The sequence below is a fragment of the Psychroflexus aestuariivivens genome (genome assembly GCF_004010055.1).
Taxonomy (GTDB): domain Bacteria; phylum Bacteroidota; class Bacteroidia; order Flavobacteriales; family Flavobacteriaceae; genus Psychroflexus; species Psychroflexus aestuariivivens.
On sequence record NZ_RQVT01000018.1, the window covers coordinates 115,344 to 230,686 of the forward strand.

Annotated in this window: 110 protein-coding genes and 1 riboswitch (2 of these 111 cut by a window edge); of the genes, 63 read left to right on the forward strand and 47 right to left on the reverse strand. The window is 33.0% G+C overall.

Going from position 1 to position 115,343, the window contains the following annotated elements; genetic code table 11:
- The 7 genes from EIG86_RS03430 to EIG86_RS03460 all read right to left on the reverse strand — a co-directional run.
- Positions 1–88, reverse strand: the 5' portion of a protein-coding gene (locus EIG86_RS03430) for an alpha/beta hydrolase (RefSeq protein ID WP_127844744.1). Its footprint begins 569 nt before the window's first position; the window shows 88 of its 657 coding nt (coding positions 1–88); the start codon lies at positions 86–88; its stop codon lies off the left edge, out of view.
- Entirely contained in the window at positions 89–442 is a 354-nt protein-coding gene (locus EIG86_RS03435) for a hypothetical protein (protein WP_127844745.1), read from the reverse strand.
- Positions 432–1,679: a dihydroorotase gene (locus EIG86_RS03440; protein WP_127844746.1), complete on the reverse strand. Its 1,248-nt coding sequence runs from the start codon at positions 1,677–1,679 to the stop codon at positions 432–434. The genes EIG86_RS03435 and EIG86_RS03440 overlap by 11 nt, the downstream gene beginning before the upstream one ends.
- A gap of 5 nt (positions 1,680–1,684) precedes the next feature.
- Positions 1,685–3,607: a BatA domain-containing protein gene (locus EIG86_RS03445; RefSeq protein WP_127844747.1), complete on the reverse strand. Its 1,923-nt coding sequence runs from the start codon at positions 3,605–3,607 to the stop codon at positions 1,685–1,687.
- A gap of 29 nt (positions 3,608–3,636) precedes the next feature.
- Complete coding sequence (locus tag EIG86_RS03450; RefSeq protein WP_127844748.1) at positions 3,637–4,854, reverse strand: GAF domain-containing sensor histidine kinase; 1,218 nt, start codon at positions 4,852–4,854, stop codon at positions 3,637–3,639.
- A 67-nt stretch (positions 4,855–4,921) separates the two neighbouring features.
- Positions 4,922–5,704, reverse strand: a complete 783-nt coding sequence (locus tag EIG86_RS03455; protein WP_127844749.1) for a TIGR02757 family protein — start codon at positions 5,702–5,704, stop codon at positions 4,922–4,924.
- Positions 5,688–6,347 (reverse strand): ABC transporter ATP-binding protein, encoded by a 660-nt coding sequence (locus tag EIG86_RS03460; protein ID WP_127844750.1) that lies wholly within the window; start codon positions 6,345–6,347, stop codon positions 5,688–5,690. Before EIG86_RS03460 ends, EIG86_RS03455 begins: the two co-directional genes overlap by 17 nt.
- Before the next feature lie 368 nt (positions 6,348–6,715).
- On the opposite strand from EIG86_RS03460, the gene msrA reads away from it, so the two are divergent.
- The 3 genes from msrA (at position 6,716) to EIG86_RS03475 (ending at position 9,494) form a co-directional block, all read left to right on the forward strand.
- On the forward strand, positions 6,716–7,261 hold the full coding sequence (msrA, locus tag EIG86_RS03465; protein ID WP_127844751.1) for a peptide-methionine (S)-S-oxide reductase MsrA: 546 nt from the start codon (positions 6,716–6,718) through the stop codon (positions 7,259–7,261).
- A 7-nt stretch (positions 7,262–7,268) separates the two neighbouring features.
- Positions 7,269–7,853, forward strand: coding sequence for a GTP cyclohydrolase I FolE (gene folE / locus EIG86_RS03470; RefSeq protein ID WP_127844752.1), 585 nt, complete (start codon positions 7,269–7,271; stop codon positions 7,851–7,853).
- A 222-nt stretch (positions 7,854–8,075) separates the two neighbouring features.
- Complete coding sequence (locus EIG86_RS03475) at positions 8,076–9,494, forward strand: MBL fold metallo-hydrolase (RefSeq protein WP_127844753.1); 1,419 nt, start codon at positions 8,076–8,078, stop codon at positions 9,492–9,494.
- Positions 9,495–9,544: 50 nt separating this feature from the next.
- On the opposite strand, the gene EIG86_RS03480 is transcribed toward EIG86_RS03475, so the two are convergent.
- Positions 9,545–10,234 (reverse strand): phosphoadenylyl-sulfate reductase, encoded by a 690-nt coding sequence (locus tag EIG86_RS03480; protein ID WP_127844754.1) that lies wholly within the window; start codon positions 10,232–10,234, stop codon positions 9,545–9,547.
- A 137-nt stretch (positions 10,235–10,371) separates the two neighbouring features.
- On the opposite strand from EIG86_RS03480, the gene ytxJ reads away from it, so the two are divergent.
- Entirely contained in the window at positions 10,372–10,773 is a 402-nt protein-coding gene (gene ytxJ / locus EIG86_RS03485) for a bacillithiol system redox-active protein YtxJ (protein WP_127844755.1), read from the forward strand.
- Between the two features lie 34 nt (positions 10,774–10,807).
- Here ytxJ and EIG86_RS03490 read toward each other — a convergent pair whose 3' ends face one another.
- The 4 genes from EIG86_RS03490 to EIG86_RS03505 form a co-directional block, all read right to left on the reverse strand.
- The gene (locus tag EIG86_RS03490; RefSeq protein WP_127844756.1) at positions 10,808–13,897 is read right to left on the reverse strand and encodes a T9SS type A sorting domain-containing protein; all 3,090 of its coding nucleotides are present in this window, start codon (positions 13,895–13,897) and stop codon (positions 10,808–10,810) included.
- 260 nt (positions 13,898–14,157) lie between these two features.
- Positions 14,158–15,279, reverse strand: coding sequence for a DNA polymerase III subunit beta (dnaN, locus tag EIG86_RS03495; RefSeq protein ID WP_127844757.1), 1,122 nt, complete (start codon positions 15,277–15,279; stop codon positions 14,158–14,160).
- Positions 15,280–15,358: 79 nt separating this feature from the next.
- Complete coding sequence (locus EIG86_RS03500; protein WP_127844758.1) at positions 15,359–15,739, reverse strand: rhodanese-like domain-containing protein; 381 nt, start codon at positions 15,737–15,739, stop codon at positions 15,359–15,361.
- A 9-nt stretch (positions 15,740–15,748) separates the two neighbouring features.
- Complete coding sequence (locus EIG86_RS03505) at positions 15,749–16,063, reverse strand: rhodanese-like domain-containing protein (protein WP_127844759.1); 315 nt, start codon at positions 16,061–16,063, stop codon at positions 15,749–15,751.
- Positions 16,064–16,240: 177 nt separating this feature from the next.
- Between EIG86_RS03505 and EIG86_RS03510 the strand changes: the two genes are divergently transcribed.
- Genes EIG86_RS03510 through EIG86_RS03520 form a run of 3 tightly spaced genes read left to right on the forward strand, consistent with a single transcriptional unit; the run spans position 16,241 to position 17,930 of the window.
- Complete coding sequence (locus EIG86_RS03510; RefSeq protein ID WP_127844760.1) at positions 16,241–16,693, forward strand: MarR family winged helix-turn-helix transcriptional regulator; 453 nt, start codon at positions 16,241–16,243, stop codon at positions 16,691–16,693.
- A 2-nt stretch (positions 16,694–16,695) separates the two neighbouring features.
- The gene (locus EIG86_RS03515; protein ID WP_127844761.1) at positions 16,696–17,328 is read left to right on the forward strand and encodes an NAD(P)H-dependent oxidoreductase; all 633 of its coding nucleotides are present in this window, start codon (positions 16,696–16,698) and stop codon (positions 17,326–17,328) included.
- A gap of 29 nt (positions 17,329–17,357) precedes the next feature.
- Positions 17,358–17,930: a YceI family protein gene (locus EIG86_RS03520; RefSeq protein ID WP_127844762.1), complete on the forward strand. Its 573-nt coding sequence runs from the start codon at positions 17,358–17,360 to the stop codon at positions 17,928–17,930.
- A gap of 83 nt (positions 17,931–18,013) precedes the next feature.
- Here the strand turns inward: EIG86_RS03520 and EIG86_RS03525 are convergent, their stop codons facing one another.
- From EIG86_RS03525 to EIG86_RS03535, 3 genes are all read right to left on the reverse strand, one after another.
- Positions 18,014–18,994 carry an SDR family oxidoreductase gene (locus EIG86_RS03525; RefSeq protein ID WP_127844763.1) on the reverse strand — a complete coding sequence of 327 codons (981 nt, stop codon included), beginning with the start codon at positions 18,992–18,994 and terminating at the stop codon, positions 18,014–18,016.
- A complete protein-coding gene (locus EIG86_RS03530; protein ID WP_127844764.1) occupies positions 18,994–20,277 on the reverse strand; it encodes a nucleotide sugar dehydrogenase in 1,284 nt (427 codons plus the stop codon). Before EIG86_RS03530 ends, EIG86_RS03525 begins: the two co-directional genes overlap by 1 nt.
- Positions 20,278–20,432: 155 nt before the next feature.
- A complete protein-coding gene (locus EIG86_RS03535) occupies positions 20,433–20,750 on the reverse strand; it encodes a YbaB/EbfC family nucleoid-associated protein (RefSeq protein WP_127844765.1) in 318 nt (105 codons plus the stop codon).
- 242 nt (positions 20,751–20,992) lie between these two features.
- On the opposite strand from EIG86_RS03535, the gene EIG86_RS03540 reads away from it, so the two are divergent.
- The 5 genes from EIG86_RS03540 (at position 20,993) to EIG86_RS03560 (ending at position 27,481) form a co-directional block, all read left to right on the forward strand.
- A complete protein-coding gene (locus EIG86_RS03540; RefSeq protein ID WP_240032171.1) occupies positions 20,993–23,104 on the forward strand; it encodes a S9 family peptidase in 2,112 nt (703 codons plus the stop codon).
- A 77-nt stretch (positions 23,105–23,181) separates the two neighbouring features.
- Positions 23,182–24,249 (forward strand): PLP-dependent cysteine synthase family protein, encoded by a 1,068-nt coding sequence (locus EIG86_RS03545; RefSeq protein ID WP_127844767.1) that lies wholly within the window; start codon positions 23,182–23,184, stop codon positions 24,247–24,249.
- A 54-nt stretch (positions 24,250–24,303) separates the two neighbouring features.
- A complete protein-coding gene (locus tag EIG86_RS03550) occupies positions 24,304–25,560 on the forward strand; it encodes an aminotransferase class I/II-fold pyridoxal phosphate-dependent enzyme (protein WP_127844768.1) in 1,257 nt (418 codons plus the stop codon).
- 227 nt (positions 25,561–25,787) lie between these two features.
- On the forward strand, positions 25,788–26,240 hold the full coding sequence (locus EIG86_RS03555) for a LexA family protein (protein ID WP_127844769.1): 453 nt from the start codon (positions 25,788–25,790) through the stop codon (positions 26,238–26,240).
- A complete protein-coding gene (locus EIG86_RS03560) occupies positions 26,240–27,481 on the forward strand; it encodes a Y-family DNA polymerase (RefSeq protein ID WP_127844770.1) in 1,242 nt (413 codons plus the stop codon). Before EIG86_RS03555 ends, EIG86_RS03560 begins: the two co-directional genes overlap by 1 nt.
- Before the next feature lie 82 nt (positions 27,482–27,563).
- Here the strand turns inward: EIG86_RS03560 and EIG86_RS03565 are convergent, their stop codons facing one another.
- Positions 27,564–28,094, reverse strand: coding sequence for a CIA30 family protein (locus EIG86_RS03565; RefSeq protein WP_127844771.1), 531 nt, complete (start codon positions 28,092–28,094; stop codon positions 27,564–27,566).
- Positions 28,095–28,333: 239 nt separating this feature from the next.
- Positions 28,334–28,545: riboswitch (cobalamin riboswitch) on the forward strand.
- A gap of 31 nt (positions 28,546–28,576) precedes the next feature.
- Here EIG86_RS03565 and EIG86_RS03570 point away from each other — a divergent pair.
- The 6 genes from EIG86_RS03570 (at position 28,577) to EIG86_RS03595 (ending at position 35,441) form a co-directional block, all read left to right on the forward strand.
- Complete coding sequence (locus EIG86_RS03570) at positions 28,577–30,412, forward strand: TonB-dependent receptor (protein WP_127844772.1); 1,836 nt, start codon at positions 28,577–28,579, stop codon at positions 30,410–30,412.
- 11 nt (positions 30,413–30,423) lie between these two features.
- Complete coding sequence (locus tag EIG86_RS03575) at positions 30,424–31,455, forward strand: YncE family protein (RefSeq protein WP_127844773.1); 1,032 nt, start codon at positions 30,424–30,426, stop codon at positions 31,453–31,455.
- Positions 31,456–31,572: 117 nt separating this feature from the next.
- A complete protein-coding gene (locus EIG86_RS03580) occupies positions 31,573–31,845 on the forward strand; it encodes a hypothetical protein (RefSeq protein ID WP_127844774.1) in 273 nt (90 codons plus the stop codon).
- Between the two features lie 172 nt (positions 31,846–32,017).
- Positions 32,018–33,466, forward strand: a complete 1,449-nt coding sequence (locus tag EIG86_RS03585; protein WP_127844775.1) for an MBOAT family O-acyltransferase — start codon at positions 32,018–32,020, stop codon at positions 33,464–33,466.
- A gap of 3 nt (positions 33,467–33,469) precedes the next feature.
- Complete coding sequence (locus EIG86_RS03590) at positions 33,470–34,336, forward strand: hypothetical protein (RefSeq protein WP_127844776.1); 867 nt, start codon at positions 33,470–33,472, stop codon at positions 34,334–34,336.
- A gap of 139 nt (positions 34,337–34,475) precedes the next feature.
- The gene (locus tag EIG86_RS03595) at positions 34,476–35,441 is read left to right on the forward strand and encodes an NAD-dependent epimerase/dehydratase family protein (RefSeq protein WP_127844777.1); all 966 of its coding nucleotides are present in this window, start codon (positions 34,476–34,478) and stop codon (positions 35,439–35,441) included.
- Between the two features lie 78 nt (positions 35,442–35,519).
- Here EIG86_RS03595 and clpB read toward each other — a convergent pair whose 3' ends face one another.
- The gene (clpB, locus tag EIG86_RS03600; protein ID WP_127844778.1) at positions 35,520–38,105 is read right to left on the reverse strand and encodes an ATP-dependent chaperone ClpB; all 2,586 of its coding nucleotides are present in this window, start codon (positions 38,103–38,105) and stop codon (positions 35,520–35,522) included.
- Positions 38,106–38,316: 211 nt separating this feature from the next.
- Between clpB and EIG86_RS03605 the strand changes: the two genes are divergently transcribed.
- Positions 38,317–40,584: a T9SS type A sorting domain-containing protein gene (locus EIG86_RS03605; RefSeq protein WP_127844779.1), complete on the forward strand. Its 2,268-nt coding sequence runs from the start codon at positions 38,317–38,319 to the stop codon at positions 40,582–40,584.
- Positions 40,585–40,655: 71 nt separating this feature from the next.
- On the opposite strand, the gene EIG86_RS03610 is transcribed toward EIG86_RS03605, so the two are convergent.
- The 4 genes from EIG86_RS03610 to EIG86_RS03625 all read right to left on the reverse strand — a co-directional run bounded on the left by EIG86_RS03610 (position 40,656) and on the right by EIG86_RS03625 (position 45,422).
- Positions 40,656–41,591 carry a glycosyltransferase family 2 protein gene (locus EIG86_RS03610; protein ID WP_127844780.1) on the reverse strand — a complete coding sequence of 312 codons (936 nt, stop codon included), beginning with the start codon at positions 41,589–41,591 and terminating at the stop codon, positions 40,656–40,658.
- Complete coding sequence (locus EIG86_RS03615; RefSeq protein WP_127844781.1) at positions 41,588–42,472, reverse strand: glycosyltransferase family 2 protein; 885 nt, start codon at positions 42,470–42,472, stop codon at positions 41,588–41,590. Before EIG86_RS03615 ends, EIG86_RS03610 begins: the two co-directional genes overlap by 4 nt.
- 96 nt (positions 42,473–42,568) lie before the next feature.
- Complete coding sequence (locus EIG86_RS03620) at positions 42,569–44,719, reverse strand: M3 family metallopeptidase (RefSeq protein WP_127844782.1); 2,151 nt, start codon at positions 44,717–44,719, stop codon at positions 42,569–42,571.
- A 10-nt stretch (positions 44,720–44,729) separates the two neighbouring features.
- Positions 44,730–45,422 (reverse strand): cell division ATP-binding protein FtsE, encoded by a 693-nt coding sequence (locus EIG86_RS03625; protein WP_127844783.1) that lies wholly within the window; start codon positions 45,420–45,422, stop codon positions 44,730–44,732.
- Between the two features lie 327 nt (positions 45,423–45,749).
- Here EIG86_RS03625 and EIG86_RS03630 point away from each other — a divergent pair, with 327 nt between their 5' ends.
- The 3 genes from EIG86_RS03630 (at position 45,750) to EIG86_RS03640 (ending at position 50,546) form a co-directional block, all read left to right on the forward strand.
- Positions 45,750–46,916: a BspA family leucine-rich repeat surface protein gene (locus tag EIG86_RS03630; protein ID WP_127844784.1), complete on the forward strand. Its 1,167-nt coding sequence runs from the start codon at positions 45,750–45,752 to the stop codon at positions 46,914–46,916.
- A 153-nt stretch (positions 46,917–47,069) separates the two neighbouring features.
- Positions 47,070–47,408 (forward strand): sensor histidine kinase, encoded by a 339-nt coding sequence (locus tag EIG86_RS03635; RefSeq protein ID WP_127844785.1) that lies wholly within the window; start codon positions 47,070–47,072, stop codon positions 47,406–47,408.
- A gap of 99 nt (positions 47,409–47,507) precedes the next feature.
- Positions 47,508–50,546, forward strand: a complete 3,039-nt coding sequence (locus tag EIG86_RS03640) for a tetratricopeptide repeat protein (protein ID WP_192901703.1) — start codon at positions 47,508–47,510, stop codon at positions 50,544–50,546.
- Between the two features lie 129 nt (positions 50,547–50,675).
- Here the strand turns inward: EIG86_RS03640 and EIG86_RS03645 are convergent, their stop codons facing one another.
- Positions 50,676–50,981, reverse strand: a complete 306-nt coding sequence (locus EIG86_RS03645) for a GNAT family N-acetyltransferase (protein WP_317129907.1) — start codon at positions 50,979–50,981, stop codon at positions 50,676–50,678.
- A gap of 135 nt (positions 50,982–51,116) precedes the next feature.
- Here EIG86_RS03645 and EIG86_RS03650 point away from each other — a divergent pair, with 135 nt between their 5' ends.
- Positions 51,117–51,800, forward strand: coding sequence for an alpha/beta hydrolase (locus EIG86_RS03650; RefSeq protein ID WP_317129908.1), 684 nt, complete (start codon positions 51,117–51,119; stop codon positions 51,798–51,800).
- Positions 51,801–51,808: 8 nt separating this feature from the next.
- The gene (locus EIG86_RS03655; protein ID WP_127844787.1) at positions 51,809–52,747 is read left to right on the forward strand and encodes a lytic transglycosylase domain-containing protein; all 939 of its coding nucleotides are present in this window, start codon (positions 51,809–51,811) and stop codon (positions 52,745–52,747) included.
- Positions 52,748–52,970: 223 nt separating this feature from the next.
- On the opposite strand, the gene EIG86_RS03660 is transcribed toward EIG86_RS03655, so the two are convergent.
- On the reverse strand, positions 52,971–53,678 hold the full coding sequence (locus EIG86_RS03660) for a TlpA family protein disulfide reductase (RefSeq protein WP_127844788.1): 708 nt from the start codon (positions 53,676–53,678) through the stop codon (positions 52,971–52,973).
- Positions 53,679–53,855: 177 nt separating this feature from the next.
- Between EIG86_RS03660 and EIG86_RS03665 the strand changes: the two genes are divergently transcribed.
- Together EIG86_RS03665 and EIG86_RS03670 are read left to right on the forward strand one after the other, a co-directional pair.
- Positions 53,856–54,452, forward strand: coding sequence for a hypothetical protein (locus tag EIG86_RS03665; protein WP_127844789.1), 597 nt, complete (start codon positions 53,856–53,858; stop codon positions 54,450–54,452).
- A complete protein-coding gene (locus tag EIG86_RS03670; protein WP_127844790.1) occupies positions 54,449–55,180 on the forward strand; it encodes a response regulator transcription factor in 732 nt (243 codons plus the stop codon). The genes EIG86_RS03665 and EIG86_RS03670 overlap by 4 nt, the downstream gene beginning before the upstream one ends.
- A gap of 43 nt (positions 55,181–55,223) precedes the next feature.
- On the opposite strand, the gene EIG86_RS03675 is transcribed toward EIG86_RS03670, so the two are convergent.
- Positions 55,224–55,739, reverse strand: a complete 516-nt coding sequence (locus tag EIG86_RS03675; protein WP_127844791.1) for a DUF2892 domain-containing protein — start codon at positions 55,737–55,739, stop codon at positions 55,224–55,226.
- Positions 55,740–55,878: 139 nt separating this feature from the next.
- Between EIG86_RS03675 and rpmH the strand changes: the two genes are divergently transcribed.
- From rpmH to EIG86_RS03730, 11 genes are all read left to right on the forward strand, one after another.
- Positions 55,879–56,040, forward strand: a complete 162-nt coding sequence (rpmH, locus tag EIG86_RS03680; RefSeq protein ID WP_127844792.1) for a 50S ribosomal protein L34 — start codon at positions 55,879–55,881, stop codon at positions 56,038–56,040.
- Positions 56,041–56,128: 88 nt separating this feature from the next.
- On the forward strand, positions 56,129–58,981 hold the full coding sequence (carB, locus tag EIG86_RS03685) for a carbamoyl-phosphate synthase large subunit (RefSeq protein WP_127844793.1): 2,853 nt from the start codon (positions 56,129–56,131) through the stop codon (positions 58,979–58,981).
- A gap of 2 nt (positions 58,982–58,983) precedes the next feature.
- Complete coding sequence (locus EIG86_RS03690) at positions 58,984–59,487, forward strand: gamma carbonic anhydrase family protein (protein ID WP_127844794.1); 504 nt, start codon at positions 58,984–58,986, stop codon at positions 59,485–59,487.
- A 417-nt stretch (positions 59,488–59,904) separates the two neighbouring features.
- A complete protein-coding gene (gene gabT / locus EIG86_RS03695) occupies positions 59,905–61,221 on the forward strand; it encodes a 4-aminobutyrate--2-oxoglutarate transaminase (protein WP_127844795.1) in 1,317 nt (438 codons plus the stop codon).
- Positions 61,222–61,372: 151 nt separating this feature from the next.
- The gene (locus EIG86_RS03700) at positions 61,373–62,314 is read left to right on the forward strand and encodes a carbon-nitrogen hydrolase family protein (protein WP_127844796.1); all 942 of its coding nucleotides are present in this window, start codon (positions 61,373–61,375) and stop codon (positions 62,312–62,314) included.
- Between the two features lie 12 nt (positions 62,315–62,326).
- On the forward strand, positions 62,327–62,731 hold the full coding sequence (locus EIG86_RS03705) for a VOC family protein (protein WP_127844797.1): 405 nt from the start codon (positions 62,327–62,329) through the stop codon (positions 62,729–62,731).
- 4 nt (positions 62,732–62,735) lie between these two features.
- Positions 62,736–65,462, forward strand: a complete 2,727-nt coding sequence (locus EIG86_RS03710) for an aminotransferase class I/II-fold pyridoxal phosphate-dependent enzyme (protein ID WP_127844798.1) — start codon at positions 62,736–62,738, stop codon at positions 65,460–65,462.
- A 20-nt stretch (positions 65,463–65,482) separates the two neighbouring features.
- A complete protein-coding gene (locus EIG86_RS03715) occupies positions 65,483–67,138 on the forward strand; it encodes a biotin carboxylase (RefSeq protein ID WP_127844799.1) in 1,656 nt (551 codons plus the stop codon).
- A 16-nt stretch (positions 67,139–67,154) separates the two neighbouring features.
- Positions 67,155–68,297, forward strand: a complete 1,143-nt coding sequence (locus EIG86_RS03720) for a C45 family autoproteolytic acyltransferase/hydolase (RefSeq protein WP_127844800.1) — start codon at positions 67,155–67,157, stop codon at positions 68,295–68,297.
- Positions 68,298–68,351: 54 nt separating this feature from the next.
- Positions 68,352–69,707 (forward strand): NAD-dependent succinate-semialdehyde dehydrogenase, encoded by a 1,356-nt coding sequence (locus EIG86_RS03725; RefSeq protein WP_127844801.1) that lies wholly within the window; start codon positions 68,352–68,354, stop codon positions 69,705–69,707.
- Positions 69,708–69,906: 199 nt separating this feature from the next.
- Positions 69,907–70,431 carry a glycosyl-4,4'-diaponeurosporenoate acyltransferase CrtO family protein gene (locus tag EIG86_RS03730; protein ID WP_127844802.1) on the forward strand — a complete coding sequence of 175 codons (525 nt, stop codon included), beginning with the start codon at positions 69,907–69,909 and terminating at the stop codon, positions 70,429–70,431.
- Positions 70,432–70,525: 94 nt separating this feature from the next.
- Here EIG86_RS03730 and EIG86_RS03735 read toward each other — a convergent pair whose 3' ends face one another.
- The gene (locus EIG86_RS03735) at positions 70,526–71,194 is read right to left on the reverse strand and encodes a class I SAM-dependent methyltransferase (protein ID WP_127844803.1); all 669 of its coding nucleotides are present in this window, start codon (positions 71,192–71,194) and stop codon (positions 70,526–70,528) included.
- 95 nt (positions 71,195–71,289) lie between these two features.
- Between EIG86_RS03735 and EIG86_RS03740 the strand changes: the two genes are divergently transcribed.
- Entirely contained in the window at positions 71,290–72,264 is a 975-nt protein-coding gene (locus EIG86_RS03740; protein ID WP_127844804.1) for a Gfo/Idh/MocA family protein, read from the forward strand.
- Positions 72,265–72,269: 5 nt separating this feature from the next.
- Here the strand turns inward: EIG86_RS03740 and EIG86_RS03745 are convergent, their stop codons facing one another.
- The gene (locus tag EIG86_RS03745) at positions 72,270–72,479 is read right to left on the reverse strand and encodes a PLD nuclease N-terminal domain-containing protein (RefSeq protein WP_127844805.1); all 210 of its coding nucleotides are present in this window, start codon (positions 72,477–72,479) and stop codon (positions 72,270–72,272) included.
- A 290-nt stretch (positions 72,480–72,769) separates the two neighbouring features.
- Between EIG86_RS03745 and ald the strand changes: the two genes are divergently transcribed.
- Positions 72,770–73,855: an alanine dehydrogenase gene (gene ald, locus EIG86_RS03750; RefSeq protein WP_127844806.1), complete on the forward strand. Its 1,086-nt coding sequence runs from the start codon at positions 72,770–72,772 to the stop codon at positions 73,853–73,855.
- A gap of 3 nt (positions 73,856–73,858) precedes the next feature.
- Here the strand turns inward: ald and gldA are convergent, their stop codons facing one another.
- A complete protein-coding gene (gene gldA / locus EIG86_RS03755; protein WP_127844807.1) occupies positions 73,859–74,758 on the reverse strand; it encodes a gliding motility-associated ABC transporter ATP-binding subunit GldA in 900 nt (299 codons plus the stop codon).
- Between the two features lie 132 nt (positions 74,759–74,890).
- On the opposite strand from gldA, the gene EIG86_RS03760 reads away from it, so the two are divergent.
- The 14 genes from EIG86_RS03760 (at position 74,891) to EIG86_RS03825 (ending at position 89,410) form a co-directional block, all read left to right on the forward strand.
- The gene (locus EIG86_RS03760) at positions 74,891–75,331 is read left to right on the forward strand and encodes a hypothetical protein (RefSeq protein ID WP_127844808.1); all 441 of its coding nucleotides are present in this window, start codon (positions 74,891–74,893) and stop codon (positions 75,329–75,331) included.
- A gap of 159 nt (positions 75,332–75,490) precedes the next feature.
- On the forward strand, positions 75,491–76,138 hold the full coding sequence (locus EIG86_RS03765; protein ID WP_127844809.1) for a DUF2459 domain-containing protein: 648 nt from the start codon (positions 75,491–75,493) through the stop codon (positions 76,136–76,138).
- Between the two features lie 98 nt (positions 76,139–76,236).
- Complete coding sequence (locus EIG86_RS03770) at positions 76,237–77,721, forward strand: TlpA family protein disulfide reductase (RefSeq protein ID WP_127844810.1); 1,485 nt, start codon at positions 76,237–76,239, stop codon at positions 77,719–77,721.
- A gap of 168 nt (positions 77,722–77,889) precedes the next feature.
- The gene (locus EIG86_RS03775) at positions 77,890–78,972 is read left to right on the forward strand and encodes a chorismate mutase (protein WP_127844811.1); all 1,083 of its coding nucleotides are present in this window, start codon (positions 77,890–77,892) and stop codon (positions 78,970–78,972) included.
- Between the two features lie 9 nt (positions 78,973–78,981).
- On the forward strand, positions 78,982–79,938 hold the full coding sequence (rsgA, locus tag EIG86_RS03780) for a ribosome small subunit-dependent GTPase A (protein WP_127844812.1): 957 nt from the start codon (positions 78,982–78,984) through the stop codon (positions 79,936–79,938).
- A gap of 1 nt (position 79,939) precedes the next feature.
- Complete coding sequence (gene dtd / locus EIG86_RS03785) at positions 79,940–80,392, forward strand: D-aminoacyl-tRNA deacylase (RefSeq protein WP_127844813.1); 453 nt, start codon at positions 79,940–79,942, stop codon at positions 80,390–80,392.
- Positions 80,393–80,442: 50 nt separating this feature from the next.
- On the forward strand, positions 80,443–82,335 hold the full coding sequence (locus EIG86_RS03790) for a DUF3857 domain-containing protein (RefSeq protein WP_127844814.1): 1,893 nt from the start codon (positions 80,443–80,445) through the stop codon (positions 82,333–82,335).
- Positions 82,304–84,310: a DUF3857 domain-containing protein gene (locus EIG86_RS03795; RefSeq protein ID WP_240032172.1), complete on the forward strand. Its 2,007-nt coding sequence runs from the start codon at positions 82,304–82,306 to the stop codon at positions 84,308–84,310. Before EIG86_RS03790 ends, EIG86_RS03795 begins: the two co-directional genes overlap by 32 nt.
- A 4-nt stretch (positions 84,311–84,314) precedes the next feature.
- Positions 84,315–84,641, forward strand: a complete 327-nt coding sequence (locus EIG86_RS03800; RefSeq protein ID WP_127844815.1) for a nucleotide pyrophosphohydrolase — start codon at positions 84,315–84,317, stop codon at positions 84,639–84,641.
- The gene (locus EIG86_RS03805) at positions 84,641–84,904 is read left to right on the forward strand and encodes a hypothetical protein (RefSeq protein ID WP_127844816.1); all 264 of its coding nucleotides are present in this window, start codon (positions 84,641–84,643) and stop codon (positions 84,902–84,904) included. The genes EIG86_RS03800 and EIG86_RS03805 overlap by 1 nt, the downstream gene beginning before the upstream one ends.
- Positions 84,901–86,127 carry a 3-phosphoshikimate 1-carboxyvinyltransferase gene (locus EIG86_RS03810; RefSeq protein WP_127844817.1) on the forward strand — a complete coding sequence of 409 codons (1,227 nt, stop codon included), beginning with the start codon at positions 84,901–84,903 and terminating at the stop codon, positions 86,125–86,127. Before EIG86_RS03805 ends, EIG86_RS03810 begins: the two co-directional genes overlap by 4 nt.
- A 96-nt stretch (positions 86,128–86,223) precedes the next feature.
- Positions 86,224–87,273, forward strand: a complete 1,050-nt coding sequence (gene queA / locus EIG86_RS03815) for a tRNA preQ1(34) S-adenosylmethionine ribosyltransferase-isomerase QueA (protein ID WP_127844931.1) — start codon at positions 86,224–86,226, stop codon at positions 87,271–87,273.
- 163 nt (positions 87,274–87,436) lie between these two features.
- Positions 87,437–88,249 carry a sialate O-acetylesterase gene (locus EIG86_RS03820; protein ID WP_127844818.1) on the forward strand — a complete coding sequence of 271 codons (813 nt, stop codon included), beginning with the start codon at positions 87,437–87,439 and terminating at the stop codon, positions 88,247–88,249.
- Between the two features lie 156 nt (positions 88,250–88,405).
- Positions 88,406–89,410 carry an alcohol dehydrogenase gene (locus EIG86_RS03825; protein WP_127844819.1) on the forward strand — a complete coding sequence of 335 codons (1,005 nt, stop codon included), beginning with the start codon at positions 88,406–88,408 and terminating at the stop codon, positions 89,408–89,410.
- A gap of 85 nt (positions 89,411–89,495) precedes the next feature.
- Here the strand turns inward: EIG86_RS03825 and EIG86_RS03830 are convergent, their stop codons facing one another.
- The 7 genes from EIG86_RS03830 to EIG86_RS03860 form a co-directional block, all read right to left on the reverse strand.
- On the reverse strand, positions 89,496–90,188 hold the full coding sequence (locus tag EIG86_RS03830) for a M15 family metallopeptidase (RefSeq protein ID WP_205030455.1): 693 nt from the start codon (positions 90,186–90,188) through the stop codon (positions 89,496–89,498).
- Between the two features lie 84 nt (positions 90,189–90,272).
- Entirely contained in the window at positions 90,273–90,776 is a 504-nt protein-coding gene (locus EIG86_RS03835) for a DUF2752 domain-containing protein (protein WP_317129911.1), read from the reverse strand.
- Positions 90,677–90,964, reverse strand: coding sequence for a CD225/dispanin family protein (locus EIG86_RS03840; RefSeq protein WP_127844821.1), 288 nt, complete (start codon positions 90,962–90,964; stop codon positions 90,677–90,679). The genes EIG86_RS03835 and EIG86_RS03840 overlap by 100 nt, the downstream gene beginning before the upstream one ends.
- Before the next feature lie 9 nt (positions 90,965–90,973).
- Positions 90,974–91,300: a CD225/dispanin family protein gene (locus EIG86_RS03845; protein ID WP_127844822.1), complete on the reverse strand. Its 327-nt coding sequence runs from the start codon at positions 91,298–91,300 to the stop codon at positions 90,974–90,976.
- 70 nt (positions 91,301–91,370) lie between these two features.
- A complete protein-coding gene (gene hemL, locus EIG86_RS03850; protein ID WP_127844823.1) occupies positions 91,371–92,660 on the reverse strand; it encodes a glutamate-1-semialdehyde 2,1-aminomutase in 1,290 nt (429 codons plus the stop codon).
- A 7-nt stretch (positions 92,661–92,667) separates the two neighbouring features.
- Positions 92,668–93,522 carry a glucosaminidase domain-containing protein gene (locus EIG86_RS03855; RefSeq protein ID WP_127844824.1) on the reverse strand — a complete coding sequence of 285 codons (855 nt, stop codon included), beginning with the start codon at positions 93,520–93,522 and terminating at the stop codon, positions 92,668–92,670.
- On the reverse strand, positions 93,512–94,456 hold the full coding sequence (locus tag EIG86_RS03860; RefSeq protein WP_127844825.1) for a 1-aminocyclopropane-1-carboxylate deaminase/D-cysteine desulfhydrase: 945 nt from the start codon (positions 94,454–94,456) through the stop codon (positions 93,512–93,514). The genes EIG86_RS03855 and EIG86_RS03860 overlap by 11 nt, the downstream gene beginning before the upstream one ends.
- A gap of 85 nt (positions 94,457–94,541) precedes the next feature.
- Between EIG86_RS03860 and EIG86_RS14100 the strand changes: the two genes are divergently transcribed.
- From EIG86_RS14100 to EIG86_RS03875, 4 genes are all read left to right on the forward strand, one after another.
- On the forward strand, positions 94,542–94,703 hold the full coding sequence (locus EIG86_RS14100; protein ID WP_157983110.1) for a DUF5522 domain-containing protein: 162 nt from the start codon (positions 94,542–94,544) through the stop codon (positions 94,701–94,703).
- Positions 94,703–96,730: a urocanate hydratase gene (locus EIG86_RS03865; protein WP_127844826.1), complete on the forward strand. Its 2,028-nt coding sequence runs from the start codon at positions 94,703–94,705 to the stop codon at positions 96,728–96,730. The genes EIG86_RS14100 and EIG86_RS03865 overlap by 1 nt, the downstream gene beginning before the upstream one ends.
- Before the next feature lie 10 nt (positions 96,731–96,740).
- Positions 96,741–97,277, forward strand: a complete 537-nt coding sequence (locus EIG86_RS03870; protein ID WP_127844827.1) for a DUF4136 domain-containing protein — start codon at positions 96,741–96,743, stop codon at positions 97,275–97,277.
- A 184-nt stretch (positions 97,278–97,461) separates the two neighbouring features.
- The gene (locus EIG86_RS03875) at positions 97,462–97,803 is read left to right on the forward strand and encodes a phosphomannose isomerase type II C-terminal cupin domain (protein WP_127844828.1); all 342 of its coding nucleotides are present in this window, start codon (positions 97,462–97,464) and stop codon (positions 97,801–97,803) included.
- A gap of 22 nt (positions 97,804–97,825) precedes the next feature.
- Here EIG86_RS03875 and aat read toward each other — a convergent pair whose 3' ends face one another.
- The 8 genes from aat to EIG86_RS03915 form a co-directional block, all read right to left on the reverse strand.
- Entirely contained in the window at positions 97,826–98,479 is a 654-nt protein-coding gene (aat, locus tag EIG86_RS03880) for a leucyl/phenylalanyl-tRNA--protein transferase (RefSeq protein WP_127844829.1), read from the reverse strand.
- A 4-nt stretch (positions 98,480–98,483) separates the two neighbouring features.
- Positions 98,484–99,845 carry a short-chain fatty acid transporter gene (locus EIG86_RS03885; protein WP_240032174.1) on the reverse strand — a complete coding sequence of 454 codons (1,362 nt, stop codon included), beginning with the start codon at positions 99,843–99,845 and terminating at the stop codon, positions 98,484–98,486.
- 94 nt (positions 99,846–99,939) lie between these two features.
- Positions 99,940–100,314, reverse strand: a complete 375-nt coding sequence (locus tag EIG86_RS03890) for a DUF3127 domain-containing protein (protein ID WP_127844830.1) — start codon at positions 100,312–100,314, stop codon at positions 99,940–99,942.
- A 2-nt stretch (positions 100,315–100,316) separates the two neighbouring features.
- Positions 100,317–101,189, reverse strand: coding sequence for a flavin reductase family protein (locus tag EIG86_RS03895; RefSeq protein WP_127844831.1), 873 nt, complete (start codon positions 101,187–101,189; stop codon positions 100,317–100,319).
- 198 nt (positions 101,190–101,387) lie between these two features.
- On the reverse strand, positions 101,388–101,690 hold the full coding sequence (locus tag EIG86_RS03900; protein WP_127844832.1) for a hypothetical protein: 303 nt from the start codon (positions 101,688–101,690) through the stop codon (positions 101,388–101,390).
- An 87-nt stretch (positions 101,691–101,777) separates the two neighbouring features.
- Positions 101,778–102,317 (reverse strand): RsmD family RNA methyltransferase, encoded by a 540-nt coding sequence (locus EIG86_RS03905; RefSeq protein ID WP_127844833.1) that lies wholly within the window; start codon positions 102,315–102,317, stop codon positions 101,778–101,780.
- Between the two features lie 5 nt (positions 102,318–102,322).
- Positions 102,323–103,123 carry a DUF3822 family protein gene (locus EIG86_RS03910; RefSeq protein WP_262707799.1) on the reverse strand — a complete coding sequence of 267 codons (801 nt, stop codon included), beginning with the start codon at positions 103,121–103,123 and terminating at the stop codon, positions 102,323–102,325.
- Positions 103,116–103,763 (reverse strand): hypothetical protein, encoded by a 648-nt coding sequence (locus tag EIG86_RS03915; protein WP_127844835.1) that lies wholly within the window; start codon positions 103,761–103,763, stop codon positions 103,116–103,118. Before EIG86_RS03915 ends, EIG86_RS03910 begins: the two co-directional genes overlap by 8 nt.
- Before the next feature lie 117 nt (positions 103,764–103,880).
- On the opposite strand from EIG86_RS03915, the gene EIG86_RS03920 reads away from it, so the two are divergent.
- Positions 103,881–105,314 carry an ATP-dependent DNA helicase gene (locus EIG86_RS03920; RefSeq protein WP_127844836.1) on the forward strand — a complete coding sequence of 478 codons (1,434 nt, stop codon included), beginning with the start codon at positions 103,881–103,883 and terminating at the stop codon, positions 105,312–105,314.
- Positions 105,315–105,354: 40 nt separating this feature from the next.
- Positions 105,355–106,083, forward strand: a complete 729-nt coding sequence (kdsB, locus tag EIG86_RS03925) for a 3-deoxy-manno-octulosonate cytidylyltransferase (protein WP_127844837.1) — start codon at positions 105,355–105,357, stop codon at positions 106,081–106,083.
- 18 nt (positions 106,084–106,101) lie between these two features.
- Here kdsB and EIG86_RS03930 read toward each other — a convergent pair whose 3' ends face one another.
- The 4 genes from EIG86_RS03930 to EIG86_RS03945 form a co-directional block, all read right to left on the reverse strand.
- On the reverse strand, positions 106,102–107,559 hold the full coding sequence (locus EIG86_RS03930) for a cryptochrome/deoxyribodipyrimidine photo-lyase family protein (protein WP_127844838.1): 1,458 nt from the start codon (positions 107,557–107,559) through the stop codon (positions 106,102–106,104).
- A gap of 1 nt (position 107,560) precedes the next feature.
- Complete coding sequence (locus tag EIG86_RS03935; RefSeq protein WP_127844839.1) at positions 107,561–108,871, reverse strand: cryptochrome/photolyase family protein; 1,311 nt, start codon at positions 108,869–108,871, stop codon at positions 107,561–107,563.
- Positions 108,872–108,949: 78 nt separating this feature from the next.
- On the reverse strand, positions 108,950–109,648 hold the full coding sequence (locus EIG86_RS03940; protein ID WP_127844840.1) for an SDR family NAD(P)-dependent oxidoreductase: 699 nt from the start codon (positions 109,646–109,648) through the stop codon (positions 108,950–108,952).
- Positions 109,649–109,662: 14 nt separating this feature from the next.
- Positions 109,663–110,124, reverse strand: coding sequence for an SRPBCC family protein (locus tag EIG86_RS03945; RefSeq protein ID WP_127844841.1), 462 nt, complete (start codon positions 110,122–110,124; stop codon positions 109,663–109,665).
- Positions 110,125–110,284: 160 nt separating this feature from the next.
- Here EIG86_RS03945 and EIG86_RS03950 point away from each other — a divergent pair, with 160 nt between their 5' ends.
- A complete protein-coding gene (locus tag EIG86_RS03950; protein WP_127844842.1) occupies positions 110,285–110,779 on the forward strand; it encodes a hypothetical protein in 495 nt (164 codons plus the stop codon).
- Here the strand turns inward: EIG86_RS03950 and EIG86_RS03955 are convergent.
- The gene (locus EIG86_RS03955) at positions 110,776–111,333 is read right to left on the reverse strand and encodes a hypothetical protein (RefSeq protein ID WP_127844843.1); all 558 of its coding nucleotides are present in this window, start codon (positions 111,331–111,333) and stop codon (positions 110,776–110,778) included. The genes EIG86_RS03950 and EIG86_RS03955 overlap by 4 nt on opposite strands.
- Before the next feature lie 130 nt (positions 111,334–111,463).
- Here EIG86_RS03955 and EIG86_RS03960 point away from each other — a divergent pair, with 130 nt between their 5' ends.
- From EIG86_RS03960 to ccoN, 3 genes are all read left to right on the forward strand, one after another.
- Positions 111,464–113,839: a heavy metal translocating P-type ATPase gene (locus tag EIG86_RS03960; protein WP_127844844.1), complete on the forward strand. Its 2,376-nt coding sequence runs from the start codon at positions 111,464–111,466 to the stop codon at positions 113,837–113,839.
- A gap of 77 nt (positions 113,840–113,916) precedes the next feature.
- Positions 113,917–114,123, forward strand: a complete 207-nt coding sequence (gene ccoS / locus EIG86_RS03965; RefSeq protein WP_127844845.1) for a cbb3-type cytochrome oxidase assembly protein CcoS — start codon at positions 113,917–113,919, stop codon at positions 114,121–114,123.
- Positions 114,124–114,125: 2 nt separating this feature from the next.
- On the forward strand, positions 114,126–115,343 hold the 5' portion of the coding sequence (gene ccoN / locus EIG86_RS03970) for a cytochrome-c oxidase, cbb3-type subunit I (RefSeq protein ID WP_127844846.1). 978 nt of this gene lie beyond the right edge of the window; the window shows 1,218 of its 2,196 coding nt (coding positions 1–1,218); it begins with the start codon at positions 114,126–114,128; its stop codon lies beyond the right edge, outside the window.

A 115,343-nucleotide genomic window follows, 5' to 3' on the forward strand; every position in this document is an offset into this window, starting at 1 on the left:
AACCGTGTAACATCAATACTAGCGGTGCTTTTGTATCAAGATTAGAAGGTCTGACCAAATGTGTTAATGATAAATTTTGTGTTGTCATTTAGGTTAAATTTTTAAATATTTTTTGACTTAAATTTCCGATGATAGGAATTTCACGCTTTTTTCCACTTACAGCGGCTATAAATCCGTAGATCCATAATATGAAATAAAATAAATAAAAAGCAAAACCAACCATAATATTTTGTGTTTCACTTAAAAAATCGAAGATGCCGTTAACAACCACACCTAGAAAAATAAATACTAAATTGATGCCTAAACCCTGTCTAACATGGAAGCTTCCAAAGTCGGTTTTGTTCTCGTCGCTATTCAACAAAAGTGCTAGAATACTACCGAAAATAGTAAAGTAAGCCACAATTGCAGCAGATTTTCCTTTTCTTTCTTTTTTAATTTTCATAAAATGAATCCTTATAAATGCTTCCGTAAACTTTTCCTTTCAACTCTTCACCCAAAAACATGCTATTTTTAGATTTTGAAAAAATATGTGAGTCTTTGAAATTATAGGTTAATTCTGGATTGAATAAACTTAAATCTGCTTCCGCTCCAATTTCTATTTTTGAATTTTTTAAACCAAATTTAGATTTGGTTTTGGATAACAATTCAGCGGTCAATTCTTTATCGAAAATAGTGTTCAATACGCCAAAAGCCGATTCTAAGCCAATACTACCAAAACTAGCATTTTCAAATTCCAAGGTTTTAAATTCTTCATTCATCGGTTCGTGGTCTGCGGTAACCATATCTATAATTCCGTTTTGCACAGCTTCAACCAGCGCCAATTGGTCGGCTTCGGTGCGTAAAGGCGGTAAAACTTTATAGCGACTGTCGAACTCGCCTAAAACATTACTATTGAAAAATAAATGGTGAATTGCTACGCTGCAAGTGACATTCAACCCGTCATTTTTTGCTTTCTTTATCAATTCTACCGATTTTTGAGTTGAAATATTTGGTATATGAAGTTTTCCTCCGGTATAAGTTAGGATATTCAAATCTCTTGCTATTTGAATTTCTTCTGCTAAAGCTGGCATACCTTTTAGACCGATGTAAGTGGTAAATTCATCTTCGTTTACTTGCGCTTGTCCAGCAATATTTTGATCTAACGGGAATGAAAAAATTAAACCACCAAAACTTTGAACATATTGCAAAGCTATTTTCAAAAGATTTCCGTTCTGAATCGGTTTTTTGAAATCGTAAAATGCTATCGCGCCGCCATTGGCCATGTCAAATAATTCTGCTAAATTTTTTCCGTCAAAACCTTTAGTCATAGCACCAATCGGGTGTAAGTCTATTTCCTTAGAATTGGTTTGCTGTTTTAAAAATTTCACCCCTGAATTTCGATCTGTAATCGGGTTCAAATTCGGATTTAGAAAAATACTTGTAAAACCAGATTTTCTTGCGGTTGCAACGCCGTTTTCTAATGTTTCTCGTTCCTCAAAACCAGGTTCTCCAAAACTCACTGAACTGTCAAAAAATCCGCATGAGATGTAGAGGTTTTTTTTATCTATAATTTGGTCACCACCGTTGATTTCGTCAGCAATATTTTCTATAAAACCATCTTTGATTAAAATATCTTTGGTTTGCTTGTGATATTGACTATCACTGTCCAGAATTGTAGCTGATTTTAGAAGAATTGACATTGTCTTTATTTTAAAAATCTGAGTAATAATAATTCTATTATAAAGAATCCAAGTGCAAAAATAAGCATCCAAAACCAAAGCTCAATGATTTTATTCATTTCAGAATAAGCATCAAAAACTTCTTCAACCGAATTGTATTGGTCAAATTTAAAATTTGCGGTGTTGATAAAGTTGAATTCACTTTCGCTTCTGTCAAAATTGAAACTCAAATGCAGCAAGGTTGAATCTTTAGAAGTCAACTTGTAATTTCCTGGTTTTTTGGGATTGTATTGGGTATTGATTTCAATAGAGTTTCCGATTCTGCTTTGTTGAGGAATTATTTTTGAATTTTCTCCGGACAATTTCAAAACTTCATCGCTGCCCAAATTAGCATTTACCGTTATCGTATTTTCTTCGCCAATTGTAGCATAAAGTTGCGGAATATTTACACTTTGCTGTGCGATATTATAAAACACAGGCACGACAATAGGTGAGTTGATAAAATTGGATGCTTCAGGATTTAAGGCGCTAGCAAAAACATAGGTGTTGTTTTTCTCCGCCAAAAATGCATCATTATTACTATAGCTCAACACATTATTAAAACGATTATTTATTTTGAAATTTTGTTCAGTAGACGGATAATCAAAATTTTCTATACGTTCAGAAAATACATTTTCTAAAATTGGATGCTCAAAATTGATTGTTGTAATGTTTTGTTTGTTGAGGTTCATATCCAAATATACTGAAGATAAAGCACCAATATTTCTGAAATTTTCCAAATCATTATTTTGATTTGGAATGACCACCAAACTACCATTATTGTCGGCAAAACGTTTTAAATTACTTTTCAAAGCTGTATTAATGTTTTCAATTTCGTTTAGAATTAGAACATTTGCATTTTCTATTTCTGTAAAATTAAATTGGTCAAGTGCAACGGATTTGAAGTTGAATTGATCCTGACGAAATATTTTTTTCAGAAAATTATTCTTAGCTTCATCTTCATCGTAAATGGAAATAATATTGATGATTTGATCATCATTGATACTGAAAAACAAATCATTATCATAAGCAATGTTATCGTTTTCAATACTTATTTTTCCATTTTTAAAGCTTTGATTACCAATATCAAAATTGACTTCAGCTCTATTTTTGTCACCAAAATCTGTTCTATTTTTGGCTATAAGATTACCTTCATTGAAAATGGAAACTGTAATATCATTATTATTGTTTTGATTTTTTTTGACTAACGCAGAAATTGTTTTTGAATTCCCATCATTGGCTAAAGTCGCTGATTCTAAAAAGTAGTTGTCGTAATTTTCAGGCGTTTTTTGAATTAATTTCACTTCAAAATCAGCTTTAAAATCTTTGATGTTTTCAGCATCAAAATTCAAAAAATCTGAAATCAAAAAAAGATGTTTTTGACTTTTACTTTTACTGAAAACGCTGTTGGCTTTCAGAATAATATCTTGAAAACTGAATTTTGAAGTCGTAAAATCGATATCGAAAATCTCAGCGCGAATATCTTTTTTAGTGACATTTTGCCAGAGATTATTGTTAGTTGCCAAAGAAAATTTTTGATTATCGTCTAAATTTTCCAACAGCGATTGTTTGGATTCTTCCAACAAATTATTTCGCTTTCCAGGCAAAGCCATAGAGTAGGAGTTGTCTAAAAAAATGAAAACTTCTTGTGGTTTGGTAGCTTCAGAAGTATTTGGTAGGAAAGGCTTAGCGAAAGCTAAAATCAAAAATGCGAGTGCTAATAATCTTGCGATAAGTGTCAGCCATTTTTTAATAACCGAGCTTTTTCGCGACTGAATAATAATTTTTTCAAGTAAGGCTACATTGCTAAATTTTGTGGTTTTGAATTTGCGCAGCTGAAACAAATGCACCAAAATGGGAATAATAAGTAGAAATAAGAAATATAAGACATCTGGTTTTTCTAAAATCATTTAAATTTTACTTGATAATATTATACGATTTACTTTTGAAGACGCTCCAGAGAAAATTCGAATTTAGTGCCTTGATTTACTTCAGATTCTACTGAAATTTTGCCACCCATATTATGAATCATTTTTTTTACGGTAGATAGCCCAATTCCATTACCTCTATTGCCACGTCGGTCTTCTGATGCAACGGTAGAAAATAAATTGAAAATTTCTTTTTGTTTTTCTTTAGCAATACCGATACCATTATCTTTAATTGAAAAGTAGTAGAAATCTTCGTCAAGTCGACAATCAATATCGATTATAATTTTGTCTTTATCATTGTATTTCAAACTATTACCAATCAAATTCAGTAAAATCTGCTCTAGAGCAATACGATTGCAGAAAATTTCTAAGTTTTCATCAGGGAAATTAATTTCACAATCTTCGTTGATGTCCAACATATCGACAATATCTTCTAAAAGTTGATGCACATCAAAAGTTTCTAAAGAATTTTTGTTGTCCGTTATATTATCACTTTCGTAGTGCGTTAAAATATTGGAAATATAATCGCTTAATTGAAAGGCAGATTTCTTTAAATTATTAAGATATTCAAAACCAGATTGATCTAAGTTTTCTTTATATTTTGATTTCAAAATATCGATGGTAATAATCATATTTGCCAACGGCATTTTCATGTCATGAGAGACCACGCCTGCAAAGCTTTTCAATTGATGATTTCTCTCTTTAAGTTCTTTTTGGGTTTCTCTGAGCCACTCATTGGAAGCATGAAGTTCAAATAATTTTACAACTTGATTTCCCAAATATCGCAAGCTGTTTTTTTGCTTTTTTGATAAAGTTCTTGGCTGATGGTCTATGACACACAGGGTTCCTAAAGCAAATTTATTGTGATCTAAAAGTGGAACGCCAGCATAAAAAACAATAGGTTTGTCTCCAAAAGTAAATGGATTTTCTTTGAAACGTTCATCAGACCTTGTATCGAACACTTCTAAAATTTCATTTGGATTTTGGATAGCGTGGTTACAAAACGAATGTTCTTTATCTGTCTCACAAAAATCGATACCAACTTTAGATTTAAACCATTGGCGGTTCTCGTCTAATAAAGAAATCATAGCTACTGGCGTATCGCAAATAGAAGCTACTAATTCTGTAATTTCGTCATATTCTTTTTCTGGTAGCGTGTCTAAAATATTTACAGATCTTAGCGCTGCGAGCCTATTTTTTTCTTCAGTTGGTAGGGGTTCTGATCTCATCAAATCTTATATCTAAATCTTGTATAATGTTGCAATATACAAAAAATTAGCAGAATTTTATGAAGATCTAAAAAGTCTCGAAAGCGCCGAGTCCAAACAAAGCAAAATCATATTTAACAGGGTCTTTAGGGTCTAAAATTCTTAAATTTTCATCCAATTCTTTAACTGCTTTGGCATCGTTTTGAGTTCTTTTTAGTAAACCTAAAGATCGTGCTATTTTTCCAGAATGCACATCTAACGGGCAAGATAATATGGCTGGTGATATTTGTTTCCAGATTCCAAAGTCTACACCATTTTTATCATTTCTGATCATCCATTTTAAATACATGTTTAAGCGTTTGGCAGCTGAATTTTTTAGTGGATCGCTAACGTGTTTTTCAGTACGTTTTAGGTGTTGTAATTCAAAGAATATTTTTTTAAACTCATGTATAGCAGGTTGCAGAGATGTTTCGGTTTTGTTTTTTTCAAAAGTAGAGGCTAATCCTTCATGGTTAGTATAAATGTTTTTTAAAGATTTGATGAAATATTTCAAATCCTCTGCATTAAAGGTTCTGTGAACAAATCCATTACAGGATTTCAGGTCTTTTTCTTGGTGATTTAAAATAAAATCATGTGGGGAACGATCTAAAATCTCTATGAGCTTTTGTCCGTTTTTAAGAATACTTTTTCGATTTCCCCAGGCAATTGTTGCAATCAAAAAACCGATAATTTCGATGTCTTTTTTATCGGAAAATTGATGTGGAATTGAAATAGGGTCGGTTTCAATAAATTTAAACTGATTGTAAAGCGCAACTTTTTCGTCTAAAAATGCTTTTAATTCATCAAGTTTTAATTTAGATAAATTTGCCATCTTTCATCTCTAGTTTTCTATCGGCCATGTCTGCTAAATCCTCGTTATGAGTTACAATGACAAAGGTTTGGTCGAATTCATCTCTTAATTTAAAAAACAAATTGTGTAGTTTTTCTGCGGAGACAGAATCTAAATTTCCAGAAGGTTCGTCGGCAAAAATGACTCCCGGATTGTTGACAAGTGCACGAGCTACAGCAACACGTTGTTGTTCGCCGCCACTCAGCTGATTGGGTTTATGGTCTGCTCGGTGAGAAAGTTCTAGAAAACCCAAAAGTTCTTTGGCGCGAGCTTCTGCGGTTTTTGTTGGTGTTTTGTTGATAAAAGCAGGAATACAAATATTCTCTAAAGCTGTAAATTCTGGTAACAATTGGTGAAATTGAAAAATGAATCCAATGTTTTCATTTCGAAATTTAGCCAAACTCTTTTTTTTAAGTTCATTGACTTTAGTCCCGTTAATTTCAATTAAAGCGTCTTTATTTTTGTCGGCTTTTTCAAGAGTTCCTAATATTTGTAATAGCGTTGTTTTTCCCACACCAGATGGACCAACAATCGAAATGATTTCCTTTTTTTGAATATGCAAATCAATTTGATCCAAAACTTTTAGGTCATCGTAATGTTTACTAATATTTTTAGCCTTTATCATTGTTTAGAATTAGATTTCAAAAGTCTGAATAAAAATTGAAATATAAAAAATACTTAACGCAATCAATACTTGAAATGATATGAATAATAAATATTTGATCTAGAAAAATAAAATTGATTTGAATATGAAATATTTATTTTTCTGAACACAATGATTTAGTTGAACGAATTGATAATGAATAATTTAAAAAACGATATAATGCAGAAATTTGTAGATGCCTAAATTCAGTATGTTGATTAAGTCATTAGTTCATGATTTAACACAGATGTTTTAAATTCCCTTCAAATTAAAATTACCTACCTAATTATAAGTTAAATCAATTTTATTTGTTTAATAAAAATGTAATTTTGTTGAACAAATTTTAATTTATGTCAGATAAGAATTTATCATTAGCCACTTTTGCAAATGGATGTTTTTGGTGTACAGAAGCCGTTTTTCAGAGACTAGAAGGTGTTCACGAGGTGAAATCTGGATTTACAGGAGGAAAAATTAAAAATCCGCCTTACCGTGAAGTGGTAATGGGAAGAACTGGCCATGCAGAAGCTATACAGGTTAGTTATGATGAAAGTGTGATTAACTACAAAGATTTATTGTACGTGTTTTTTGCCACTCATGATCCCACAACTCTAAATCGTCAAGGATATGATGTGGGTGAACAATACAGAAGCGAGATTTTTTACCATGATGAAAATCAAAAAAATACGGCAGAGCTAGTGATGCAAGAATTAAATTCTGCTGAATATTTTGATGGAAAAATTGTGACTAAATTGTCTGAGGCTTCAAGATTTTATGAAGCAGAGGAAGAACATCAAAATTTTTACAACAATTTTACCGAAAACCGCTACTGTCAGGTCATAATCGAACCAAAACTTGCCACATTAAGAGAAAAATTTAGCCATAAACTCAAATCATAATAAAACAATGTCATATAAAATACTTGAAGAATATACTCAACCTTTAGTTGATAATATAAAAGACAATTACCTATCAATTTTGAAAAATGTAGGTGAAGATCCGAAAAGAGATGGAATCGTAAAAACACCTGAACGCGCTGCAAAAGCAATGCAATTCCTTACCCAAGGTTATGAAATGGATGCAGAGCAAATCTTGCTTGGTGCTATGTTCGAGGAAGATTATGAAGATATGGTGTTGATTAAAGATATCGAATTGTATTCTTTATGTGAACATCACATATTGCCTTTTTTCGGTAAAGTTCATGTCGCTTATATTCCTGATGGAAAAATTGTTGGTTTAAGTAAAATACCACGCGTTGTAGATGTATTCGCAAGACGATTGCAAGTGCAAGAACGTTTGACGCGAGATATTTTGGATGCCATAAATAAGACTTTACAACCCAAAGGTGTTGCTGTGGTTATTGAAGCGCAACACATGTGCATGATGATGCGGGGTGTTCAGAAGCAAAATTCTGCGACCACAACTTCTGGTTTTAGAGGACAATTTAAGGAAAGCGAAACAAGAAATGAATTTTTAAAATTAATTAGTTAATCTTAGAAAATTTTTCAAATCAACAAATAATAAAAAGACCGCAAATTCATTATGAATTTGCGGTCTTTTTATTATTAAAATGCTCTCTCTTTTATTTTGGACTTATTTGAAAAACTGATAATTATCATGTTTCCCTAAATTCTATTTTACTCTGTAACAAATATTGCAATTGTAGAATTGGATGATTCATAATTTAGCTTAAAATTTAAAATAAGTTTTAAGATGAAAGTAGAACAAATTTATACAGGATGTATTGCTCACGCGGCATATTATATTGAAAATAACGGTGAAGCAGCGATTTTTGACCCATTAAGAGAAGTCCAACCATACATCGATAAGGCAAAGTCAGATTCAGCGGAGATAAAGTATGTTTTTGAAACTCATTTCCATGCAGATTTTGTAAGCGGTCATTTGGATTTAGCCAAGAAAACCTCAGCGAAAATTGTGTACGGCCCAACTGCAAAACCAGAATTTGATGCAATAGTAGCTGAAGATAATCAGGAGTTCAAAATTGGAAATTACACGGTGAAAGTTTTGCATACACCGGGACACACAATGGAGTCTACGACCTATCTCTTGATTGATGAAAAAGGAATTCAACATGGTATTATTACAGGAGATACTTTGTTTATTGGAGATGTTGGCAGACCAGACTTAGCTCAACATGTTGTAAAAGATTTGACACAAGAAAAATTGGCGGGTTATCTATATGAGTCGTTAAGAGATAAAATTATTCCTCTACCGGATGAATTAATTGTGTATCCAAACCACGGTGCTGGAAGTGCATGCGGTAAGATGATGAGTAAAGAAACTACAGATACTTTAGGAAATCAAAAAGCTACAAATTACGCGCTTCAACCTGATTTATCCAAAGAAGAATTTATCACAGTCTTGTTAGACGGTCTTACACCACCTCCAGGATATTTTCCAAAAAATGTATTGATGAATATACAAGGCTATGACAGTATTGATAAAGTAATTGAACGCGGAGAAAAACCTCTAAAGCCAAATGAATTTGAAGCTATAGCGAATGAAACTAGAGCGTTAATTTTAGATACTCGAGAATCTGAAAGTTTTAAGGATGCATTTATTCCAAATAGTATAAATATTGGACTAGATAATAATTTTGCACAGTGGGTTGGAGAATTGATTCCAGATATTAAACAAAAAATACTTTTGGTTACAGATCCTGGAAAAGAAGAAGAAAGTATAATTCGCTTATCAAGAGTTGGTTATGATTATGCTGTTGGGTTTTTAGAGGGTGGAATTGAAGCTTGGAAAGCTGCTGATAAAGAAATTGATTCTATAAAACGAATAGATGTTGAAGAACTAAAAAGTATGAGAGAAAACAAGGACATCAAAATTTTTGATGTAAGAAAACCGAGTGAGTTTAACTCTCAGCATTTAGTTGGTGCAGAGAATACACCACTGAATCAAATCAACTCTCATCTATCTGAATTTCCCAAATCTAGTGAATTTATTATTCACTGTCAAGGTGGTTACAGAAGTATGATTGCGGCTTCAATTTTGAAACAACGTGGATTTGAAAATTTTAAAGACCTTAGAGGTGGTTTTGAAGAAATACTAAAAGATGAAAGCATCAAAGTCACTGACTATATTTGCCCAACGACTTTGTTATAATTTTGAAACATCTGGTTTTTGAGTCATTCTTGACTGTAAAAACCAGATGTTTATAGGTGTAAACCGCATTCAGTTTTCGGATTGTTATTCCATCTGCCGTTTCTTTCTTTGCCAGGAATGGTGCAATGTTTACAACCAATTGAATTATATCCTTTTTTCACTAAAGGATGGAAAGGAAGTTGATGTTTTTTGATAAAATTATCTCTTTCTTTTTTAGAGACATCCAGTAAAGGATAAAATTTAAGTATTTCGCCACGTTGTTCAAAAATATTTAAAGTTGACCTGTGGTCGCTTTGCCATTCCATTAAACCAGACACCCAAACGGTGTACTTATTTTTGATGATTTCAAGCGGTTTTACTTTATTTATAGAACAACAAAAGTCTGGATTTTTGAGCCAAGTCTGGTCTTTAGTCGTAAAATCATGTTCATGTTTAAGCGCACTTACCGATTTTACATTTAAGTTATATTTTTCAGAAAGTTCTTTTTTATAAGCTAAAGTTTCATCGAAATGATAGCCAGTATCTATAAAATATACCGATTGTTTGTTATTGATGTCTGAAAAAAGCTTTAGTAGAAATGCAGAAGTTGAAGCAAACGAACTTGTAAGCATAACTTCTGAAGTTTCAAAATCATCATAAAGGGATTTTATGCGATCATTAATATTAAGAGTTTTATATTTTTGATTTAGTGTTTTTATTTCGTCTTCAGAAATAATTCTTTTTTCAATAATTTCACTCATTAGACCATTTCATAATTTAACTTTGCGAATATAAGCAAGTGAATTATTTTATCTAAATCAACTTTAATAAGATTTAATGATAATTGGTGACTTGTAATTAATGTCAGGTCATTACGACAATTTTAAAAAATATAATTATGAGCTTTTTTCAAAATATTTTCAACAGGAAAACATCTAATAATGAACAAAATACAGATAAGGATGCTTTTGTCTGGCGTACCTTGGAAACTGTCGGTCAGATAGATTCAGTAAAAAAACTTTCTCAAGAAAAAGTTGTTGTAATTTTTAAACATTCTACAACTTGTGGGATAAGTAATATGGTTTGGCATCAATTTCAGACAGAAATCGACTTCGATAATTCTAAAATAGAGATGTTGTATTTGGATTTGTTGTCTAATCGTGATGTCTCTAATGAAGTTAGTCGTGTTTTCCAAGTTCTACATCAATCACCACAAATATTGGTCATCAAGAATGGAGAGGTTCTTCATCATGCTTCTCATGCTGCAATCAGAATTTCTGATATCAGGAGTTTTATTTAAGTAAAAATACCTTATTTAAGATGTATTTCTTGATTTATTTTATGATTATCTTTTTGGTAACCTGATTGCCATCGGTATTTATTTTTACAATATAAACGCCAGAATTCATTTCAACAGTATTGATTCTGATTTCTTCTTTGAAATCTGTTTGAAGAGTTTTTATTTTCTGACCGATGTTATTGAAGATTTCAATTTTTGTTTCGCTGCTGCTTAAGCTTTCGCCTTTTATATTGAAATAACCATCTGTTGATGGGTTAGGGTAGAGGCTAAAATCATTTTTACTGGATTCAAAGTCATCTACAGACACGTTGTCTTGTTCAAAAAATAATTTGAAACGATCATAATTTATAGAACCAGGAATCGAAGAATCTATATTGAAAACAATATTGTTTTCGCCTTCATTCAATTCATGGTCAATGTTTGTATATGTGTCTTTGAGATAAATATTGTAGTTTGGCATTTCTTCAACTACAACATTCATCGTATACTCGGAATCTCTATAATTGCCAATCCAAAAACTAAACATTTGTTCATCTTCTGGAAAAGGTCTTTTCTCAATGGCTAAATAATTGCCATCAGATTCAATACCAATAGTTTCGTCATCATTCCAGAACTTTAAAGCATCATCATTTCCAACAGTTTCGCTGAAAGTTGCTCCAAATTTAAATCTTACACCATCCATTAATTCATCATTGGAATTTTTGATGATATTCAAATCAATTTTAGAATTTGAATTCACGCTAAACACTTGATTGGTTAAAGTTTCGTCTGTTTTAAATTCCTCTTTAAAAGTTAACGATGGCGTTTGATTCGCTGGAATATTTTTTGAAGTTTGAACAAAAGCAGCTTGATTTGGTTGTAAAAAACGATATTTTCCTGAATTCACATTATTATTGTTATTTGGCTGTTCAGGAATAGATTGAACAGGTTCCGAGTCTAAATCTACTGTAACGTATCCGCCCCGATCACCAATATTTGGATTGTATGCGTAGTAAAAATTTTTATTAAGATATGTTGAACCGTAGTGTAAAGTTGTTTTCATATCTAATTCTGATTGATATGGGTTGCCAACTAATGAAAAACCATCTGAATTTGGGTTTAAATAATCATCAACATTCACATCACCAGAAAGTATAGTTCCCAAAGAGCGCAATCTAGTAGGGCTACCCATAGCGGAGTTATTTGACCATACATTTGTGCTTCTATCTCCTCTAATTAGGATTACGTAACCTTTTCCAGCTTCTAAGTTGTTATCAATTGTGCTAGTTATTGTTTCCCAAGTTCCGTTTTGAGAATCCCAACCAAATAAAGACGGATTTCCCGTCAATGTAGCATCAAAACCATTTTCACCATTTACACTTCCTGTGATATGCGTTCCATATCCAGGTTTTGGATTTTGGTTTAAACTAAAATCATTCACTGTATTATTCACACCTTCTTGCCAATTTTCATTAATGGAAGTTGAAGTGTTTACAGAAGTTGTCATATATCTAAACGCTCTATTATTCAATGGAATAAAGCGTTCAATCATAACATCACCAACAATGGTATTTTCGCTTTCAATTTCACTAATTATAGCTGTGGTATTGGCGTTTGACTTAAAAGTCACCAAATTATTATTTGGATTATTATAATCATAGTTTGTAACCAAATCCCCACTTTCTAAATTTAAAATATTATAAATGTCAACATTTCCAGAAACCAGATTAAGACTACTTTGATTATCAATTGTCAAGTTGTAGATTATTAGTTTATTATCGGTGGATAAATTCTGAACTTCATCGGATTTAAAAGCTAATGTTGAATTTCCAGGATTATAATAACCGTGGTTTTCAAAATCGCCATAAATATTGATTTGTGACTCATTAGACTGAGAAACACCTGCACCGTTTACAATTTCTAAATTTTTCATTTCAGCATTTTCAGAAAAATTTGGATCATTGGGCGTTACATTTATAATAACATCAATATATCTATTTGGAAAACCATTGCTCCAATTGTTGATGTTTTCAGCATCAGTAGAAACCACACCTATCCATATTGTAGGAGCATTAAATTCACATTCTCCTACACCTACGTTACCAATTAATGTCCAGTGGTTATTATTTGGTAAGTTATAAGTTAGATTTATTCCACCATTTCCACTACCTTCTAAATCACCCCAACCATTAGAATTTCCATTTATAGTTATGATAGAACATCCTGATTGTTCTCTGATTTTGGAATGCAACACAATATTGTTCAAGATTAATTCAGCATTATTAATATCTAAAATTCCTGAATTCACTTTTGTTAACCCATAAACTGTTATAAATCCATTAAAATATTGATTACCATTTACAGTCCATTTATTGGTTTCAACATTTATATTTTCGAATTGATTATCTTGATTATTTAAGTTGAAATTGTTGTCAATTATAATATTACCACCATTGAAATTACTACTACCACTAGCATTAAAATTGTTCGCTTCTATATTTACATTGTCAAAGAAATTTCCACCATTATTAATATTTAGACTATTTTGCACATTGATTTCACCTTCAAAATCATGAGAACCATTGATATCGAAATTTCCATTGGCTATAATTTGACTATTATCTGTTGTATTTAAATTAAAATTTTGATTTAAGGTCAAATTATTGAAATCTAAAACACCATTGTTGTCTATTGTACCGCTTGAAATCGTTTGGTAATTATTAGAACTTATGAAAGTACCACTATTGAATAAATACGGATTTAGATTAGCATTGAAATTCAGATTTGTATCGATTGTTCCATAATTATAGATATTGAAGTTTCTAAAAAAAGAACCAAAATTGCTATAAATTGTACCGTAGTTGTTTATAGTTGTAGAATCATCGCCATAACTTGTTACATCTAGATTGCCTGTGAGTGTCACGTTTTCACCAACGCATAGCGTGGAATTTGAACCTAATAAAATTCCTTGTGTGTATGTGAAATTACCAGTTAAACAAATCGAAGTATTACTTTGGACGGAAATTGAAGTATTAGGATTGCTAATTGTGATATCGCAATTACAGTCTGTAGAAATGTTTTGTGCTAAAACATTTGAATATAAGATTAGAAAAAAAATATTTATCAAAAAACATAAATTCCTCATGGCTAGTTATTTTTGATCTTATCAAATTTATAACTAGACTAAGAATGCAACTTTTGTTAATTGCATCAATTTCATAAATGTTGCTAATATTTATGTTAATTTGTTTAAATACAAATAGTTATGTTTTTTGGAGGCTAGAGGTCTTTAGTTGTAGGTAAATTCTAAAATAACTTTATATGAAATTTTGTCTTTTCACATATGATATTAAATAAAAAAAACCTCCAAAATGGAGGCTTTTAAAATATATAAGTTTTTATTTTCTAGTTATTGCCTAGCATAACTGGCATCACTAGCATTGTGATATCTTCTCCATCTTCCAGTCCATCTACTGGAGTCAAAATACCAGCACGATTTGGCAAACTCATTTTAATCTTTATAGTATCTGAATTCAAATTATTCAACATTTCTGTCAAAAACTTTGAATTGAATCCAATAGTGATGTCATCACCTTGATAGTCGCAAGTTAAACGCTCTTCAGCTTTGTTGGAATAGTCCAGATCTTCTGCGGAAATATTCAATTCAGCACCAGCAATTTTCAAGCGAATTTGATGTGTTGTTTTATTAGAAAAAATAGAAACACGGCGCACAGAACTCAAAAACATTGCCCGATCTATAGTCAAAGTATTAGGGTTTTCTTTTGGAATAACTGCTTCGTAATTTGGATATTTTCCTTCTACCAAACGGCAAGTCAATTCAATGTTTTCAAAACTGAATTTTGCATTGGATTCGTTATATTCAATGTTAACTTCCTCTTCGCTACCTTGTAGAACACCTTTCAATAATGTTAAAGGTTTTTTAGGCATAATAAATTCAGAAGGATTTTCAGCCTTAATGTCGTTTCTTTCGTACTTTACAAGTTTGTGCGCATCAGTTCCAACGAATATTAATCCATCTGCAGTAAATCTGAAAAAAACACCGTTCATCACAGGTCTCAAGTCATCATTTCCTGTGGCAAAAATTGTTTTGTTTATCGCTGTTGAAAGTACATCACCAATAAGAATTGTTTTGCTCGGATCTTCTATATTTACTGGCGAAGGGAAGTCTTCAGCATTAGCATAAGCTAAAGCATATTTACCTTGTTCAGAATTAATTTCGACCGTGTGGTTTTCCAAAACATGAAAGGTGAGCGGCTGCTCAGGAAAAGTTTTCAATGTATCCAAAAGCAATCTTGCAGGAATGGCAATTTCACCTTCATCTTCAGATTCAACATCCAAGTTTGCACTCATGGTAGTTTCAAGATCTGAAGCGGAAATTTTGAGAGAATTTTTGTCTAATTCAAACAAAAAATTGTCTAAAATCGGCATGGTATTGCTATTGTTGATAACACCTCCCAAAGTTTGGAGGTTTTTCAACATATATGAACTCGATATAATAAACTTCATAGTAATTATTTAAAGATGTGCAAATATATTTTTTTCTGACAAATAATTGAACATTATATGGACTAGTAATTGGATAAATTTATTCTTTCACCAACTCTTCCTTATACTTCCATTCTGAAAGACCGCCATCTAAATCATAAATCTTTTCAAAGCCTGCTTTTTTTAAAATTTCTGAACAATCTGAAGACCGTCTCCCAGTTTGGCAATACACAGCAACAGACCTAGATTTATCCAATGTTTTAATTTTTTCAGCAAAATCTTCGTCATAAATTATATTTTGTGCATTTTTCAAATGGCCTTCTCTAAATTCTTTGAGCGACCTCACATCAATTAACTGAATAGAGTCTTGGCTCATAATTTCTTTCATTTCTGAAGAACTTACTATATTTACTTTGTTTTCACTAGCTTGAGAACAGCCAATTAAAACAGCAATCACTACAATACTTAAAATATATTTCATAATGTTTACTTATTTTGTTTCAACATCTCCACGCCATTCTAAAATGCCTCCACTGAGATTGTAAGTCTTCTCAAAACCTGACTTTTCCATAATTTGACAGGCCATTTCACTACGTTTTCCTGATCTACAATATACATAGTGAGGAGTTGATTTGTCTAGCTTTTCAATTTCACTCATGAATGTTTCAGGATTCTGAATGTTTATCAACTTTGCGTCTTTTATAAAGCCTTCTTCAAATTCTTCTGGAGTTCTGACATCCAAAATAACGGCAGATTTGTCTTTTTGAAGTCCGTCAATCCATTGTTTTTGCTCTAAATTTTTCATGATTATATTTTATTAGTACAAAATTACAATTTTTAATTAAGGTAATATTCATTGTAATTTAATAAGCTTAAGTTTTTTGAATCTAAATTAAATTTATTTCTTTTTAAATATTAACAAAACATTTAAATCATATTCGAAAATCAATCCTATATTTGTACATACAAATGTTGTTTAAACATGATTATAGGAAAACAGTTGAAAATATCAAAACAAATACCTGAGTACAAAAAGGCTCTGCTGAATGTATTATATACTGGAAATTGGTTGAACGATGAAGTTGCTTCAGCTTTGAAACCTTTCGATATTTCGCCTCAACAATTCAATGTTTTACGAATTTTGAGAGGAATGAAAGGAGAGCCAGCTTCACTTCAGGTTATTCAAGATCGAATGATTTCTAAAATGAGTAATACTACCAGATTAGTGGACAAACTTCTTACAAAAGATTTTGTGACGCGGAAACAATGCGAATCTAACCGTCGTAAAGTTGATATTTGTATTACAAAATCAGGTCTTGACGCTATCGATGAAATTAGCAAAGTAGTTGATCGTGTAGAAACGAATATTACAGAGAATTTACAAGAAAATGAATTGTTAACTTTAAATAAATTATTAAATAAATTAAGAGAATAAATATGGAAAAGTATATTGAAGATTTACACTGGCGCTACGCCACAAAAAAGTTTAATCCAGAAAAAGAATTGAAAGAAGAAGATTTGAATAAGCTTTTAGAAGCAGTTCGACTATCTGCGTCTTCTTATGGGTTGCAACCTTATAAGATTTTGGTAATTAAAGATCCCGAATTGAGAGAAAAATTGAAATCTGCTGCTTTTGGTCAGCCGCAAATTACAGATTCATCTTATTTATTAGTCTTTTGTTACATCACAAAAATCGATCAAGATTATTTAGATGAATTTATTAAGAATAATGCAGAAACGAGAAACAAATCTGTTGAAGATTTCGACGGAATGAAAGAAATGATTCAAAATTCTGTGCTCACTTTTTCTCAAAACAATAAAGAAGTTTGGGCTTCTCGTCAGGCTTACATTGCTATAGGTAATTTATTATCAGCGGCAGCAAATATGAAAATCGATGCTTGTCCAATGGAAGGTTTTAATCCTTCAGAATTTGATAAAATTCTGGATTTAGAGACTAAAAATCTAAAATCTGTCGCATTGACAACTCTAGGTTATCGCAGTGAAGATGACCAGTTGCAGGACGCGAAAAAAGTAAGAAAATCAAGCAAAGAATTATTTACACATTTATAAACCTCAATATTAATATTAAAACAATAATCATGAAAACAAATGTTTTGAAAGGCGCTTTAGCCACAGTTATTTTACTTTCTTTAGTTGCATTTACAAATTCAATTGAAATGAAAAAAATTGACATCAAAAAAAGTCAAATTGAATGGGAAGGTGAGAAGCTTACAGGTTCACATAATGGAACGATTCAAATGAAAGATGGTCATTTCCTTATGGAAAATGGCGAATTAGTTGGAGGAGAATTTATTGTTGATATGACCTCTATTAAAGTGACAGATTTGGAAGGAGATAGCAAGCAAAAGTTAGAAGGACATCTTATGTCTGATGACTTCTTTGGTGTCGAAAACTACAAAACTGCGAAATTCGTTATTAACACTGTAGCAAAAAAAGGCGACGTTTACGGAATATCTGGAGATTTGACGATTAAAGGCAACACAAATCCTATTGCTTTTGATATGGAAATGGATAAAAATTCTGCATCAACAACTTTAGTAATAGATAGAACTAAATATGATGTAAGATATGGATCTGATTCATTTTTTGATAATCTAGGCGATAAAACAATTTATGATGAATTCACTTTGAACATCAATTTGAATTACTAGTTTTTTCTAAAACTACTGTAGTAAAAAAAGCTTGAAGTCATTAGGTTTCAAGCTTTTTTATTTAAAATACGAGATAAATTCACTTATTCATTGAAATAATCCCAAGTAATTTTCAAGCCATCTTGAACACTGAATTTTGGATCATAGCTCAATTTTATTTTAGCTTTATCAATTTGTGCTAAAGAATCTCTTACATCTCCAACTCTAGGCGGACCATAAATTGCTTCTATAGATTTACCAGAAGCATCTTTTAGTGAAGCCCAAAGTTCATTCAAACTAATTCTTTCTCCGTAAGCAACATTGTAAACCTCATTGACTGCTTTTTTGTCAGCAAAAGCTGCTTTTATATTTGCCTGAACTGCATTTTCAACAAAAGTAAAATCGCGAGTTTGTTCACCATCTCCATTTATAATAGGAGATTTTTCATCTTTAAGCGCTTGCATAAAAAGTGGAATTACTGCTGCGTAAGCACCTTTTGGGCTTTGTTTTGGACCAAACACATTGAAATATCGCAAACCAATGATTTCTAAATCGTAAGTTTTAGCAAAAACATCGGCATATAATTCGTTGACGTATTTTGTCACGGCGTAAGGTGAAAGTGGTCTCCCAATATTGTCTTCAATTTTTGGCAAAGTTTTGCTGTCGCCATAAGTTGAACTTGAGGCTGCATAAACGAAACGTTTGACACTGTCAGACTCTTTGTAAGCGACTAACATATTTAAAAAACCAGAAACATTCACTTCATTACTGGTTACAGGGTCGTCTATAGATCTAGGTACAGAACCTAAAGCAGCTTGATGCAAAACAATGTCAATATTTTCAACTGCTTTTTTGCAAGTTTCTAAATTTCTAATATCACCTTCAAAAAAATCAAAATTAGGGTGCGATTTAAACTCTTCAATATTGTAATAATATCCATTGGAAAGATTGTCTAAAACTCGCACTTTTTTAGCGTTATTTTTTAGCAAATATTCCACAATATTTGAACCGATGAATCCGGCTCCTCCTGTCACTAAAAAATGTTTTTTAGATAAATCTTCTGTGTGATAATTTGTGTTGTACATTATAATCTTCCGTCTATAATTTGTTTTGGTAAAAATGATTTGACATCAAAAATAACAGAATGTTCGTTTGTTAATTTTGAATAATCAAAATCTAAAAATTCTTTATGTGAAACTGCAAGAATTACTGCGTCGTAAGTGTTTTTAATATCTTCACAACGAAGTAAATCAATATTGAAAAGTGTTTTTACTTCTTTTTGATCTGCCCAAGGATCGCAAACATCAATGTCCATATTATAGGCTTTCAATTCATTTATGACATCTATGGCTTTTGTATTTCTGGTATCAGGACAATTTTCTTTAAAAGTGATTCCTAGAACTAATGCTTTTCCATTTTTCACTTTAGCCTCTTTATTCAGCATCAATTTGATGACTTCACTTGCAACATATTTACCCATGCCATCATTCATTCTGCGACCAGATAAAATAATTTCTGGGTTGTAACCGACCTCAAGCGCTTTTTGAGCCAAATAATACGGATCTACGCCGATGCAATGCCCGCCAACTAAACCAGGTGAAAATTTAATAAAATTCCACTTTGTGGCTGCAGCATCAAGTACATCATTCGTATCAATGTCCAAAAGTCTAAAAATTTTAGACAATTCATTGACAAAAGCAATATTGATATCACGCTGAGAGTTTTCAATTACTTTGGCAGCTTCAGCTACTTTTATACTTGGTGCCAAATGCGTTCCGGCCGTAATTACAGATGCGTATAGATCATCAACTATTTTGGCAACTTCTGGTGTCGAACCGGCAGTAACTTTTAGTATTTTGGTAACGGTGTGAACTTTATCGCCTGGATTGATTCTTTCTGGAGAATAACCTGCAAAAAAGTCTTTGTTGAAAGTTTTTCCAGAGTGTTGCTCAAGCACTGGCACACAAACTTCTTCTGTAACACCAGGATAAACAGTAGATTCGTAAATTACAATATCACCATCTTTCAAAACTTTAGCAATGGTTTCACTGGCTTTGATAAGCGGAGTGAGTACTGGTTGACGATTTTTGTCGGTTGGTGTTGGAACTGTCACGATGAAAATATTGGCATCCCTCATATCTTTAGATTTCGTGGTTACTTCCAATTTTTTGTCACCATTACCTTGAAGTGCTTCTTGGAGCAAATCATCAGAAACTTCTAAAGTGTGATCGGTACCACTAGCAAGTTCATCTACGCGTTCTTGATTAATATCAAAACCGATGACCGAAAATTTTTCTGCAAAAGCAACGGCAAGCGGCAAACCGACATAGCCAAGACCTATCACGGCAATTTTATGTTGTTTATCCATGTTTAGATTGTATTTTTTTTCAATAATATCAACGATTTAATCGTCTGATGTTTAGTTAATAAATTCTTTCAAAAATAGATTTTAAAATTTTATTAGCAAATATAGTTGATGAATAATGAATAGAATGTTTTCAAAAATATTTTTCAAAAAAAAAATTAACTTGTCAATCCAGGAATATCTGGCATACCGTCTTTAGCAACTGCAGAAAGTTCTGCTTCGTTGACTTCGCCAGCTTTTTTAATAGCTTTGTTTAATGTCAAAACAAGGTAATCTTCTAACTGCTCTTTATCTTCAAGAAGTTCGTCATTAATATCTATAGATTTCAATTCACGATTTGCGGTGATTGTAACTTTTAGTAATCCATCATTACTTTTTTCAGACAAAGTCACCGTGTCCAGACGTTTTTTTGTTTCTTCAACTTTGGCTTGGGTTTCTTTGATTTTATTCATCATACCCATCATATCTCCAAACATAAATTAGATTTTTAATTTTACACAAATTTATAAGTTTTATGTGAAGCAACTTCACTTTTATCTGAATTGTTTAGAAGTTTTAGGTACAAATAATAATTTCAGCTAAAGTCTTTGTTATAGAAAACATTGAGGTTTTGTTTAATGTTAAAATTTTCTAATAGAAACTTTTTTTAAGCTACTTTTAACACGACTAAATTCTAATTAAATAAATGTTATACATGACACATTTTTCAAAAATTCTTATGTTAAGTCTTATATTTGTCGCCGCTTGCAAATCAGATAAAAACACAAATTTGGACACCAAACTTATGCCTCCAAAGGCAGAACAAAAACCGGAAAAATTAGTTATTCATAATGATGAACGTATCGATAATTACTATTGGTTGAGAGAAAAAGAAAATCCTGAAGTCAAAGAATATTTGAATCAAGAAAACGAATATTACGATCAGGAAACAGCTCATACCAAAGATTTTCAAAATGATTTGTTTGAGGAAATAAAAGCCAGAATTAAGGAAGATGATTCATCTGTACCTTATAAATTGAATGGTTATTGGTACCAAGTGCGTTATGAAAAAGGTAAAGATTACCCGATTTACACCAGACGTAAAGAAACTCTGGATGCCGATGAAGAAATTATGTTCGATTGTAATGAAATGGCTAAAGATTATGCTTATTTCAATTTAAATGGAATTAATGTAAGCCCAGACAATAATTTTGTAGCTTTCGGGATTGACACTGTTAGTCGTCGGAAATATACCATTCAAATTAAAGATTTGAAAACAGGTGAAATTTTACCAACAAAAATAGAAACTACTACTGGTGGTTCTACCTGGGCGAATGATAATGAAACTTTATTTTACACCAGAAAAGACGAGCAGACTTTGCGTTCAAATCAGATTTTCAAACACAAAAAAGGAGATTCACCCGATAATGATGAGTTGATTTTTGAGGAATCTGACGAAACTTTCAATGCTTATGTTTACAAAACAAAATCTAGGCAGTTTATTGTTATAGGTTCCTCCAGCACTATGTCCGATGAATATAGAATTTTGAATGCTGATGACGCTTCAGGCGAGTTTAAACTTTTCGCAAAACGTGAACGAGGTTTAGAATATGATATCGCACATTTTGAAGATAACTTCTACATATTAACTAACAAAGATGAAGCCCAAAACTTCAAATTGATGAAAACATCGCTTTCTGAAACTGAAGTTGAAAACTGGGTGGAAGTTATTCCGCATCGCCAAAAAGTGCTTTTAGAAGGCATTGATATTTTTAAAGATTATTTGGTTACTAGTGAGCGTTATAATGGTTTGAACAGAATTCATGTCCAAAGTTGGGATGGAGAAACCGATTATTATCTGCCATTCAAAAGTGAAACTTACACTGCTGGAACTAGTACAAATGTAGATTTTGATACTCAGAAACTTCGCTACTTCTATAATTCCTTGACCACGCCTCCTTCTGTTTATGAATTCGATATGAAGAATAAGACAGAAACACTTCTGAAATCTCAAGAAGTTCAAGATCCAAATTTTGACCAAAACAATTATATCTCTGAAAGAATTTGGGCAACAGCCGAAGATGGTACTGAAATTCCTGTGTCTTTGGTCTATAAAAAAGGCATCAAAAGAAATGGAAAAAATCCACTATTGCAATATGGTTACGGCAGTTATGGAGCTACAATGGATCCTTATTTTTCAACCAGTCGATTGAGTTTGTTGGATCGTGGATTTATTTATGCCATTGCACATATTCGTGGAGGAGAATATCTTGGCAGAGATTGGTACGAGAATGGTAAAATGCTTTCAAAAAAGAATACATTTACAGATTTCATTTCAGTTTCAGAACATTTAATTGAACAAAAATATACTTCAAAGAAACATCTCTACGCCATGGGTGGTTCAGCAGGTGGTTTGTTGATGGGAGCTGTTATCAATATGGCGCCAGATTTATACAATGGTGCAGTTGCGGCAGTACCTTTTGTTGATGTTGTAACTACTATGCTAGACGATAGTATTCCCTTAACCACTGGTGAATACGATGAATGGGGCAATCCAAATAATGAAGAATACTATCATTATATTAAAGCCTATTCTCCATATGATAATGTAAAGGCACAAGATTACCCAAATTTACTTGTTACAACAGGATTTTATGATTCTCAAGTGCAGTATTGGGAACCTGCAAAATGGGTTGCCAAATTAAGGGAGAAAAAAACCAATAACAACAAACTATTATTTCATATTAATATGGACGCTGGACATGGTGGGGCTTCAGGAAGATTTGAAGCTTTAAAAGAAGTCGCAGAAGATTATGCGTTTTTGTTGGATTTGGAAGGCATCACAGAGTAATCTAAAAAAAAGTTGTAATTTAGCCCCTTGGAAAATATTTAACTAGATTAATTTTTACGTGAAAAGACGTTAGTTTTATGCATAAAGATTTGAATGTTCACGACAACTTATTATCCATGATTGGCTCCACGCCCATGGTAAGATTGAATAGAATAACTAAAGATTTTGAAGGCGATTTTTTTGCAAAATATGAGGCTCAAAATCCTGGTCATTCTTCCAAAGATAGAATTGCTCGGTATATTATTGATAAAGCTGAACAAAACGGAGATTTAAAACCTGGGGATACTATTATAGAAACCACTTCTGGAAATACAGGTTTTAGCATTGCTATGGCTTGTGTTATTAAGGGCTACAAGTGTATTTTGGCCGTGAGTTCCAAATCTTCTAAAGACAAAATTTCTTTGCTTAAAACTATGGGTGCAGAAGTTAACGTTTGCCCATCCAATGTTGCTCCAGACGATCCGCGTTCTTATTATGAAGTGGCTAAGCGAATTCATAAAGAAACACCTGGCTCCATTTATATTAATCAATATTTTAATGAACTGAATATTGATGCACATTACCTTACAACTGGTCCAGAAATTTGGGAACAAACCCAAGGGAAAATTACACATTTGGTAGCTTGTAGTGGAACTGGAGGAACCATTTCTGGTACAGCCAGATTTTTGAAAGAACAAAATCCAAATATTAAAATTCTAGGAATAGATGCCTACGGTTCGGTATTAAAAAAATACCATGAAACTGAAGAACTAGATAAAAATGAAATCTACCCTTACAAAATTGAAGGTCTTGGTAAAAATTTAATTCCTACAGCAACAGATTTCAGTATTATAGACAAATTCACCAAAGTTACAGACGAAGACAGTGCATATATGGCCAAAGATATTGCCAAAACTGAAGGCATGTTTGTCGGTTACACCAGTGGAGCAGCTATGCAAGGTGTCAAACAGTTGGCAGAAGAAGGTGAATTTGACGAAAACAGCCATGTTGTAGTAATTTTTCCAGATCACGGATCAAGATATATGAGTAAAATATATAGCGATGATTGGATGGAAAAGCAAGGTTTTACACATTACCCAAATTCAGAATCAACAGAAAAGAAATCAAAAGATTTAAAAAAAGCACATATTACAAACATCAATTAAATTGATGTTGAGCCACGCAAGGCAATTTTATACGAACTGAAACACAATGATGTTATGAAAGATTTATTTGCGAAAATTTATAGAGATAAAGGACCTTTAGGAAAATGGGCAGACCAAGCTGAAGGTTATTTTGTTTTTCCAAAACTGGAAGGACAAATCAGCAATAGAATGAAATTCCAAGGAAGAGAAGTAATTACTTGGAGTATCAATGATTATTTAGGTTTAGCTAATCATCCTGAAGTTAGAAAAGCAGACGAAGAAGCTGTAAAAAAATGGGGGAGTGCTTACCCAATGGGCGCCCGAATGATGAGTGGTCACACCGATTTGCATGAAAAACTACAGAACGAACTCGCAGATTTTGTAAGTAAAGAAGCAGCCTATGTCCTCAATTTTGGTTACCAAGGCATTTTATCTACAATAGATGCATTATTAGGTAAAGACGACGTGATAGTTTACGATGTTGATGCACATGCTTGTATTATTGACGGCGTTCGTTTGCACTTGGGAAAAAGATTTACTTATAAACATAACGATTTGGACAGTATAGAGTTAAATTTAGCTCGTGCTGAAAAAATCGCAGAACAAACCGGCGGCGGTGTGTTATTTATTTCTGAAGGCGTTTTCGGAATGCGTGGTGAACAAGGAAGACTTAAAGAAATAGTTGAGTTAAAGAAAAAATATAATTTCAGATTATTAGTTGACGATGCACACGGTTTTGGAACTTTAGGTGAAACTGGAGCTGGAGCAGGCGAGGAGCAAGGTGTTCAGGATCAAATAGACGTTTACTTTGCAACTTTTGCTAAATCGATGGCGAGTACAGGAGCATTCATTGCAGCGGATAAAGAAATTATAGATTATTTGAAATACAATTTGCGTTCTCAGATGTTTGCCAAATCACTTCAAATGTCTTTGGTAGAAGGTGCTTTGAAACGTTTAGAGTTAATTCGAAAATCACCAGAATTCAAAAATAAATTGTGGGAAAACGTCAACGCATTACAAAACGGTTTGAAAGACAATGGTTTTGATATAGGTACAACAACAAGTTGTGTAACGCCCGTATATTTAAAAGGGAGCATCCCAGAAGCCATGGCTTTGGTTAAAGATTTAAGAGAAAATCATGGTATTTTCTGTTCTATTGTTGTTTACCCAGTAATTCCTAAAGGATTAATTTTGCTCCGTATGATTCCTACAGCGACTCATACTATGGAAGATATTGATCTAACGCTAAAAGCTTTTTCAGCTATTCGCGAACGTTTAGAAAATGGTACTTACAAAAAGCTATCTCAAGCTCTAATGGAAGACGAATTATGAAAACTTAATTGAGAAAAATATAAATCACCTGTAAGAATGATCTTGCAGGTGATTTTTTTTTGATTCAAAACAAATATGTCATTGAGTAAAACCTAATCTTTATTTTTTTGAATTTCCTTAGTGAAGTGCGAAATATTCTTGAAAATAAAACAGCTTTTACAAATGTTAATTGATAAGGATATAATCCCATAAATAGGAAATATTCCTAATTTTGTAAGAAAAAAATAATGCAAGATTTGATACGAAAAAATAGTCAGTGTCTAAAAATTTATCACGCAGATTTTTCTTCAGATTTAGAACTGCCAGTAGTGAGCCAAGGCATTAGCGCAGGATTTCCTAGCCCGGCAGAAGATTTTTTGGAACTAAGGATGGATCTAAATCGTGAATTTATAAAACATCCTAATGCTACATTTTATGCATATGTAAGTGGTGATAGTATGATAGGTGCCGGACTCGACAGTGGCGATTTGCTGATTATAGATAAAAGTATAGAAATTAAAAACAACAGAATTGCTGTTTGTTTTATCGATGGTGAATTTACGATTAAACGTATAAAAGTTGAAGGCAATTCGCTATGGCTATTTCCTGCTAACAAAAAATATTCTCCTATACAAATAACAGAGGATAACGAATTCGTGATTTGGGGCGTTGTCACTACAGTTATCAAAAATTTATTGTAATGTTTGCTTTAGTCGATTGTAATAACTTTTATGCTTCATGTGAGCGCGTGTTCAATCCTGATCTTAGACAGAAACCAGTAGTTATACTTTCAAATAATGATGGATGCGTAATAGCCAGAAGCAACGAAGCTAAGGCTTTAGGGATTCCAATGGGAGCACCGACATACAAATATGAAAAAATTTTTAAACAACATAATGTCAATGTTTTTTCATCTAATTATGCACTTTATGGAGACATGAGTTCCCGCGTCATGAATATTTTATCAACTTTCACACCAGATGTAGAAATTTACAGTATCGACGAAGCTTTTTTAGAATTTATTGGTTTCGAAAGATTTGACATGGATTCTTATTGTAAAAAAATAAAATATACTGTAGAAAAATCAACTGGAATTCCTATTTGTATAGGTTTGGCACCAACAAAAGCACTGAGTAAAGTAGCTAATCGTATCGCTAAAAAATTTCAGGATAAAACTGGAGGAATTTTTATTATGAAAGATGATTCAGCACGAATCAAAGCTTTGAAATGGTTGAAAATTGAAGATGTTTGGGGAATCGGTCGCCAACATGCACTCCGTTTGAAACGTTATAATATTACCAATGCTCATCAATTTTCAGAATTACCAGCAGAATGGGTGAGAAAACACATGAGTGTAGTTGGTTTGCGTTTACAAAAAGAATTACAAGGTATCAAAAGTCTTGATTTGGAAACTCCAGCCAATAAAAAAGCCATTGCAACCACGCGCTCATTCGATAAACAATACGATGATTTTGAATACGTCAAGGAACGCGTGAGTAGTTTTACCATAAAATGCGCAGAAAAGCTCAGAAAACAAGGCAGTTGTTGCCAAATGATTTATGTATTTTTGAAAACCAATAAGTTTAGACAAGACTTGCCGCAGTATCAAAATAGCATTGTTGTACAGGTTGGTTATCCAACAAACTCTAGCATAGATTTAATAAAATTTGCTGTTTTAGGGCTTCAAGAAATATTTAGGGAAGGTTTTCACTACAAAAAGGCTGGTGTAATTGTAATGGGACTTGTGCCTGAAAATCAACGGCAATTGTCTTTTTTTTCAGGCGAAAATCCGAAACATTCTAATTTGATGCAAGAAATTGACAGAATGAATTCTTTTTATGGCAGCGGCGCTGTTCGTTTTGGTAGTCAGGATTTAGGAAACCTTTGGAAGATGAGGCGCGAGCGTTTGTCTGGTGGCCAAATTATAACAATAAAAGGATAGTTTGAAATTTCTCATTACATATTTGAGCTAAAATCCTTCTAGCATTTTTTAGGCTTTTCACAAATGATGGGTTTTTAAGATACTAATCGAAGTATATTTCAGCGATTTGAATTTCAAACTGTTCACGTTTCTTGTTACCAATTAAAATGGAAATTTCTTCAATCGTTGAAGCTTTAAAATTGGACTTATTTAACTGGCGACCTCTAAACTGTGGTTCAAAATTGCTTAATTCAAAACGTAATTCTTGCCATTCGCCAGTAGTTTTAAATGGTTGATAGTAGTTAAAATCATCTTTACGAGATGATTTTAAGCGAAGTTGAAAAGTGCTTGGTTCAGCCTTAACCTTAATTATAATTTCAGTATAATCTGAAACTTGAATTTCACCTGGTGTAAATTGAATCATGCAGAAACCACCATTATTTTCAAGCCTAACTTCACCGCTAAATCTAATTCCTTCTGAAGTAAATTCGTACTGACTGCTTGAAACACCACCCATAACCACATCATTCACAATTTGCCATTTTTTTTCTTGTTGGTGAATCGATTGACTTAAATTAAATTCTTGTGCTTGCATAGAAAAACTTATGAATAAAATAATTAAAATATATCGCATTTCATTTTTATTTAAATTTAAAGCTATCACAGCTTTTTTTGCCTCAAATTTCTATAAATTAACATAACCTTACTTTTTGGATAGCAGTAGTCAGTTTATTTTGAAAAACTGAACTCTAAGCACACATCATCAAAAATTATAATTGACAAAGGATAAAATATTTTCAAATTGATTTGAAAAATCTTCAAGCTTATTTCAAATTTATCGACAAAAATCACTTTCACTTTTTAGAAATGTTTAAGTTTGCACCGTATTTTGGTTCTCAGAATAGTTTTTATTCTGAAGATTAAAAGGGAATTTCGTGAAAATCGAAAGCTGTTCCCGCAACTGTAAGCTTAGTTCATTATTAGTGAACGCTTTACTATCAAACTTCAATACCACTGTCAAAATTTGATGGGAAGGTTTTAGTAAAGACGCAAGCCAGGAGACCTGCCTTAATGCATAATTTAAACAAAGACTTTCGGGATAAAAGTCGCGTGTGTATGAGGTATAATTTCTACGTTTCAATTTTGACGTGCTTATGGAGTACGTTGGTTTTTAGTCAGTTGGATTCTATTCAAACTCTGAACGAAGTCCTTGTGGTCGATCGGCAAATAAAAACTTTTTCTACCGGTCAATTAGTATTTGATTTTTCCAAAACAGAATTACAAAATTCACCTGGCACTCTGACGGATTTTCTCCAACAAGAAACCACTTTATTTCTAAAGCAAAATGGTTACGGAATGGTGTCTTCGCCAAGTTTTAGGGGAACTACGGCGCAACAAACTGCAGTAGTTTGGAACGGCTTTAATATCAATTCACAATTCAACGGTCAGACCGATTTCAACACACTTTTAGTCGATGGTTTTGACGAACTTTCCGTACGTGCGGGCGGCGGGAGCGTTGCTTACGGAACAGGCGCGATTGGCGGTAGCATTCATTTGAAAAACGAAATGCGTTTTGATGGAGAAACTGAAGTTGAAATCAATTCTAGATATGGCAGCTTCAATACCTTACAGAATTTGGCGAAAGTGTCAACTTCAAACGATACGTGGAGTTTGAGCATGGCCATATCTCGATTATCTTCTGACAATGATTACGATTGGCCTAATACAAATCGGCAAAATGTGAATGGTGAATTTGAGCATCACAATCTGAATTTGAATCTGTCCACCAAGTTAAAACGAAAGAATACCTTGACTTATCACGGCATGTATTACAATGGCGATCGTCATTTTTCATTATTATTTCCTACAGATAATAAATCGAAATATCTAAACGAAGACCATCGCCATGCGCTGACTTGGGAAAGTGATTTTCAGGATTTTAAATCAGTTTTGAAAATGGCTTATTTCGATGAAAAATACCAATACATCGCAAATATTGATACTCCAAATCCTGCGGAAAGTCATGCCAAAACGGCTTTATCTCGCTACAGTTTGCATTACAATATCAAAGATTTTGATTTCAATTTTTTGAGCGAATTCAATTATAGTAGTGCAAATGGAGATGATTTGGTAGAAGATTATAGAACTGTGACAGCTTTTGCACTTCTAGCCAAAAATCATTTTCAGAAGTTGACTTCAGAAGTGAGTTTTCGTCAAGAATTTTCTAATGTTTATGACAGCCCATTTTTATTTAGTACTGGTTTAAATTACGATTGGTTTGAATTTTTTAGTACAAAAATGAATATTTCCAGAAACTTCAGAATGCCGACTTTCAATGATTTATTTTGGGAAAATGCAGGACGAACGGATTTGAAACCAGAAATTTCTAATCAAGCTGAAATATCTGGAATTCTTCAAACCAAATCAAAGAATTTGAAAATTTCAGTCACAGGATTTTATAACGATATCACGGATATGATTCGGTGGATTCCTGCTGAAAATGCCGTTTGGAAACCAGAAAATGTAGATGAAGTTGAAACTTATGGTTTGGAATCTCACATCCATTTTCAGCAAGATTTCAATCAGCATAAATTTCGTGCGAATGCATCTTATGCCTATACAATTTCTGAAAATAAATTGACTGGAAATCAACTGACTTATGTGCCAAAACATAAACTAACTTCAGGATTAGTTTATGAAATTCAAAAATTCAAACTGCAATTACAAGGCATTTATAATGGAGAATTATATACGAGAAGTAGCAATTTGCCAAATGATATTTTAGAAGATTATGTGTTGTTGAATTTTATAATGACATATCAAATTCCCATATTTCAAAATTTCACAATTTCTGCACAAGTTAGAAATTTAACCGACGAAGCTTATCAAACAGTGGAAAACAGACCGATGCCAGGTCGGCATTATTTTATAAACATGAACATTAATATTTAAAACCCCAAACCATGATTAACAAATTTAAATTTTTCACACTTTTATTACTTTCAATTTTTATCGTGTCTTGTAGCGACGATGATTCAATAGATGATGTTTCGCCAGAAGGCGATTACCAAAACGGATTTTTTGTGCTTAATGAAGGTTCGCCTGTCGGTTCAGTATCATTTATGAGTTCTGATTTTCAAGAATTGTCAAATTCTATTTATGAAAATAAGAATGACGCGCTACTCGGTTCGTATTTACAGTCTATTTTCTTTGAGGATGACCGTGCTTATATTATTTCCAACGGTTCAAACATCATCACTGTGGTAAATCGCTACACTTTTGAATTGATTGATACTATAGATTCAGATTTGAATATTCCGATGTTCGGCACAACGCACAATGGCAAAGCTTATGTCGTGAATATCGCAGATTTTTCAACAGGTGCAGACGATTATTTGGCAGTTATTGATTTGGAAACTTTAGAAGTTGAAACGACTGTAGAAATCGGAGATTTTGCTGAAGAAATTTACGAAGACAATGGGATGATTTATGTTCAAAACACAAATTATGGCATTGGAAACAGCGTTTCAAAATTTGACCCAAATAGCAACACTTTTGTGCAAACTTTAGAAGTAGGCGAGGGATTAAATTCTACAGATGTTGAAAATGGAAAAATGTTTGCTGCCACTTCTGAAGGTTTGAAAATTGTAGATTTAAATTCATTTTCAATAGAAAATACTTGGGAATTGCCAAATACGCTAAATTCAATTCAAAATGTTACAGTAGATGATAATGCTGTATTTTACACATCTGGAACATCGGTTTATAGCACAGATTTAGGTGCAGAAGATTTATCTAGTGAAGCGATTTTGACTTATGAAAGCAATTCAGACTATGGTGTTTTTTACGGTTTTAAAGTTGAAGACAGTCAAATCTATATTGCAGATGCTGGCGCTTTTACTGAAGCTGGAACAATTTTGGTTTACGATATTTCTGGACAGTTAATTGCCGATTTTACAACGGACATTGGTCCAAATGGTTTTTATTTTCAGTAATTTTTTCTAAATAAATAAATTCTCAAAACCCTTGGAGTTTCAAATCTTCGAGGGTTTGTTATTTTTTAGCTAATTTTACAATAATACAATATGAATGTAACTTTTTAAAAAATATATATGGGTTTTGGCGGTTCTGTTTCAGCAATGATTACTTCTTTGAAAAATAATTCACGAGGAAAAAGGCAGAGTTATTTCGACAAAAAACAAAATCATTCTAAATCTAAAAAACAAAATAAGAATCCGCTTCTAGAGAAAAAAGCAAGCCCTGAGCAACTTCAAGAAATCAGAATGCGTTTGAAGAAAGAAAATAAGCGAAATACGCTATTAATTTTAGCAGTAACTTTTATTGTTATCGCTCTAGCTGCTGTGTTTGCATATTTTTATTTTTAGGATTGAAATCTTTTATTTTGAGAATTTTTTATGTATTTGAGCCATTATTTGGAATTAGAATTGAAAAATGTGATATAGAAGAAATTTGTATGTTTGAGAATTGAGATTTTACTATCGATTTTAAACTTGGTAACTAAATTAATCTCAACTTTTCAACAAAAAGATTGATAACATGTTATTCAATTCTATAGATTTTGCCATTTTCCTTCCTATAGTTTTTTTGCTGTATTGGTTTGTCGTCAATAAAAATTTAAAACTTCAAAATTTACTTATTCTTATTGCCAGTTATGTGTTTTATGCCTGGTGGGACTGGCGATTTTTATCATTGATTATTTTTAGTACCTTGGTTGATTATGTAGTGGGTTTGAAGTTGAAATCTGAAAATCATGCCCTAAATAGAAAAATCTTACTTTGGATAAGTATTATAGTAAATCTAGGTTTTTTGGGATTTTTCAAATATTACAACTTCTTTCTAGAGAATTTTAGAAATGCATTTTCAATCTTTGGTTTTGAAATCAATGCCAATTCGTTGAATATTATTCTTCCGGTGGGAATTAGTTTTTACACTTTTCAAACTTTGAGCTATACCATTGATATTTATAAACGAAAACTCGAGCCTACCAGAGATTTTATTGCTTTTTCTGCTTTTGTGAGTTTTTTCCCTCAATTGGTTGCTGGACCTATAGAACGCGCCAAAAACTTATTACCACAGTTTTATAATAAACGGAATTTCAATTATTCAAAAGCTGTTGATGGGCTAAGACAAATTCTTTGGGGTTTATTCAAAAAAGTTGTTATTGCTGATAATTGCGCAGAATTTGCCAATCATATTTTTAATAATTCTGCCGAAATGAATGGCAGTACTTTGGTCTTAGGCGCTTTGTTTTTTACATTTCAAATTTATGGCGATTTTTCAGGCTATTCTGACATTGCCATAGGTTCAGCAAGACTATTTGGTTTCAACTTGATGCGAAATTTTGCGTTTCCTTATTTTTCCAGAGATATTGCAGAATTTTGGCGACGTTGGCACATTTCACTTTCCACATGGTTTCGTGATTATTTGTATATTCCTTTGGGTGGCAGTCGTGGCGCAATGTGGAAAGTCATCAGGAATATTTTTATTGTTTTTATTGTGAGTGGTTTTTGGCATGGTGCCAATTGGACATTTATTGTTTGGGGCGCTTTGAATGGCTTATATTTCATTCCATTGTTTTTGAATAAAAGTCATAAAAATCATCAAGAGATTGTCGCTAAAGGTCATTATTTACCTGATATGAAAAGTTTTATTTTAATATTAATAACCTTCAGTTTGACAGTATTTTCTTGGATTTTTTTCAGAGCAGAAAATATTTCACATGCCTTATCATACATTTCTGAAATATTTTCAAAATCACTGTTTTCAAAACCTGAATTTCCAGAAATGTTTGATGCACTTATCACAATTATTTTAATTGGGTTATTCATTATTGTAGAATGGCGAGGTAGAGAATGGCAATATGCTTTACAGCGTTTTGGTTTCAGATGGAAACAGCCAACTCGTTTTGCATTATATTACTGCATAATTATTATTATATTTTGGTTTGGTGGCCAGCAACAGGATTTCATCTATTTTCAATTCTAAAATATGCGAAAGTTTCTTTTCAAAATAAGCATTTTTACTTTGCCTTTACTTTTTTATTTTGGAATTAATTCTGCGATAAATTATGGAATTTATTCAAATCAAAATGTGGATTTGGGACAACTAGATGTATTGATTCTTGGTGATTCGCATCCTCAAAAAAGCATCAATCCTGAATTTTTAAGCAATGCTAAAAATATTTCTCAACTCGCAGAACCTTACGTTTTAAGTTATTGGAAGTTGAAAAAAATATTAGAATTTCACCATCCAGACACGCTTATTTTAGGTTTTGCGCCACATAATATCGCTGAATTCAACGATTTAAAGTTTTCTAAAGAAAAATGGGCTCCAGAAATGTTTAGAAGAAGCTACCCTATTGAAAATTTTGAAGAAATTGAAAACAAAATCTCAATAGATTACAAGAGCTACTATAAAACCCTTTGGAAACAAATTGCATTCTATCCAAAATCCAATCATCAAAATTATATCGGACAATATTCTACTAATGAATCCAGCGATGTTTCTGATTGGAAAAAAATAATAAGACGTCATTATTATTGGGACGATAAGCAACTCGGCGTATCAGAATTATCGATTTTATATTTAGATTCAATCGTAAATATTTCAAAGCAAAATAAAATAACTTTGGTTTTAGTGAACACGCCAGTACATGAAAATTACGCAAATAAAATCCCAAAAGATGTAAAGTTAAAATTCGAAAAACTAAAATATAAATACAAAGACCAAGCAATGATATTTGATTTTAACAAGAAACATAACTATCCTGATACCTATTTTTTCAACTCAGATCATTTGAATGAAAAGGGCGCTAAACAATTCACCTTTAGATTGAAAAGTTTTATAAGAGAGTAAATTTTTTCAATTCAATGTTGATTCGATTTAAAACAATAGAGTAGGAGCTATAAATTATTTTAAGAATTGCTGCGCAATAATTATCATATTTTTAATTTCAAATAGCTTTCAAAGCTTAAATTTGCAAAAAATGATAAATATGACCTCTAAAATATTAATTGTTGGTGCTTGTGGACAAATCGGTTCTGAATTGACTTCAAAACTGAGAGAAACTCATGGTGCTGAAAATGTAATTGCTTCAGATATAAGAGAAAGCAATGCTGATTTTATGAATTCTGGTCCTTTTGAAGTGTTGGATGCTACAGATTTTGAGGCTTTTGAAAAAATTTGTAAATCTCATAATATCAAAACTGTTTACATGATGGCGGCCATGTTGAGCGGCACCGCAGAGAAATTTCCTATGAAAGCTTGGGATTTGAATATGACTTCATTATTCAATGTTTTGGATTTGGCTAAAAATGAAACAATCAAACAAGTTTTTTGGCCATCAAGCATAGCTGTTTTTGGACCCACAACTCCAAAATTTGACACGCCACAGCAAACAGTTATGGAACCGACCACAGTTTACGGAATTAGTAAACAAGCCGGAGAACGCTGGTGCGCATATTATCATAAAAGATATGGTGTAGATGTGAGAAGCATTCGCTATCCTGGCTTAATAAGTTATAAAACACCTCCAGGTGGTGGTACTACAGATTATGCCATTGAGATTTTTTATGATGCCTTAGAGAAAGAAGAATATACATCTTTTTTGAGTAAAGATACCGCTTTGCCAATGATGTACATGGACGATGCTATTGAAGCGACAATTTCTATTATGAAAACACCTGCAGAACAAATTAAGGTACGGTCTTCATATAATTTAGGAGGCGTGAGTTTTACACCTGAAGAATTAGGAAAACTTGTCGCTGAAGAAATTGATGGATTCCAAATGAATTACGATCCTGATTTTAGACAAGCTATTGCAGATTCATGGCCAAGTAGTATTAATGATGAAGAGGCTCAAAAAGACTGGAATTGGCAACACAAATACGATTTAGAAATGATCGTTAAAGCCATGTTGGAAGGCATTCGTTCTTTAGAAAATTCTAATTCTGAAGCTTAATTGCAATAATTTCTCTAAAATGAAAAATCGGCTAGTTGAACTTTAACTAGCCGATTTTAGTTTTAAAATCTGTGAAATTTATTGATTTCTAAATACCAATTTATTGTCGAATTGATCTAGTAAAATTATACTGTCTGTGGTTATTTTTTCGGCTAAAATTTCTTTAGACAGAGTATTCAACACTTCTTTTTGAATAGTTCGTTTCACTGGTCTTGCGCCATATTGTGGATCAAAACCAATTTTCGATAAATAATTTATAGCTTCTTCTGTCGCATCAATGGTTATCCCTTGTTTAGCCAACATCCGCTTAAGATTATTCAATTGAAGTTTTACAATAGCTTTGATGTCTTGCTCTGCTAAAGGCGTAAACATAACCACATCGTCTATTCGGTTTAGAAATTCTGGTCTCACACTTTGTTTTAACAAGCCTAGAACTTCAACCTTTGCACTTTCCATAGCAGTTTCAATATCTTGTGTATTGTCGTATTTCTCTTGAATAATATGACTGCCAATATTTGAAGTCATTACAATAATTGAATTTTTAAAATCTGCCAATCGTCCTTTATTGTCTGTCAATCGACCTTCATCCAGCACTTGTAATAAAATATTGAACGTATCTGGATGTGCTTTTTCAATTTCATCTAGTAAAATAACAGAATAAGGCTTACGTCTTACCGCTTCAGTGAGTTGTCCGCCTTCTTCATAACCAACGTAGCCTGGAGGTGCGCCAACTAAGCGACTTACAGAATGGCGTTCTTGGTATTCACTCATATCGATTCTTGTCATTGAACTTTCGTCGTCAAACATATATTCTGCTAAAGCTTTAGCTAATTCAGTTTTACCAACACCAGTGGTTCCGAGGAATAAAAATGAACCAATTGGTCGGTTTTGATCTTGCAATCCAGCTCGACTACGTCTTACAGCATCAGATACGGCCTGAATAGCTTCATTTTGACCAATGACACGATTGTGTAATTCATCTTCAAGTTTCAGTAACTTTTCACGATCAGACTGAAGCATTTTTGTAACTGGAATGCCAGTCCACTTGGCGACAACTTCTGCGATATCTTCATAATCAACCTCTTCTTTGATAAGGGTGTTTTCATTTTTTTGTTGTTCAACTTGAGATTGAAGTTTTTGTAATTGTTCTTGAGCTTCTTTGATTTTTCCATATCGGAATTCTGCAACTTTACCGTAATCTCCTTCACGTTCTGCGCGTTCGGCTTCAAGCTTGAAATCTTCAATATCAGTTTTTACTTTCTGAATTTGATCAACAACATCTTTTTCATTTTTCCACCTTGCATTCAGTGTATTTCGTTCTTCTTTCAGATCTGCTAAATCTGCTCTCAGAGATTTTAGTTTAGCTTCATCTTTCTCACGTTTGATGGCTTCAATCTCTATTTCTAGTTGCATGACTTTTCGATCCAAAACGTCTAACTCTTCAGGTTTAGAGTTGATTTCCATTCTCAATTTTGAAGCAGCTTCATCCATTAAATCAATGGCTTTGTCTGGCAAAAATCTGTTGGTAATATAGCGTTGTGAAAGCTCTACAGCACCAATTATAGCCTCATCTTTAATTCTAACTTTGTGGTGTGTTTCGTATTTTTCTTTGATACCACGTAAAATTGAAATCGCACTTTCCGTGTCAGGTTCGTCAACGTTCACTTTTTGAAAACGTCTTTCTAATGCTTTATCTTTTTCAAAATATTTTTGAAATTCATCTAAAGTTGTGGCACCAATTGCACGAAGTTCACCTCTAGCCAAAGCTGGTTTCAAAATATTTGCAGCATCCATTGCGCCTTCGCCACCGCCAGCACCGACAAGCGTGTGGATTTCATCAATAAACAATACGATGTCGCCTTCGCTGGTTGTGACTTCCTTAATCACAGCTTTAAGTCGTTCTTCAAATTCACCTTTGTATTTTGCGCCAGCGATTAGAGCGCCCATATCCAAACTGTAAATTTTCTTTGATTTTAGGTTTTCCGGAACATCTCCGCCAATAATTCGGTGAGCCAAACCTTCTGCAATAGCGGTTTTACCAGTACCAGGTTCACCGACCAACATCGGGTTATTTTTGGTTCTCCTAGATAAAATTTGTAAAATTCTCCGAATTTCTTCATCTCGACCAATTACAGGATCCAATTTCCCTTCTTCGGCTAATTTGTTTAAATTTTTGGCATATTTGTCAAGTGCATTGTAGTTTTCTTCCGCACTTTTTGAAGTGACGCGATCACCCTTACGCAACTCATTGATGGCAGCTTGCATAGATTTTTCTGAAACGCCTTGATCTTTCAAAACCTGCGCAATTTTGCTATTACTTTTGAAAATAGCTAAAATTAAATGTTCTATTGAAACATATTCATCATCCATTTTTTTGGCTATAATGCTTGCTTCATTGAGTGTTTTTCCAGCTTCTCGAGAAATTAGGATTTCACCACCGGATACTTTTGAAAAACTTTCCAGATTTTTATTTAGAATTTGATTGAATAATTGAACATTGACATCTAACTTTTTGAGTAAGAAAGGCGTTACGTTTTTATCTATTTCAGTAATAGCTTTAAAAATATGTTCATTTTCAATTTGCTGATGACCAAATTCTTGCGCAAGAAGCTGGGCTTTTTGAACAGCTTCCTGAGTTTTTATTGTAAAATTATTAAAGTCCATTTTTGATTAATTAAATATTCATTTCAATTTAATCAAATGATATACCTTTTCATAAGTATGTCAATTTGACGTAAATTTAGATTGAAAAACTGACGCTTTGTCTTGTTTGTAAAAACTTATAATTAAACTAAATGTCATAAAATTATAATATTTGACTAGTCAAAACTTGTTTAAATCAATATATTCGAAATCAAATTAAAAAAACATAAAAATGGTTAATAAATATGTATTGTTTTTTCTGCTAATCGGTTTTACTGTTAGTTCACAAGTTACTAATGAAGGCAAACCAATAAGTTGGAAGTTAAATACTGAGGATGTTAAAACGATTAAATTACCAAGTTTTGATTTAGAAAAATTACAAAGAGAAGATAAAATTAATGATCAAAATAAATCAATACCGTGGCGTTTTGGTTTTGAACATCAAGTAAGTTTAGGTTTTGAGGATGGAAAATGGTTTGAATTAGATAATGGTGATAAGGTTTGGATAATGAATATTCAATCTAAAGATGCCAAAACAATGAATTTCATTTTTGATGAATACCACATCCCCGAAGGTGCGAGATTATACTTTTACAGCGACGACCGCAGAGATTTACTGGGTGCTTACACACAAACCCAAAACCGAGATGACATGATTTTCGGATCTTGGCTCATTGATGGCGATAATATTTGGATAGAATATTACGAACCTAGAGACGCCGATTTTAAAGGACAATTACATATTTCAAAAGCTATTCATGGTTACAGAAGTATGAGTGATAATCCAGATCTAGAAAAAGGATTGAATGATTCTGGAGCTTGCAACCAAGATGTAGATTGTCCAGTCGGAAGTGATTTTGAGGATACAAAAAATCAATTAAAAAAATCTGTAGGTATGGTTGTCGTTGGCGGAAGCGGAGCTTGCACTGGAACATTGATCAATAATACAAATAATGATGAAACACCTTATTTTTTAACTGCTAATCATTGTTTAGGTGGAAATATTGGTGCATGGGCATTTCGATTCAACTGGCGCAGTCCAAATCCTCAATGCGCAACTTTTTCAAATTCACAAAATGGTGTTTTTGATCAAACAGTTAGCGGCGCTACCTTACGAGCAAATAATGCTAAATCAGACATGGCATTGGTAGAAATAACGGCACCTCTACAGCCAAATTGGGATCTAGTTTGGGCTGGATGGGACAGAAGTGGAAATCAACCTAATTTTAGTGTAGGTATTCATCACCCATCTGGAGATATTATGAAAGTTTGTCGTGATGATGACTCTGCAACTCAACAATCCACTCAATTTGGATCAGAACCTCAAATGCAAATATGGCTGATAAATGAATGGGAATTAGGCGTGACAGAACCAGGATCATCTGGCTCTGCCTTATTCAATCAAGATGGGAAAATCATCGGGCAATTGGCTGGAGGAACTGCAGCTTGTTCTGGAACATCAGATAATGGAGGTTTAGATTTTTATGGTAGATTCGATGTGTCTTGGGATTATGGAAATAGTAGTTCATCAAGACTTAGGGATTGGCTAGATCCAAATAATACAGGCGTTTCAGAAATTGATCAATTTCCAACAACTGAAGTTTTCAATAATGATGTTGCGCTAAATATTTTGGGAATTAACGATATTGAATGTCTAGATAATAGTATTCAGCCCACATTTCAAGTTATAAATACAGGTGTAAATATAATAACTTCAGCGACATTAACTTATCAATTGGGTAATGGTCAACAGTTTACTGAAAACTGGTCAGGTAATCTAGAAAATGGTGAAAGCGAAGAAATTGCTAGTCCAGTTTTAAGCTTAAGTACAGGAACTAACTTAATTGCAGACATCGAAATAAATGGAATAACTGACGAAAATTTGAATAACAATACTGCTAATATTGAACTTCCAGTGTCCGATTTATTCGATACAGAACAGGTGAGTTTAACATTAGTGACTGACAATTACGCAAATGAAACCACTTGGGAGTTTGTGGATAGTAATGGAAATGTAATTGCTCAAAATGGTGCGCTCAGCGATGCAACAAGTTATACAGATTTTTTTGATGTTAATGAAGATGAATGTTATACTTTTAGAATTTTTGACGCGCAAAATGATGGGATTTGTTGCTTCTTCGGAGAAGGTTCATTTATATTAGAAACTTCTGAAGGTGAATTGATCTACTCTGGAGGAGAATTTTCTGATGAAGATAGTGTTGAATTCAGAATAGGTGAGAGCTTATCTTCTGAAGATTTTGAAACTGAATCAGTGAGTATTTATCCTAATCCAACTTCAGAATTTATTGAAATCAGTACAAGTATTGAAACTGAATTTGATGTTCAAGTTTTTGATATGAACGGCAAAATTCTAATGAATTTAGACAATCTAAACAGCAATAAAATTGATTTGTCAGAATTAGCCTCAGGTATTTATTTTGTAAAATTACAAAGTGAAAACCAAAGAAATTCTATAACCAAAAAGATTATTAAAAAGTAATCGAAACGATAAATACGATTCAAAAAAGCCTTTGAAAGTTAATCCTTTAAAGGTTTTTTTTTGATTAAGGACTATTTGAAAGCGGTCAAATAAATGTTATTTTGAATTAAAATTGAGTGAATTCTTTTCGAAAATTTCAATGTTTTTGGTTTGAGATTCAGAAGGAATTTTTGCTTTGTTGTGAGGTTTTTCAAATTGATTTCATGAATAACTTTGCGCCATAATTCATCTCCAGCCATTTTACAGCGAATAACCAAAGCGAAACGGTTGATATCCAAATACTTTTTAAGCGAAGGGTTTTTTTGCTCTTCTTCTTTAAATTTTGAAATGAAATACAAGCGATCTTCGTTGAATTTTGATTTGGCTAAATTGTTTTCACTATCCTTAAAATAACGCATTCCAACTTTAGGGTGAAAAGCTACACGAAATTTCAAAGCGGCTCTAACAAAAAAATCTAAATCTTGAGCAGTGCGCAATTTTGGGTCAAAAGGACCAATTTCATGAAATTTTTTCTTTTCAAAAGCAGATGTAGAGGTCCAAATAATTGGATTAACTAAACTTGATTCAAAATAATCGTCAATAATTTGAGGCTGCTCGGCTAAACTTGTGCTAAAATCAGCTTTACGGATAGTTTTGTTTTGCATTATAATTTCGTAAGCATCGCAGTAAATGCCTGCTTGAGGGAATTTTTCAATCAAAATTTTAAGCGAAGATAAATGATGCGCATACCAATAGTCATCAGCATCCAATAAGGCGATATATTTTCCATTCGAATTTTCAATCCCTGTATTTCTGGCTACCGAAACTCCTTGGTTATTCTGTGAAATTATTTTTAATCTAGAGTCTTTCAAAGCGTCTAATTTTGCAAGACTTCCATCAGTTGAGCCGTCATTGACGACGATTATTTCAAAGTTTTCAAAATCCTGATTTATTACACTTTGAACAGTATTCATTATGTAATTTTCCTTATTGTAAAGCGGAATAATTACTGAAAAAAAATACTTCATCGCCTATTGATTTTACAAAAATACCCTAATTTGTAGATATTGAATAAAAATAAATTGTTTTGGTTTGAAATTAAGCGATTCTTCATTTTTTCTTTAAATTGAATAAAAAGACTTGTAAACGCACTTTCTAATTTCCAAAATTTCAATTTTTCATAGACTTTTAGCAACTGGATTTCGTTTGGTGAAATTTGACCAGAAATATAAATACTTTTCAGATTTTGTAGAGCCATTTCAGTTTTTTCAATAAAAACTAAATTACTATCTATATCTTTATGAATGACTGGGTTTTCAATGTGTTTGACATTAACTTTTTTCTTTTTTAATTCAAATGCAAAAAGCGTATCTTCATGACCATAAGTATTCAGAGATTCTTCAAATTTGATGCTTAAGAACAAACTTTTATTAATCAGGAGGTTGTTAGTAATTACCGATAGATATGGTTTTTTTTGACGTGTTTTTACACTTTTGTCTTCTTTATAAATGCCGTATTTCCATCGCAATTTATTCTTATCTTTTCTAGAAAATTCGTGCTGTCTTCCCCCATAAATAACTTCAGTTTTTGGTGAAATTTCTGAGATGTAATTCTTTAAAAATAATTTTGATTTAGGCAAAACATCACCATCTAAGAAAAGAATAAATTCAAAATTTGCGTGCTGGGATAATAAATTTCTAATTTTACTGCGACCTAAATTTTGTTCTAAATATTGATACTTTAGATTAAATTTTTTTGCAACCTTTCTGTTTCGTTCTCTATGATACTCTGAATGATCGTCAAAAACAATAATTTCAACTGCTTCATCTAAAATTTCAGCTTGATGCTGTAATTCTTCAATCAATGGAGAAACGTCAAAATTATATGCAGGAATGAGTATAGATAGCATACTGGATTTTCAATGGTATAAATTTTTCAGAATTCCAAAGTTTTAATTTTATTTAAAAAAACTGCGCAATTGGATTTATAATTGCGCAGTTTCTATTTAGTTTTTATCTTCTGGAATCGGAAAGCCACGATCACGCATCAAAGCTTCAATTTTAGCATCGCGACCACGGAACTGGCGATAAGCGTCAGCTGGATCTAGTGCATTTCTCGGTGCAAACAAATATTTGACCAATTTTTCTGATAATGCGCCGTCATAATATCCGCCATCTGCTTCTGCAAATGCTTCGGCAGCATCAGATGTAAGAACATCTGCCCATAAATAACCGTAATAACCTGTGGCATAACCTTCACCTGAAAATACGTGTCCGAAATGTGGCGAGCGGTGACGCATAACCAATTCATCTGGCATTCCTATATTGTCTAGAACTTCCTTTTCAAAAGTTTTAGGTTCAATTTTTTCTGGATCGGTGGTGTGGTATTTCATATCCATAATTGCCGAAGCCAAGAATTCTGTTGTGGCAAAACCTTGATTGAAAGTAGAAGCTTTTTTAATTTTATCTACTAAGGTTTTTGGCATTGGCTCATCGGTTTTGTAGTGTTTCAAATAATTATTGATGACTTCGTCAGTAGACAACCAACGTTCTAATAACTGTGATTGAAATTCGGTATAATCTCGAACTCCACCATTCAAAGTTGGATATTTTACATCTGCACTTAGAAAATGTAAGGCATGTCCAAATTCATGGAAAAATGTTTCTGCATCGTCCCAAGAAATTAAAATTGGTTCTCCCTCTGGTGCTTTAACGAAATTTGAATTGTTGGAAGCCAAAACATTGGTTTCTCCATCGAAACTAGTGTACGAGCGATAAGTTGTAGCCCAAGCACCAGAACGTTTTCCTTTTCTGGCATAAGGATCTAAATAGAATAAACCGACATGGCTGCCATCTGATTTTTTGGTAACTTCAAAAACTTTGACGTCTTCATGAAATACGGGAACACTGTTGTCTATAATTTCAGCAAACTGGAAATCGAATAGGCGTCCAGCTACGTAAAAAACAGCTTCAGTTAAATTACCCAATTCTAAATATTGTTTGACTTCGTCAGAATCTAAATCATACTTTTTTTGTCTGACCTTTTCAGCGTAGTAGCGATAATCCCAAGGTTCAATTTGAATGTTAGCGTTTTCCTGATCGGCGATAGCTTGCATGTCTTGGACTTCTTCTTCAACTCTTGCTATAGCTGCTGGCCATACTTTCATAAGTAAATCCATTGCGTTTTCAGGATTCTTCGCCATTCTATCTTGCAGTCGCCACTCAGCATAATTCTCGTATCCCATAAGTTCTACTCGCTCGTCTCTAAGCTTTAGAATCTCTTTGATGATCTCGTTATTGTCAAATTCTCCTTTATTATCTCCTCTGGAATAATAATTTCTCCAAACTTTCTCGCGCATTTCTCTTTCATCCGAATAGGTGAGAAATGGATCCATAGACGATCTGGTATTGATGATGGCGTATTTGTTTGGCTTTCCTAGATTTTCAGCTGCTTTTATGGATGATTTTATGAATGATTTTGGTAAACCACTCGTTTGGTCATCGTCTAAAAAAGTGACGTAATTTTCCTCGTCATGAAGTATATTATTGGAAAATTTGGTATAAAGTTCAGATAAGTCTTTATTGATTTCAGCATAGCGGTTTTTATCATTTTCGTTAAGATTGGCTCCGCTCATTTCGAATTCTTTGTAAATCAAATCTACCACGCGCTGCTGTTGGTCGCCTAATGGCTTTTTTTGACTCTGTTCATAAACACTTTTGATTCTTTCAAAAAGTGCTTCGTTTTGTTTGATTTTGGATTGATATTCTGATATTATTGGTGATAAATCTCTCTGAATATCTCGAAATTCTTCTGAGGACATATTGCTGCTCCAAATGCCATAGTAAGTGTAAACACGATCTATAGCTTTTCCTGAGCGTTCCATTTCGGCAATGGTATTTTCAAAATTTGCAGCTTCCTTATTATTTGCAATCTTTTCAATTTCAGCCAGATGCTCTTCAATGGCTTTTTCCATTGCTGGCTTTAAGTCTTTGAGATTCATTTCGTCAAAATGGGGAACGCCATTATATGGACCGTCCCATTTTTTCAAAAGTACATTTCCGGTATTCATATCTTGCTCGTTTTTAGTATCATTTTTGCAAGCTACTACTGTTAATGCGACAAGCGTGGCAATTATGATTTTTTTTGTAAATTTCATATTGTGATCTTTAAAATTGTTGTTGTTTTTTTTGAACGACTTCAAATACGCGCTGACCATCACATTTCAATGTTTTTGACGGATATTTTAGTAATAACGCATAATCGTGAGTTGCCATTAGTATGGTGTTGCCGTTTTTATTCAGGTCTTGCAGAACTTCCATAACTTCTACTGAAGTTTGTGGATCCAAATTTCCTGTGGGTTCGTCGGCAAGAATAAGTTCTGGGTCGTTTAGCAGCGCTCTAGCAATTGCAATTCGTTGTTGTTCGCCACCCGAAAGTTGATATGGATATTTGAAATTTTTTGTTTTCATGTCAACTTTATTTAAGACTTGATCTATTTTTTGATCTATTTGGGTTTTATCTTTCCAGCCTGTGGCTTTGAGAACGAACTTCAAATTTTCCTTAACCGTGCGGTCATTTAGAAGTTTGAAATCTTGAAAAACAACACCCAATTTACGTCGTAATTGCGGAATATGTTTTTCTTTCAGAGTTTGTAGGTCGATGTCTACAATTTGTCCCGAACCGCTTTGTAAAGGCAAATCACCATAAAGTGTTTTCATAAAACTACTTTTTCCAGTACCGGTTTTGCCGATGAGATAAACGAATTCACCGCGTTTTATTTTGATGTTAACATCAGACAAAATAAGTGTTTCTCTCTGGAAAATAGAGGCTTGGTTGAGTTCAAGAATAACGTCAGACATAATGTGTTTGCTAAATTTATATCGAGGTTAAAGATATAATTATTTTATGTCGTATTAAAAGATGATTTTGAATTTTGATTAACTCTATACAGATTTAATTACAGCTAAAAAACTAGTAGAGATTAAAATTGAAGATTTAATTAATAATTCTGAAGATCACAATACTTAAAGAAAACTAATCTATTCTAAAAAACAAAGAATTTCAGTTAGTCTTTGCAGGATTAAATTCTTATTGATTAGTAAAACTTTTCTTTATATATTAATTGTAATAGTCATTATATATTTTTTTGTTAACTTTACGATAAATAAATTTAAAAATAAATAAAAATGAGAAAATTATTCCTTGTTACGATTCAGCTTTTTACAATTTGCTTTTTTCTTTCATTAAGTTCTTGTAGTGATGACGATGATAGTTCTTCAGGTTCTGGTTCTTTTATCACAACCTGGAAAACAGATAATCCAGGGTACTCAGCTGATGATGAAATATTTATTGATGGGTCAGGAACCAATTATGATATTTACTGGGAAGAAGTCGGAAACCCTAGCAATAATGGAAATGAAATTGGTGATAATAAAACAATAGTAAAGTTTCCTTCCCCAGGAATTTATCAAATACAAATAAGTGGGGGTGATCCTGCCTTTCATAAAATTGTATTTCCAACTAGAAATACTGATGGATACAGAAGTGATAGCAACAAATTGTTATCCGTTGATCAATGGGGTGATATCGAATGGTCATCTATGGCATATGCATTTAACGGTTGTGCTAACCTTATAATGTCTGCAACTGATATCCCAGATCTAAGTCAGGTAAAATCGATGGCATTTATGTTTGCTGGTGCTAGAGTATTTAATTCAGATATTAGTAATTGGGATGTTAGTAGTGTTACTGATATGAATCACATGTTTATAAATGCAGAAAGTTTTAATCAAAATATAAACAGCTGGAATGTTAGTAGTGTTACTGATATGGGTGACATGTTTATAAATGCAAAAAGTTTTAATCAAAATATAAACAGCTGGGATGTTAGTAGTGTTACTGATATGAGTTACATGTTTTTAAATGCACAAAGTTTTAATCAAAATATAAACAGCTGGGATGTTAGTAATGTAACTGATATGAATGTTATGTTTGGTGAAGCTAGAGTATTTAATTCAGATATTAGTAATTGGGATGTTAGTAATGTAACTCTTATGTATTCTATGTTTGGTGGTGCTAGAGTATTTAATCAGAATATTAGTAATTGGGATGTTAGTAGTGTTACTGATATGAGTTTGATGTTTTATCAGGCTCACTCTTTTAATCAAAATATTAGTAATTGGGATGTTAGTAATGTTACTGATATGCGTTTGATGTTTCATGAAGCTTTCTCATTTAATCAAAATATTAGTGACTGGAATGTAGAAAATGTTATTGACTGTCATGTTTTTGTATCAGATGCACCACTACTTTCAGAAGATCAAATTCCCAATTTCACCAACTGCTCGATTTAATTAGAAGTTAGATTTTTTTTATTTAAATACAGCAACAAAATCTTAAGTGAGCTAATATTCAAAATTTAAGATGAATTGGCTTTGGCTATTTGTCTTAAATCCTATCACTTATGTTTATTAAACTAAGAAGACTCAGGTTTAAAAACAGATATTTTGTATTCAAATAATTTTAAGTGGAATCTCATTTCTACAAAAATAAAGTTAGAAATTTTAATAATTCTGCAAGAAGCGATTTCGAATACTGTTAAATATGCTAAAGCCACAACTTTAGTTTTGGATTTAGCCCTTGAAAACAGTTATTTTCAAATGCTATTTATCGACAATGGTGTTGGTTTTAAGAATTCTAAAAGGCGAAAAGGCATCGGTTTGAAAAACATGCAAAAACGAGCCAATCAAATCAATGCCGATTTTCAAGTCACAACGGAAATCAATCACGGCACTGAAATATCCTTACGGGTACATCTGCCTCATGTAGAAAAACAGCTGTTTTAAAACACCTCTTTACAAATCTAATTTAGATGTATAATTATATCCGCTCAAAGCCGTTATCTTAGCATATAATTTTATCTTTGGTTTGTAAATTTTTTCAATATGAAATTCAATTTTTTAGTTTATTTCAGTTTTATATTTTGTCATGCAACGGCAACGATGGCGCAACAATCAGAAGTCAATAAGGACGTGTTGGGAAGCTATCAAAAAGCGATTCAACTCTACGAACAGAATCAATTTGCTGCTGCTCAAAATAAATTTGAAACGATTTCTTCGCAAGTTGAAAGTCAGCAACTGCTGTCTAATCTGGAATATTACATTGCTGATTGTGCAATAAAACTTGGTCAGCCAAATGCCGATCAATTAATGGAAAAATTTGTTTCTAATTATCCGTCGAGCAACAAAACCAACAAAGCATTTTTGAACGTGGCTAATTTTTATTTTGATAATAATAATTATTATGACGCTATTAATTGGTACAAGCGAGTTAATGCTAGCAATTTAGGACGTGATGAAACCCAGAAGTACCATTTCAACTATGCATATTCTTTATTTAAAAATAAAGAATATGACCAAGCTGAAAAACTGTTTAATCGTGTTCGAGATGATAAAGAATATGGTGCACAAGCCAAATATTACATTGGTTTCATCGCTTATGAACAAGACGAATATGAGTCTGCAACAGAACTTTTTGATGATGCGCAAAGAGAAGGCGTGAAGGACAATAATATTTCTTATTTCCAAAGTGATATGAATTTCAAACTTGGTAATTTTCAGAAAGCCATAGATTTAGGCTTAGAGCAATTGCCAAAATCTAATATTCGAGAAAAATCACAATTGAATAAAATTATCGGTGAAAGTTATTTCAATTTGAAAAATTATGAAAAAGCCATAGAATATTTGAAAGAATACCGTGGCGATCGTGGTAAGTGGAACAATACGGATTATTACCAACTGGGTTATGCCTATTATGAAACTGGCGATTACCAAAAAGCGATAGATGAATTTTCAAAAATTATAGATGGTGAAAATTTCGTTGCCCAAAATGCTTATTATCACTTGGCTAAAGCATATTTGAAAACTGACAAAAAAACGCAGGCACTCAACGCTTTCAAAAATGTCACAGAAATGAACTTTGACGAAGAGTTGAAAGAAGATGCATTTTTGAATTATGCCAAATTGAGTTACGAAATTGGAAACAATTACCAAAGTGTACCTGAAGTCCTACAATCCTATTTGGAAGCTTATCCCAATTCTGAAGATGCCTCAACGATTAATGACTTGCTTATTGACTCATTTATAACTTCTAAAAATTACGAAAAAGCTATTTCTATGTTGGAAAATAGCCGTGATTATGAAAACAAATTGGCGTTTCAAAAAGTGACCTATTACTATGCGATAGAATTGTTTAAAGAAAACGAATATAAATCTGCCAAAAACTACCTCAATAAGTCATTATCACAGCGACTTGATGCTGAATTCACTGCGAAAGCAACGTTTTGGAAAGCTGAAACTGATTATATTTTAGGCAATTATGAAGAAGCTTTGATTGGTTATAAAGAATTCAAAGGCATGAGTAAATCCAAAACTCTATCTGAATTTTCTTCAATAGATTATAATATTGCTTACGCGTATTTCAAAACTAAAAATTATGCACAGGCAAAAAACTTTTTTGAAAGCTTTACCAAAACTGAACGCCCATCTCAAACTTTATACGATGCTTACGTAAGACTTGGTGATTCACATTTTGCACTTGGAGACTATTGGCCAGCGATGGAAGCCTACAATGAAGCCATTGCTATGAAAGATTACAATAGCGATTATGCATTTTTTCAAAAAGCATACAGTTATGGATTTGTAGATAGAAATCAGAAAAAAATTGACAATTTGAATGAATTTTTAAAAAAATATCCAAATTCAATTTACCGCGATGATGCTTTGTATGAACTCGGAAATACTTATGCATCAGAAAACAAAGACAGCAAAGCAATACAGAGTTACCAAAGCATTATTTCCGATTACCAAAACAGTATTTATTATCCGAAAGCTTTATCGAAACAATCTTTAATTTACTACAATAATGAAAACTACGATAAGGCTTTAAACCAATTTAAATCTTTGGTCAATCAGTATCCAAATTCTCAAGAATCTTTGCAAGCTATCAAAACCGTGCGTTTGATTTATATAGATTTAGGTCAAACCGATGAATATGCAAAGTGGGTGAGAGGTCTTGATTTTGTTGAAGTTGCAGATTCTGATATTGAAGAAGCCACTTATGAAGCGGCAGAAAATAAATTTTTGGACAACGAAACAGACAAAGCGATTAAAGGTTTTGAAAAATATTTAGAGGAGTTTCCAAATGGAAAAAGCAGTCTGAGTGCCAATTTTTATCTTGCACAATTGTATTATAATAATGATCAAAAATCGGCTTCTGTACCATATTATGAGAATGTCATCGATCGTGCTTCTAGTGAATTCACCGAAGAATCTTTGCGAAGATTATCTCAAATATACTTATCTGAAAGTGAATATGATAAAGCGATTTCGGTATTGAATAGACTTGAAACTGAAGCCAGTTTTTCAGAAAATGTTCTTTTTGCCAAGACTAATTTGATGAAGGCTTATTATGAAACTGAAGATTATCAAAAAGCCATCAATTATGCAGAAGATATTTTGAATAAAGACAATATTGATGATGAGGTAATTAGCGATGCTAAAATTTTTATCGCTAGAGCTTCACTGGAAGTAGGCGATGAAGAGCGAGCGGCTTCTGCTTATCGCGAGGTTTTAGAAACCGCCAATGGCAAACTGAAAGCGGAAGCTTTATATTATGATGCCTACTTCAAAAACAAAGCAAAAGAATATGAAGCTTCTAATAAAGTAGTGCAAGAAATAACTAAAAATTATTCGCGATATAGAGAGTTTAGCGTAAAATCTTTAATCATAATGGCTAAAAATTTCTATGCTTTAGACGATGCATACAATGCAACATATATTTTAGAAAGTGCTATTAAAAACTTCAGCAATTACCCAGAAGTCACCAAAGAAGCCGAAACTTTACTAAAAGAAATTAAAGCGAAAGAAGCCGAAACCAATGCTTCTATAGAGGTTGATAAAGAAAAGGAAGTTGAAGGAAATTAAGGCGATTAATATTATTTGCTAATTACCAAAAAAGCCCTTGAAATTTTATTTTCAAGGGCTTTTTTATTTTCATCAAACACGAATTTAATTAAAACCAGAAAACCATTATAAATAAATCAGGAATTCTTGCTAAATACTAATTCCTGTTGGTAGTAAGTCTTTGTATTTCAGCCTATTTCTTCTGAAGAATTTTGCAATTTCAGGAGAAGTCGGCATCACTTTAAATCTAGTGTCTACAAAACTGTCCAAAATTTTGATTAGAAATTGATCTTGAATTTCAGTGTCTACAAACTTTTCAGGTATATTCAGTTTAGTTAGAAATATTTTTCGCTCTTGTTCTGCGAATTCAACTATCAATTTTTCGCCATCTAACTCGGCTTCAAACTGTCTTTGAAATTCATTTTTATTTATTTCAAAATCAACACTTTTCATCATATTTATTTTATAAGACCATTTCAATTTCAAAAAGTAAAAACCAATTAATAAATTGTATTGATTTGTAAAACTTTAAGTCGAAGACAAAGGTAATCAATATATTTAAATCTTATTTTTGCATAAAATTTAAGTTAAGTGTCAGATTCAAATTCTCTTTTAGAGGTTTATTTAATGCCAGGAATGGCTGCAAATCCTACAATATTTGAACATATTGATCTGGCTAAAGATAAATATGAACTGAAGTGGCTGCATTGGAAAATACCTGAGGATGAGGAATCTTTGACTCATTATGCAGAACGGATGGCGACAGATATTGATAGAAACAAGGAAATTGTTTTGATCGGTGTTTCTTTTGGAGGTGTTTTGGTTCAGGAAATGAGTCGTTTTCTGAAAGTTAAGCGTTTAATAATCGTGTCTAGTGTAAAAACTAAAAACGAATTACCTTTCCGAATGAAATTTGCCAGAAATACAGGGATTTATAAATTTTTACCAACCAGTTTGCTAAATTATATGTCACAGATTGAGCGTTTGCCAGTTGGAAATTTGGTTAAGAAAAGGATTAAATTATACCAACAATACTTATCTGTTAATGATAAAAAATACCTGGATTGGGCAATCAAAGAAATGCTTTGCTGGAATCAGGACAAGCCGATAGAGGGATTGGTTCACATCCATGGTAAAGAAGATTTGGTGTTTCCAATAAAAAATATTGAAAATTGCATTGCTATTCCAGGTGGAACTCATATAATGATAATAACTAAATTTAGATGGTTCAATCAAAACTTACCTAAATTAATAGAAGAAGGAAAATTAAATTAAAATACCTTATGAAATTAGATACATTTTTCAAAAAATCAATCTTTATTTTTGGATTGCTTTGTTTTACAGTTTTATCTTATGTGGCGACAACAAGCTTCATGAATGGAGATTCAACTTCAGAAGACAAAAAATCTCCTGAAAAATCTTTCGAAGAGGATTATAATGTTTTTGCTTTAGAAATTCCAGATGAAATTGACCTTGCCGGAGAAAAGGCGCCTCTAGAAATTCCAGATATTAAGGAACGCATGGACCGTGAGCTTTTGGTGAATACTTACTGGCAATCCAATGCACTTTTACTTATTAAACGTGCTAACAAATATTTTCCGATAATAGAACCGATTTTAGAAAAAAACGGTGTTCCAGATGATTTTAAATATTTAGCAGTTGCCGAAAGTGGTTTAGAACATGTTGTTTCACCAGCAGGTGCAACAGGATTTTGGCAAATTATGGAATCTACTGGAGAAGAATATGGCTTAGAAATAAATAGTAATGTTGACGAGCGTTACAACATTGAAAAGTCTACAGAAGTGGCTTGTCAATACATCAAAAATGCGAAAGAACGCTTCGGTTCTTGGACTTTAGCAGCTGCGGCATACAATGCTGGAAATGCTGGAATTTCAAGGGAGTTGAAACGTCAGGAAGTAGAGGATTACTACGATTTACTACTTAATCCTGAAACTGCTAGATATGTTTTCAGAATTATGGCTTTAAAACATATTTTATCAAATGCAGAGGAATTTGGATTTATTTATTCAGAAGATGATTTATATAAATTTCAACCAACAAAAAAAGTAAAAGTTGATACAGCAGTAAGCGACTTTGTTCAGTTTGGTCGCCAATTCGATATAAATTATAAAACACTAAAAATTTATAATCCTTGGTTAAGGGACAAACATTTGGATAATTATTCCAAAAAAGTGTATGAAATTAAAATACCTGTAAAATAATTTTGCTATGAGTTTTACAGTCATCATTTTTTAATAATCATAGGACTTCTAGCAGGTTTTTTAAGTGGTGTTCTGGGTGTTAGTGGAGTTGTGGTTATGGTTACTTTTTAGTGATTATTTAGGCTCAAAACTTGCTATAAGTTTCATCGAAAAATTACTGTAGCAAATTTTTGTGGTTGTATTGATTAATTTAGAACTAAGATAGGTGATTTTTTCAAAGTAATTATTCTTCAACATCTTCCTGCTTAATTTTAGATTCATAATTCATGATAATTTGAATATCATTTTTAATTTCAGAAACGCAGATTTCAAGTGCTTTTTTGGCATCTGTACTGGGATGAATTTGTGTGTTTTTTCTGATTTCAAGAATTTTTTTATCGCTTCCAATTAAAAATGTAGTTGGGAAGCCTAGCGAATGTTTTAACATTCTCACAGTATAAGCATCTCTATTTTTCAATTCATTGACATAGACAACATCCATTTTACGATGAAATTGGCGAGAAAACTTTATAACTTCTCGTTTTTCATCCCAAAGTAAAAGCACAAAATCTATGTTCTTGTGGTGATTTTTGATAAAATCGTTGATTGCTGGAATTTCACCTTTACTGGGAATGCACCACGAGGCATAAGTTATTAGATATATTGGTTTTTTGTAATCATTCAAACAACAATTTCTAGAGGCTAAACAATCCACATTGAAATTGTCCATATAACTCCCAATTAATTTTTGATTGATTAGTGTGTCTAGCAATTCTTCGGTTAATTGACGATTACCAAGATTTCTGGCTATTTTAGCTTTCTTTTGGTATCGAGGTTGGTAAGTCGCAATCATTTCTGAAAAGTAAGTTTTCCTTTCAGTTTCCGAATCCGATTGAGAATGAAAAATGAATGAATGCAAAACGAATACAATAAGGATGTAATTTTTCATCATTCAGATTAATTCTAGAAGTTATAATTTAAAGTTAATAAAAAAAATTGACAATTAGTGATTTATTAAGCCTCTAGATAATATGAGGCTATAGTGTTATAACTTTTTTTTATTAAAATATATTAATTTTCTGAAAACAATCTTCCTTATCTTTGTTTGTCAGCAAAGAATAGAAAAGCTATGACAAACAAAGAAAATTTGACATCTGAAACAGAATATTTCATTGAAAGAACTTTACACAGGTTAAAAAATAATTTGCAGACTCAGATGGGTTTACTGCAAATTCAAGAGGCTACACAGCGAAATTATTTCAATGAAAAAAAGGTGATAACGGACAGAATGTTTGCTCTAACCTTAGCTTACGATTCTTATCATAGCAATGTAAAGTCAGACCAATCTACAGAACCACAATTGCCGCTCCAGCAATTTTTATCTCAATTTACTCAGCATCTTAATGTGTCTGAACATACTACACAATTCAAGGTATCTGAAATAGATGAACATGCTATGAAACTCAATGATATTTTAGTTTTAGCTTATTTTATAATTGAATTTGTAGATTTCAGTTTACTTCTTGAAAGAAAATTACAAATTGATTATAATATTTTAAATAAAAACATTAACTTAACATTCTCATTCAAAGACTTAACCAATTACTCTGATTTTAAATATAAATATGAATCAAAATTTAAAATTATAAATATATTAAAATCACAACTTAAAGCAACTTTAGAGATTTCGAAAACCTCAATCAATCTATTAATTCCTATCCAATGAAAACAAGAGTACTAATCGTAGAAGATGACATGGTTGTCGCCTCGCAACTTCAAATTATTTTGGAGAAAAATGATTATACGGTCTCAACCTGCAATAATTACAAAGATTTTAAAGAAGAATTGACGATTTATCAACCAGATTTAATTCTGCTAGACATCAATTTAGATGGCAGATATGAAGGACTCCAAATGGGTTCTTATCTAAATAATAATTCCAACATTCCATTTATTTATATAACAGGACATACTGACTCTCAAACTCTAAAGCGCATCCAAATGACAGAGCCAGCAGGTTTTTTGTCCAAACCTTTTCGAGAAGTAGATGTGATTAGCAATATTGAAGTTGCCCTATACAACAGCAAATCTTCAAGAAATAATGAAGAAGATGATGAAAGCCTCAAAACCTATTCTCGACCTGTGAAACGAACAGTAGAGTTTATCTCGGCAAACCTGAACGATAAAATTACCATGGAGGATTTAGAAAAAGTTTCTGGATGGAGCCGTTTTCATTTAATTCGACAATTTGATAAAGAGGTGGGAATGACACCTTATAAATACATTTATGATCAAAAAATGAAATTTGCAACTTTGAAGTTGAAAAACACCACGCAACCTATTAACGAAATCGCTTTTGATTTGGGTTATATTTCAAATTCAAGTTTTACCAATGCATTTGTAAAATCTATTGGTGTTTCACCAACTACATACCGAAAGAAATTCAGTAATTGATTCAATATTATTTTTTTGAATTTTGATAATCAACTAATAAAGACTAAATTTTCTTCATTTGTTGTTTCATCATTTGAATTTGCTCATTCAGCATGCCATGCTTGTCAAGTTTTTTAGATTCTTTAAGTAGCATTTGTGCTTCTCTTTTTCTTCGTTTTGTCATCGCAATTCCAGCTAAATTGAGTTTTGCCATAGCCAAATCCTGATCCATAGATAAACCAAGCTTAATGGCACGTTTAAAGAATTTTTCGGCTTTAGTCATGTTAGTTTGAGATAACAATAAGCCGTGTAGATAATTGAAATAACCTTGTTGCTTTTGTGTAAGCGCAGCTTCTGGATTCTTGATTTTATCTAGCCATTTTTTAGCGCCAGCCATATCTTGCTTTCTCAATCTTAAAAATGCTAATAAAATCATTTCATTTTTGAAGTACAAAAAGATGAAAATACCAGACAAAAGAATTAGCGAAATCCCATTGCCAATCGAACCTTCAACAATTTGATAAATGCCGAAAGCTATGATTAATCCGGCAATAATTAACTTGATATTTTTATGAAACATGCGTTTAATTTTTTGAAATGCAAATTTAGGAAAAAGAAATGTAAAAAACTTTATTATTAGATTTGCAAAACTAAAAATGAATCGTATATTTGCACGCAGTTTCCAAAAAAAGAATTACAACAATTAAAGCGATATTAAGATGAAAAGAACTTTTCAACCTTCAAATAAGAAAAGAAAGAATAAACATGGATTTAGAGAGCGTATGGCTTCTGTCAACGGTCGTAAAGTTCTTAAAAGAAGACGAGCGAAAGGCAGAAAAAAATTGAGCGTTTCTTCTGAAATGAGTCTTAGAAAAAGATAAGAAATGAAATTTAATTTCTAGATATAAAGGTGTTGCTTTTTGCAACGCCTTTTTTTGTATATAATTGTCAAATAAAAACAATACCAAAATGCCAAAAAACAAAGCCATACAAACTATTTTAATCATCGGTTCCGGACCAATTGTTATCGGTCAAGCCTGCGAATTTGATTATTCAGGATCTCAGTCTTTACGATCACTTCGCGAAGATGGAATCAAGACTATTTTGATAAATAGCAATCCAGCGACGATTATGACCGACCCATCTATGGCGGATCATGTGTATTTAAAACCCTTAAATACAAAGTCTATAATAGAAATTTTAAAAAACCATCCTGAAATTGATGCTGTTTTGCCAACTATGGGTGGACAAACAGCGCTAAATCTTTGTATCGAAGCAGATGACAAAGGCATTTGGGAAGATTTTGGTGTAAAAATTATTGGAGTAGACATTGACGCAATCAATATAACTGAAGATCGTGAGAAATTCAGAAAGTTAATGCAAGACATTGGTATTGGCGTTGCACCTTCTAAAACGGTAACTTCATTTTTACAAGGTAAAGAAGTAGCTCAGGAGTTTGGTTTTCCATTAGTTATTCGAGCCTCATTCACCTTAGGCGGTAGTGGAGCATCCATTGTATATTCTGAAGATCGGTTTGAAGAATTGCTCACCCGTGGACTAGAAGCTTCTCCAATTCATGAAGTAATTATTGATAAGGCACTTTTAGGTTGGAAAGAATACGAGTTGGAATTGCTAAGAGATCGCAATGACAATGTGGTGATTATTTGTAGTATAGAAAATATGGATCCAATGGGGATTCATACTGGAGACTCAATTACAGTCGCACCAGCAATGACTTTAAGTGATAGCGCATATCAACGAATGAGAGATATGGCAATCAAAATGATGCGAAGTATCGGCGATTTTGCCGGTGGTTGTAATGTTCAATTTGCGGTAAGTCCCGATGATAAAGAAGATATTATTGCTATTGAAATTAATCCACGTGTATCTCGATCTTCTGCATTGGCTTCCAAAGCAACGGGTTATCCGATTGCCAAAATTGCATCGAAATTGGCCATTGGTTATCATTTAGATGAATTAGACAATCAGATTACAAAAACAACTTCAGCCTTTTTTGAACCTAGCTTAGACTATGTTATTGTTAAAATTCCACGTTGGAACTTTGATAAATTCGAAGGTTCAGATAGAACTTTAGGTTTACAAATGAAGTCTGTCGGTGAAGTGATGGGCATCGGGCGTTCATTTCAAGAAGCCTTGCATAAAGCCACGCAATCTTTAGAAATCAAAAGAAATGGGCTTGGTGCAGACGGTAAAAGTTACACAGATTACGATCAAATTCTAAGTAAGCTTGAATACGCAAGCTGGGATCGTGTATTTGTAATTTATGATGCCATTCAGTTAGGAATTCCACTGAGCAGAATTCATGAAATCACTAAAATAGACATGTGGTTTTTGAAGCAATACGAAGAATTGTATGTTTTGGAACGAGAGATTTCAAAATTGAAAATAGACGAAATTACCAGAGCTTTAATGTTGGAAGCCAAACAAAAAGGCTTTGCAGATCGTCAGATTGCGCACATGTTAGGTTGTTTAGAAAGTGAAGTTTATAAAAAAAGAGAAGAACTTCAAGTCAATCGTATTTATAAATTAGTGGATACTTGCGCTGCAGAATTCGAGGCACTAACACCATATTATTATTCAACTTTTGAAGCCGACGTCACCAATACCAAAGGTGAAATCGTGAATAACAATGAAAGTATAGTTACGGACAAGAAAAAAGTTATCGTTTTAGGTTCAGGACCAAATAGAATAGGGCAGGGCATCGAGTTCGATTACTGCTGTGTTCATGGCGTATTAGCAGCTGCTGAATGCGGTTATGAAACAATCATGATCAATTGCAATCCAGAAACAGTTTCAACAGATTTTGATACAGCAGACAAACTTTACTTTGAGCCTGTGTTTTGGGAACATATTTATGATATTATCAAACATGAGAACCCAGAAGGTGTCATTGTTCAACTTGGTGGACAGACAGCTTTGAAATTAGCAGAAAAACTTAGCCGCTATGGAATTAAAATTCTAGGTACAAGTTACGAAGCTTTAGATTTAGCAGAAGATCGCGGAAGTTTTTCAAAATTACTTCAAGACAATAATATACCATATCCTGACTTTGGCGTCGCTGAAACCGCCGATGAAGCTTTGGCACTTGCAGACGAATTGGACTTTCCGATTTTGGTAAGACCGTCTTATGTTTTAGGTGGTCAGGGCATGAAAATCGTGATTAATAAAAAAGAATTGGAGCAGCATGTGGTCGATTTGTTGAGGAAAATTCCAAACAACAAATTGTTGCTTGACCATTATTTAGATGGCGCTATAGAAGCTGAAGCTGATGCTATTTGCGACGGAGAAGATGTTTACATCATAGGAATTATGGAGCACATCGAACCTTGTGGCGTGCATTCTGGAGATTCTAACGCAACATTACCGCCTTTCAATTTAGGAGATTTAGTTATTGAGCAAATAAAAGATCATACAAAGAAAATTGCTTTAGCACTCAATACAGTTGGACTGCTAAACGTTCAATTTGCTATTAAAGATGACAATGTTTACATCATTGAAGCCAATCCTAGAGCGTCACGAACTGTGCCTTTTATAGCCAAAGCTTACAAAGAACCTTATGTGAATTATGCGACAAAAATCATGTTGGGAGAAAATAAACTGAAGGATTTTAATTTCAATCCAGAATTGGAAGGTTACGCAATAAAACAACCAGTTTTTTCTTTTGATAAATTCCATAATGTCAACAAACAACTTGGTCCAGAAATGAAAAGTACAGGAGAAAGTATTTTGTTTATCGATAACCTGAGAGACGATACGTTTTACGAATTGTACACTAGACGAAAAATGTATTTAAGCAAATAGTCATGGCTTTGATAAAACCTGTAAAATCAGTTTTTCCAATAATTCCAGATTCATGTTTTTTAGCTGAAAACTCTACAATAACTGGAGATGTGAAGATGGGTGAGGAATGTAGCGTTTGGTATAATGCTGTGATTCGTGGCGATGTCAATTCTATTGAAATAGGAAATAAAGTCAATATTCAAGATGGAGCCGTTATTCATTGTACCTTCCAAAAAGCAGCAACTAAAATCGGAAACTCAGTGTCCATTGGTCATAATGCGATTGTACACGGCTGCACCTTGGAAGACGAAGTTTTGATTGGCATGGGCGCTATTGTTATGGATCATGCCGTGGTCGGCTCAGGAAGTATTGTTGCAGCTGGCGCAGTAGTTACTGCGGGAACCAAAATTGAACCGAATTCTATTTATGCTGGTACACCAGCCAAAAGAATCGCTTCAACCTCAGATGAACATAAAAAATTGATTACAAGAACCGCTGAAAATTATATAATGTATAGTAAGTTTTAAAATTTCAGTATTTATAAAACGACATATCAGAACTTTTCTAAATTGAATTATATAAAGCCTTAGACTTTAAAAATCTAAGGCTTTTGTTTTTTTGAAAATTAAAAACGTGAGTATTCAATTAAAATTTCAAGGTCAATCTGTCAAATCTATATTTGAAAATATTTAGAATGTTTCAATATGAATTCTTAGAACTTCAACAAAAAACATAAATGAAACTCAATTGTTAAATAATTTATGATTTATTTCTTTTAAATTAAATTCGAGTTAATAAATTTTAAATTTACCCAATTAGTAATTTTGTATAATAAAATAAAATTGTATATTGAGATGTCGCAAAAAGAGCTTAAAGCTTTATTTTAATCACTTCCATTGCGCATAAAATCATATAACCACACAATTGAACAACAACGAAAATTTATGACAGAAGTACAAATAAAATCTCATCAACTTCTTGAGAGAAGAAAAAACATCGTAGCCAATGGAGTCGGTGTTTTTAATACGGCTACAGTAAGTGAAGCCAAAGGAGCAATTATTAAAGATGTAGACGGAAAAGAACTTATTGACTTTGCGGGTGGAATAGGTGTTGTTAATGCAGGACATTGTCCTGATTCTGTTGTAAAAGCCATTCAGGATCAGGCTCAAAAGTATTTGCACACAAGTTTCAACGTTGTCACTTATGAGCCTTACATTAAACTTTGTGAAGAGCTTGCAGAAATTCTACCTCATGGAGAGAAAACCAAAGCTATGCTTATTAGTACTGGCGCAGAAGCAGTAGAAAATGCAATTAAAATTGCCCGTCAGGCTACCAAACGACCTGCAGTTATTTGCTTTACAGAAGCTTACCATGGACGTACACTTATGGGAATGAGTTTAACGAGTAAAGTAAATTACAAATTTTCTTCCGGTCCATTTGCTCCGGAAATATACAGAATTCCTTTCCCTAATTTTTATAAATATCATGGTTCGCTAAGTATGGACGAATTTGTGGAAACTGAGTTAAATCGACTTAGAGAAAGTGCACACAGCATGGTCGATATTAAAAGCGTAGCTGCCATTATTGTTGAGCCAATTCAAGGAGAAGGTGGTTTCAACCCAATACCACAAAAATATCTGGAAGGGCTTCGCTCTTTTTGCGATGAAAATGGTGTTATGCTCATTATGGACGAAATTCAAAGTGGATTTTGTCGCACTGGCCATTGGGCAAGTTGGCAACATTACGGCGTGCAGCCAGATATTAGTACTTATGCAAAATCTATGGGATCTGGACTTCCTATTGCAGCAGTATTGGGTAGAGCCGAAGTTATGGATGCTGCGGAACCTGGAACTATAGGTGGTACTTACATTGGTAGTCCTGTATGTTGTGCTGCAGCATTAGCCACAATACAGCTTATGAAAGATGAAAATCTGAATGAACGCGCTTTTCATATTGGACAAATAATTACAGAACGTTTAGAAAATTTCAGAAAAGAGTGTCCAGAAATTGGAGATATAAGAGGCTTAGGCGCTATGATCGGTATTGAGTTTAATAAAGATAACAATCCTGGTAACCCACATACCGAGCTGTGTAGCAAAATTGTAAAAGGATGCGCTCAAGAAGGTTTAATTCTACTAAGTGCAGGTACTTTCAAAAATGTGATACGAATATTATGTCCTTTAGTTATTACCGAAGAACAGTTAAATAAAGGGTTAGATATTTTAATAAATCAAATAAAGAAACATACTGAAAATTTATAGAGTAATTTGAAATTTAATAAAATCTGATGTTTCGAAATTGTTAGAGCATCCTACTAGAATTTTAGATTTCAATTTTTTAAAAGAATTAAAACAGAATTAAAAAAAATACTATTTGAAGAAATTTATCTTCAATAACCAAAAACAATAATCAATGAAACCTTTTGCAATAGCAGGAATACAAATGAAAGTCTCAGCTGTTAATTCAAATATAGAATTAATGAAGTTGAAACTTGATATCACAATGAGTTTATATCCATGGGTAGACATGGTTGTGTTTAGTGAACTTTGTGGTCACGGTCCTTTAACTCATACCGCAACAGAAATACCTGGAGATTTTGAAAGCGAAATGCAAGCCATGGCCAAAAAACATAAAATCTGGCTTCTACCAGGATCGATTTTCGAAAAAAGTGAGGGAAATATTTACAATACCGCTTCAGTCATCAATCCGGATGGAGACGTAGTAACGCGTTATCGCAAAATGTTCCCGTTTTATCCTTATGAAGTCGGCGTAACTCCTGGTAAAGATTTTTGTGTGTTTGACGTGCCAGGAGTTGCAAAATTTGGAATTTCAATTTGTTACGACATGTGGTTTCCAGAAACAGTTCGAACGCTTGCAGTAATGGGCGCAGAAGTGATTTTACACCCAACGATGACTGGAACTATTGATAGAGATATAGAATTATCTATCGTAAGAGCCATGGCAGCCGTAAACCAATGTTACTTTTTTGATGTAAATGGTTTAGAATCTGGTGGTAACGGCCGTTCTTTAGTCTGCGGACCAGATGGTCGAGTGATATATCAAGCTGAAGGCAATGAAGAGATTTTTCCTATTGAATTAAATATAGAGCGCGTAAAAAGAAGTCGAGAAATGGGTGTTCTAAGATTGGGGCAGCCTTTAAAAAGTTTTAGAGATCATATAGGACAATTTAGTATCTATAAAGAAGGCGTCAAACTGCCTTACTTAAATTCTTTAGGTCCTTTAATAAAACCAACTAAAATGGACACTTTAGCCAAGCTAAAAATGCAAGAACATCAGCATGAATCTAATCCAACATCTAATCCAACAGAGTATAAGGGATTTACAAATAATTAAACACATATAACTATGGGCGGAACAGCACCGAAGCAAAAGAACAAAAAAAGTCAAAAAAATATAATTAGCTGGTTTGAAATTCCCGCTATTAATTTTCAGCAATCTGTAAATTTCTATAACCAGATTTTTGGAATTGATATGGAAACCAATATAGATGAAAATTATGCCATGGCTTTTTTTCCAGTAGATAAAGGTATTGGAGGTTCTATCGTTGCTGGTCCAGGCTCAACACCCGGAGATACTGGTCCTTTATTATATCTCAACGCAGGAGATGATTTGAGTTTAGTTCTCAATCAAGTAGAAAAAGCGGGTGGTAGAGTTGTTATGCCTAAAACACTTATAAGCAAGGAGTCAGGATACTTTGCGATTTTTATAGATCCAGAAGGAAACAAACTAGCACTTTATTCAACTAAATAACTTTATGAAAAATCCAAAATCTCAAATATCTACATGCTACAATATCAATCAATTCCGATTAGAGTCGTGGAACAATTTAAAAAGTGAATCCGCTAAGTTAGAAAGTTTTGAAAGAAATTCTGTAGAAGAAACCAAACAAAAAGAGCTTGTAAAGAATTCACTAAAGAGTTTAGAAAATATTGAAAGTTATTTTGCGCTTCCTGGTGTTTCAAGAATTGAAATGTTATTTGAAATGCTAGAAAAGCGTGAACATACTGCATTTGCACATAAAATTACAGAGATTACAAAGTTATTGGTGAGTGATAAATATAGAAGTAATCCTGATATAATTGATGATGACGATCTCAACCCAGAAGTTGGGCATAGCTTAGATAAACCTGATGGGAAAGATAAAAATTACTTCGAAGTTTTGTTTGTTGAAGACATCTCTATTCAAGAAGAGCAAAAATTAAGACACGACTTAAAGGAGGTTTTTACACGTAACGATCAATTTAATTACGGCATTGTAGTTCAAAGAAGCTTTGAGGATGCTATGATTGCTTTAAAGTTCAATAGTAATATACAGGCTGTTGTAATTCGCTATGCGCCTCCATATCGTTCCAAAAAGATCACGCAAGAAATGGAACCTTTTGTTTCTAGTATTTTGAATTTTGATCTAGGTACAAAACGCGAAAGTGATTTAGGACCTGTGTTAGGACGTTTTGTTAAGAAGTTTAGATCAGAATTAGATACTTATTATGTTACAGATTCATCCTTAGGAAATCTTAAAGACAATACTTTAAAAAGCTTTAATAGAATTTTTTATAGGGCAGAAGATCTCCAAGAATTGCACCTTACTATTTTGAGAGGAATTTGCAAACGCTATGAAACACCTTTCTTTTCAGCTTTAAAAGAATACAGTAAAAAACCTACTGGCGTATTTCATGCAATGCCTATTTCTAGAGGTAATTCAGTTTTCAAATCCAGGTGGATTAATGATTTCGGTAAATTCTATGGTAGAAACCTGTTCTTAGCGGAAACTTCTTCTACAAAAGGTGGCTTAGATTCATTACTTCAACCAACGGGATCGCTTAAAGTTGCTCAGAAAATGGCAAGTGATGCTTACGGATCGTTGAATACTTTTTTTGTAACCAACGGTACTTCAACTTCCAACAAAATTGTAGTTCAGGCTTTAGTTAAGCCAGGTGATGTTATTTTAATTGATAGAGATTGTCATAAATCTCATCATTATGGTTTAGTTCTAGCTGGTGCTTATCCAGTGTATTTAGATTCCTATCCTATTGAAAAATATTCTATGTATGGCGCTGTACCTCTGCAACAGATTAAAGACAAGTTGTTGCAATTGAAAGCTGCCAATAGAATGGATCTTGTTAAAATGCTATTACTTACTAATTGTACTTTCGATGGGTTGGTTTACAATGTAGAAAAAGTTATGGAAGAAATTTTAGCAATCAAACCCGATATGATTTTTCTTTGGGACGAAGCTTGGTTCGCATTTGCAGGATTTACTTTCAACTACAAACAACGTACAGGGATGTTTGTGGCCAATAAACTTCATAAGAAATATAAAAGTGAAAAGTATAGAATTCAGTATGAAGAGCATATAAAGAACCTAAAAAAGGGAGAAGTTTCAAAATTACCAGATCCTGATAAGGTTAGAATTAGAGTATACTCTACTCAAAGTACTCATAAAACACTAAGTAGCTTCAGACAAGGTTCTATGATTCATGTTTGGGATGAAGATTTTAGAAAGAAAAGTCAGAATTCATTTATGGAGGCTTATATGACGCATACTTCGACTTCACCTAACTACCAGATTTTAGCTTCTTTAGATGCAGGAAGACGACAGGTTCAATTTGAAGGTTACGAACTGGTAGAAAAAAGTATAGAACTTGCTATGGTTTTTAGGGCTAAAGTTAATGATCATCCGAGGTTGAAGAAATATTTTGATGTTTTAACCATAGGAGATTTTATTCCAAAGGAGTTTAGGGTTTCTGGTTTAGCTGAATATTACAATCCAAAAAAAGGTTGGAATCGTATGAATAAGGCTTGGAAAAATGATGAATTTGTTTTAGACCCAACCAAAATAACAATTCACATTGGACGTACTGGTGTTGATGGTGACACTTTCAAGAATAAATATTTAATGGATCAATTCAATATTCAAATTAACAAAACATCCAGAAATACAATATTGTTAATGACCAATATTGGAACCACAAGAAGTAGTATCACTTATTTAACCAACGCCTTATTGAAAATTGCAGATGAATTAGATCGAGAACTACTTTCACTTTCACCTAAAGAAAGTAAGATTCACGAGGATAAAATTCATTCATTAACACAAGATTGTCCGCCTTTACCTGACTTTAGTTATTTTCACAGTTCATTTCAAGCAGTACCAGGAGTTCCAGGTGGAAATATAAGAGAGGCATTTACGCTGGCTTATAATGAAGAAAATTATGAATATGTCCCTCTTCAAGAATGTATGCCAGCTATAGAGGACGGTCGAACTTTGGTAGCTTCATGTTTTATTATACCTTATCCGCCAGGTTTCCCAGTTTTAGTACCCGGTCAAGTGGTCAGCAAAGAAATCATTCATTTTCTAACTGCGCTGGACGTTTCAGAAATTCATGGATACACACCTGAACTTGGCTTAAGAGTTTTTAAAGAAACTGTTTTAAATAGACAAAAAACAGTCACTTCAATAGGAAGTAATTCAAAAAAATAATAATCGTTTAAATCACAATTATGGATTCAAAAGATAAGAAAAATTCAAATCAAAATAAATCAGAAAAAGAATCTCAACGCGATTCTAAATCTGCAACTATAAGCGGAAAAGATAAGACAAAAATACCTGTCCGAGGTAAACAATCGCCCAAAAAACCCTACAAGTCTGTTGCACAGAAAAAGTCAACTTCTGGTCTTGCTCCAAAAAAATTAGGTAGACCCAAAAAAGAAGATTTAAATGGAGTTTCAGACATAAGGAGAGCTTTTCATAAAAATGAAGAACCATTATATTTTATTAGTGCTACAAATTTCAATCTTTTAGGAGCAGATGAATGGATCAAAGGATTTAGATTTATTACCTATATAGAATGTTTTGATGGGCAACATCCAAACGTTTTTTCTCCTAAAAATGAAATACCACACGATGATTTTGAAGGTATAGAAGATATTAATAATTACTTGTTACAACATCCTGAAGTACAAGATTATATTAAAACTAGAAGTGTTGACGGACGCGCTGGCAAAGCGATGTTTCTTATGTTTAACGAAGAAACAGAACGACTTGCCGAAAAACTTGGTCTTGAAATTATGTTCCCTTCAGCAGAAATGAGAACATTTTTGGATAACAAAGTAAATACCAACCGTATTGCTGAAAAAGCAGGCGTAGCTTGTGTTCCTTATGTACTTTCTAAAGTAAACAATTTTGAACATTTGTCTGAAGTGTCCAAAGATTTAGGAACAGAGTTAGTTATTCAAACTCCTTTTGGAGACTCTGGTCATACTACTTTCTTTATTTCAAGTGAAGATGATTACCTAGAATATGCTGATGAGATTGAAGATGAAAATGAAGTGAAAATTATGAAGCGTATTCGTTGTCGAGGAACAGCAATTGAAGCTTGTGTAACACGACATGGAACTATTGTGGCACCATTGATGACTGAATTAGTTGGATTTGAAGAATTAACACCTTACGAAGGTGGCTGGTGTGGTAACGAAATTTATCCAGATGCATTTACGCCTGAACTTAGAAAAAAAGCTGTAGAATACACCCAGCTTTTTGGTAATCAGCTTAGAGAAGAAGGTTATAAAGGTTATTTCGAGTTAGATTTTCTAATTGATCAGGATAATGGTGAAATTTATTTAGGAGAGCTCAACCCAAGAGTTACAGGCGCCAGTTCAATAACTAATCACGCTGTATTTGCCTTAGCCGATGCGCCTCTTTTTGTATTTCATATTTTAGAATGGATGAATATGGATTACGTTTTGAATGTTGAAAAACTCAATAAACGCTGGTCTAAACAAGAAAATATTGACAGTTGGAGTCAGTTGATTGTTAAGCATACAAATGACACCATTGAATATGTAACTGAATCTGCAAAATCTGGTATTTGGAAAATGTATGATACAGGTCACATTCAATTTGATAGAATGGATACACACAGGCGTGCTGTACAAAACGAGAACGAAGCTTTCTTTATGAGAATTGCCAAAAAAGGAGATTATTTGTACGAAGGAGCAGATATTGGGATTCTCGTTACAAGAGGTCGACTAATGACAGACGATTTCGAATTAAACGACAGAGCAAAAAATTGGATTAAGGCTATCCGTTCGCAATTTTCTTCAGTAATGGTAGAAGATAAACGCAAATCAAATCTATCAGGTTCTTTGACCAAATAAAAAATAAATAGTCTCTATGCAGATTCATTTTAAAACTATTTCTGAGCCTGGAATACCAGGTCAGAAATGGCAAAATTTATTCTTTACTCACTGGGAAGCCTACAAAAAATGGCTGATTGAAAATGAAAAAGAAGCTCCGACTGCTGATTTGAAAACTTCTCAGGCTGCTTTAAAAACCCACATGCCTGAAATTTGGCCAACTTATGTCAGATTATGTGAACTCGCAGGAGCCGATGAAGTTGCTGCAAAATTTTTAACTGGTTATCAACCGCCATTTTATGTTACAGGTTGTTCTAACGCTATATTTGAAGGTGAAGATTTTCAACTTGTTCGCAATTACGATCACCATCCTGACTTATTTGAAGGTGTGCAAATGTTGACCAAATGGAATCGAAAAAAAGTAATAGCTACCAATGATTGTCTTATCGGTGTGCTCGACGGAATCAATGAAGATGGATTAGTAGTTTCGCTCACATTTGGTGGTCGCAAAATCACAGGTGAGGGCTTTGGAATTCCTTTCATATTACGCTATGTCCTTGAGTTTTGCAATAATGTAGATGAAGCTATTGAAACACTCATCCGAATACCAACACATATGGCTTATAACGTTACTTTAGCAGATCGGCTTGGTCATTATAAAACCATTAGAGTAGCACCAAATGAAGAAGCAGTTATTACTAATGCCGCCTTTACTACAAATCATCAAAAAAAGATTGATTGGCCAGAAAATGCAAAATTCAATAAAACAGTTGAACGCGCCTTATTTTTAAAAAATCTCTTAGCTGAAGATCAGCTTTCAGCCTCAGATTTAGTGGAGGCTTTTCTTAGAAAGCCATTGTATAACGATTTGTTTAAACAAGGTTTTGGCACACTGTTTACAGCTGCATATCAACCTATAACAGGGCGAGTAGATTTACGTTGGCCAAAACAAAAAATCAGTCAAAGTTTTCAGCATTTTGTCGAACAAGACAAATTGATTCATTTACAACAGAGGAAAAAGAAAGCCAAACCAAGAAAGCATTTCTCAATACCTTATCAAGGACACACCGCTAAAAATATCACTTATTCTAATCCGTTTTTAGACAAATCTGATCCAGAAGAGTCCAAAGAAATAACAAAAGCATTTTTGTCAGAAATTTGGTCTACTGTTAAATTATAAACCTCAATAATTTATTTAAATTTAGATTATAAATTAAGTAAAAAATCAAATACTATGAAGTTTCAAAGTATCAACCCATATAACGGAGATAAAATAGCAGAATATACTGCTTTATCAAAAGAAGAATTAGATCAAAAACTATCTGATTCAGCTGTAGCCTTTAAAAATTGGTGTCAGCAACCATTGTCGCAAAGGACGAATTTACTCAAGAAAGCTGGGGAAATTTTACGTAAAAATAAAGATGAGTATGCTAAAACCATCACTTTAGAAATGGGAAAACCAATTTCTGAATCCATTTCAGAAATTGAAAAATGTGCTTGGGTGTGCGATTATTATGCAGAACATGCAGAGGAATTTTTAGCAAACGAAGTTATCAAAACAGATGCTTCCAAAAGTTTTGTTCGTCACGATCCTATTGGAAGTGTCTTTGCAGTTATGCCGTGGAATTTTCCGTTTTGGCAAGTCTTCAGATTCGCTGCACCAACACTAACTTCTGGTAATACTGGATTGCTAAAACATGCTTCAAATGTGTTTGGTTGTGCTCAAATTATAGAAGATGTTTTTACACAAGCTGGCTATCCAAAAGGTGTTTTTCAAAGTTTAGTAGTTGACCACGATGTTACAGAACGTATTATTTCACATAAAACAGTAAAAGCTATTACTCTAACAGGTAGTGAAAAAGCTGGCTCAACAGTCGCTCAAATTGCTGGTAAACATCTTAAAAAAAGCTTATTAGAACTCGGTGGAAGTAACGCTTTTATCATTCTCGAAGATGCCGATTTAGATTTAGCAATCAAAACTGCTGTTAAAGCTAGAATGCTAAACAGTGGTCAAAGTTGCATCGCCGCAAAACGTTTTATAATTCATGAATCGGTTTACGATAAATTTGTATCTGAATTTATTAATGAAGTTCGCCAACTTGAAGTTGGAGATCCAGCATTAGAGACTACTGAAATTGGACCCTTAGCAAGAAAAGATCTTGCCGATGAACTACAAAAACAAGTTAGAACTTCCATTCTACAAGGTGCTGAATTACTACTAGGAGGAGAACAAAACAACTGCTTTCATGAGCCTACAGTGCTTGGTGGAGTTACTCGAGATATGGCAGTTTTTAAAGAAGAAACCTTCGGGCCAGTTGCTGCTATGATAAAGTTTAAAAGTATTGAAGTAGCTTTTGATTTATCTGAAGAATCTCAGTTTGGATTGGGCGTTAGTTTATTTACAAAAGACACCTCAAAAGCAGAGAAATATGCCGATAAAGTAAGTGATGGCGCTTTATTTATCAATGAATTGGTTAAGTCTGACCCTAGACTGCCCTTTGGTGGAACCAAAAAATCTGGATATGGTAGAGAGTTAGCAAAAGATGGTATGATGGAATTCATTAATAGAAAAGTTGTATACGTTAAATAAGTTTTTTCAAATAAAAATAAATGCTGTCAATTACTACAGAATAGTAAATATAATGTCATCTCAAAATGGGATGACATTTTTTTATCTAATTAGTTATTTTCTTACTTCTTGATTATTTCAATTAAAATTTTTGATAGATTTTCTTAAGAATAAACTCTATCTTAACTCGCATTAATGAATTGTTTTTATTTAAATTTTCATGATAAGAAAAATACTGCTTTCATTAGCCTCGCTTTTTTTGATATGGCAATCTTATAAATTGCTTTCGTCTCTTGATCAATTTATTTTTGAATCTTGGTGGTTAAATGTTCTAATTGGTTGGCTTATCAACTTATTTATTACTGGTATTTTTGCTTTTTTTGGTTTTGCGTTTCCTACCTATAAAATATTTCCAGAGAGTTATTACAATGTCTATAATTCAAATAACTTAACCAAAGTTTATCAAACCTTAAATGTTGATTTGTTTAGAAAATTTTTATTGGCTACACTTTGGAAAAGCCAAAAACAACGACAAAAGTATTTTAATGGTAAAAAGGAAGGTCTTCCTAACTTAATCAAGCAATCAAAAAAATCAGAATTCGGACATTTGATTCAGTTTATAATACTTTGTATTGTCAGTTTTTATATGTTAGCAATACATGCATATAAATTAACTGTTTGTACCTTTTTAATCAATGTAATCGGTAATTTTTATCCGATTATTTACAGAGACATCATAGAATGAGGATTCAAAAAATTCAACAAAGACAGCTAGCAATAGTTTAAATAAAGTAGAAAATAATCAAGATTGAACACTAGTGTTAAATCATTTTTGAAGCTTAGGTTTTGTAAAGTGTTGTAACAATCTTGCCTTGATGACCGTTTAAAGTAACAGATGATAATTGTTTTTCTTCTTTTACCTTCAAGCCAAAAGGCGAAGCAGTTAAAATAACACCACTTTGCTTTTTCAGTCTAATTCCTTGTCCTGAAATAATATCTTTATTAGCAGTAAATTTACCAATAGGAATATGTTCTGTTATAATAATATACTTAAAATCAACTAGTTTATTTACAATCTTTTGAATTTCATTATTCGATAAATGTTGTAAAACCTGCCTCAACAAAACACAATCTCCTGAAGGCAAATCATCAACTGCAATATCCAAGCAATGAAATTCTAAATGATCTACCTTAAATTTTTTGGCATTTCGCGCTATTAAGTTGTCAACAATATCAACAGCATGATAATTTTTGGTATAGTTAACTAGTTCTTTTCCTATGTTAAAATCGCCACAGCCTAAGTCGCATATTATGGGTTTATTTTGAAATGAACTTAAAAATGTGGTTACAGCTTTTAGATATGGCTTTACAATTTCAGGATTATGAGAACCAACGCCTGAATAGAAATCGAAGTTTTCGCCTCCCCAAAGCTTCATTTCATAAATTTGCTTCATGGCTTCTTTCGTTGGCCATGGCTTTTTTAAGCCTTTAATATCTTTATCTTTCATTTAGAGCTCAAAATTAAAAAAATAACACTAGTTGTTTTTGGATTTATCTAAAACTAAAACATTTCACTTAACTTTGAAATGATAAATTCAATATTATGAAAACATTTAATTGGGGCATTTTAGGTTTGGGAAAAATTGCACACACTTTTGCTGAAGATTTACTTCAAGCTCAAGATGCTAAACTTTATGCAGTTGCTTCACGAACCAAAGATAAAGCTGATACTTTTGCACATAAATTTAATGCTGAAAAGGCTTTCGGTAACTACGACGAATTGATTAATGATCCAAAAGTAGATGTGATTTACATCGCTACGCCTCATGCGTTTCATTTTGAAATTGCCATGCAATGTTTGAAAGCAAAAAAACATATTTTATGTGAAAAACCCATGTGTTTGAACGCTAAGCAAACCCTTGAATTAATTGAAGAAGCCAAGTCGCAAAACTGCTTTTTGATGGAAGGCATTTGGACTCGTTTTATACCAGCAACAATAATGTTGTTAGATTTGTTGAAAAGTAATAGAATCGGCAAACTTATTTCAGTTGAAGCCGATTTTGGTTTTGTATCAGAATTTGACTCCAGCAGCAGATTGTTTAATAAATCACTGGGCGGTGGTTCTTTATTAGATATCGGAATTTATCCAGTTTTTTTGAGTTTGTTGTGTTGCGGAATACCAACTGAAATAAAAGCCATGGCAAGAAAAACTTCAACTGATGTTGATAGTTTTTGCAGTATGCTATTGGGTTTTTCTAAAGGTGAAAAAGCAATTTTAAAGTCTAGTTTTGAATGTGAAACTCCAACTGAGGCTATTATTTACGGCAGCAAGGGCAGTATCAAATTACACTCACGTTTTCATCATTCGGAATGCATAGAAATCTTTGATGAGAATCTAGATTCGGTTGAAAAAATTCAACTTCCATACAAAGGCAATGGCTATATTCATGAAATTGAAGAAGTGAATTCTTGTATAGGTAATTCAAAAACTGAAAGTGATTTACTACCACTTGATTTCAGTTTACAACTCGCAAAAGTTTTGGATCGCATAAAAACAGATATTGATTTGACTTATTGAGGTTTTTAAAGTTTCTGTTTTCTACCAATTATAAAATATAAAATTGCTCCTAAAAAACTACCGAATAAGACAACTAATACCCAAACATTTTTATTATTTCCATTAAACTCATTCCTAAGAATATCAATTAGCGCAATAATTGTTGGTAAAATAAAAATAAATATCGTTATTAATATTATAATAAGTTGCCAAGGTCCTATCATTGCTAAAATCATCTTTTATTTTGTTTTAAATTATCTCTTAGTTTAATCAGCATTAATGCCAGCTTATGAATAGCATTTCATTATAATTCTAAATATTTTTAGAATTACGAATATAAGCATAGTTTCAAACTTTCATTTTTTTATTTCAATTTAAAGAAGTTTTCTATGAATTGAAATAAATATTATAATTTAGAGTATTTTTAAAATTAAAAGAGGGGTTTAGTTTATTTAATGCTATTTATTTTATATTTACCCCTAAATAAAATAGGGGGTGTTTTGAATTGATTTAAAATAAAAGTATTATGAAAATAGGAATTCCAGTTGAATTGAAAAATAATGAAAGCCGCGTTTCGATAACTCCAGCTGGTGTTTTTGAACTCAATAAAAATAATCATGAAGTCTATATTCAAAATAACGCAGGTTTAGCAAGTGGATTTTCTGACCAAGACTACAAAGAAGCTGGTGGTCTTATTCTACCAGATATTGCTTCCATTTACGAAGTCGCAGAAATGATAGTGAAAGTGAAAGAACCTGTAGAATCTGAATATAAACTTATCCGACCTAAACAAATTATATTCACTTATTTTCATTTTGCATCCAGCAAAAAATTAACACAAGCTATGATCGATTCCAAATCGGTTTGCATCGCTTACGAAACTGTTCAAGATGAGGATGGCAGTTTGCCTCTTTTAACACCAATGTCGGAAGTTGCAGGACGAATGGCGACTCAACAGGGTGCAAAATATTTAGAAAAACCAATTAGAGGTAAAGGAATTTTACTTGGTGGTGTGCCTGGTGTGCCACCTGGAAAAGTTCTGGTTTTAGGTGCTGGAGTTGTTGGAATTCAAGCTGCAAAAATGGCTGCCGGATTGGGTGCACATGTAACGATTTTAGATGTCAATTTGAAGCGATTGCGTTATGTCAACGATATTATGCCAAGTCATGTTGTAACCGAATTTTCTAATGAATACAACATTCGTAAACACATAAAAAATTCAGATTTGATTATTGGGGCGGTCTTAATAGCTGGTGCAAAAGCGCCAAAATTGATTACCGAAGATATGTTGGAAGAAATGGCGCCTGGAACTGTTATGGTTGACGTCGCAGTTGATCAAGGTGGTTGTTTTGAAACGACTATGCCAACCACTCATCAAAATCCAACTTATGTGGTGAATGATATTTTGCATTACTGTGTGACCAATATGCCAGGTGCGGTACCGTACACATCAACGCTGGCTTTGACCAATGTTACGTTTCCTTACGTATTGCAAATAGCAGATTTAGGCTGGCAAAAAGCATGTAAGAATAATAAATCTTTGAATAAAGGTTTGAGCATCGACCAAGGTAAGGTCATTTGTCCTGAAGTTAAAAAAGCCTTTGATTATTGAGATTTAAGAATTCTGGGTGAGTTCAATAAATAAACTTTCAAGATTTTTGTTTTTACGATTCAGAGAAATAATTTTTAGACCTTTGTCATGCGCAAAATCGAACACATCAGGACGCATATCTTTTGTGGTATTGAAGGTTAATTCATATCGAAAACCTTCTGGGTTTTTAATATTTGTAATGCGATCGATTTCCTTCAAAGCGACCTCTTCAATTCTATAGTTGAATTCAACTTCTATGACTTGTTGCTGTTCTTGGTTGAGGTCTTTCAAATACTTGTCCGAAACTATTTTCCCTTTGTTTATAATAATCACACGATCACAAATCGCTTCTACTTCTTGCATGATATGTGTTGAAAGCAAAATGGTTTTATCTTGACTAATAGATTTGATTAATTCACGAATTTCTATCAATTGATTGGGGTCGAGTCCAGTGGTTGGTTCATCTAAAATTAGCACTTCAGGATCGTGGAGTAGGGCAGCAGCCAAACCAACGCGCTGGCGATAACCCTTGGATAATTGCTCTATTTTTTTGTTGGCTTCAGGCGTAAGTTTGGTTTGATGAATCACGGTCTCGATGCGAGTTTTATCTACATTAAAAATTCTAGCATGAAATTCTAAATATTCACGCACATACATTTCCAAATAAATAGGATTATGTTCTGGCAAATACCCAATTTGTTTTTGAATATCTGTTTTGGATTCCGAAAGTTGAATGCCATTGATTTTAGCATCTCCAGAAGTTGGAGAAATAAAACCGGTTAAAATTTTCATCAAAGTAGATTTTCCGGCACCATTTGGCCCCAACAAACCTACAATTTCTCCAGTGTTAACAGAAAAATTGATGCCGTCTAAAGCCAATTGAGAATGGTATTTTTTACTGATATGTTGAACTTCAATGGACATAAATTAATTTTAAATCAAAAATACAAATTATATTTTGCATCTATTTCCCAATATTCTGCGCTTGTAAAATTCTTAACTCTTTTTTGAATCTGAAATTGTATATATTTGTAGGTATTCAACTATAAAAAAATTATGGAAATACAAAGAACTATAGATCTTCTAACTGAATTCAGGAAAAATACCGATAGTTCTAAAAACAGAAAATATGCAGAAAATTTTATTCGTATTTTGAATGAATTGAACTCAATGCAAATTGATGAATTAGAAAGTAGAAGACTGAATTCTGAACTCAAACTTATTCAACAGAATTTTGAAATTGAAAGTGAGAATGTAAATGTTAAAAGTGAATTGAAAAAATTTGTAAAATTTTTAAAATCCGAATTTTCAATGACAACGCCTTGGTATTACACCTATGTCGGCGCATCAATTGGTTTAGTAATTACTGTATTTTTTGGATTTATTTCTATGGTTGGAGGCGCTGTAATCGGTGGACTTATCGGTTATTTTTTAGATGAAAAAGCCAAAAAAGAAGGACGGAAATTGAAAACAGACTTAAGCGAATTTTACTTCTGAAAAGTAAATAAGCGGTTTTAAAATAGTTTTCAAATTCAATTTTTGATTTCTTTACATACAAACCAAAATACATTAAAGGTCTCATATAAACTGCTTTCAAAAATTTCACCTGGTAATGTTATAATTGAATGAAAGAATAAACAAACTCAAACAACTCACATGAAAATATTCAAGACTATATTCAAATGGATTTTATATGTCTTGTTGATTCCTGTTTTATATTTTGTAATTTCTTTGATTCTGACAGCGATTACTGTAGATAGAAATGAAATTGAAGAGACCCCGACCCAAACAATTTATTTATCAACAAACGGTATTCATCTAGATATTGTCATTCCTAAAGAAAACATCGATTCAAGTTTACTAAAGAATCTTGTTCACAAAAGCCAAGATGAATATTTTGCATTTGGTTGGGGCGACGAAAATTTTTATCTCAACACGCCTTCTTGGAGCGACTTGAGTTTCAAAACAGCATTTAATGCCACCTTTTTAAAAACTTCAACATTAGTTCATGTAACGCGATATAAAATAGAGAACAAAGATTGGGTTGAAATTAAAATCACAGAATCTGAGTTAAACAAGCTGTGCGCATATATACTTAAAGCTTTCGCTTTAAATAGTAAAGGGGAAAAAGTGCTAATTGAAAATATTGGATACACAACAACGGATGATTTTTATAAAGCAAAAGGAAGTTATTCACTTTTTAAAACCTCAAATTCATGGGTGAATACTGGATTTAAAAAAAGTGGATTGAAATCTTGTCTATGGACACCTTTTGATTTTGGCTTGATTAATAAGTATAGATAATTCGAGCTATTTTTTAAAAAAATCACTAATTTTAGCACAGAGAGAAGATAGTTGACAGTTTCTTCTTAACGAAACTCAATTCAAAACAAAAATCAATCATGAAACATATTTGTCTTCTATTTCCGCTCTTATGCATGTTTGCTATTTCTTGTAAGGAAGAAAGCAAAACCACATATTTCTCTGCCAAATTAGGGTATGAAAATGAAAAAGTAGAGCTTGTCCCTATTGATTCCTACTTTACAGGATTGAATAAGTTAGAAGAATTTTACATCACTGAATCAGATAGTACTGGGTTTTTTAATTTTGAACTAGAGAATTTCAGCTCAGGGTTTTATCAAGTATTATTAAATAATTATCCTATTTTAAATTATGACATTTACTTAGAACCAAACGATTCAATTTATGTTGAACAATCTTCTTGGCAAGACGAGCCATATTTTGAAATAACTGGAAGAGGTTCTGAAAAACTTCAATATCTTTTAGATGATTATCAGTTATTTAAAGGCACAAAAGAATTTTACAAAAGATTGAAAAGCGATGAGTTTTCGGATGAAATGGATTACAAAAAATTCATTGACAGCATTTTCAAACCAAGATTCAAAAATCTTTCAGAATCCGAGATCAACAAAACAAATTTAGGGATTCAGTTCAGGAAATTTCTTACAATTCAACGTGCTGATTTTTTACTTCGTCATTTAAGATTTCGAAATTATTATATGGAAGATGAATTTAGCTATCATTTACCTGAAGAAAAATATATTGGTTTCTTGGATAGTATAAATATGAAAGAGGATTTTTTAAATGTGAAACAAACATTTGAGTTCGCTGAAAACTATCTCATTTATAAATCAGAAAAGGAATTAGATGAAAATCCTAATTTAGAAAACAAGCCAGAAAACTTGAATTTGAAATGGAAATATATTACTGAACAAGAACCTTCATATTGGAATGATGCTTTGGCAATTAGTACCATCAACAGTTTTTCTTTTGGTATGCTAGAAGATAATTTTTTCAATGACTTTTCAAATTACAAATCAAAATTAGATTCGCTGTTTTATGATGAAAAAAATAAAAAACTCTTTCACTTAAATGCAGAACCTTTTTTAAAATTAGCACCTGGAGAACAAGCACCTAATTTTGCATTGCCAGACGCCGATGGAAAAATTCACCGTTTAAGTGATTACAAAGGAAAAATTGTATATATTGATTTTTGGGGAACCTGGTGTGGACCATGTATTGCTGAAATTCCAGCAAGTTTGGTTTTGCATGAAAAATACAAAGATGAACCGATTGTGTTTTTAAATGTAGCTTTAGAAGGTGGTAAGAAAGAAATTGAAGAATGGAGAGAGTTTATTGCAGGAGAAACTCCTTACGCTCAAAAAATATTAGATGGCAAAACATATACGGGCGTCCATTTGTTAGCTGAAGACCAATTTATAAATGAAGAAATCACTGATTATCTAATTAATTTTGCGCCAACTTACGTACTTGTTGACCAAAATGGGAAATTAGTAAACGCTCGTGCACCAAGACCCAAGAAAATAGAGGAAGACATTAATTTACTTTTGAGTAAAATGAAGTAAAGCAATGAATGAATAATATCAATTTTGGCTTATTATTTCAGAAAAATCTTCGATAAACTTATTTTGACAAACATTAAATTCCAAAGCAGAACTCATTTCAGAATTCACAAAAATTAAAAGCATGCAAAAAGCCTTTGAAATGCTACAGATAAAGTTAATTTTGTATATATGAAAAATGACAAAGCTTTAAAAAATTGGCTACAAGCCATGAATTTAAATCACCCATTGGTGATTGCTGGACCATGCAGTGCAGAAACAGAATCCCAAATCTTGACCATCGCTCATCAACTCAAAGATTCTGACGCTACTGTGATGCGTGCTGGAATTTGGAAACCGAGAACACGTCCAGGAAACTTCGAGGGCGTCGGCGCAATAGGTCTCAATTGGCTTCAAAAAGCTAAAAAGGAAACCGGTCTGATGATTGCCACAGAAGTTGCCAATAAAAATCATGTCGACTTAGCTTTGGCGGCCGATGTTGATATTCTTTGGATTGGCGCAAGAAGTACGGTCAGTCCATTTATTGTTCAGGAAATTGCAGATGCCCTGAAAGGTACAGACAAAATCGTTTTGGTCAAAAATCCCGTCAATCCTGATTTAGCATTGTGGCTTGGTGGTGTAGAGCGTTTATACAATGCGAATATCAAAAATTTGGGCGTAATTCATCGTGGTTTTTCAACTTACGAAAAAGCCAAATACAGAAACAACCCTGAATGGCAAATCGCCATCGATTTGCAGAACCAATTTCCAGATTTACCAATTTTAGTCGATCCGTCTCACATTTCAGGAAACCGAGATTTGGTGTTTGATATTTGCCAAACTGCACTAGATTTAAATTATGATGGTATGATCGTGGAAACTCATCACAAGCCAGATGAAGCTTGGAGCGATGCAGCTCAGCAAATTACGCCAGAAAGTCTAAAGCAAATGACGGTAGATTTACGGATCAGAAAAACTGAAGGCGCTGCAGAATTTCAGGAGAAATTAGAAGTTTTGCGTTCAAAAATAGATGTTGTTGATCGTCAAATGATTGAATTTCTAGGGAAACGCATGAAAATCGTCGATGATATCGGTGTTTTGAAAAAAGAAAATAATGTCGCTATCTTGCAACCTGAACGTTGGAACAAAGTTTTACAAAGTTTAATCATGGAAGGCGAAAAAAATCAATTATCCAAAGATTTTGTTTCTAGATTGACCAAAGCAATGCATGAAGAATCTATTCAGCACCAACATCAAATTATCAGTAAAAATTAAATAGATTTTATGAAAGGAGTGGTGTACAAATCTACAGGAAGTTGGTATTTAGTCAAGGGTGAAGACGGTGAAATGTACCAATCCAGAATCAAAGGAAAATTCAGAATTCAAGGTATTAAAAGCACCAATCCTGTAGCTGTTGGCGATCATGTCGAAATCGATACTGAAACCAAAGGCGATGAAACCATTGGCATTATCAAAGAAATTCATAATCGCAGAAATCACATTATACGGCGTTCGGTGAATTTATCCAAACAAACTCATATCATCGCAGCCAATATTGATATTGCCTTTTTGCTGATTACGTATAACAATCCACCGACCAGCACCACCTTCATCGATCGGTTTTTGGTCACTGCTGAAGCTTACCAAATTCCCGTTATTTTGTTATTCAACAAGGTTGATGCCTATAACATGGAAGAATTTGCAGAGATGAAATTCTTGGCAGAATTATACAGAAATATCGGTTACGAATGCATCGGTATTTCAGCTGAAACTGGGAAAAATATCGATGAGGTTAAAGCTAAAATGACAAATAAAGTCAGTGTATTTGCTGGTCATAGTGGCGTGGGGAAATCAACTTTGGTCAATGCGCTAGAGCCAGGTTTAGATATCAAAACTGCAGAAATTTCTGACCAACATCGTCAAGGACAGCACACCACAACTTTTGCAAGAATGCACGATTTGAGCTTTGATGCTCAAATCATCGATACACCAGGAATCCGTGGATTTGGTGTTGTGGACATTGATAAATATGAATTGGACAATTATTTTCCAGAATTTTTCAAGCTCAAACATAAATGTAAATTCAATAATTGTATTCACGTAGATGAACCTAAATGTGCTGTTAAAGAAGCTTTAGAAAATGATGAAATTGCTTTCTCCAGATATAAAAGTTACTTACAAATTATGGAAGGCGATGAAGACGAATCATACAGAAAAGACCCATTTCAAGAATCTAAATAATATGCGAGCAGTTTTACAAAGAGTTGATCGAGCTTCAGTAAAAGTTGATTTCGAAATTACAGGAAAAATCAATCAAGGTCTTTTAATCTTATTAGGTATAGAATCTGAAGATCGGCAAGAAGATATTGATTGGCTGGTCAAAAAAATTGTTAATATGAGGATTTTCCCTGATGAAAATTCTAAAATGAATTCCAGCTTGCTAGACATTAAAGGTGAGGCTTTGGTGGTTAGTCAATTTACTTTGCATGCATCTACTAAAAAAGGCAATCGGCCAAGTTTCACGAAAGCTGCAGCTCCAGATTTTGCCAGAACTATGTATGAACAATTTATTTCTAAACTACAAGAAAATATAACAACTGGTGTGCAAACAGGTAAATTTGGTGGCGATATGTCTGTAGAATTAGTTAATAATGGCCCAGTGACAATTAACATAGATTCAAAAGATAAAGTTTGAAAATTCTTGTTAATAAAACCTAAATTTTTATATTTTTGAAAAAAAATATTATGAAAAAACTACTTGTCCTAACTTTCCTATTAGGTTATATTTCTTTTTCTCAGGGTGATGCTAAGGAACTCGTTGCTTCTATCGGTTTAATGGATAATGCCAACTCATTGGTTTTGAATCATGAAACAGTGATTGAAATAACATCTTATGATGATATGCGAATTACTGAAAGTAAAGAAATTTTAGTATTGAACAAGAAAGGTTTTTCTGACATTGGAGCTTTTGAACCTTACGATGCAGTTACTAAAGTTAAAAATATTGAAGCCATTATCTACGATTCGAATGGGAATGAAATAGAAAAATTTAAGAAAAGACATTTTAAAGATGTTTCTGCAGTGTCTAACGGTACAATGTATTCGGATAGTCGAGTTTATTATTTAGATTATACGCCAATCAAATATCCTATAAAAGTTAAATATTCAAGTGAAATTAAAACTAAAAACACGGCATTTATTCGATCTTTTAGACCAATTTCAAATTATTATCAATCTGTAAAATCTTACAGTTTTAAAATAATAAACACATCAGACTCGGAACTACGTATTCATAAGAATGAGTATGTAACGGAAGATGTGAGTGAAGACATAAAGTCCAATCCAAAAACTTTCACCTTCACCGCAAAAAACTTAAAAGCAATTCAAACTGAGCCTTACAGCCCGTCTTTAGAAAATTTTACTCCAAAAATAATGTTTGCTTTATCTAAATTTGAATTAGAAGGTGTGACAGGTGAAGCTACCAACTGGTCAAGTTTTGGGCAATGGCAAAATGAAAACTTATTGAGTGGGGTCAATAATTTGCCAGAATCTACGATTAAAACTATTCAAGATCTTGTGGCCAATTTAGAAACTGTAGAAGATAAAGCCAGATTAGTGTACGAATATGTGCAAAACAATACCAGATACATCAGCCTTCAGATAGGAATTGGTGGTTGGAAACCCATATCAGCTGAAATGGTTGATGACACCCAATATGGAGATTGCAAAGGTCTCACCAATTATACAAAATCCCTACTCGAAGCGGTTGGCATTCCATCTAATTATTGCGTCGTGCAGTCAGGTTCAGAGATTTCAGATTTAGAAGCCGATTTTGCATCAATGCAAGGAGATCACGTCATTCTCAATATTCCTCAAGACAACAGTGAAGGCTACTGGATGGAATGCACAGATCAAAAAATACCTTTCAATTTTTTAGGAAGTTTTACCGATAATCGTAATGTTTTAGCAATAGGAAATCAAGGCAGCGAAATTATAAAAACACCAGCTTATATCGAAGACGACAATCATCAATCTACTTACGCCAAAATAGATATTTCAGGTATTGATATAATAGCAGAAGTCGAAATTGTAACAAAAGGAACTCAATACCAATCGCATTATTTTCTAGCCGATGCCGATGATAAACGCATCCAGAAACATTACAATAATTATTGGTCACACCTAAAAAGATTGAATTTGAAACAATACCAATTCAATAACAATAAAAAAGAAGTTCAATTTTCTGAAAATTTAAATATCGAGGTTCAAAATTATATTAAACAATACGGAAACGATTTGATTTTTGAAGTGAATCCATTCAATAAGATTTCTTTTAACCTTTCAAATTCTAAAGAACGCGAAAATCCATTTTTGGTCTCAAGAGGATTCGTAGTTGAAGATGTTTTTGAATTTCATATTGGAGAAATGACTGTAGAAACCATTCCAGAAGATATTATCTTAGAAAGTAAATTTGGAATCTATAAACTCAATTTTCAAATAAAAGATAACACATTCCTTGTCAAGCGATACATCAAACTAAATAAAAATAATTACGAAAAATCTGACTATTCAAACTTTGTAGAATTTACCAAACAAATAGAAACTTATGACCAAATCAAAGCCAGCTTTAAATCTTAAAAAAATGACCAGTAAAATTTTATTCTTAATTTGTTTAGTTAGTACTTGTATTGGGTTTTCGCAACCACAAGAATTGGAAGATATTACAGTTGAGATGCTCAAATCTACGCAAAGTGAAATCGACTCTACGGCTTCAGCAGAAGTTTTATATGAAAAGGGAAAGATTTCATTTATATTAGATGATCTTGGTTGGAGATATGTTTTTGAAATGCATCGAAGAATAAAAATTTTCAATAAAGATGGTTATGATCAAGCCAATATCGAAATTCCGTATTATGTAGGAGAATCTAATTCAGCCAAAGAAAATATTAAAAGAATAAAGGCTTACACCTATTATTTAGAAAATGATAAAATTGAAGACGAAAAAGTAAGAAATAAAGATATTTACGATCTAGAATTGAGTGAACTTGTAGAAGCTAAAAAATTCACATTTCCAAAAATTCAAGACGGTGTAATTATTGATTACAGCTTTATTATTGAATCTCCACACATCAGAAACTTACCTAAGTGGTCTTTTCAATCGAAAATACCAACAAGATATTCAGAATATGCAACCGTTATTCCTACTGAATATTTGAACTACCGATCTCAGTCACGAGGATTTTACAGAATAGAGACGACTACGGAAGAGTTAGATATTTCATTACAGACTATGAATGGCGGCGTACAAACTAAGAGTATACGCACAAGAAATTATACAAGAAATCTGCCGGGTATTGAGCCAGAGAATCATGTTAATAACATTTCTAATTACACCACAGCAGTAAGTTATGAATTGTCTTCTTATCGCTCTGGAGGTCAGTATGATATTGAATACTTATCTTCAAGTTGGAAAGATGTAATTAAAAATTTGAAAGAATCTGAAACTTTTTCAAAAGAATTGCAACGTACTAATTATTTTGAAGAAGATTTAGCCAATGTTTTGGAGGGAGCAAGTTCACAAATGGATAAAATAAATCGTATTTTGAATTTTGTAAAATCTAAAATGAAATGGAACGAAGAAAATAGGCGATTTTGTAGTGACAAACTCAAGCGAGTTTATGACGATGGAGTTGGAAATTCTGCAGATATAAATATTATGTTGACTGCAATGTTAAGACATGCAAATTTGAATGCCAATCCTGTTGTTTCTAGTACAATATCAAATGGAATTCCTTTCTTTCCAACAGTTTCAGGATTCAACTATGTGCTTAGCGGTGTAACTGTAGATGGACAATATTATTTATTAGATGCCACTGATAATTTTTCTAGTTTGAATTTATTGCCAACGCGAACGATGAATTGGCAAGGAATAGAATTGACTCCTGACAGCAGTAGAGATATAAGACTTGTACCAGAAAAGGCATCCAAAGTAAATTTCAATGTGTTTGCAAAAATCAATAAAGATGGGATGCTTTCTGGCCAATGTCGCGTGTATTATTTCGATCAGTTTGCACTTAATGCTAGAAACGCCTTTAGTAAGACTTCTGAAGAAAAAGTTAAAGAAGCTTATGAGAAACAATATAAAGTTAATAATGTACATGATTTCAGTCAGGATAATTTAGAATCCTTGAATAAACCACTAGTCCAAACCTTTAAATTTGGTGAAACTGAAGGTTTTGTAGAGAAAATTGGTGAGAAACTCTATATTTCTCCACTTGTTTTCTTAAAATCTGAAAATAATCCATTTAAAGCCAAGGAACGCAATTATCCAATAGATTATACATTTCCAAAAAGCTATAAATTTAGATTGAATATTGACTTGCCAGAAGGTTATGAAGTAGATTATGTACCTGAAAAAAATATTTTCAATTTCTCTGATGAAATGTTGAGTTTCACTTACATTATCAATGCCGCGAATGGAAAACTAGTCATAGATGTTACAAAAGACATTAATGTGGCAATAATTCCAACTCAATACTACACAAATTTAAGAGAATATTATATTTCAATGTTAGACAAAGAAAACGAAAAAGTAGTTTTAGTAAAACAGTAATAAAATGAACATACAAGACGCCCAAAAGGCTGTAGACGAATGGATTAAAGATCATGGCGTTCGCTATTTTGACGAACTGACAAATATGGCACAATTGACTGAAGAAGTTGGGGAAGTGGCTAGAATCATTGCTCGTCGTTACGGTGAACAAAGCGAAAAAGAAAGTGACAAAAATAAAGACTTGGGTGAGGAATTAGCAGATGTTGTTTTTGTAATTTTGTGCTTGGCAAACCAAACCGGAATCGATTTGCAAAAATCCTTTGACAAAAAATTGGATTTGAAAACAAAACGTGACCACGACCGCCATCATAATAACGAAAAACTTAAATAATGTTTCAAAAAGTAATTTCTTCCAACGGCTTTTGGAAGTCTGTCATAAGCTTAGCAATTGGTTTTATTTTAATATATAATTTGGTCGATGTTTGGTTTTCTTTCGATTTCGAATTTGGACTCTGGGCTGAAGAACGACTAGCCGAAGACTACTTATTGCGCTTCTTTGTTGCTAATATAATGAGTGGCTTCGTGTACGGTTTTGTAGTTACTTTTTTGAAATTCAGAGGGAAAATTAAAAAAGGGGAAAAACCTCAAAAATGAAACTCAACTTTCAAAAACCAAATTCACTACCACAATTAATTAAAATCACCGGTTCGAAAAGTATTTCTAACCGGTATTTGATTTTACAAGCCTTGTATCCAAAACTCAAACTTGAAGGTCTATCTGAAAGTGACGATACCTTGGTTTTAAAAAAAGCCTTAGAATCTTTTCAAAATTCAGAAGTTATAGATGTTCATCACGCAGGTACGGCCATGCGATTTTTAACCGCATTTCTAGCCACAAACGCTAACAACTCTATTGTATTAACAGGTAGTTCACGCATGCAAGAACGTCCAATAGGTATTCTTGTTGATGCCTTAAGGGATTTAGGAGCAAACATTGAATATCAAAAAAACACAGATTTTCCACCACTAAAAATTGAAGGACGAGATTTGTTGAAAAATGAATTAAAAATACCAGCTAACATCAGTAGTCAATTTATTTCAGCATTGATGTTGATAGCGCCAAGTTTAAAAGAAGGACTAAACATTCAACTGACTTCTAACTTAACTTCACGTCCCTATTTGGAAATGACCGCTAAAATTTTAAAATCTATTGGTATTCAAGTTGAATTTAAAGACGAAAACATTCAAATTTCATATCAACCTCATGTAGATTACCAAACAGTTTCAATCGAATCTGATTGGAGTTCTGCCTCTTATTTTTATAGTGCGCTAGCTTTACTTCCTGAAGGTGAAATACGACTAGCTGAATATCATAAAGACAGTATTCAAGGTGATGCTAAGGTGGCTGAAATCTATAAACAATTTGGAATTGAAACACAATTCAAATCCAATACCATTAAACTATCTAAAAACAAGGATTTCACTTTACCTAAATTTATTCAACTCGATTTGAACGATACGCCCGATTTGGCACAGACCATTGCAGTAACTTGCTTAGGTTTGAATATTAGTTGCATTTTGACTGGTTTGCAGACTTTGAAAGTTAAAGAAACCGATCGTTTACAAGCCTTAAAAAATGAAATTGAAAAATTTGGTGCTGAAGTAAATATTACTGATTCTACTTTAGAAATGAAAACTTCAAGTGAATTGAATTCAGGGGTTAAAATTGAAACCTATAATGATCATCGTATGGCGATGTCTTTTGCACCATTAGCAATAAAAACTGACCTTCACATTCTAAATCCAAAAGTTGTTACTAAATCATTTCCTGATTTTTGGGTTCAAATAAATGCGCTTGGTATAAAAGAAATTTATTAAAAAGCACAAATTTTTGATAAATAATCAATGATTTACTTGACAACGCCTGTTTGCAGATTGTATATTTGCGTTTTTTAAAAATACAGCCTTATGGGAATGAAACTTTCACAATTTGATTTTACTTTACCAGACGAATTATTGGCAGAATATCCGTCAGAAAACCGAGACGAAGCCAAGCTTATGGTCGTCAATAGGAAAGATGGTTCTATAGAACACAAGATGTTCAAGGATTTAATTGAATATTTTGAAGAGAAAGATGTGATGGTTTTCAACAATACGAAAGTTTTTCCAGCAAGATTATACGGTAACAAAGAGAAAACTGGAGCCAAAATTGAAGTTTTCTTATTGAGAGAACTCAATCCTGAAACTAGACTTTGGGATGTTTTGGTAGATCCAGCTCGAAAAATAAGAATCGGGAACAAACTTTATTTCGGTGAAGACGAAAGTTTAGTGGCAGAAGTCATTGACAATACAACCAACCGTGGCCGAACGCTACGTTTCTTATATGATGGCTCTTACCAAGATTTTAGAGCTAAATTGACAGAACTTGGACAAACACCATTGCCTAAATACATAAAACGTGATGTTGTGCCAGAAGATGCTGAAAGATACCAAACTATTTATGCAAAAGAGGAAGGTGCTGTGGCTGCTCCAACTGCTGGTTTACATTTTTCTAAACACTTACTAAAGCGTTTAGAAATAAAAGGAATTGATTTTGCAGAAGTTACTTTGCACATCGGTTTAGGAACATTCAACCCTGTTGAAGTTGAAGATTTGTCTAAGCATAAAATGGACAGTGAGCAGATTAAAGTAAACGACGACGCTGTTGAAATTATCAACAAAGCAAAAAATGAAAAGCGAAAAGTTTGTGCTGTAGGAACAACTGTTATGCGAACTTTAGAAAGTGCAGTTAGTTCAAACCATAGATTGAATCCATACGATGGTTGGACCAATAAATTCATTTTTCCTCCTTTTGATTTCAGTATTGCAGATTGTATGATTACGAATTTTCATATGCCAAAATCTACATTATTGATGATGATTTCTGCATTTGCAGGCCATGATTTGATGGAGAAAGCTTACAAAGAAGCTGTTAAAGAGAAATATAGGTTTTATTCATATGGCGATGCCATGTTGATTTTATAAAAGAATTCTATTCATATAAATTATAAAAAGCTGTTTCGTAATATTTTTCGAATCAGCTTTTTTTCGTTTTTATTGTATAATTGAATTATATTTCAGAATATTGTTGGTATTAAATTCAATTTTTTTAAATACACTTAATTACTATTTCTAATCAACTCTTCCTATGAAAAACAATATCCTAGTTTCGTTTAGCTTAATACTACTGTTTACAATTTTATCTTGTTCAACTTCACCAGATAAAGTGTTATTTGCTGTAGCTGGACAAAGTAATGCCAGAGGAGCAGGTGATAGTTTAAAGTCTCCAGACGCTAGTCATTGTTGTTTTGAATATGATTCTCGAGCCCAAAAATTCATACCGTTGAAAGATCCTGTTGGCCAATACCATATGGGATTTCAAAAATCAAGAAATGGAAGTTTTACTCCTTCTCTTGCGTCTAATTTTTATGAACGAACTGGCGCGAATGTTTATATTGTTCAAACTGCAAAAGGTGAAAGTGCATTACACCCAAAAGCAGAACAAAAAGATTGGGGTGTTTGGGGAACAAACGGTAATTTGCTGCAAAAAAGTTTTCAAAAAATTGATTCTGCGCAAGCTAAAGCAAACTTAAATCTTAGAGCTATTATTTGGTCACAAGGAGAAAATGATGGTGTTGCAATAGCTCAAAATAAAATTTCAATTGAAGATTATAAATCAGAGCTTAACCAATTGATCGATCAATATTTGGCTCGTTACGAAGAGGCAGATTTTGTTATTGTTTCGACAGGAACGCATTCCAATAAATTGAAAAATGAAGGGTTTTCAAAAGTTAGGAAAGCACAAGAGGAAGTAGCTAACAAACGAGAAAGAGTTCACATAGGATATAATAAAACGCATACTTTTGCTGATAAAGATTGGCTAAAAGATCCAGTTCATTACAACCAAAAAGCCCTTAATGACATCGGTAAAAGTTTGGCAGAATTTATTGATAAACTATAGTTGAAAGTTAGATTTAAACGGTAATTTCTTTTAAAACACACTCCATTTTTCTAAATAATTTGAAAAACTTCGAAAATTATTCATAGTTTTAAGAATCTATTATCACCTTGGTTGTTTTCAATTGTTTAATTTACAATGAATCTTAAATTTAAAAACATGAAAGCTGCACAAATACAAGAAGCCGAGGGAGATTTTAAAATTGTTGACTTAGAAAAACCCTCACCTAAACCAAATGAAGTTTTAATAAAAGTTGAAGCTTGTGGGATTTGCCATTCAGATGCATTTGTAAAAGATGGTACTTTCCCAGGCTTAGAATATCCAAGAGTACCAGGTCATGAAGTTGTTGGTCGAGTTGAAGCTTTAGGAAGTGATGTAAATAATTGGAAAATCGATCAGCGTGTCGGAGTAGGCTGGCACGGTGGACATTGTTTTGAGTGCGAGCCTTGTCGTCGCGGAGATTTTATAAGTTGCGAAAATGCAAAAATTAGTGGGATATCTTACGATGGTGGTTATGCTGAATATATGTGTGCACCAAAAGAAGCTATTGTTGCCGTCCCTGATGATTTAAATTCTGCAGATGCCGCGCCTTTACTTTGTGCGGGAATCACGGTATTCAATGCTTTAAGAAATTCTGGAATTCAAGCTGGAGATACTGTAGCTATTCAAGGAATTGGCGGTTTAGGACATTTAGCGATACAATATGCCAATAAAATGGGTATGCGTACAATTGCACTTTCGACAAGCGATGATAAACAAGAGTTGGCTAAAGATTTGGGTGCTCATCACTTTATAAATGCAAAATCTGAAGATGCTGCTGAATCTCTTCAAAAGCTTGGTGGAGCAAGACTTATTCTTGCAACAGCTCCTAACGCCAAAGCGATGACTTCAGTAATTGGCGGGTTAGGTATAGATGGAAAACTTTTAATCGTTGGAGCAACTGGAGATGCTGTTGAAGTAAATCCTATGGAAATGTTGATGGGTAGAAAATCTGTGGCAGGTTGGCCAAGCGGAACAGCAACAGATTCTGAAGATACACTAAAGTTTAGTGCGCTTTTTGATACTAAGCCTATGATTGAAGAATATAAACTTGATGATGTTAAAGAAGCTTACGCCAGAATGATTGACAACAAAGCAAGATTTAGAGTTGTTTTGAAGCCTTAATTTATGATATGATTTAACTTGATATTTTCAAAACCTCTGCCTTAAATGCGGAGGTTTTTTGGTTAAAAGGAAATTAAAATTAAATCTACTGATTTCTTAAATCTTCAAAACTCAAATTCATCAGTGGATTTTCTTCCCAACCTACATAGTCGAAATGCCACCATTCGTAAGGATAAACTTTAAATCCGTGTGCTTGCATAACATCGATGAGCAATTTTCTATTCGCCAAAACTTGTTGAGACAAATCCATGTAATTTGGATGCGCTTTTTTAGTAAAATCATCGTATTCTGTTGGCATTTCTAAAGGCTTTCCACTTTTCAAATCCACCAAAGTGAGGTCGACAGCACAACCTCGATTGTGCCTTGAACCGCTGAATGGTGAAGCAACATAAGTTGTATCCTCAACGCTTTCATAAAACTTAACAGTAGCTTCATAAGGTCGATAAGCATCAAAAATTTTTAGACCTAAACCTAGAGATTCCAAAGTATCTTGAATTTGACTTAAAGCTTCAGCTACAGCTTTCCGAGCAAAAGCATCGGCAGATGGATAAACTTTTTGTTCTACGAAATTGTTTGTCGTTGCATACCGAATGTCAAACTGAATTCCATCAATGTTTCTTAAGTTAACTAGCTTGTATTTTTCATCAGCTTTCATTTTTTTTCGATAATCCTCAATATCATTCATTACTCGAACACCATACTTATTTTTTTCTTGTGCAAATCCAATATTTGAAAAAACACAAAGCCATAGCAAAATAACTAATAATCTAACTGACATATTTTTGAAATTTTCAGGTTTTTAGTGTAAAAATATTTAAATTTTACATTTAAATTCAATGTGAAATTTTTGGGTGATGATTTTTTATGGTGCTAAGTAACAAAACGGCGCGTATGGGATATTTCTAATAATCCAAAATCCAACAACTAAAATCAAAATAACCCAGGGCGTAGCATTATGATATAGTAAATTTTGATTAGATTTTTGGGGACGCTTTTTATTTCGGAAAAACACAAAAAATTTATAGCCAATGATGAGAACTGCCAAAACTATTAATAAATTGTGTTGAATTCCTCCAATAATATTTCCATGCAATATTTCGTGAAAGGCTCTTTGGCTACCGCAGCCAGGACAATGGAAACCAGTCAAAACATAAAAAGGACATTTCGGAAAAAAATTAAAACTTTTTGGACTGAAATTAAAATAGAAAACGACAATTGCAATTGAAGCAATTGTTGTTAAAATATAAACTATTTTTTTTGTCAAACTCAATGTTGAAACGAAAAAGCTGTTAATCCCACAAAAATATAAAATATAAATATGAGAATAAAAATCCCAGCAAATGATACCGCCGACACTATTGCCCAAGTTTTAGCATTCTGAGATGCACGATAAGCACCTTCATAGTCTTGTGACATCCATTTTCTATTTACTTCTGAAGCATAAACGATACTGACAATTCCAGCTGGTAAACAACATAAAATTGTTGTTATAATCGCAAAAGCTAAATAATTTGGCGGTGGTGCTTTTGGGTTATAGTTTTGACTCTGTTCCAAATTAATTATTTATTGTTGCAACTGTTCTTGACGCTCCATTTCTCTTTGGATTTGTTCCATAATATCATCGCCAGCAAAAGCAAAAACAAATACTATGTAGCCAATTAATATTACTAATGCTGTAACCATAGATACAATCCACCAAGTTTTAGCGTTTTTAGAAGCGCGTTGCGCACCTTCATAATCTCCTGCATTGTATTTTGAATTGACTTGAGTTGCATAAACGATACTGACAATTCCAGCTGGTAAACAACAAATAATTGTTGTTATAATAGCCATAGCTAAGTGATTGCTTGGCTGTGGTGGCTGTGGCTGGTTGGTTTGATTCATTTCCATTTTTGTTGATTTAAATATTTCGTTGTTAAAATTAGTATTTTATTAACTTATGACAAGTAAAACTTTAAAATTATTTTAATGTCCCAGCAAATTCTTTTAACGCACTTAATGTTTTGTCTAAATCTTCATAAGACAAAGCGTTGTTCAGAAAATAACTTTCAAACGCGCTTGGTGGTAAATACACACCACGTTCTAACATGCCATGGAAATATGTTTTGAATTTAGGGTTATTTCCTTTTGCTGCGCTTTCAAAATCTCTAACAGGGTTTTCACAGAAATGAACCGAAATCATTGAGCCCAAACGATTTATTTGATGTGTAACTCCAGCTTCTGTCAAAATTTCAGCAATTCCATTATGCAAATAAGCTGTTTTTTCTTCTAGGCTTTTATAAATTTCAGGATTGTTGTTTAGCTCAGTCAGCATAGCAAGTCCTGCTGCCATAGCTAGTGGATTCCCACTCAAGGTTCCGGCTTGATAAACAGGACCATCCGGTGCTAAATAATCCATAATTTCTGATTTTCCAGCAAAAGCGCCAACGGGTAAACCACCACCTATAACTTTACCGAATGTTACAAGATCAGCTTTTACACCTAATAATTCCTGAACGCCACCCTTTGCAAGTCTAAATCCTGTCATTACTTCATCAAAAATCAGTAAAATATCATTGTCATCGCAAACCTGACGCAAGCCTTCTAAAAAGTCTTTTTCAGGAATAATACAACCCATATTTCCCGGAACGGGTTCAATAATGATACAGGCGATCTCGCCTTTATTTTCTTCAATAAGCTTTTTTACACTTTCCAGATCGTTATAATTTGCTAAAAGTGTGTCTTTAGCTGTTCCTTTTGTAACTCCTGGTGAATTTGGTTCGCCAAAAGTTGCACCGCCACTTCCAGCCTGAATCAAAAACGAATCGCTGTGTCCGTGGTAGCAGCCAGCAAATTTTATAATCTTATCTTTTTTAGTAAATCCTCTAGCAAGCCTAACAGCGCTCATACAAGCTTCTGTACCACTATTTACAAATCTAATTTTGTCAATATTTGGAACCATTTCAACCGCAAGTTTGGCGATTTTAGTCTCAATTTCTGTTGGAATTCCAAATGATGTTCCCAATTTGGTTTTTTCGGTCACAGCATCAACGACTGGTTGGTGCGCATGACCCAAAATCATCGGTCCCCAAGATGCAATATAATCTATGATTTTTCTATCGTCTTCATCATAGAGGTAAGCACCTTCGGCTTTTTTGATATAAATAGGCTCTCCGCCAACTGCTGAAAATGCTCTTACAGGTGAGTTGACGCCGCCTGGGATGTATTTTTTAGCTTCGTTGAATAATGCACTACTTCTTTTGTAAATCATATATTTTTTAATTTTTAACTTTCAATTTTTGTCCAATTTGAATATTGTCAGATTTTAATTTATTAATCAATTTCAATTCTTCAACAGTTAAATCAAATCGTTCTGAAATATTATATAAGGTGTCTCCTTTTTTTACTGAATACAATTCGGAATGTTCAGTAGTTTTAGCAGGCTTTGGTAATTTTTTTGAATCCCCATCTAGTATTTCTCGGTCAAAATCATCTAGATTGTATCGCTCTATTAAACTGATTAATTTATTTGGGTATCTTGGATCTGTTGCATAACCAGCCCGTTTCAGTCCTTTCGCCCAGGCTTTATAATCATCGCTATCATAGTCAAACAAAAAGGCGTAACGCTGACGTTCAAATAAAAAAAGCGAATGATCTCTGAAAGAGTATCTCGCATCGTTGTATTTTCTGAAACATTCTTGAGCTTCATCATCATCGTGATATACTTTTTCACCTTTCCAGCCATTGCATTTTATTCCAAAATGGTTATTAGATTTTTGAGTCAATGGTCCACTTCCTGACCCTGATTCTAGAATTCCTTGTGCCAAAGTAATACTGGCAGGAATACCATATAATTGCATTTCTTCCTTTGCAATTTCAGCAAAATCAAAGATATAAAGTTCCACAGCACTCATTTTGCTTCTATCGATTCCAGTATCTTTGTTTTCAGTAGATTCTGTGTTGATATGATAATCATCTTCAGAATCTTTCATTGAGGTGTCTCGCTGTGTAGAAACTTGTCTGTCAACTTGTGAATTCTGTCGAGATTGCTCTTGCTGAGCAACTTTACGTTTTGAGCCACATGAGGCTAAAGTTAAAATAATTAAGATATAAAGCAGTGATTTAAACGTCATTGTAATGTATTTTTTCAAGTCCTTTTTTATCAAGTAAAACATTCATGCCCTCGATACCTTGTAAACCGCCAGTATGAACCGCTAAAATACGAGTATTTTTTGAAAAATAACCGTCTTCAATACGTTGAAGGATACCAAAAATCATTTTACCAGTGTAAATAGGATCGAGTTGAATGCGAAATTTTGTTTTGAAATCATTGATAAATCGAATTAATTCTGAATCGATTTTTGCATAACCACCAAAATGAAATTCATCGTCGATTATCCAATTGGTTTTTGAAGTATATTTTTGAATTTCATTTTTCAAAAAATCTCCTTTTAAAGCTGGAAATCCTATCAACTTTTGATGACTTTTAGAGGCTTCAATTAATCCTGAAAAAGTACCACCAGTGCCTATTGATGAGCAAATAACATCAAAATAATCATCTTTGTTTTTTAAAATTTCTCGACAACCTTTTATAGCTAATTCGTTAGTGCCTCCTTCTGGAATGACATAAGTTGAAGTCGATTTTTGAATAATTTCTTGAACAAGAGGCATTTCAACTTTTTGCCGATAATCCGTTCGGTTGACAAATTTTAGTGTCATTCCTGATTTGACAGCAAAAGCTAAAGTTTTATTTTGACTTAATGTTTTGCTTAGATTTTCTCTTAATTCTTCACCGCGAATAATTCCAATACTAGGTAATTTCATTATTTCGCAAGCTTTGGCTGTGGCTGCAATATGATTGGAAAATGCACCCCCAAAAGTCAAAATTTGTTGTGCATTTTTAGATTTCGCTTCTAACAAATTGTATTTCAGTTTTCTAAATTTATTTCCAGAAACAAAAGGATGAATTAAATCTTCACGTTTTATATATAAACTGACATTGTTTTTCTCCAACACAAATTCATTTTCAGAAATTGGTGAATTTTCAAAAAAAATTAATTCTTTCATATAATATTGTTGAAAACGAATGATATTATTTTACAAAATTACAGTCTAAAATTCGATATAAATATGGGATTCATTAAATTTGTGCATGAATTTTTTTAAAAAACAAATTCCATTGGAAGATGGTGATTTTTATATCACAGAAGAAGGTTATCGTTGCTTTACCGAGCAATACCATTTAAAACGTGGCTATTGTTGTAAAAGCGGTTGCCGACATTGTCCCTATGGATTTGATAAAAGCAAAAACTAATGCAAACATTTCAAGAAGAAATATTAGAAGGCATTCCTTCAAAACTCCCACTGCCAAAGGCTTATGATGAAAATATCAATCACGCACCAAAGCGAAAAAAAATATTGAGCAAAACTGAAGAAGTTTTAGCTTTAAAAAACGCATTACGTTATTTTGAAACGGAACATCATGAGGTTTTACTAAAAGAATTCAAAGAAGAATTGGAGCAATACGGCAGAATTTACATGTATCGTTTGAGACCAGAACATGATATTTATGCGCGTTCTATCGATGAATATCCAGGCCAAAGTTTACAAGCTAAAGCCATTATGTTGATGATTCAAAATAATCTTGACAAAGCTGTTGCGCAACATCCACATGAATTGATTACTTATGGCGGAAATGGTGGTGTGTTTCAAAACTGGGCGCAATATAGATTGACCATGAAATATCTAGCCGAAATGACCGATGAACAAACATTGGTGATGTATTCTGGACATCCGATGGGTTTATTTCCTTCGCATGAAACTGCACCAAGAGTAGTGGTAACCAACGGGATGACAATTCCGAATTATTCTAAACCAGATGATTGGGAAAAATTCAATGCGCTAGGTGTTTCTCAATATGGTCAAATGACCGCAGGAAGTTATATGTATATCGGGCCGCAAGGAATTGTTCACGGAACGACAATTACAGTATTAAACGCTTTCAGAAAGATTAACAAGTCTCCAAAAGGAGGTTTGTTTGTTACTGCTGGACTTGGCGGTATGAGTGGCGCTCAACCAAAAGCTGGTAACATAGCAGGTTGTGTGACTGTTTGTGCAGAAGTCAATCCAAAAGCAACTCAAGTTAGACACTCTCAGGGTTGGGTTGACGAAGTTATTAGCGATTTAGATAAATTAGTTGAACGTGTTCAAACTGCAAAATCCAATAAAGAAGCAGTTTCAATTGCTTACGATGGAAATGTGGTAGATGTTTGGGAAAAATTTGACCAAGCCAATGTGAAAATTGACTTGGGTTCTGACCAAACTTCACTTCACAATCCTTGGGCTGGTGGATATTATCCTGCAGGAATGACTTACGATGAAGCTAATAAATTGATGTCTGAACAGCCACAAAAATTTAAAGCCGAAGTTCAAGAAAGTCTTCGTCGTCATGCATCTGCCATCAACAATCACACTGCGAAAGGCACTTATTTCTTCGATTATGGAAATGCGTTTTTATTGGAAGCTTCAAGAGCTGGTGCCGCAATTCATAAGGATGAAAATGGAAATTTAGTGGAAAAAATTAAAGCTGGAGAAAATGCAGAAAAATTTGCTTACTCAAGTTATGTCCAAGATATAATGGGACCAATGTGTTTCGATTACGGTTTTGGTCCTTTTCGTTGGGTTTGTGCTTCCGGAAAGGCTGAAGATTTACAAAAAACCGATGAAATTGCTACTAAAGTTTTAGAAGAACAAAAGAAAAATTCTGAAGAAGACATTCAGCAACAAATGCAAGACAATATCACTTGGATTAAAGGTGCTCAGGAGAATAAATTAGTCGTTGGTTCACAAGCTAGAATTTTGTATGCTGATGCTTTAGGGAGAATGAAAATAGCAGAAGTTTTTAATAAAGCTATTGCAAATAATGAAATTGGGCCAGTTATCTTAGGTCGTGATCATCACGATGTTTCCGGAACAGACTCACCATTTAGAGAGACCTCAAATATTTATGATGGAAGCAAGTTTACCGCAGATATGGCAATTCAAAATGTAATTGGTGATAGTTTTCGCGGAGCAACTTGGGTTAGCATTCATAACGGTGGTGGCGTAGGCTGGGGCGAAGTTATTAATGGTGGTTTTGGCATGTTACTTGATGGTAGTACAGTAGCAGATTCCAAGTTGAAATCAATGTTACATTGGGATGTCAATAACGGCATTGCCAGAAGGTCTTGGGCAAGAAATGAAGGCGCAGAAATCGCCATCAAAAGAGCGATGAATATAGAGCCCAATCTAAAAGTAACTTTGCCAAAACATGTGGATGATGCTTTGTTTAATAACATTTAAATGAAACATTATGAAAAGTTTTAAAATTTTATTTTTCACCTTATTTGCTACCATTTTGATGTCTTGTTCATCTATTAAAGTAGCAACAGATTACGACCGAAAAGTCGATTTTGACCAATACGAAAGTTTTGCATTTTATAAGCCTGGCATTGATAAAGCAGAAATTTCTGATTTAGACAAAAAAAGGATTCTTAGAGCTATTGAAGCCAATCTTACTGCCAAAGGGATGACTAAATCCAAAAATCCTGATTTATTGGTAAGTATATTTACAGAAACGACAGAAAATGTGAATATTTACCAAAACAATTTTGGTTATGGCTGGGGTTGGAATCCTTACTTTTGGGGAGGTGCAGGAAGAAATACTGTATCGAGAAATGTTGAAGGAACGCTTTACATCGATTTGATAGATGCAGAGCAGAATGAGCTAGTTTGGCAAGGATTAGGGACAGGAATTTTAAGTCTTGATATGGAAAAGAAACAAGAAAAAATTAATGAAATTGTTCAAAAGATTTTAGAAAAATATCCACCACAATTAGAAGAAAAATAGTTTGTAGTTGATTATTTTTTGTTTGACGAATAAGGCTGTTCAAATGTAAGTCACTTTTGAACAGCCTTATTTATTTTGAAATAAATATTAGATAAATTGAATTTATATTTCCGATGTGAATGAGATTGCTTTATTTTGCAACTATTTTGAAGAAGATTTTCAATTCAATTATAAAATTTTAATTATGGAGCAAGATCAACGGCCTTGGGGTTCTTACTATGTTTTGGAAGATGCTGATACGCACAAAGTTAAACGCATTATTGTAAAACCAGGAGGTCGACTTTCATATCAATTTCATTATAAAAGATCTGAAGTTTGGACTATTGTGAAAGGCGAAGCAAGAATTACTTTGAATGATGTCGATACAGACTACAAAGCTGGTGATGTTATAAAAATCCCTTTGAAAGCCAGACACAGAATTCAAAATATTGGCGAAAACGAATTAATTTTTATAGAAGTTCAACTCGGTACTTATTTTGGCGAAGACGATATTGTTAGAATTGAAGACGATTATAAACGTTCTTAGCTAAAGCTATTTTCTTTCAGATTCACATAGTTTTTTTAGCTTTTAATATATTCATAAAATTATTTCGGCTAATTTCTTTTGCTCCAAGACTCTCTAAATGTTTTGTGTAAACTTGGCAATCTATAGTTTTGATACTGTTTTTCTCCATATTTTTTACCATAGTTATAAAACCAAATTTCGAAGCATTGCTAACTTCACTAAACATACTTTCACCACAAAATACTTGTTGTTCTTTCAGTAAAATACCATACAATCCGCCAACAATTTTATCATTTTGCCAGACTTCAAAAGATTTCGCAACACCTTCTTCATGAAGTGAAATATATGCAGAAATCATGTCTTCAGTAATCCATGTTTCATCTTGACCAGGACGATTGATTTGGGCACATTTTCTAATCACATGTTCAAAATTTTCATTGAAAGTCACTTTGAAAGCCTTTTCTTTGAATAGTTTGATCATAGATTTTGATACTTTTAAATCTTCAGTAAAAAGAACCATTCTAGGGTCTGGACTCCACCATAATATTGGTTGACCTTCTGCAAACCATGGGAAAATTCCATTTTCATAAGCAATTTTTAAGCGTTCTGTACTCAAGTCACCACCGAAAGCAAGCAATCCTTTTTCGTCTGCAAGATTTGGGTGTGGAAAAATAAGGTCTGAAGTAAGTTTGTACATAAATTTAAAATATAAATAGAAGTCCTAAAATATAAATGATGCTGCCAATAATAAACAAAATGAATGTAAATGGAAAAATGTCGCTAGCTTTTAATTTTGTTATGGCTAAAAGCGGCAAAGCCCAAAAGGGTTGCAACATGTTAGTAATTTGGTCGCCGTATGACAATGCCATGACAATTTTGGGCAGTGGCACACCGAGTTTTGAGGCAGAATCTATAGCAATTGGCCCTTGAATAGCCCATTGCCCGCCACCGCTTGGTACAAAAATATTGACTATTCCTGAACTGATAAATGTGAAAATCGGAAGGGTAGTTTCATTGGAAATACTAACAAAAAAGTTAGCGAAATTGATAGCCAAACCACTGTCTTTCATCAAACCAATGATGCCAAAGTATAGCGGAAATTGAATTAAAATTCCAGAAGCACCTTTGATAGCTTCAGAAAGTGCTTTTAAATATTTAAAGATGTTTTTATGAAGTAAAACACCTAAACCAAGCATGAAGAAATTAAGCATGTTTGGAGTTAAGTTCAAACTTTTAATATTTTCAAAATACGAAATAAAAAATGCGATTAACAGTAAACTACCAAAAACTAAACTTACAATTCTGTGTTGTTCTAATGGATGTTTATGATCAGAATCCGTTTGGTCACTTGTTTTGTCGATAAGAATATTGACTCTGAAATTTAATTTAGAATAGTGCTGAATTTTTCTGAATATAATAGGAACAGCAACAAGCACAATTCCAAAAATAATTAAATTTTCAATGCTAAAAATTGTATCGGATGTGGAAATATAATCAGGAAAAATATTGGAGTTTTCTCCCATCATGTTTTTTAAATGTCCCTTTTCAGCGACTTTTAAAGGTGCAGAACCAGAGAGACCGCCATGCCAAATCATCATTCCTGAATAGCCCAATGCACCAACTAATGGATAATTGATATTCAGGTTCTCATTTGCTGATTTTTCGCCTATTTTCCTGACCAAAATTGCACCGAAAATAAGTCCTAAACCCCAGTTGAAAAATCCCATTAGCATTGTTGCTACAGTGACTAAAACTACAGCGCTTTTAGTGTCGCTAACAAAACTTGTAATTTTCTTCAGGACAATATTTACTGGTTGACTCAGTACTAAAATATGTCCTAAGACCAAAATTAACATCATTTGGTAACCAAAAACTAACAAATCTGAATTCCAAATACCGTTTTGCCATGCTTTGAAGACAGAAAAAATTTGAGATTGATCTGAATCAAAATCTCCAAACAAATAAGCCAAAATCAAGCTTATGATACTCAAAATAATACTTAGAGTAAAAGGCGAGGGTAGGAACTTGGCAAAAAAACTTTCTATTTTGGAAATCAATTTCATTCAACTAAAGTAAAGAATTGTGTGGCATATTTAAAAACAAAAAAGCTTCAGCAAAAATACTGAAGCTAAATTTAAAATATGATGTAAGTTCAATTTAAAAAGGCAAATCGTCTTCGTTATCGTCGTTCAAATCTTGAACTGGTTCAAATTGATCTGACGGTGGAACTGGTGGAGCTCCAGCACTATTGCTTTGTTCATAATTTTCTATTCTCCAGCCATTCAAAGAGTTGAAATATTTGGTTTCTCCCTGTGGACTGACCCATTCACGACCTCTCAAATTGATACCGACTTTTACATTTTGACCAACTTTAAATTTATCGAGCAAATTTGTTTTATCTTGAACAAACTCTATCAGAATGTGTTGTGGATATTGCTCTTCTGTAGTCACGACCATTTCTCTTTTTCTGAAACCATTGCTTCCGAATTCTTTGGTTTCTCCAATCACTTTAATTTTTCCTTGTACTTCCATAATTATTGTTTTGCGAGTAATATTTTCCAGGCTTTGTCTACCTCATTTTTATTTAAATATTCTTGTGCGATAATCTGTATTTTTTCTTCAGAACTTTCTTCCATGAAATTTGCTAACTCATTAGATTCTACAAAATGTTTTACTGCTTTTGCATCTGGTAAACGCTCTACATTTGCCAATTTTCCTAGATCGTTTCCAGTTAGTGTTTTGCTAAATCTAATATATTCTGGGATTTTGTCCACGCCAATACCAAGTGTAGATAATGGTTTTTCAACCTCAAACATGCCTTGGTTTGCTCTGGAATACCAGTTGCCACCCATTCTGGCAACCAAATCTATTTTATGTTGATCTATTTTTAAATTGTCATCTAGCAAATCTTCTCTTACGTGAACTTTGACGACTTCAGAAATAATTAAATTTCCTGCTCCACCTTCTTTGCCTAAATGAACGATTTCATTCACTTTACATTCATATTGAACCGGAGATTCTTTCACTCGGTAAGGCTTTACTATGTCTGATTTCAACATATTCAAACCAGATTTTTCAAATTCATTTACTCCAGCCTCGTATTCTGTACTGGACAATGACATTTGCTGAACAATGTCCCAATTGACAACATTGATCACAACTTCTTTGGTTTTTTCTATATTTTCTAAAGTGTGTTTTGTTGTATTATTTCTGACGCGTCTCGCCGGAGAAAAAATCATAATCGGCGGATTCGCACTGAACACATTGAAAAAACTATATGGCGAAAGGTTTGGTTTTCCATCAGCATCCATCGTACTGGCAAAAGCAATAGGTCTTGGACCGATGGATCCTAATAAAATTCCATGGAGTTCAGGTGTTTTCAATTCTGAAGGCAGGAAACTTTTCATATTAATCAATTTTTACAAATGTAATTAATCTTTGTTGAATATCGGTCTCGTCTATGAGTAGTTGCATGGTTTAGCATTTAACTTTGCAAGTACAAAACAAGTTGGAAATTCGAATTAATTTCCAAAGTAGGCGAGAACAAGTTATTAAATATAGTCACTGTTAGTAGCTGGCTTCTTTTTTTCTATTATCTTCAATTATTAATTTTGGATTTCTAATTTCAAGTATTTATTTCTTCCAAAGGTTATGTAGTATAAAGCTAAAAATGGATTCGTTCCTTTCAGTGATATATTTTTATTTTCTCCCTCTTTTATATCCAATTTTATTTCGTTCGATTGACACCAATCAATTTTTGCCTTTAATATATGTTTTCCTGGATTCACATTTATAGTTTTATCTTCACCATCTTTTATTTTATATTTTACTTGATTATCTAATACGAGTTTTATTTTTCTCAATTTATTAGAGTATCCAGAGATTCTATTAATTGTAATTTGAGCCATTTCAAATGTGTTTAATTATTTAATTTGAAGTTAGTTTTACTTATTTGCTTGACTCTAACTTTTTGAATAAAAATGAGTCTGAAATATTTATGATATTTTGAAAAAACTAAATACTGAATTTCCATAACGTCTTTGTTCAGAAAAGGTTTCAATATGCGATAAATCGGTGTGTTTGCTGTGTTCCAATATCAAAATCCCTTCGTTTTGAAGTAATTTTCGTTCTCGAACAAGAAATTCAATCTTTTCTAACTGTTCAATTTCAAAAACATAAGGTGGATCAGCGAAAATAAGGTCGAATTTGTTGTTTGTTTTTTCTAAAAAATCAAATACATCACTTTTTACAAGATTCAAATTTGTATCTAATTCAAGATTCGTTTTTGATAAAAATTTGATACACTCGTAATTTTTGTCAACACTTGTAATCGTTGTGGTTCCTCTGGAAGCAAATTCAAAAGAAATGCTTCCGATGCCAGCAAAAAGGTCTAAAACTACCAGGTCTTGAAAGTGAACTTTGTGGTTCAAAATATTGAATAAACCTTCCTTTGCCATATCTGTTGTGGGTCTGACAGGTAATTTTTTTGGTGCAATAATTCGGCGACCTTTCAGGCTTCCAGAAACAATTCGCATAGGTATTAAATTAAATTAAGATGTTGAAGATAAGATTTCTTAGATGAAAATTGACCTGAAACTTCAAGATTATATTGACTTTCCTGAATATTTTGAATATAATTTTTTAAGATAACATATTTTTCATCGTCATTGTTGAAGTTCATTTCACCTAAAATTTTAAGTTGAAGTGTTTCTCGATTGAAATTCAATTCTTCTAATGTAAACAATGTATAATATACAAAATCTTCAGCAGTATCGTAAGTGAAAGTATTAGCTACAATGAGTTTTCCATTTCTGTAGGCTATAAAATCTAATTCTGTATTTCTATCATTCAAAAGAACAAATTCTTTAGATGTTATGGCTTCTTCTGAAAATTTATTTAGGCAAATACTCAAATGGTGTTTGTATGAAAAACTGCCAAAAATTTCAAATAAATAATTATGAATATTTACGTAAGGAATGTAAACGTTTTTACCATTTAGAGAAGGAATATCATCATATTCAAAATCATCGCCTTCTAACAATTTTGCATTATATTTTAAGTAGTGTGGTAAATAATTTTCATCGAAAAGTTCATCTGGAACTATTGAAAACAAAGGATTGACATAAATTAAATTTAAATCTTCAACCTGATGTTTGTCCTGAAAATCCTTATTGATGTATTTTTTTAAATATTTTAATATCTGATTTGGCGCTAACTTTTGCTGCAAAAAATGACTTTCGAATTCTATAATTTCTTGGTGATGAACGACCAAAAAAGAAAATCCATCTTGGTGAATCAAGATGGATAAACTTTTAATATTGTATTTGGATAAATTATTCACCAATTGCTCCAAAATTCTTTGGCCAGTTACCGCTGGTTTTAACCTCGTCCATAGAACCAACTCTAATGTGAGTCCCGTTTACGCCGTCAACAGATTTAACTTGTTTTTCCTGTTCTACTAAATCTTGGTCTTGATCTGCTAAAATCAAGTCTTTAGAGACTTTAACTTCAAAAACAGGAATTTCTTTTTCGTTGTCTAAATATCCAGCATCGATGTCAAATTTAGCTTGATCTGTATGTGGCACATACATCAAATCTTTGTAGCGGTCTGTGCCATCAAAAAGTGAATCTTTTACAGAGTAAAACCCTAAAGTGTCGATTACTACTTCTTCAACATATTTGTCTACATTATAAGTTTCTAAATATTCTTGATCTAAAATCAAAGTATCTCTTCTTTGCGTCAACACAAATTCAGCAGTATCGATAAATTTGATTAAGCCTTCGAAATCATCTTCATAATTGCCGACAATATCTTTGTGTGCAATTTGAGATTCACGAATATCTTTCATCTTTTCGACAACATCTTTGTATCGTCTATCTCTAATTTTATTGAACTCAACAGGTCCGTAAACAGCGTGATAGGTAAAGTAACCTAGTACACCAATAATAACCCATAATACTATTTGAAAAACAATCTTCATAATTTTAAATTAAGAATTTTAGCTGTAGACAAAACTACAACTTTTTTTTAATCACAAAAGTTTCGGTGTGAAAAATCGTGCTTATATTTGAACTTTTCACAATTATTTAATTTGAAAATGGATTCCAAAGAATTTTATCAAGCACTCAAAAAAGATTTTGGACATTCGCCAACGGCAAAACAAGACATCACACTTGAGTTATTGTCAAAATTTGTTTTGGAAACCACAAACAATCGTTTATTTCTCCTCAAAGGTTATGCCGGAACTGGTAAAACAACAATTATCGGTACATTGGTAAAGAATATTTGGAAGATTAAGAAAAAAATTGTCCTCACTGCACCCACAGGGCGAGCAGCAAAAGTGATTACAAATTACAGCAAGCATAACGCCCAAACCATACATCGCAAAATATATCAACCTAAAAGTACAAGTGGAGGCGGAGTTGAATTTGTTCCACAAGAAAACAAACACAAAGACACTATTTTTATTGTCGATGAAGCGTCTATGATTCCTGATTTTCCAACGGGAGATAATCTTTTTAACCGTGGTTCTGTTTTAGATGATTTGATGGAATATGTGTATTCTGGCGAAAACTGTAAGCTTATTTTTATTGGCGATACAGCACAATTGCCACCTGTAAAATCTGATTTGAGTCCAGCTTTGTCTGCTCAAACACTTAGCAATCACTATCATATGGATGTGATTCCTGTAGAATTAGACGAAGTTGTCAGACAACGACACGAAAGTGATATTTTGTTGAATGCAACTAATATTAGAGAATGCCTTCAAACGGAAGATTTCGAAAATTTCAAATTCGAATTGACCAATAATACCGATATGATTCGATTGGTAGATGGTTACGATATAATGGACGCCATCAATGATTCTTACGACAATTTAGGACACGAAGAAACTGCAATTATTGTACGTTCAAACAAACGTGCAAATATGTATAATCAGCAAATCCGTAGTCGAATTTTGTTTCGTGAAGAAGAAATCGCACCCGGCGATTTTCTTATGGTAGTGAAAAACAATTATTTCTGGGTTAAACCTAGCAGTGATGCGGGATTTATTGCTAATGGTGATATTGTGGAAATTTTAGAAATTTTTGGACTGAAAGATTTGTACGGATTTCGATTTGCAGAAGTGAAAGTTCAAATGGTGGATTATCCTAAGATGAAGCCATTTGAAACGGTTATTATGTTGGACACTTTAAGTCTGAATTCACCATCGTTGCCTTACGAAGATTCGAATAAACTGTATCAAGAAGTGCTTAAAGACTACGACGATATTCAGTCAAAATATAAGAAATTCCTGAAGGTGAAAAAAAATAAATATTTCAATGCATTGCAAGTCAAATTTAGTTATGCGATTACTTGTCACAAATCGCAAGGTGGACAATGGCACACGGTTTTTGTAGAACAACCCTATTTGCCAGATGGCGTTTCAAAAGACTATTTGCGCTGGTTGTATACAGCCTGTACGCGTGCTAAAGAAAAATTGTACTTAATCGGTTTTAAAGACGATTTTTTTGGTGAGCAAAAACTTTGATGAAAATTTTAGTTGAAACAAATAAACTCAAAAAATAATTATGAAAATAATAGCCATGATTCCAGCGAGATATGAAGCAAGTAGATTTCCTGGAAAACTAATGCAAGATTTAGGTGGAAAAACTGTTATTATGCGAACTTATGAAGCTGCTAAAGCCTCAAAGCTTTTTGATGAAGTTTATGTTGTAACCGATTCTGATATCATTTTTCAGGAAATTGAAAAGCACGGTGGAATTGCTTTAAAGAGTCACAAAAATCATGAATGTGGTAGTGACAGAATTGCTGAAGCTGTAGAGAATATCGATGCTGATATTGTGGTGAATGTTCAAGGTGACGAACCTTTTATTAATAAAAAAGCATTGTCTAAATTAATAAATGTATTCGAAAATGATTCAAAACAAAATATAGATTTAGCTTCTTTAAAAACTCCAATCAAAGACACTAAATCAGTTCAAAATCCTAATAACGTAAAAGTCATCACAGATTTGAATAATCATGCTTTATATTTTTCTCGCTCTCCGATTCCTTTTCATCGTGATCAAAATATTGAGGTGAAATATTATAAACATGTTGGAATTTATGCGTTTCGGAAACAAGCCCTTTTAGATTTTTATCACACACCAATGTCGCCTTTGGAAGCCACCGAAAAGATAGAATGCATTCGTTATCTTGAACACGGAAAAACTATAAAGATGGTTGAAACTGACCAAGTCAGTATCGGAATTGATACTCCAGAAGATTTGGAAGAGGCAAGAAATTTTTTCGCTTAATTCCAATTATAATTGTCTCTAATCTATTTTATTTCTTAAAGTATGCTTGTTAACAATGGTTTGGCCTTGAATTTTTGAACTTTCAGATTGAATAATTGACCAAAGTTCATTAGATGCTTTTTGTCTGGCTTCCTCTAAATTCACAATTGGCGCTGGATAATCTTTACCCAATTGAAAATCGTACAACTGTTCTTCCATCGGTGTGATTTTCCACGGTTCGTGCACAAATGTTTTTGGAATTTTTTTCAATTCTGGAATGTATTGTAGTATAAACTCTCCATCTGGGTCATGTTTGTATGAATTTTTAATCGGATTGTAGATTCGCAAAGTGTGAATGCCAGTTGTCCCAGCTTGCATTTGCAACTGTGGGAAATGAATGCCAGGTTCAAAATCTAAAAATAAACTTGCCAAATGGGCTGAAGCGTATTGCCATTTTTGCCATAAAATGTGTGTGAAAAATGACACCAAAAGTGCACGCATTCTGAAGTTTAAAAAACCGGTTTGCAACAAACATCGCATGCTAGCATCTACTAAAGGAAAACCAGTTCGACCATTTTCCCAAGCTTTGATTAAATGCTCGTTTTTTGGTTGCTTCAATTGATCGAAAGCTGAATTAAAATTTTGAAATTCAACGCGTTCTTCCATTTCAAACTTTTGAATGAAATGTGCTTGCCAACGCAATCGCGACATGAATTGAGCTAAAGCCGACTTGTATTTTGTGTTTTGACTGGTTTCTGTGGCGGCTTGGATGACTTCTCTCATAGAAAAATTTCCCCAAGTAATATATGGTGATAATCGACTACAGGATTTTCGTGCAGCTAAGGGTTTAGAGATGTTTTTCTGATAATTAGCATGTCTTTCATTTAAAAAAGATTTCAAGTATTTTTCACCATAATTTCTACCACCTTTTTGAAATTTAGGATGGCTTTCAGTTTCAAGATTTACAATTTCAAAATGCTTTGAAAGCTCATCGATGTGTTCAATATTTAGAAAATTAGCAGAATTCCCATTGAAAACATAAGGCTTTTGATTCATATGATTTTCCCAAAGATTCACCCATTTTTTTCTGTTTTTCAATCCTCTGAAAACTCCGTTTGTAGTAGATTCTTTCCAAGTAATATCTTTCTTTTGAAAGAATTTTTTCAACTCTAAATCTCGTTGATAAGTAATTTTAATTCCGGTTTCTTGATGTGAAAATACGGTCTGAATCTTTTCTATTTCATCTAGTTTTTCAAATACAGAATTGGCTTCACCATGAACAACTAAAACTTGTGTTTGATAGTTTGCTAATTCTTTTTGTAATTCTAGTAAAGATTGTTTGATGAATCTAAAATGTCTTTCACTGTAGTGATTGTCACTTAATATAATAGGTTCAAAAGTGTAGAGTAGGAGCGTCGAAGATTTTTCTTGAGTAGCTAAATGTAGTGGCTCATGGTCTTGCAAGCGCAAATCTCTTTTATACCAAACAACATTCATTCTAGCTTTTTTTAACCGCTGCTTTGTAAGTTTCTAAGCAGCGTTCTCTAGCTTTTTTATGTTCAACCATTGGCTCAGGATAATTTTTTGTTTCATATTCAGGAACCCATCTTTTTATATATTTTTCATTTTTGTCAAATTTTTCAGTTTGGGAATAAGGGTTAAACACCCTGAAATATGGCGCTGCATCTACGCCAGAACCGGCAACCCACTGCCAGCCCCCAACATTGGAAGACATTTCGTAATCCAGTAATTTTTCTGCGAAATAAGCTTCGCCCCAACGCCAATCGATAAGTAAATGTTTGCATAAGAAACTGCCCACAACCATTCGGATTCTGTTGTGCATCCAACCGGTTTCATTTAGTTGTCGCATGCCAGCATCTACGATTGGATAACCAGTTTGACCTGTTTTCCATTTTTCAAATTCTTGTTCATTATTGCGCCATTCGATATTATCGTATTTAGCTTTGAAAGCTTCATCCGTGGTTTTTGGAAATTTCTTAAGAATTACTTTATAAAATTCTCGCCAAATCAATTCATTAAGGAAAGTTTTATTTTCCACACTCAAAGCTTTTTGAACGACTTTACGATATCCAATTGTACCAAACCTCAAATACGGGCTCAACCTAGAAGTGCCTTCTATGGCAGGAATATTTCTGGTATCTTCATAGTTTGCTAATAATTCTTCATCCAAATTGTGATCTGGCACTTCAATATCTGAATTCACAAACCCCATATCCGCCAAACTTAAATTTGGTAATCGAGAGTTTTTGTAAAGATTATTTAAATGTAATTCTGAAGGAACTGGATTTGCTTCAATATTTTTGAATTCTTTTTTCCACTGCTTCATGTATGGCGTAAATACTAAATAAGTCCCACCTTCTTTTTTTTGAACTTCTTCAGCTTCAAAAATAACCTGATCTTTATAATCATGGAAACCGATGTTTTTCTTATCTAGAAAAGACTTGATTTCAGCATCTCGATTTAATGCATAAGGTTCATAATCTCGATTGGTAAATACTGCATTGATGTTGAATTCTTTTGAAATTCTTTTGAAAATATCTAAAGGTTTACCGTAATATGTAGCGATTGAAGATTGATAATTGTCTTGCAGATGTTGTCTAATCTTTTGAAGTTCTTTGAAAATGAAACTCACTCTTGCATCATTTTCTGGCAATTCTTCGAGAATATTTTCATCGAAAATAAATAATGGAATTACTGGAAAATCATTATTTAAAGCTTCAAATAAGCCAACATTGTCATCCAATCTTAAATCTCTTCTGTACCAAAATATATTTACCTTGTCTTTCATCTTTATTTTATGACTTACTAAAAATAAAAAATTCCTGTAAGTTAGAAACCAACAGGAATTTTAAATTAGAATAATTTCTTAACTGACGTTTAGCGTAGACATTCCGCCATCTACACCAATAACTTGTCCTGTAATCCAAGAGCTGTCTTCAGAAAGTAGGAAGCTTGCTATTTTGCCAATATCTTTGGCTTCACCAACACGTTTAAGCGGGTGTCTTTCATCCATCTTTTCTTTTTTCTTGTCGCTTCCTAAAAGTTTTCCTGCAAGTTGTGTATTGACCAATGATGGAGCAATTACATTTACTCTAAAGGAAGGCGCATATTCAGCTGCAAGCGATTTTGCAAAACCTTCGATGGCACCTTTGGCGGCAGCTACACTAGTGTGGAATGGCATACCGGTTTGTACCGCAACAGTACTAAAATATACAATACTTGCTTGGTCCGATTTCTTAAGTTTGTCAAGTAAAGCATGTGTATTTTTGACTAAACTCAAAAAATTCAAATGAAAGTCTTCTTCAAAAATTTCTGGTTTCATCATTTTGAAAGGTTTCAAATTGATACTTCCAGGACAATAGACCAAACCATCTAATTTTTCTGGTAAATCAAGAGTTGATACATCATCTTTGGTAGCATCAAATTCTAAATGTGTAACATCAAAGTCAGATAAATTTTCTTTACTTCGTGAAGCTACATAAATATTGTGCTTATCGTGTAAATCTTTAACAATTTCTAGTCCAATTCCTTTGGAACCTCCGATTAGTAAGATATTCTTTTTCATAGTAATTTTAATTTTTATTTATATTCTCCGAATAAATTAGTCATTTTCTCTGTTCTTGCTTTGAAAATACTGTTCAATTTTGGTTTTATTAAAAGCGGATGTAACATTCTACCAAATATTCCAAAAGGTACTTTGTAATGTACCAAATCTTCAATTTCAACACCATTTTCAATTTCATTGATAAAATGTTTATGATGCCATAAGCTGTAAGGTCCAGATAATTGAATATCAACAAAATAATCTGGTTTTTCAACGTGAGTTATTTCTGTGACCCATTTTGTACTAAAACCTGGTAGAGGCGTTACATTATATTGTAAAATTTGGCCAGTAAACATAGATTTATCAGCACCAGAAAGAATTTTGAAACCCATATCTTTTGGCATAATTTCCTGAAGATTTTTCGGGTTTGATAAAAAATTCCATGCTTTTTCTTTCGAGATTGGCAACCTTTGTTTGGTATGTATTTCGTAAATCATTTCTCAAAAATATAATTATTTTTGTTTATCAAAAATATTTTAAAGTTAAACAAAAGTTATTGTTAGTTTGTTTAGGTTTAATGTTTTGATAAATATTTATTGATTTAATGCTTTTTTAGATATGTATTAATTTACTTTGCAATAAATTAAATTTATTATAATGCGTTATTTTAAAATATTGATTGTTTTGTGTATTGTTTTTTCTTGTAAATCTTCAAAAACAGGTTTGCCAGCTATGATCGACTGTCCTGATGGTGGTGAATGTGATGTAAAAGTGATGAAAAATTCTATGCTAAATTTAAAATCTGATAGCATAGGCGAAATTTATCCAGAAGTTACCGAAGAAGAAGGTTGGCAAGTCATAGAAGTGACATTTTCAAAAAAAGCTCCTGAAAATACCGTTGATGGTCAATATTCTGAAATCGTCTATTTACAAGTCCCAATGTCATTTAAAGATATTCAATCTTCTAATAAGTCACTTCAAAATCAAAAAGTAATTTTTGGAAAATTTTGTAAATGTCCAGAAGCCGGATACGAAAAAGTAATCTCTGGTGATTTAGAATTGGTCAATTCCAAAGGTAGTATTTTGTTGAATCTAACTTTCGACACAGAAAAAGAAAAAGAATTAGAAAAAATTCAGGCGGAGTTGAATTAATAATCCTTAACGTCTCCTTTGAATGGTGGTACACCTGGTGAAGGACTAGGTGTATTTTTTTTGTCTTCTTCAGATTTCAGTTCTAAAACTCGATATGGATAATTTTTTGAAATGATTTTCGATCTTTTCTTACAATTTAGTTTTATATAATTTTCATCATATTCTTCCTTAGATTTCAAATCCCAGGCATACAGATAAACTTCACGGATGTAATTTAAAACCATTTCGTAACGGTCTTTTTCACCATAAGAAGCCAATGCAATAATTGCTTTTTTTGGAGATTCAGCTTTATCTTTATCAGAATTTGGGTTATTCAAGAAAGTGTAAACCAATTCTTTAAACTTGATTTCAGACAGGTCATTTCGCTCCTTTTCATTTATAATCAAATTATTATCTTGGTCGATAATGACGGTCAGAATATTTCGCTCATTAGTCGATTCATATTCAGCTTCAGAAACTTCATCTTCTATTTCACATTGCTGGTCATACCATTTCTGACCAAAAACTCCTGTCGAAGCTAGGACTAATCCCAAAAAAAATACAATACTTTTCATAAGCTAAATCTATGTTAGTTTGAATAAAACAAATATAAGAACTAATATCTATTTTTTTAATAAATACTGATTCTTGTCATTTTTATAAACATCGATATGTCAGAATTTTGTCTTCATTATAAAAGTGAAAATGTCTATACACACATGTTACCATTGTGGCGATTCTTGCAAAACGAATGCCATTCATTACGATGACAAAGATTTTTGTTGCCGGGGCTGCAAAACGGTTTACGAAATTTTCTCTGAAAACGACTTGAATTGTTATTATGATTTGGAACATACTCCTGGAGCTACACCAAGTGATATTCAAGGCAAATATGATTATTTGGCTGATGCTAAAATCATTGAAAAGCTTGTAGATTTTCAAGATGAAGACACAGAAGTCGTCACACTTTATATTCCTCATATCCATTGCAGTTCTTGTATTTGGGTATTAGAAAACCTCAATAAATTGATTTCTCAAGTTGTAACTTCCCAAGTAGATTTTCCAAGTAAAAAAGTGAGCGTTACATATCATACAGAAAATTTTTCACTTCAGAAGTTGGTAGAAACTTTGTCTAAAATTGGGTACGAACCTTATATCAGTTTAGAAAATTACGATAAAAAAAGCACTGAAGTAGACCGAAGTTTAATCTATAAGATTGGCGTTGCTGGTTTTGCTTTTGGCAACGTTATGTTTCTAAGTTTTCCAGAATATTTTGAAGTTTCAGAATATTGGTTAGAACAATACAAACCACTTTTTAGATGGTTGATGTTTTCCTTTAGTTTGCCGGTGGTTTTCTATGCTGGATTAGATTATTTCGTATCTGCATTCAAAGGCATTAAAAACAAAATTTTAAATATTGATATTCCTATTGCATTAGGTATTTCTGTACTTTTCATTCGAAGCAGTATTGATATTATTTTCGATTTTGGTTCAGGTTTTTTCGATAGTTTAACGGGTTTGGTTTTCTTTTTATTACTGGGAAAAGTCGTTCAGCAGAAAACATACAAGTTCATGTCTTTCGAAAGAGATTATAAATCTTATTTTCCGATTGCTGTCACTAAAATTAAAACCGACAAAACAGAAGAGAATATTCAGGTTTACGATATCAAGTCAGGCGATGAGTTACTGATTAGAAACCAAGAGCTAATTCCTGTCGATGGAATTTTGATGTCGGATTCTGCAGAAATAGATTATAGTTTTGTTACAGGCGAAGCTAAAATTGTCCATAAATCTTCTGGCGATCGTGTTTTTGCAGGAGGTAAACAAATCGGAAACGCCATAGAAGTTGTAGCTGAAAAATCAGTAGAACAAAGTTATCTGACCCAACTTTGGAGTAACGACGTTTTTGGGAAAAACTATGATCCGAAGTTTCAAACACTCATCAATAAAATTAGCAGAAAATTTACGATAGCAGTTTTAACCATTGCGTTTTCGGGATTGATATTTTGGTTATTTTATGACGCTAGTTTGGCACTAAACGTGTTTACCGCTGTTCTGATTATTGCATGTCCTTGCGCTATTGCGTTGGCAACACCTTTTGCATTAGGAAACTTACTTCGCATTTTCGGGCAACGCGGTTTTTATTTGAAAAATACCAATAGTTTAGAGCAATTGGCAGACATCAATGCTTTTGTTTTCGATAAAACAGGCACCTTAACTACCAATCAGAAAAGTGAAATCACCTACGAGGGCCTAGACTTAGAGGATGAAGATCGCTTGGTGCTAAAGAATTCTTTTCGAAATTCTAATCATCCTTTAAGCCGTGAATTATATCAATTTTTGGAAAGCAATGACATATTGACTTCAGATTCTTTTGAGGAGCATTTGGGTGAAGGAATTGTATCCAAACACAACAACCATACTTATAAATTAGGTTCTGCTAAATTCGTTTCAGGTCAGGTTTCATCTACGCTTTCTACAGCTGTCCACATCAGTAAGGACGAAGAATATTTAGGTAAATTCGTTTTTGAAACTCAATATAGAGATGGAATTCAAGAACTTTTTCAAGCAATGGATGAGCATTTTAAACTTATTATTTTATCTGGAGATAATGAAGGTGAAAAGGCATTTTTGACTAAGATGTTGCCCAAAACAACGCAAATGTTCTTCAATCAAAAACCAGACTCTAAACTCAGATTCATCAAAAAAATCCAAGACGAAAACAAAAAAGTTTGCATGCTTGGTGATGGACTGAATGACGCCGGCGCATTGAAACAAGCCGATGTCGGTATTGCGATTTCAGAAAACGTGAATGTGTTTTCTCCTGCCTGCGATGCTATTATGGATGCCAAAATACTTCCTAAACTTGACATTTTCGTTCAGATTGCAAAACAAGGAATCACAATCATAAAACTCAGTTTTATTTTTTCATTTATTTATAATGCAATCGGATTGTATTTCGCACTCACGGGACAATTGAAACCAGTTATTGCAGCAATTTTAATGCCGCTGAGTTCTATCAGCATTGTTGTTTTTACAACTTTAGCAACAAATTATATATCAAAAAAATTGAAGAATTAATGAAATACCACAAACATGACAGAAGTCATTTTTTAAGCTTCTGTTCACATTTATTTTTGAAACAAATTTAAATCACTATGAATGTCATTTACGGTTTGTTAGCTATCAGTATTATTGTTGCCCTTGTGTTTTTTGTGATGTTTATTCTTTCAGTGAAAAAGGGACAATTTGACGATGCTTACACACCTTCAGTAAGAATGCTTTTCGATGACGAAATCGTCAAAGACAAAACAAAAGAAACCAAAGAAAAATCTAAAAATTCTAATACACAAAAACAATCATAACTATGGAGTTACAGCAATTTCATTACGATAATAAAATCGTAAAAAACTTCCTCTATGCCACAATTATTTGGGGTGTAGTTGGTATGTCTGTAGGGCTTTTATTAGCCTTTATGTTTATTTTTCCAAGCGTGACCGATGGGATTTCTTGGCTGAGTTTTGGTCGATTAAGACCGCTACATACAAATGCAGTTATTTTTGCTTTTATAGGTAATGCAATTTTTGCAGGTGTGTATTATTCTACACAGCGATTACTTAAGGCTAGAATGTTTAGTGATGTTTTAAGCAAAATCAATTTTTGGGGTTGGCAATTAATTATTGTCGCAGCTGCAATCACTTTGCCTTTAGGCTTTACCAGTTCTAAAGAATATGCAGAATTGGAGTGGCCAATTGATATTATGATTGCTGTAGTTTGGGTTGTTTTCGGCTGGAATTTAATAGGAACTATTTTAAGACGTCGCCAACGCCATTTGTATGTGGCGATTTGGTTTTACCTAGCTACCTTCGTTACTGTTGCCGTACTTCATATTTTTAATAGTTTAGCACTTCCTGTAAACTTTTTGAAAAGTTATTCCGCTTATGCCGGAGTTCAGGATGCACTTGTGCAATGGTGGTACGGTCATAATGCGGTAGCTTTCTTTTTGACGACACCATTTTTAGGTCTCATGTATTATTTTGTTCCAAAAGCGGCCAATAGACCTGTGTATTCTTATAAATTATCTATCATCCACTTTTGGTCTCTGATTTTTATATATATCTGGGCTGGACCTCACCATTTGCTTTATACAGCTTTACCAGATTGGGCTCAAAATCTTGGTGTAACTTTTTCCGTAATGTTACTGATGCCATCTTGGGGAGGAATGATCAACGGTTTATTAACGCTTCGTGGCGCTTGGGATAAAGTTAGAACAAGTCCAGTACTCAAATTTATGGTAGTTGCTATTACTGGTTATGGTATGGCAACTTTTGAAGGCCCGATGTTGTCTTTGAAAAATGTAAATGCAATTGCTCACTTTACAGATTGGATTATTGCTCACGTTCATGTTGGCGCTTTGGCGTGGAATGGTTTCTTGACTTTTGGTATGGTTTACTGGTTAGTGCCGAGATTGTTTAAAACCAAACTATTCTCAATTGGCTTAGCCAACTTGCATTTTTGGTTGGGAACTTTAGGTATTGTAGTTTATGCTTTACCTATGTATGTAGCTGGATTCCTACAAGCGTCA

Bases quoted from the DNA above. Each gene is read 5' to 3' on its own strand.
- EIG86_RS03645 (WP_317129907.1), bottom strand. From the start codon at position 50,981: ATGATGAAAAGTGTTGATTTTGAAATAAATAAAAATGAATTTCAAAGA.
- EIG86_RS03575 (WP_127844773.1), top strand. From the start codon at position 30,424: ATGATTAACAAATTTAAATTTTTCACACTTTTATTACTTTCAATTTTT.
- EIG86_RS03435 (WP_127844745.1), bottom strand. From the start codon at position 442: ATGAAAATTAAAAAAGAAAGAAAAGGAAAATCTGCTGCAATTGTGGCT.
- gldA (WP_127844807.1), bottom strand. From the start codon at position 74,758: ATGTCCATTGAAGTTCAACATATCAGTAAAAAATACCATTCTCAATTG.
- EIG86_RS03825 (WP_127844819.1), top strand. From the start codon at position 88,406: ATGAAAGCTGCACAAATACAAGAAGCCGAGGGAGATTTTAAAATTGTT.
- EIG86_RS03735 (WP_127844803.1), bottom strand. From the start codon at position 71,194: ATGAAAGATAAAGATATTAAAGGCTTAAAAAAGCCATGGCCAACGAAA.
- EIG86_RS03865 (WP_127844826.1), top strand. From the start codon at position 94,703: ATGCAAACATTTCAAGAAGAAATATTAGAAGGCATTCCTTCAAAACTC.
- EIG86_RS03530 (WP_127844764.1), bottom strand. From the start codon at position 20,277: ATGGATAAACAACATAAAATTGCCGTGATAGGTCTTGGCTATGTCGGT.
- rsgA (WP_127844812.1), top strand. From the start codon at position 78,982: ATGAAAGGAGTGGTGTACAAATCTACAGGAAGTTGGTATTTAGTCAAG.
- gabT (WP_127844795.1), top strand. From the start codon at position 59,905: ATGACAGAAGTACAAATAAAATCTCATCAACTTCTTGAGAGAAGAAAA.
- EIG86_RS03940 (WP_127844840.1), bottom strand. From the start codon at position 109,648: ATGAAAAAGAATATCTTACTAATCGGAGGTTCCAAAGGAATTGGACTA.
- EIG86_RS03845 (WP_127844822.1), bottom strand. From the start codon at position 91,300: ATGGAAATGAATCAAACCAACCAGCCACAGCCACCACAGCCAAGCAAT.
- EIG86_RS03620 (WP_127844782.1), bottom strand. From the start codon at position 44,719: ATGAAATTTACAAAAAAAATCATAATTGCCACGCTTGTCGCATTAACA.
- EIG86_RS03870 (WP_127844827.1), top strand. From the start codon at position 96,741: ATGAAAAGTTTTAAAATTTTATTTTTCACCTTATTTGCTACCATTTTG.
- EIG86_RS03730 (WP_127844802.1), top strand. From the start codon at position 69,907: ATGATAAGAAAAATACTGCTTTCATTAGCCTCGCTTTTTTTGATATGG.
- EIG86_RS03795 (WP_240032172.1), top strand. From the start codon at position 82,304: ATGACCAAATCAAAGCCAGCTTTAAATCTTAAAAAAATGACCAGTAAA.
- EIG86_RS03885 (WP_240032174.1), bottom strand. From the start codon at position 99,845: ATGAAATTGATTTCCAAAATAGAAAGTTTTTTTGCCAAGTTCCTACCC.
- EIG86_RS03585 (WP_127844775.1), top strand. From the start codon at position 32,018: ATGTTATTCAATTCTATAGATTTTGCCATTTTCCTTCCTATAGTTTTT.
- EIG86_RS03630 (WP_127844784.1), top strand. From the start codon at position 45,750: ATGAGAAAATTATTCCTTGTTACGATTCAGCTTTTTACAATTTGCTTT.
- EIG86_RS03610 (WP_127844780.1), bottom strand. From the start codon at position 41,591: ATGAAGTATTTTTTTTCAGTAATTATTCCGCTTTACAATAAGGAAAAT.
- EIG86_RS03445 (WP_127844747.1), bottom strand. From the start codon at position 3,607: ATGATTTTAGAAAAACCAGATGTCTTATATTTCTTATTTCTACTTATT.
- EIG86_RS03900 (WP_127844832.1), bottom strand. From the start codon at position 101,690: ATGGCTCAAATTACAATTAATAGAATCTCTGGATACTCTAATAAATTG.
- EIG86_RS03770 (WP_127844810.1), top strand. From the start codon at position 76,237: ATGAAACATATTTGTCTTCTATTTCCGCTCTTATGCATGTTTGCTATT.
- EIG86_RS14100 (WP_157983110.1), top strand. From the start codon at position 94,542: ATGAATTTTTTTAAAAAACAAATTCCATTGGAAGATGGTGATTTTTAT.
- EIG86_RS03595 (WP_127844777.1), top strand. From the start codon at position 34,476: ATGACCTCTAAAATATTAATTGTTGGTGCTTGTGGACAAATCGGTTCT.
- EIG86_RS03935 (WP_127844839.1), bottom strand. From the start codon at position 108,871: ATGAAAGACAAGGTAAATATATTTTGGTACAGAAGAGATTTAAGATTG.
- EIG86_RS03790 (WP_127844814.1), top strand. From the start codon at position 80,443: ATGAAAAAACTACTTGTCCTAACTTTCCTATTAGGTTATATTTCTTTT.
- EIG86_RS03640 (WP_192901703.1), top strand. From the start codon at position 47,508: ATGAAATTCAATTTTTTAGTTTATTTCAGTTTTATATTTTGTCATGCA.
- EIG86_RS03580 (WP_127844774.1), top strand. From the start codon at position 31,573: ATGGGTTTTGGCGGTTCTGTTTCAGCAATGATTACTTCTTTGAAAAAT.
- EIG86_RS03700 (WP_127844796.1), top strand. From the start codon at position 61,373: ATGAAACCTTTTGCAATAGCAGGAATACAAATGAAAGTCTCAGCTGTT.
- EIG86_RS03550 (WP_127844768.1), top strand. From the start codon at position 24,304: ATGAAAGATTTATTTGCGAAAATTTATAGAGATAAAGGACCTTTAGGA.
- msrA (WP_127844751.1), top strand. From the start codon at position 6,716: ATGTCAGATAAGAATTTATCATTAGCCACTTTTGCAAATGGATGTTTT.
- EIG86_RS03475 (WP_127844753.1), top strand. From the start codon at position 8,076: ATGAAAGTAGAACAAATTTATACAGGATGTATTGCTCACGCGGCATAT.
- EIG86_RS03915 (WP_127844835.1), bottom strand. From the start codon at position 103,763: ATGAAGATTGTTTTTCAAATAGTATTATGGGTTATTATTGGTGTACTA.
- EIG86_RS03590 (WP_127844776.1), top strand. From the start codon at position 33,470: ATGCGAAAGTTTCTTTTCAAAATAAGCATTTTTACTTTGCCTTTACTT.
- EIG86_RS03805 (WP_127844816.1), top strand. From the start codon at position 84,641: ATGTTTCAAAAAGTAATTTCTTCCAACGGCTTTTGGAAGTCTGTCATA.
- EIG86_RS03490 (WP_127844756.1), bottom strand. From the start codon at position 13,897: ATGAGGAATTTATGTTTTTTGATAAATATTTTTTTTCTAATCTTATAT.
- EIG86_RS03450 (WP_127844748.1), bottom strand. From the start codon at position 4,854: ATGAGATCAGAACCCCTACCAACTGAAGAAAAAAATAGGCTCGCAGCG.
- EIG86_RS03540 (WP_240032171.1), top strand. From the start codon at position 20,993: ATGTTAAGTCTTATATTTGTCGCCGCTTGCAAATCAGATAAAAACACA.
- EIG86_RS03810 (WP_127844817.1), top strand. From the start codon at position 84,901: ATGAAACTCAACTTTCAAAAACCAAATTCACTACCACAATTAATTAAA.
- clpB (WP_127844778.1), bottom strand. From the start codon at position 38,105: ATGGACTTTAATAATTTTACAATAAAAACTCAGGAAGCTGTTCAAAAA.
- ccoS (WP_127844845.1), top strand. From the start codon at position 113,917: ATGAATGTCATTTACGGTTTGTTAGCTATCAGTATTATTGTTGCCCTT.
- EIG86_RS03950 (WP_127844842.1), top strand. From the start codon at position 110,285: ATGCGTTATTTTAAAATATTGATTGTTTTGTGTATTGTTTTTTCTTGT.
- EIG86_RS03820 (WP_127844818.1), top strand. From the start codon at position 87,437: ATGAAAAACAATATCCTAGTTTCGTTTAGCTTAATACTACTGTTTACA.
- EIG86_RS03505 (WP_127844759.1), bottom strand. From the start codon at position 16,063: ATGAAAAATTTAGAGCAAAAACAATGGATTGACGGACTTCAAAAAGAC.
- EIG86_RS03515 (WP_127844761.1), top strand. From the start codon at position 16,696: ATGGAAAAGTATATTGAAGATTTACACTGGCGCTACGCCACAAAAAAG.
- aat (WP_127844829.1), bottom strand. From the start codon at position 98,479: ATGTACAAACTTACTTCAGACCTTATTTTTCCACACCCAAATCTTGCA.
- EIG86_RS03775 (WP_127844811.1), top strand. From the start codon at position 77,890: ATGAAAAATGACAAAGCTTTAAAAAATTGGCTACAAGCCATGAATTTA.
- dtd (WP_127844813.1), top strand. From the start codon at position 79,940: ATGCGAGCAGTTTTACAAAGAGTTGATCGAGCTTCAGTAAAAGTTGAT.
- EIG86_RS03625 (WP_127844783.1), bottom strand. From the start codon at position 45,422: ATGTCTGACGTTATTCTTGAACTCAACCAAGCCTCTATTTTCCAGAGA.
- EIG86_RS03830 (WP_205030455.1), bottom strand. From the start codon at position 90,188: ATGTCAGTTAGATTATTAGTTATTTTGCTATGGCTTTGTGTTTTTTCA.
- EIG86_RS03895 (WP_127844831.1), bottom strand. From the start codon at position 101,189: ATGAAAAGTTTCCTGCCTTCAGAATTGAAAACACCTGAACTCCATGGA.
- EIG86_RS03745 (WP_127844805.1), bottom strand. From the start codon at position 72,479: ATGATTTTAGCAATGATAGGACCTTGGCAACTTATTATAATATTAATA.
- EIG86_RS03565 (WP_127844771.1), bottom strand. From the start codon at position 28,094: ATGCGATATATTTTAATTATTTTATTCATAAGTTTTTCTATGCAAGCA.
- EIG86_RS03545 (WP_127844767.1), top strand. From the start codon at position 23,182: ATGCATAAAGATTTGAATGTTCACGACAACTTATTATCCATGATTGGC.
- EIG86_RS03955 (WP_127844843.1), bottom strand. From the start codon at position 111,333: ATGAAAAGTATTGTATTTTTTTTGGGATTAGTCCTAGCTTCGACAGGA.
- EIG86_RS03460 (WP_127844750.1), bottom strand. From the start codon at position 6,347: ATGATAAAGGCTAAAAATATTAGTAAACATTACGATGACCTAAAAGTT.
- EIG86_RS03605 (WP_127844779.1), top strand. From the start codon at position 38,317: ATGGTTAATAAATATGTATTGTTTTTTCTGCTAATCGGTTTTACTGTT.
- EIG86_RS03875 (WP_127844828.1), top strand. From the start codon at position 97,462: ATGGAGCAAGATCAACGGCCTTGGGGTTCTTACTATGTTTTGGAAGAT.
- EIG86_RS03720 (WP_127844800.1), top strand. From the start codon at position 67,155: ATGCAGATTCATTTTAAAACTATTTCTGAGCCTGGAATACCAGGTCAG.
- EIG86_RS03615 (WP_127844781.1), bottom strand. From the start codon at position 42,472: ATGCTATCTATACTCATTCCTGCATATAATTTTGACGTTTCTCCATTG.
- EIG86_RS03525 (WP_127844763.1), bottom strand. From the start codon at position 18,994: ATGTACAACACAAATTATCACACAGAAGATTTATCTAAAAAACATTTT.
- EIG86_RS03690 (WP_127844794.1), top strand. From the start codon at position 58,984: ATGGCTTTGATAAAACCTGTAAAATCAGTTTTTCCAATAATTCCAGAT.
- EIG86_RS03715 (WP_127844799.1), top strand. From the start codon at position 65,483: ATGGATTCAAAAGATAAGAAAAATTCAAATCAAAATAAATCAGAAAAA.
- EIG86_RS03960 (WP_127844844.1), top strand. From the start codon at position 111,464: ATGTCTATACACACATGTTACCATTGTGGCGATTCTTGCAAAACGAAT.
- EIG86_RS03890 (WP_127844830.1), bottom strand. From the start codon at position 100,314: ATGGAAGTACAAGGAAAAATTAAAGTGATTGGAGAAACCAAAGAATTC.
- EIG86_RS03660 (WP_127844788.1), bottom strand. From the start codon at position 53,678: ATGATGAAAAATTACATCCTTATTGTATTCGTTTTGCATTCATTCATT.
- EIG86_RS03535 (WP_127844765.1), bottom strand. From the start codon at position 20,750: ATGTTTGGAGATATGATGGGTATGATGAATAAAATCAAAGAAACCCAA.
- kdsB (WP_127844837.1), top strand. From the start codon at position 105,355: ATGAAAATAATAGCCATGATTCCAGCGAGATATGAAGCAAGTAGATTT.
- EIG86_RS03455 (WP_127844749.1), bottom strand. From the start codon at position 5,704: ATGGCAAATTTATCTAAATTAAAACTTGATGAATTAAAAGCATTTTTA.
- EIG86_RS03705 (WP_127844797.1), top strand. From the start codon at position 62,327: ATGGGCGGAACAGCACCGAAGCAAAAGAACAAAAAAAGTCAAAAAAAT.
- EIG86_RS03675 (WP_127844791.1), bottom strand. From the start codon at position 55,739: ATGTTTCATAAAAATATCAAGTTAATTATTGCCGGATTAATCATAGCT.
- dnaN (WP_127844757.1), bottom strand. From the start codon at position 15,279: ATGAAGTTTATTATATCGAGTTCATATATGTTGAAAAACCTCCAAACT.
- EIG86_RS03665 (WP_127844789.1), top strand. From the start codon at position 53,856: ATGACAAACAAAGAAAATTTGACATCTGAAACAGAATATTTCATTGAA.
- EIG86_RS03930 (WP_127844838.1), bottom strand. From the start codon at position 107,559: ATGAATGTTGTTTGGTATAAAAGAGATTTGCGCTTGCAAGACCATGAG.
- EIG86_RS03860 (WP_127844825.1), bottom strand. From the start codon at position 94,456: ATGAAAGAATTAATTTTTTTTGAAAATTCACCAATTTCTGAAAATGAA.
- EIG86_RS03655 (WP_127844787.1), top strand. From the start codon at position 51,809: ATGAAATTAGATACATTTTTCAAAAAATCAATCTTTATTTTTGGATTG.
- EIG86_RS03800 (WP_127844815.1), top strand. From the start codon at position 84,315: ATGAACATACAAGACGCCCAAAAGGCTGTAGACGAATGGATTAAAGAT.
- rpmH (WP_127844792.1), top strand. From the start codon at position 55,879: ATGAAAAGAACTTTTCAACCTTCAAATAAGAAAAGAAAGAATAAACAT.
- EIG86_RS03570 (WP_127844772.1), top strand. From the start codon at position 28,577: ATGAGGTATAATTTCTACGTTTCAATTTTGACGTGCTTATGGAGTACG.
- EIG86_RS03510 (WP_127844760.1), top strand. From the start codon at position 16,241: ATGATTATAGGAAAACAGTTGAAAATATCAAAACAAATACCTGAGTAC.
- EIG86_RS03905 (WP_127844833.1), bottom strand. From the start codon at position 102,317: ATGCGAATTGTTTCTGGAAGCCTGAAAGGTCGCCGAATTATTGCACCA.
- EIG86_RS03740 (WP_127844804.1), top strand. From the start codon at position 71,290: ATGAAAACATTTAATTGGGGCATTTTAGGTTTGGGAAAAATTGCACAC.
- EIG86_RS03855 (WP_127844824.1), bottom strand. From the start codon at position 93,522: ATGACGTTTAAATCACTGCTTTATATCTTAATTATTTTAACTTTAGCC.
- carB (WP_127844793.1), top strand. From the start codon at position 56,129: ATGCCAAAAAACAAAGCCATACAAACTATTTTAATCATCGGTTCCGGA.
- EIG86_RS03765 (WP_127844809.1), top strand. From the start codon at position 75,491: ATGAAAATATTCAAGACTATATTCAAATGGATTTTATATGTCTTGTTG.
- ald (WP_127844806.1), top strand. From the start codon at position 72,770: ATGAAAATAGGAATTCCAGTTGAATTGAAAAATAATGAAAGCCGCGTT.
- EIG86_RS03725 (WP_127844801.1), top strand. From the start codon at position 68,352: ATGAAGTTTCAAAGTATCAACCCATATAACGGAGATAAAATAGCAGAA.
- EIG86_RS03560 (WP_127844770.1), top strand. From the start codon at position 26,240: ATGTTTGCTTTAGTCGATTGTAATAACTTTTATGCTTCATGTGAGCGC.
- hemL (WP_127844823.1), bottom strand. From the start codon at position 92,660: ATGATTTACAAAAGAAGTAGTGCATTATTCAACGAAGCTAAAAAATAC.
- EIG86_RS03945 (WP_127844841.1), bottom strand. From the start codon at position 110,124: ATGATTTACGAAATACATACCAAACAAAGGTTGCCAATCTCGAAAGAA.
- EIG86_RS03670 (WP_127844790.1), top strand. From the start codon at position 54,449: ATGAAAACAAGAGTACTAATCGTAGAAGATGACATGGTTGTCGCCTCG.
- EIG86_RS03710 (WP_127844798.1), top strand. From the start codon at position 62,736: ATGAAAAATCCAAAATCTCAAATATCTACATGCTACAATATCAATCAA.
- EIG86_RS03440 (WP_127844746.1), bottom strand. From the start codon at position 1,679: ATGTCAATTCTTCTAAAATCAGCTACAATTCTGGACAGTGATAGTCAA.
- queA (WP_127844931.1), top strand. From the start codon at position 86,224: ATGAAACTTTCACAATTTGATTTTACTTTACCAGACGAATTATTGGCA.
- EIG86_RS03555 (WP_127844769.1), top strand. From the start codon at position 25,788: ATGCAAGATTTGATACGAAAAAATAGTCAGTGTCTAAAAATTTATCAC.
- EIG86_RS03920 (WP_127844836.1), top strand. From the start codon at position 103,881: ATGGATTCCAAAGAATTTTATCAAGCACTCAAAAAAGATTTTGGACAT.
- EIG86_RS03760 (WP_127844808.1), top strand. From the start codon at position 74,891: ATGGAAATACAAAGAACTATAGATCTTCTAACTGAATTCAGGAAAAAT.
- folE (WP_127844752.1), top strand. From the start codon at position 7,269: ATGTCATATAAAATACTTGAAGAATATACTCAACCTTTAGTTGATAAT.
- EIG86_RS03520 (WP_127844762.1), top strand. From the start codon at position 17,358: ATGAAAACAAATGTTTTGAAAGGCGCTTTAGCCACAGTTATTTTACTT.
- ytxJ (WP_127844755.1), top strand. From the start codon at position 10,372: ATGAGCTTTTTTCAAAATATTTTCAACAGGAAAACATCTAATAATGAA.
- EIG86_RS03500 (WP_127844758.1), bottom strand. From the start codon at position 15,739: ATGAAATATATTTTAAGTATTGTAGTGATTGCTGTTTTAATTGGCTGT.
- EIG86_RS03480 (WP_127844754.1), bottom strand. From the start codon at position 10,234: ATGAGTGAAATTATTGAAAAAAGAATTATTTCTGAAGACGAAATAAAA.